Origin of the sequence: Hyphomicrobium sp. 2TAF46 (genome assembly GCF_052114865.1) — a bacterium.
Lineage (GTDB): Bacteria > Pseudomonadota > Alphaproteobacteria > Rhizobiales > Hyphomicrobiaceae > Hyphomicrobium_B.
In genome coordinates, this window is sequence record NZ_JBFRFO010000005.1 from 284,994 (window position 1) to 383,248 (window position 98,255).

Here is a 98,255-nt window from a genome sequence, read left to right on the forward strand (position 1 = left end):
TCTCCTCGCTCGACGCGCTGCACGCGTCGCTGCGCGAGCTGCCGCGTGAGCAACGTCTGACACGCGCGCGCACGGCCGACGACGTTGCCGCGCTCGAAGCTTTGACGGCCGATCGCGAGATCGCCGATATCGCGTCCAACCGCGAGCGCGTGGAGTTGCTGTGGGATGTCTGTCAGCTCCCGGATTACCGCAAAATCTCCGGGCAGAGTCACGCCGAGCTCGTCGGCAATCTCTACCGGCATCTGACGAGCGGCACCCATCGCATTCCGGAAGATTGGTTCTCCAAGCAGGTGTCGTTGGCGGATCGCACCGATGGCGATATCGACACCCTTGCAAACCGCATCGCTCACATCCGGACGTGGACATTCGTCGCCAATCGTCCGGATTGGCTGAGCGACCCTGGACACTGGCAGGAACGGACGCGGGCAATCGAAGATAGCCTGTCGGACGCTCTGCACGAATGTCTGACCCAAAGATTTGTAGATCGCCGAACCAGTGCGTTGATGAAGGGCATGCGAGACAAAGATGAACTGACAGCCGACATCGCTGACGATGGCGCGATCACTGTCGAAAACCACTTCGTAGGACGCCTCAAGGGCTTCCGTTTCACGCTCGACGCGGCAGGCGACGGCATCCACGAAAAGGCGACGCGGCAGGCGGCCATGCAGGTCGTGACGCGCGAGCTCGGCATGCGTGCGCGCCGGGTGGCTGCGGCTCAGAACGAAGCGTTCAAGCTGACGCGCACCGGCAGCATCGTCTGGCGCGACGACGAGCTTGCAAAGCTCGAGCGTGCGGACGATCCGTTGCAGCCGGGTGTGGCCTTGCTCGCCGACGATGCGATGAGCGAAGCCGACCGCGAGAAGGTGCTGGCCCGCCTCAAAACGTGGCTCGACGACACGATCGCCGAAAAGCTGAAACCGCTCGTCGAGATGTCGCGCAGCACGGAGCTGCAGGGATTGGCGCGCGGCATCGCCTTCCAGCTCAAGGAAGGCCTCGGCGCCCTGAAGCGCGAGGTGGTCGCGAACGAGATCAACGCGCTCGATCAGGCGGCCCGAGCAGAGCTGCGGAAATTCGGACTGCGTTTCGGCGCCTTCAACATCTTCTTCCCCCTCATGCTGAAGCCCGCGCCCGCCGATCTCGCGGCGACGCTGTGGCTGTTGAAGAACCCGGTGCCTAACGGGACGCCGCAACTTCCGCGCCCCGGCCTCACAAGCGTCGCCGTCGATCCGGAAACGCCGGAAGCACTCTATCGTGCGCACGGTTTCCATGTTTGCGGCCCGCGTGCCATTCGCCTCGATATCCTCGAACGGCTCGCCGATTTGATCAGGCCGTTGCTCGCTTGGCGTTCCGCGCCCGGAAAGACCGATACGCCGCCGAAAGGCTCGACCGGCGATGGCGGCTTCAAGGCAACCGACGACATGATGTCGATCCTCGGCTGTTCGGTTGAGGAGCTGAGCGAAGTCCTGAAGGCGCTGGGCTTCCGCCTCGAGAGACGTCCGACCCCTGCCGCCCCGTCCCCCGCTCAGGTTTCTGAAGCGGCGGCAACAACGTCCGCCGAAGCCGTGCCGAACACAGAGGCAGCGCCTGCGGAAGGCCACGCCGCCGTCGCGGAGGCGACTGATCAGCCGGCCATCGATCTTGAAGCTGTTCCGCAGCCGGCCGAGGCAACAGCCGAAACCACTGAAGCTGCCGCCTCTGCCACGGCAGCAGCCCCCGCACCGGAAGCCGAACAATTTGAAGAAATCTGGCGCCCACGCCGTCACCAGCGTCCTGAGCGCAGGGACGGACCGCGCCGCGATGGTGGCCACAACCGTCATCAGCGTTCACACTCGAACCGGCCCGCCGCGGCAGCGGTGCCAGCCGATTCACCCGCAGCGGCGACCGCCGGCGCACCTGCCGCCGAGGCACCCGAGGCTACCGATCGATCGGAGCATCGGCGCCATCGCCCCGAACGGCACGAGCATCGCGGCGATCGCCCGCGCTTTGAAGGCCGCAAAGGCGGCGGCGATCGCCGTCCCGATCAAGGTTCAAGGAAAGAGGAAGGAAACCGTCCGCGCCGTGACGACAATCGCAATGGCCGCCGCGAGGAACGCCGTTCGCCGCAAATGATCACCGCGGCGCCGCCGAAATCATCGGGCGCTGACGCATCGTCGCCGTTCGCTGCTCTTGCTGCACTCAAAGCGCAGATGGAGAAGCGGAGCGAAGGCTCGGGCTCCACCTGATCTCATGCCGGACGCGGCTGCAGGCTCCGTTCAGCGCATTGATCAATGGATGTGGTTTGCCCGTATCGCGAAATCGCGAACCTTGGCGCAAGCGCTGATTGAGCGCGGAAAAGTCCGCATCAATCGCGAAAAGATCTATAAGACGAGCACGATTGTGCGACCCGGCGATGTGCTGACGCTGTCCCTCGGCCCGCGCGTTCTGAGCATCGAGGTTCTCGGTATCGGCTCGCGGCGCGGACCCGCCTCCGAAGCCGCGAAGCTCTATCGTGATCTTGCGGCGCCGAAGACCAACGCCATCGCCGGTCCGGACGAGGCGGCTGGGTCGGCGGAAGGGGCGGAGGTCCAGCAAGCTCTTCGCCTCGAAGGGAGCGGAAGGCCGACAAAGCAGCAACGCCGCCAGCTGGACAAACTTCGAGGCCGCATTTGAACTGTGACGCCCGGTCCACCTAGGCAGCCGCAACGCCTATGCTAATAAGAGCGCCGCTAGATCGAGCCGACGCGTCGGGAAAACAGCTCGACCGCAAGATCGCTCGATCATATTCGATGAACCAGGATTCCGAATGACCTACGTCGTCAATGAAAAATGCATCAAATGCAAATACACCGATTGCGTCGAGGTCTGTCCGGTAGACTGCTTCTATGAGGGCGAGAATATGCTCGTCATCCATCCTGACGAGTGCATTGATTGCGGCGTTTGCGAACCGGAATGCCCGGTTGACGCCATCAAGCCGGACACCGAGCCGAACCTTGAAAAGTGGATGGAGCTCAACCGCCAGTATTCAGAAACCTGGCCGAACATCACGGCCAAGAAACCAGCGCTTCCGGAAGCCGAAACCGCGAAAGACGAGACCAATAAGTTTGAGAAATATTTTTCCCCAAATCCGGGAACCGGAGATTAAAATTTGCTTTTCAAGGGCAGCTTGAAGTCGAAAAGAGCAAATCCGATATAAGATATTGGTTTTGCGGGGAATTTTAAAGAACGTCTTAATCTCGACCAGATTGTCTCAGAACGCCACCCTTCATTTACCGCCAGAACTGTGTTAGTGTCAGTTGTGATGGCGTTGAGTCTGCACAAATCCGGAACGGCCGCGAACAAAAAGGGGCTGCCTCACTCTGATGGGCAGCTTTCTATAAGGCGTTATGGGGCGTCGCTGGGCCACTTCAGAGTCGGACAGGATTTGCAAAGCTAGGCCACAAATGAGCGCGCAGGGGAACAGTCTCCCGACAAAGGAGGCTCGGATCAATGCGCGCGTGTTGTTCGGATGCAACATGTATCCGCCCAGCACTGATGCTCCGACCCCACAGGGCGGAGACTGACGGCCAAGCCGACCCGTCCGGCAAGGCCTAGTATGCGAGAGTGAGAGATCGATATGGCTCAGAAGAAAAAAGCTCCGGTCGCCCCCAAGTCCGCAGCAAAGACTGTCGCGCGCAAACCCATTCCCCTGAAGACCAGCGCGAGCGCGAGCAAGGTCGCCGCAGCCAAGCATCCCGCCAAGCCGAAGGCAGAAGCTCCTGTCAAGGCGAAAGTGGCTCATCCGCCTGTTGCCAAGCCGGTAGCAGCGAAGAAATCCGTTCCTGTAACAGCTGCTCCGGTTAAGCCGGCGGCTAAGATCGAGGCTGCCCCCGCTTTGAAAAAACCGCTCGTCGCGTCGCCTGCAACTGCCCATCTCGCTGCCAAGGCCGCACCCGCGCCGCAGCGCACTGTCGCCGTTCCGGCAAACGCACACAAGGCGGCGAGCCAGAAGCTCACGGCCCCGGTCGCGCCCGCTCAGCAGCCGGTCTCGCCGAAGGCGATTGCCGAGAAGGCTGCCGCTGCCCGCCAGATTCTCGCCGTGCAGAAGAAGCCGGTCAGTCAGCGTCATGGCTTCAAGGCCAACGAATTCGTCGTTTATCCCGCTCACGGCGTCGGCCGTATCGTCGGCATCGAGGAGCAGGAAATCGCCGGCATGTCGCTCGAGCTCTTTGTCATTACGTTCGACAAGGAGAAGCTGACGTTGCGCGTGCCGACCGGCAAGCTCGCAAGCGTCGGAATGCGCAAGCTCGCTGACGAAGGCCTCGTCAAAAAGGCCATGGAAACGCTGAAGGGCCGCGCGCGCATCAAGCGCACGATGTGGAGCCGCAGGGCGCAGGAATACGTCGCCAAGATCAACTCCGGTGATTTGATTGCCATCGCCGAAGTTGTCCGTGACCTCTATCGCTCCGAAGCTCAGCCCGAGCAGTCGTATTCTGAACGGCAGCTCTATGAGGATGCGCTCGACCGCATGGCGCGCGAGCTGGCGGCCGTCGAGAAGCTCGATGAGCGCGGCGCAGTTCAGAGGATCACCGAGATCCTCGCGAAGAGCGCCAAGGGCCGCCGGTTGGCGGACGGCGAGTCGGTTGGCGAAGCCGCCTGAGGCGCATCGCTGACGCTATGAAAATTACAGCGCCCGGTTCCGCACCTTCCGGCGGAGCCGGGCGCAAATCTTTTCAGGGCTTCAAGATTCAGATCGGATCGGCCGGTAGCCGTACCGGTTGAATCGGATTCGGGTTGATCGGATTTCGCTCGCTGACATTCGCAGGTGCATCCGGCGCTTCCGGCATGTCGATCTGAGACGGATCGGCGATATCGATCATCGGACCGTTCCGCCGCTCGATCCACCCACGCAACACGACGGTCTTGCCAGTGAGCCCCTCGAGCGAACGATCGAACGCGACGTTTGCGGCAAGAACCTTCTTGTCGATGCGCACCGTGAAATCCGACTGCCAGTCGTTGCTGAAGTTGAGGTACGTCGCGCTCTTCGTGCGGCCGACGGAAACGATCTTGCCCGTCACCCGCACGTACTTGCCGCGCAGCTTCATCAGCTCGCTCGCATGGTCCGCCGGGAACGTGCGATAGACGCCGTTGCTCCATAGCCCCACACGCTTGCCTCTCGCCTCCGCCTCGTGAGCAAGAAGCTCGCGCGCGCATGCAAAGCTTTCGGGAAGCCCATAGGCGCGCGCGTAGCCATTCGCGACCAGGGTACCCTGCACCCAGTCCTGCTGCCCGCGATCGGCCTGAAAAACGTGCGCCAGCGTGCGCCCGTAGCGATCGGTGCGCCGGCCGGCAAAGGCGAGCCTGATCTTCTTCGCAAGCACGAGATCCGATAGCGCCTTGATGGTGTCGAGCTCCGGAGGCCACGCACCCGCCGCGGCATTGGCGTCACGCGCTCGGGGCGCCAGTGCGCCGATGAGGCGAACGGCCTTGCCATCGTCGAGAATGATTGTTTCGCCATCGACCACCCGGGTGACCGTCCGAACGGGCCCGGGCTCTAGGGTGCACGGTGTAGGAGACGCAGAGGGTTGTGCCATAAGGCAAGGCGGAACAAGCAGCCCCACCGCGCCGAACACATATGCCGCCCATCGCCTCGCCATGCGGAATAGAAATCATAAGCGGGGCCGCGCGCCAAGAACGACGACCGAGTTGGCGGACAACTTCAATTTTGATCGCGCTTTCGAGCGCTCAGAAGCGGTGGACGAAGCCGAAGCTGAACTTATCCATCGAGGCTTCCACCTCGTCGTGGCCGGCCGGCAATGAATCGAAGCTCGCGCCGGAGAACTCGACGCGCCGATATTCGAAGCGCAGGCTGTTATTGTCGCTCCAAAGATACTCAATGCCGCCGCCGGCAGTCCATCCGGACAGCAAATTGGAATCGCTGGCGCCGAGAGAACCATTCCTGACTTCCAAATTGGCGAAGGCGTAGCCGCCGGTCGCGTAGATCAGGGTGCGATCCCACAACAAATACCCCAACCTGCCACCGACAGAGCCGTCGAAATCGACGTGGCCTTTGTATCCGGAGATACCGTCTATGCTGGAGCTGTTGCCATACAGAAAATCATAGCTCAAATCGGCGGTAGGTCCGAAAATGAAGCCATTGTAGCGGAAATCGTATCCGCCCGAGGCTCCGAGCGTGATGCCGTCAGCGTCCCTCAGCCGGCCGCCATTGGTGCTGAATGACAGGGTGTTATAGCCGAGCGTCGGTTTCCAGTAGTAGCCTTCCCAGGACGACGGGAGCGGCTTTTCGACATAGTTCGGCACGATGAGGTTATAGGGGCTGCTCAGATTGCCGATGGGCCTCACTTCGTCCGGAAGGCTCTGCGCCATTGCAACGCCTGGCAGTGACAATAACGGCGCCATGGCCAACGCAGACAAAATCATTCTCATCAGAGCATTCCCCTCACGTCTCAGCCGCCGAGCAACGCCGCAAAGCGGGGTCAAATTGCCCGGTGAAACACAGCCTGGCGCACAGCGCGTCTAACCCCACCAGCCAGCGGAGTTTTCCGCAGCAGAACCATACTCTCGGCTAGGTTAAGTATTTTGAAAAGGAGGCATTTTGAGCATTTCACATCTTCGTTGCGAGCGTGGCCGAAGAGCCTTCACCGTGGCCAGCATGCTCTTGCTCGCGGCGGGTTCTGGGGTAGCAGTGGAGGCGCGAGCAACAACAATGTAGCCGCGAGCGGCGCTCATCGCAGATTCCGCATTCGCCTTTCAGCCGCCCCCGTTCGCCAAGGCACGAAACGGATCTGCATTTGTGGCCTGGCAAGCTGGGCCCTTGCGGAAGGCGCCAAAAACCGCCTCGATCCCCTGCCGTGCACAGGATCCGCCTGCCGTAAAATCGTCATGAGACCCCGCGCTTGACCTGGAGCGAGGCGCACCGCATAGCTTTCCGGCGCATTGCGGACGCGGTGCGACCGGTGAACCAAAGCTGGAAGGCTTGAACCGGCCCCGTAGCTCAGCTGGATAGAGCAACGGTTTCCTAAACCGTAGGTCGCAGGTTCAAATCCTGCCGGGGTCGCCACGCCCGTGCGCGGCGGCAAATCTCTTGAGACGATCGATGGTTTTTCGGCGTCCCGACGAGGCGGTTATCCCCGATTTTTTCAGCGCAATTGCGCGCTTGGCTGACATGGCCAAGTTCGGTAGGTATCTCACGGGAAGGACACCTTCCGCGCGCAGGTATGATGGGCAAATGCGCTCGTTATTCCCTTGAGGAGACCGGAACACGAATGACCGCCAAGATCGAGGTCACGATCGCCGATCAAAATCCGGTCGTACGTGCAGGTCTGGAAGCGCTGATCGCACGCGACGGGCGCTTCACCGTCTGCGGGATTCACGCCACCGGCGAAGCGCTGATCAACGCGCTGAAAGCAAGGCCGGTTGAGATCGCGGTTATCGGCTGGACGCTGCCGGACATGACGGGTGGCGCCGTGCTCGCCCGCGTTAAACAGGAAAAATGGCAGACGCGGATCATCATCTACACCGGTGAGCGTTCGCACGACGTTCTACGTACGTCGATAAAGGGCGGTGCGTGGGGCTTCGTTTCGAAGACGGAGGATCCGCAGGTCTTGCTGGAAGCGGTTGTTTCGGTCGCGCGTGGCCGCTTGTCGCTGCCCTACGTCGATATCGATCTCCTCAATCACGATCCGCTGGAAGGCCTGACGGCGCGCGAGCGTGAGTTGCTTGCTGCGCTCGCGAATGGCTGGACCAACCTGCAGATCGCGGCGCGAACGGGCATCTCGCGTAATACAGTGAAATATCATCTGAAAAATTTGTACGACAAACTCGGCGTATCGAATCGCGCGATGGCTGTTGCACTGCACGTTTCGGTTAACCGTAATGAGCAACACTAAGTGGGCGCGAAACCTGCAGCAAAGTGCTGCACCGCAGCTAATGAGGTGGGTAGCAGCGGCTGCCCATCCGGGTGTTGATAGTTTTTCGTTCACACCATCACTGTCCCCCTGCTAGTTAAGACTTACGCCCGCATCTGCGATCGGGCGAAGGATCAGCAAAAGTATGCCGGAACGTCTCCCCTGCCGCGTCGGGGGCCGTCGGCTTGGCACAACGCAGCGCGGAGGAACGCTTCAATGACAGTTACGCCCCATCTTTTCATTCCCGGCCCAACCAACGTTCCCGATGCCGTTCGCATGGCAATGAACGTTCCGATGGAGGATATGCGTTCGCCGGAATTCCCGAAATTTACCCTGCCGGTGTTTGAAGACCTCAAGAAGGTTTTCAAAATGAAGGATGGCCGCGTTTTCATTTTCCCCTCGTCCGGCACCGGCGCCTGGGAATCGGCGATCGAAAATACGCTTGCTCCCGGCGACAAGGTTCTGATGAGCCGCTTCGGCCAGTTCTCGCTTCTGTGGGTCGACATGGCGGAGCGTCTTGGCCTCAAGGTCGAGCTTTGCGACGAAGAGTGGGGCACGGGCGTGCCGCTCGAGAAGTACGCGGACATTCTCGCGAAGGATAAGAACCACGAGATCAAGGCCGTCTTCGCGACCCACAACGAAACGGCGACCGGCGTCTCCTCCGATATCGCAGGCGTCAGAAAGGCACTCGACGCCGCCAAGCATCCCGCGCTGCTTTTCGTCGACGGCGTCTCCTCCGTCGGCTCGCTCGACATGCGCATGGGCGAATGGGGCGTCGATGCGTGCGTCTCGGGTTCGCAGAAGGGCTTCATGCTTCCGACCGGCCTCGGCATTCTCGCCGTCAGCCAGAAGGCGCTCGACGTCAACAAGAGCGTCAACGGCCGCATGAACCGCTGCTTCTTCTCCTGGGAAGACATGATCAAGACCAACGATCTTGGTTACTTCCCCTACACACCCGCGACCCAGCTGATCCGCGGCTTGCGCGCTTCGCTCGATCTGATCTTCGCGGAAGGTCTCGATAACGTCATCGCTCGCCACCATCGCCTCGCAACCGGCGTTCGTCATGCCGTCGACGCGTGGGGCCTCAAGCTCTGCGCCAAGGAGCCGAAGTGGCATTCCGATACGGTGTCGGCCATCCTCGTGCCGGAAGGCTTTGACGCCAATAACGTGCTGAAGACCGCCTATTATCGCTACAACACGTCGCTCGGAACCGGCCTCAACAAGGTCGCGGGCAAGGTCTTCCGCATCGGCCACCTCGGTGCGCTCGATGAGTTCATGATCGGTGGCGTTCTGTTCGCCGTCGAGATGGCGCTGAAGGATACGGGCATCAACATCAAGCTCGGCTCCGGCACCGGCGCAGCTGCGGAATACTTCAGCAAGACCGCAACGAAGTCGGCAACCGCCCCGACGCCGAAGCAAGCGAAAGCTGCCTAAGATCATAACGCCCGGCCTCACAAGAGGCCGGGCTGTTTCGTCCGACGAGACTACCCCCATCCCCGAATAACAAAACGCGAACCAAATCCTAGGAAGGCACGCCCCAATGAGCTTTACGCTTTACCCGACCCGCAAGCAGAGACTGCAGCGCTCGTATCTCGCGGTTCCGGGCTCCAATCCGACCATGATCGATCGCGCGCTGAAGAGCGCCGCCGACTACGTGTTTCTTGATTGCGAAGACGCCGTTGCCCCGCCGGAAAAGGAGCAGGCGCGTAAGAACATCATCCAGGCGCTGAACGATCTCGATTGGAAGGGCGCCGGCAAGAGCGTGAGCGTCCGCATCAACGGCCTCGACACGCACTACATGTATCGCGACGTCGTTGACATCGTCGAGCAGGCCGGCTCGAAGCTCGACACCATCCTCATTCCGAAAGTCGGCGTTCCGGCCGACGTCTACGCGGTCGAAACCATCGTCAGCCAGATCGAAGTCGCGAAGGGCCTTCCGCACCAGATCGGCACCGAAGCCCTGATCGAAACGCCGCTCGGCATGGCCAACGTCGAAGCCATCGCATCCGCCAACAGCCGCCTCGAGTCGATGCACTTCGGCGTCGCCGACTACTCGGCCTTCAACAAAGCCCGCACCGTCGTCATCGGCGGCCTCAACCCCGACTATCCGGGCGACCAGTGGCACTTCCCGCTGTCGCGTATGACTGTCGCTTGCCGCGCTTTCGGCTTGCGTCCGATCGACGGTCCGTTCGGCGGCATCGATGATCCGGAAGGCTACAAGGCCGCCGCCCGCCGCGGCGCAGCCCTCGGCATGGAAGGCAAATGGGCGATCCATCCTTCGCAGATCGAACTCGCCAACGAAGTCTACTCGCCGACCGCAAAGGAAGTCGAACGCGCCGAGCGCATTCTCGTCGCTCTGAAGGAAGCGGAAGCTCAGGGCAAGGGCGCTGCATCGCTGGACGGCAAGATGATCGACGCCGCGTCCGAGAAAATGGCGCGTAACCTGCTCGTCACGGCAGCCGCCATCAAGGCAGCCGAAGCGGCACGCAGCAAATAAAAAGCCCGGAAACGTCAGAATTCCAAGGAGTCCAAGATGGACATTCACGAATACCAGGCGAAGGAACTTCTTTCGAAGTTTGGCGTGCCGATCCCGCGCGGCGGCCTCGCCTATAGCCCTGAGCAGGCAACCTATCGTGCGAGCGAACTCGGCGGCGCCGTTGTCGTAAAGGCCCAGATCCACTCTGGCGCCCGCGGCAAAGCCGGCGGCGTCAAGCTCTGCCGCAACGAGCGGGAAATCGAAGAAGCGGCCGAGTTCATGCTCGGCCGTAAACTCGTCACGCATCAGACGGGGCCGGCCGGCAAACTCGTCTCGCGCCTCTACATCGAGGAAGCGACGAACATCGACCGCGAAATTTATCTCGGCTTCGTGATGGATCGTGGCTCCGAGCGCATCGTCGTTGTCGCGTCCGCTGCCGGCGGCATGGACATCGAGGAAATCTCGGCGACCCAGCCCGACACCATCATTCGCGTGACCGTCGACCCGGCTGTCGGCATGCAGCAGTTCCAGGCGCGCGAACTCGCGTTCGGCTTGGGCGTCGATCCCGACATCGTCAACAAGATCGTGCCCGCGATCATGGGATGCTACCGCGCGTTCCGCGATCTCGACGCGATGATGGTGGAGATCAATCCGCTCGTTATCACCAAGGAGAAGCAGGTCCTCGCGCTCGACGCCAAGATGTCGTTCGACGAGAACGCGCTCTTCCGCCGTCCGCACATTGCCGAGCTACGCGACAAGAGCCAGGAAGACCCGCGCGAGACCTACGCGTCGGATCGCGGTCTGTCCTACGTCGGTCTTGATGGCGACATCGGCTGCATCGTCAACGGTGCGGGCCTCGCGATGGCGACACTCGATATGATCAAGCTCGCTGGCGGCGAGCCGGCGAACTTCCTCGACATCGGCGGCGGCGCTTCTCCGGAGCGTGTGACGAAGTCCTTCAAGGCCGTGCTTCGCGACAAGAACGTGCGTGCCATCCTCGTCAACGTCTTCGCGGGCATCAATCGTTGCGATTGGGTTGCGAAGGGCGTGGTCGATGCCGTCAAGGAACTTCAGATAACGATGCCGATCGTCGTTCGCCTCGCCGGCACGAACGTCGAAGAAGGCCGCAAGATCATCGATACCAGCGGTCTTACTGTGATAAGTGCCGAAACCCTGGCAGAAGCGGCGAAAAAAGCCGTCGAAGCAGCGAAAAAAGCGGCCTAATCGGGAGAAACGCACCAATGGCAATCTTCATCAATGAAAAGACGCCGATCCTGATCCAGGGCTTCACCGGACGCATCGGCACGTTTCACGCTCAAGAAATGATCGACTACGGTTCGAACGTCGTCGGCGGCGTGACCCCCGGCAAGGGTGGCACGTCCCACCTCGGCCGTCCGGTCTTCAACACCGTCAAAGGCGCGGTCGACGAAACCGGCGCGGAAGCCTCGATCGTGTTCGTGCCGCCGCCATTCGCGGCCGACGCCATCATGGAAGCTGCTGACGCCGGCATCAGGTACTGCGTCTGCATCACCGATGGCATTCCCGCGCAGGACATGATCCGCGTGAAGCGCTACATGCGGCGCTACAAGAAGGAAAGCCGCATGGTCCTGACCGGACCGAACTGCGCCGGAACGATTTCGCCCGGCAAAGCGATGCTCGGCATTATGCCGGGACACATCTACCTTCCGGGTCGCGTCGGAATTGTCGGCCGCTCGGGCACGCTCGGCTATGAGGCCGCCTCGCAGTTGATGGCCCTCGGCATCGGCGTCTCGACCTCGGTCGGCATCGGCGGCGACCCGATCAACGGCTCTTCGCACCGCGACGTGCTCGAAGCCTTCGAGAACGATCCGGACACCGATGCCGTTCTGATGATCGGCGAAATCGGCGGGCCGCAGGAAGCCGAAGCCGGCGTCTTCGCCCAGGAGCACATGAAAAAGCCGGTGATCGCTTACATCGCTGGTCTTTCCGCACCGAAGGGCCGCCGTATGGGCCACGCCGGTGCCATCGTCTCGGCGTTCGGTGAATCGGCTGCCGAGAAGGTCGAGATCCTCAAGGGTTGCGGCGTGACCATCGCGCCGACGCCTTCGGAGATGGGCGCGACGGTCGCCCAGGTCCTCGGCCAGAAAAGAAAAGTTGCCTGAGATCGGTCGAGGCCGGAGCGAAGTTTTGCCTCCGGCCTCCCTCTCCGGTACTCTATGTCATCGACTTCCGAATTCTGTCCCTCACGCATAGGGACGTGGAGCCTTGGTTATGCAGGATACGACGCCAGCTGTTGGCTCGACCAAACTCGACGAAACCGAGCTGATCAACGAGCTGAAGCGTCTCAGAAAGCAGATTCCCGACAACCCTTCGCTCAACCCGATTCTGAATGTCGGCTTTGATCTGTCGCGCCGGCTGGAATCCGGCGCCGTGTCATTTGACGAGGTCCGGGGTCTAGCGGGACGGCTGATGGACCGCGCCTGCGTTCGCCGGGCCCGGAGGCTCCGCGAAAAGATCGGCTATGTCGATCAGGCGACGACGCTCAAGGATTTCACGGCCTACGTCGAGAGGACGGCAAACGAAACCGGTAACTCGATCGAAGCCTTCGCCGAGCGGTGGTCTCGCGCCCGCACCGGCATCGTTCTGACGGCGCATCCGACCTTCGGTCTTTCCGATGCGCTTTATCGCCGGATGGTCGAGATCGCGATCTCCGATCCGGCGGCTGACGTGACGATCGGCTTGCCGCATCGGCCCGAACAGACGTTGACGTTGAAGCACGAGCACAAGTGCGCGCAGGACGCGATCCGCAATCTGCGCAACGCTTACGAAGAGCTGCTGCACGGCTTCTTCAGCGTGGCGTCGCAGAAGTTCGGCGAAGCGGCTTTCAAGCTGCGGCCGAAGCTGACGACGTTCGCGTCCTGGGTCGGTTACGATCTCGACGGCCGCACCGATATCGCCTGGTCGTTCTCCTTCGAAGTTCGTCTCCGTGAAAAGCGCGCCGCTCTGGCCGACGTTCGGGAACGCTTCGTCGTGTTGAAGCATAAGCTCGAAGGCGGAGATGCCGCTCAGCGCATCGCCCGCCAGATCGTCGGCAAGCTCGACCTCGGGATTGCCGCCGTCGATGAGCAGATCAAGGCGCTCGAGAGTTTCACGAACGACACCGAAGGTCTCGCACAGGCCGCCAACGTCATCACCAAGACAGACGGCTACAACCTGCTGACGGTCGAGCCGCTTCAAACGTTGTTCGACAATCTGATCGACGCCGTGGAAGCGCCGCAGATGAAGCGCGCGACGGCCGCTCTCGCCGGCCTCGTAGATGCGACCGGCCTCGGCATGTCGCACATTCATCTGCGCATCAACGCCCTGCAGCTTCACAATGCGTTTCGCGCTTACGTGCACGAGCCGTGGACTCGCGACCTGACGGAAAGCCAATCGCTGGCCCGCATCGTCGAGATGATCAAGAGCTGCACGCCGGAAACGGTGAACTTCGCGACGCTCGATCTCGAGACCGCAACTGCGATCCGCCAGTTCGCGCTCACCGCGCAGATCAAGAAGCATGTCGATAAGGAAACGCCGATCCGCTTCCTCATCGCCGAGTGCGAGTCGCCGGCGACAGTTCTGATCGCAGTCTTCTTTGCGAAGCTCTTTGGCGTCCAAGATATCACCGATATCTCGCCGCTGTTCGAAACGCCGTCGGGCCTCGAGAACGGCGCGCGCATCATGCAGCGCTTGGTCGAAGAGGAGGCCTATCGCGAGTACGTGCAGGGGCGGAAGCGTCTCAGCATCCAGACGGGCTTCTCAGACGCGGGCCGCTTCATTGGGCAGGTTCCGGCAACGCTCGCCGTCGAGCGCTATTACCACGGCCTCGCTTCCCTGGTGGGCAATGCGAAACTCGACAACGTCGAGACGCTCGTCTTCTCGACGCACGGCGAGTCCATGGGACGCGGCGCGCATCCGGGCAACCTCTACCGCCGGCTCCACTACGTCATGACCAACGAGGCGCGCCGCCGCTTCGGTGCCGCGAACATTCCCGTCAAGCACGAGACGAGTTTCCAGGGCGGCGACGGCTACATGTTCTTCGGCAACCGCGGGCTGACGACCCGGGCGCTGGCGACGATCGTGATGGACGGCGACATTCCGCCAGCTGAGACCGATCCGTTCTACTCGGAGCAGAATTTCAGCCTCGACTTCTTCCTTCGCCTTCGCGCCTTCCAGCAGAAGCTTTTCGCGCACGATGGCTATCGCGCCGTGCTTGGCGCGTTCGGCCCCAACTTGCTGTTCAAAACCGGCTCGCGGCCCGTGAAGCGCCAAGGTGATCACGCATCAGATCGCGGCAACCCCGCGCGCATGCGCGCCATCCCGAACAACGCGATCCTGCAGCAGTTCGGCTATATCGCGAACGTCGTGGCGGGTCTTGGCACCGCAGTCGGCGACGATCGCGAGCGCTTCAACAAGCTCGTGAAATCGTCGAAGCGGCTGCAATCGCTGCTGGCGATGATCGGCCACGGCAAGACGATCTCGAGCCTCAATGCGATGGATGCGAATTCGCAGGTCTTCAACGCGGGGCTTTGGGCCGCGCGCGCCTCTTGGGGCCGCGAGGAAGCATTGAGCAGCGCCTTCCGCACGCTCGCGACGCACCTGCTGCCGGACGACCGGCACGGCGACATCTCCGAGCTCGTGCATCTCCTTCGCCTCGACGCAATCGATTTGCATGCGATCCTGGCCGATCAGAATATCGAGGATGGCCTCGTGCCGGACGAAAACCGGCTTGAGCTCGATCTGATGCAGGCCATCAGGCTTGCGTTGATCATGCGCATCTTCATCCTCGCGGCTCAGCTGCCGCGATTTGCGCCGCAGGACGGCCTGTCCCACACGCAGGTTCTGGAAATGGCTCTGAGCCTCGAGATCCCCGAGGTCTTGAGCATTTTGCGCCGAGCCTTCCCGCATGACGCGAAAAATCTCGCTGGCAAGACCTTCGACGAGTCCGCCAGCTATCGCCCGCGCGGCATCGACGACTATGCGCGTCTCGAAACCGAGATTCTGACGCCGATGGAAATTTCCTATGAGTTCGTGCGCGAGATCGGCACCGGCATCTCGCATCACTTCGGCGCGTTCGGCTGATCCTTCAGCCGTTCGCCTCGCCGCGGCCGAGCGTTCGCTGACGCGATTACTTTAGATCGTTCGCGAGAAGCGCGAAGACTTCGCCCTGGCTGGTTTCGCTGTCGAGCCACAGGAACGGCAGGTCCGGCCGGGACGTTTCGAGTGCGTCCTGGCCCGCGCCGATCTCGACGATGAGACTTCCCGCAGGCGAAAGCCGGCTCGGTGCACCGTCCAAAATTTTTCTTACGAGATCCATCCCATCCTCGCCGCCGAGATGCGCAATCGTTGGCTCGGCCTGATATTCGGGAGGAAAAGCAGCAACCGCGGCCGCTGTTACATAAGGTGGATTCGAGATGATGAGATCATAGGTGGCGGCAGGAATCCCCTCAAAGAGGTCCGCTTTGAAAAGGTACACGCGATCGTCGAGGCCATACGCGTCGATGTTGCGTTTCGCGACAGCCAGCGCATCCACTGAAATGTCGCTAGCGTCGACTCTAGCATTCGGGAACGCTTCTGCTGCGAGAATGGCAAGGCAGCCGGACCCAGTGCAAAGATCGAGCACGCGCCGAACCGCGAGCGGATCAGGCACGATTGCCGCCAGCTGATCCTGCACCAACAGTTCGCCGATGAAAGAGCGTGGCACGATCACGCGCTCATCGACGTAGAACTTGTGCCCCTGAATGTAGGCGCTGTTCGTGATGTAGGCCGCGGGCTTGCGTGTCTCGATGCGCATCGCAATCACGGCGTCGATGCTTTCGCGTTCCGCAAGGGTCAGCCGGCAATCGAGCCAGGGATTGATGTCGTCGATCGGAAGATCGAGCGTCGCGAGAATGAGGTAAGCAGCCTCGTCGACCGCGTTCGTCGTGCCATGCCCGTAGCTGAGCCCCGCACGGGTCATCGACGTCACGGCGTATCTCAGCCAGTCCCGAACGCTAACGAGTTCTTCGATCGGCGTGTGCGGGAGGTTAGCTGTCATGACGATAGACTTTTGAGCGGCAGTCTCAAGCCGTCGCAGGAAGCTCATCAAACCCGATCAAACGGCGCTGGTCCTCGTCCCAAAGCTTGAGGCGCGCGCACCGGATGCTGTCGCGGAGCGTCAGACGGTTGATCGATTTCAACTCCGGGCTTCCCTCGAGGCAAGCCGACAGACGGTAGTTCGGAATCGTGCTGTTGAGGTGGTGAATATGGTGCAGGCCGATGTTGCCCGTGAACCAGTTCAGAATTCTCGGCAACTTGTAATAGGAAGATCCGAGCAGCGCTGCGACCTGGAAATCCCAGCCCTCGGCCTTGTCCCAAGTCGTCTCTTCGAATTGATGCTGAATGAAGAACAGCCAGCCGCCCGTCGCCGATGCGAGATGCAGAACCGGCAATCCGACCCACAGCACATTGGCAAAGCCGAAGAAGTAGCAAAGGGGCGCATACAGCCCGACCAGGCCCAAGTTGAGCGCCATAACGCTCTTCCAGGTATCGCGCGGCGGCAGCGCGTGAAACCACGGCAACCGGTGCAGAATAAGGAAGTAAGCAGGCACGCCCACGCCGAACAGGAACAGCGGATTGCGATAGAGTTTGTAATGAAGCTTCCCGAGTTTCGAGAGCTCCTGATATTCCCGGACCGTAATGGTGTCGATGTCGCCCGCTCCGCGACGGTCGAGATTGCCCGACGACGCATGATGATGCGCATGTTCCCGGCGCCACAACCCATAGGGCGTCAGCGTGAACACGCTCATGCAGCGCCCGACGAAATCGTTGAGGCCTCGCGACGAGAAGAACGAGCCATGGCCGCAATCGTGCTGGATGATGAAGGCGCGAACGACGAGACCCGCAGCCGGAAGCGCGAGGAGCAATGTTGCCCAGTAAGCATGCTCGACGGTTGCGAACATGAGGCCGACGATAAGTACGAGCGGCACGAACGTCGTCAGCAGTTGCTGAACGGCGACGTGGGGGATCGATCCGCGGAATTTCTGGCAGTGAGCCGCGAGCCGGCGAACGCGCTGCTTCTGCGTTTCGGGCAAGGGCGCCTGCGGCGCGGCTGCCGTCAGCGTGTCGCCGATCGAAACGTGGGCGCGACTTTCCGCACGCAAAGGCTGCTTAAGGCTCAAGTTCAAAGCTCGTCCCCCAGGAGTGGAATCGACAACAGTCCGCCCGATGGCGTCGCGTAGCATATTCGACGTGCTTCGCGAAACGCTGTTGACGTCATTTGCTTGAGGAATGCGCGCGCAGTGACGCATTTCTAGCGCAAAACGCTCATGTTTATGGGCCAGCGCATTTAGGTGCGAAAAAAAGAGGGCCGGATTGTGCCCGGCCCTCCTGATTCTTGGGTTTCGCGTCCATTCGCGCAAACCCTGGTAAATTACGCCCTAGTAATGCTGGCCCCAGATTTCGACGATGGCGGAGCCTTTACCCCTCGCAGACGAGTCGAAGAAGCGCGACCTGTATTTGGCTTCGATGTGATCGACAGACTGGCGGCGCTTGCCTCTGAGATCGATCGGACCATAGGTGCCGCCGGCATCCACCCTCGTCCGTACGGGAATGACTTCCTCTTCGCCGTCCGAGTAGACGACTTTCACCTCGTTGAGGGTAATCGCACGATCGCGAACCGTAACGCGGATGCGCCGGAAACCGCCTTCGTTGCTGCCGACCGGGATGATGTCCTTATCGAACCCGATGAAGCCGGCGGTCTGTGCGCCGAGCAGCACCCAGCCCTGGTTATACTTGCGGCCTTCGCCATTCGGTCCGAGCCACCCCGGAGCGTATTGTCCGAAGACTTCGATCCGGGCTTGCCCGTTGAAGCTCGGCCGCGAACGATAGACGAGCTGGATCTCTTTGATGAAGCGGTCGCCTCTGAGATCGATCCAGTTGGTACGCGAGTTCTTCGGAATATCGGCGTTGACTGCGAGCGTGTCGCTTTCACCGTTCGCGTAGACAACCTTCATTTCGTTGATGTGAATGTCGTTATCAAGCACCCGCAACCGGATCTTCGCGAACTTGCCGACTTCGTTGCCGACGCGGATGACATCGCGGTCCGTCAGGAAGCCGACGTATTGGGCTCCGAACAGCACGTCGCCGCCGCCGGTCGCTTGCCCGGGCCTGGCAGGCGTTGCGACGGGAACCGTCGGCCGGACTGGAAGATCGCCCGAAGATACGTTTCCGCGTCTGTCGTCACGGTCATAGCGATCGCGATCGTAGCGATCCGAAGGGCCGCGCCCGCTCCGGTCCATCGCCCGGCCGTCCCGGTCCTGAATGCCGATGATCTGCAGCCGTCCGCGGCCGTAGCCGGGCGTCTGCTCGATGATGATCTGGTCGATGAATTTGCTGTCGTAGGTCTCGTTGATGGGCCGGCTGCGCTCGCCCCAGTACATGTCGATCTGGCGGTCCTCATTCCAGACCGAGCCGTCGCTGTAGACAATCTGCACCTTCTGCACATCGAAGAGCTTGCCCATCGCATTTTTGATGCGAATGCCTTTGTAGGCGCCCTTCGCTTGGCGAACGTCGATCGTGTACTTATCGAGCGACAAGTCGACGTCCGATTCCGAAATCAAGATCAACTGATCGCCATAATATTGATGATGGTGTCGGTAGTGCCGGGCTTCGGCCGCCGTGAGCACGCCCGTGGCCAGAACGGCGCACAGCCCTAGAACCAGTCTCCCCAACATAAACATAACCCCTCTGGTTACTAAACGCCCGTGCCCCAAGTGGGCGCACTCTAGCGGCGGCCGAATCAAAAAGGCAGCGGGCAGACCAACGTTCCGCTCAACGGGAGTGGACGTGGTGTGAATCTGCAACACAAGCTTCTGGTTGTTATCTCCGTGGGTTGTGTCATTCGAATAAGAAATTGATTTTCAGGGCTCAGCTACATTCCGTTGAGACTTTTTCCTCGCTCCCCGGCCACCCGATATGCGTGAGAAGCCAGTACGATTTGCTGAGGTGGAGCGCGTCGAAGACGCAACACTGGTTGACCGATCGCGAAGTGTGTCCGCCACGGTCTTGCGACTCCTACGACTGTAGGCTGTATTGTCCGTACAGAGAGCTATGCGCCACCTTTTGATCCCCTTGGCGCAAATTCTTCACTCGCGACCCGCAGTCTCCCCCGGCTGCGGGATTTTTTTTGCGTCGGGGACGGCCGGTCCGGATTCAGGACCGGTCCGACGACGAAAAGCCGGCGGCTTTGGCCTCATCCTCGCTGCAAAACCACCGCTCGCCGCGTTCCGGCCGCACCTTGGCGCCGGCATAGGCATCCGACCACGGCAAAGCGTAGATCTTTGACGACGCCCGGACGACGCCTTTGATCGGACAACCGTCTGGTGCTTGCCGCTTGGCCGCTTCCCACGTCTGGTCGCGCCAGGCTTGCGGGCGGACCACCTCACCCTGCCAGATGCCCGTTTTGGCGTTGCGTGCTGCAGTTTCCTCGCTGCCGAGCGAGCTGAAATACGAGCTGACGGCGAAGACGTACCCGTTACGCACCATCAGCGTTGCGATATCCGAGCCGTCGATGGCGCACTGCGCGAGCGCGCGACCGGCATCGTCCTGCCCGGACCGGGTGCAGGTCACGACGCGTCCGCGGATAATTTTGCTGAGGCCCGACCGCGCCGCCGCCGCGCAATTCCATTTGCGGCCGTTCGCCCGGTAGCAGGGCTGGAGCGCCGAAGGCGCCTCGATCCCGTCGATACGAACGGTGGTGCCGTCGACCCGTATGACATCGCCGGTTATCGCCGCTGCCTGACCCGAAATCTCGGATGAAATCGTCACTTGCCGCGAACCGCTGCCGCTCGGCGCGATATCGACTGCGGCAGCGCCGACGCCGTCAGCGCTGCGAAGCATAGGGCCGCCCGCGTAGATCAGCCCGATAACCAGCGCCGCGGTAACGAGATGATGAGCCTTGATCGGGAAATTGCGGGCGACATCCGGCAGCATCTTCGCCTTGTTGCGCGCCGCATCAATTGGAACGCGCAGAGCTTCACGCAGCGGCTGCAAAAGCCCGCCAAGCGAATCCTTTACGACCCCCCAGAAGAACTGCATCCAGCGCGAAAGCTCGGCAAAAGCGGCTACCGAGAAATCAAGAAGCGCTTCCGCGAGGAACGAGAGCAATCGCGAAAGCTTTGAGCGAGCGGCGGTAACACCGGCGCGGCCCGCTTCGACGCCGGCGTCCGCAGCGTTCTTGATCTTGGAGGCCGCGGCGACGCGGATGTCCTCGGCACGGCGCTGCCGGTCTGCACGGCGCACGAGAACCGTCGTGCGCACATACTCTCGCCATTCGAAGCCTTCGCTACGTCTACGCCACCCGAACATCGAGCGCTCCTCCCAGCATGATGATTCGCTCTAGTCAGTTTGGGGCGAATGATGGCGTCCCTTTGTCGCCAAAGTAGTCGCCAAAGCGCAGCCCCCAAGTATCGGAGCAAGTTTCCGAGGCATTCCGCAGATCTTATCGCGACGCGCCAGCTGGTTTAGCGAAGGCATCCGCCACCCGCAAGCACGCGCGGGCAACCCTCAACGGCAAAGCTCAATTGCGTTGTGCGATCTGTGCTTCCGGCAGCGACCAGAACCTGACGACGCCATCCTGACCACCCGTCAGAAGCGTATGTCCGTCGATGGAGAAAGCAACGGTCTTCGCGCCCGAACCGGTACCGGTCAGCGGAAGATAGGATCGGAGCCGCTTCAGGCTTCTGATCCGCACGACGCCGTCCTCCGACGCGGACGCCATCAAATCGTCGGAACCTGAAAACGCGAGGGACGTGATGCGCGCGGTGTGGCCGCCGAGCGAACGCTGCATGCGATAGGAATTCATCGACAGAAGCTTGATCGAGCCGTCGAGGCCTCCCGCGGCGAGCATCGTCCCGTCCTGCGAGAACGCGAGCGCTGTGATGTAATCGGAATTGTTCCGATAGATCCGTCGCGTATCGCGTGCGTCCGCGTTCCAGATTCGGATGGCGCGATCAGCGCCTCCCGATGCGATCCACTGGCCAGCCGTATCAGAGGCAATGGCCTGAACGGCGTTATCATGCCCTTCGAGGACGGCAGCCGGAGCGCTCTCGGAAGCTGTCTCCCACACTGCGACGCTCCAGTCGTGGCTTGCCGCGACGATGCGGTCCTCCGAACCGGCGAATGCTACGGACCATATCGTCGCGTCATTGCGCTTGAACCGGAAAAGCCGATGCCGCGATTCCAGATCGTAGACCGCAATCGCGCCGTTGGCATGCCCGGTCACAACCCGGTTGTTCCGCACCGCGAGCGAGGTCGCGGCTCCATCTTCAAGCGGGATCGTGCCCTGCTGATAGTGGGAATCATACGACCATATTTTAAGCGTCGGCTCTCCCGACGCCGTCACGATCAAACGTCCGTTGCCGCTGAGGGCGAGTTCCTCGATGGCACTGTCGAATGCCTTGATCTCGGCAGTCTGCGTCAGCGACGGATCGGCAGTGGTGGCGGGTTTCGAGATCGTGCCCGTGGTGATGGCATTGCCGCGAGTCATGAGGACTTGCGGAATGCGATCGTGATAGGCAAACGCGACGCCCGCGACCGCCGCGGCGATCATCAGCCGCGTCGTCAGCCGCCGCAGGAACGGGCGCCGCGCAACGTCCGGCTTCGGACGGATCTTCGGTTTGGACTTGACCTTCTCGGCGACGGCGCGCGGCGGCGGAGGCAATGGCGGCAGTTTCTCTACCGGTTTTGCCTTCTCAGCCTTGGCCCTCTCGGCTTTGGCCTTCTCGGCCTTCGACTTTTCCGCGCGGGACGTTTTCTTCGCAGCTGCCGGCGGTGGTGCTGGGGGAGCTGCCGGAGGCGGCGCAGCCTGAGCGGCTTGCCGCTTCGCCGCCGAAGGGCTCTTCAAGGCATCGACGAAATCCAATAGCACGCCTTTGGGGCCAGGCGCATCGGGTGGCGGCGGCACAGGCGTCATGGTGACGGCCTCGGCCGCGCGCTGCGCCTCGTCGCTGCGGCGGCGAACTTCCGTCTTCTCCTTGAAGCGTTGGAAGAGACCGGGTTTTTCTGGCTCGGGGGCCAGAAGTGCGCCCCGCCATGCCGCGACCGATTGCGGACGTCCATCCGGCGTCAGCGAAAGAGCTTGTTGAATGGCGTCGAGGAACGTCGCGCGGTACCCGCCGAGCGCGGCATCGCGAACCGGGATCATCTCGTCCTTCAGCATCCGCGACGGCGAGTCGGGCGGCCGTTTTCCGGTCACCGCATGATAGAGGGTCGCCGCGAAGGCGTAGATATCGGTCCAGGCGCCCTGTTGACGGCTCGTTTCGGCATACTGCTCGTAGGGGCTGTAGCCGGGTTTGACGAGCGCCGAGACGGTCTTCGTCTTCGAATGAGCGGCGATGTCGCTCCGCGCCGCGCCGAAGTCGATCAGCACCGGATCGCCGTTGTTCCGGATGATGATATTGTCGGGCGCGATATCGCGATGCAGGAAATCCGCTTTGTGGATCACCTCGAGCGCATCGAGCAATGGTGCTACGATTTGATCGAGCTCTTTCTGGCGCGGCGCCCGCCCGAGGTCTTTGAGCCAAGCCTTGAGGTTCTTCCCTTCTTCGAAGCGCAGCACCATGTAGGCGGTGTTGTTCGCCCGGAAGATCCGGTGCACCTTGACGATGTTGTGATGGTCGAACTTCGCGAGCGTCTGCGCTTCTTCGATGAAGCGATCGAGCCCCCAATTGTAATCGCCTTTACAACCTTCCGAGCGCGGCGTCGCCTCCAGGCTCTCCGTTCGAAGTGCGAAATCGCTGGGGAAATATTCTTTGATGCTGACTTTACGCGTCAACTCGGGCTCGTCCGCAAGATACGTGACGCCGAAGCCGCCCGCGCCGAGAACGCGCACGATTTTATAATCGCCCGCGAGCTCCGTGCCGTCCGGTAAAGCGACAAGCTGCGTCATGATCCTCGTGCGCGTGCCGTCCGCGCGCTCGTGATGAAGGGCCTCGGATCGTCCTGACGAAGGCTGCCGGACGAAGTGCTAATCTTGTCTCTGTTTTGTCCCAATGGCGCAAGAATGTGGCGTATCGACGGGCGATGAACCCGTGATGAATAAATCCCCATGGTGTCGCCTTTGGGCCATGTTGCCGCCGCCATCTGCAAACCTTATTCGCCCGACGCGATTTGGGCACGAATCATATGCACGAGCTTTCCAGAACTCGATGCGCCGTAGCGGGTACGGCGATTCTCTCGGCCATGGCAGTCTTGACTTTCCCCGCGCACGCAAGCGGCGCAGATACTGTGATCGATACGTCCCTCCGCTTCGCGCGTGGGGCCGGAACATTATTTTCTGACGGCTATCGGGCAGCGCCCGCATTGATGCTCGGCGTTGTTCTCGCGACGGTTTTGCCGCTTCTGACGATGTTCATGAAAATATCGGAGCCGCTTCGCCGCTCCCCTGAGGCGACATTGCGCTACCGGCCCGGGCGCAACGAAAAATTCGATGCGGAGGTTGCGAATACTCTCGGCAGCCGCAACAGTCTTCCCTTCGTCGAAATCGAGAGCAAAGGCGCCAAAACGCGATGTGCGATCCCGCGTGACATGCTTCGAATCGGCCGCGAACACGATAACGACATCCGGATCTCGAGCCGGTCCGTGCATCGCTATCACGCAGCGATCCATCGTGATTCTGACGATTGGCACATCACCGACCTTACGGGCGTGGAAAGCAACGGTTTGATCGTCAACGGCAGACGCTGCTGCGAAGCGCGCCTCAACGACGGCGACCTGATCGAACTCGGTCCTGGGAAACTCCGTTTTCGCGCCGGGTTCGGATAATGCTCGGTTTGCGGTCAAGGTTCCGTCCAGGTTCCGGTTCAAGCTTCCGGGGAACAGTGTGGCGTTGAGGCAGTCTGTGCTTGTTCAAATGGGAGGAAGATTTTAATGACGATCGAGCGCGGGGAGACGACGGCGGGAAAAGAGGCCAAAGCCGTGAAACAGCATAAATTTTTGGGCTCGTTGCGGGACGCGTTGATGGCTGCGGGCCGCGATGATACCGCGCCGGCCGGAGCCGCACGCGCCAACCCCGCCGCTCCTCCGCCAGCCGCTGTCGCAGCGCCGGCGGCCACGGCGGCAGAAAAGGCGCCGCCACCTCCCGCACCCGAGATTCCAAGTGCCGAGGAAGCCGCACGTTTGGCGCGCACCCCGCCGGAGCCCAAAATGCCCGATCGCGTCGCTGGTCCGAATGAGGCTGATCCGCCGCCGACCACCCGCGTCATCCGCCCGGACCCCGCCGCCAAGCCGCGGAAAGTCGAGCCTGAAGCGCCCGCACGGACAGTTCTCGTCCGCGGCAAACAGAAAATCGAACATGGCGTATTCGAGCGCGATCCCGTGGTCGGCTTCCTGATCGTCGTCGGCGGCCCCGGCCTCGGCTCCTACCGGCCCATTTTCGAAGGCAACAACACCGTTGGCAGGTCCGCCGATAATCGCATTCCGCTCGACTTTGGCGATGAGACTATCTCGAACGAAGCGCAGGCATATGTGCGCTACGATTCCAGCGATCGGTCTTTCCTCTTCGTGCCAAATCTTGCTAAAACGAATGTCGTTTCAGTGAACGATAAGCGACCGGCAGGCCCCGTGCCGTTGCAGCCGATGGACGTAATAACATTCGGACGCACGCAAGTCGCATTCCTGCCGTTCTGCGGCAGCGACTTCGACTGGTCCGAGATATCCGAAGCTTAAGGATCGAATGCCGCCGTTCGAGCACGCAATCGCCGCGACGCGCGGAGCCCGAGATTATCAGGAAGATACGGCTGCCTTCATGTCTGAGGGCGGCGAGCCTGTCGCTATGTCGAGCGAAGGCCCCGGCTACGATCGAGGCGGGTTTGCGGTTCTCGCCGATGGCATGGGCGGGCATGCCGGTGGCGCGCTCGCGAGTAAAACGGTCTGCGAAAATTTCCTGGAGTTCGTCGCCTCGGCCCCGGGCGAGGTGGGTGAGCGCCTCGTTTCCGGATTAGGCGCAGCAAATGCCGCGGTCGCCTCCAAAATTGCCGAGAACCCGCTCCTTGCGGGAATGGGATCGACACTCATTGGCGCCGCTTTCGGACCGGCCGGCATCGAATGGGTCAGCGTCGGTGATAGCCCGCTCTTTCTATTCCGGCGCGGCGAGGTGGCTCTCCTGAACGAAGACCATTCACTCGCGCCCGAACTCGATCGGATGGTCGCCGAAGGCAAGTTGACTGCCGCGGAAGCGCGTCATGATCCGCGTCGCCACATGTTGCGATCGGCGGTCACGGGCGAAGAAATCGATCTTCTCGATGTCTCGCAACAGCCATTGAAATTGGAGCCTGGCGATTATGTCGTCTTGGCGAGCGACGGTATTGCGACACTCGAGACGGGTGAAATCGCTCGCCTCATTCAGGGCTATGCGAAGGATGGTGCGGCCGCCGTCGCCAAAGCCATAATCCGCGCGATCGAAGCATTGCGCGAGCCCTATCAGGACAATGCGACCGTGCTCGTCGTCAGAGCCGTCGGCTGAACGCGTTTCGCGAAATTTTTATTTCAATTCGATGTTGCTTCGTGCGCGCACGGAGGTGAGGAAGCTATTTTCCGAATGCCTGCAACTTATTGATCGAGATTGCATCCGTATGTCGCTCGCGAACCTTACGCAAATGTATACTGGCCGCCAGAAACTGGCAAAGAACCTTCCGTATTGAGCGCTGCCTTACGGCCGTCATGGCCGAAAGAAACGCGAAGGAGAGACACATGATTTCCAAGATTCTCAGCGGCGCAGTTGTTGCTGGTCTTCTGTTGGCCGTTTCGGCTCCGGTCGTCGCTTATGCCGACGATGCAGCTCCGAAGACCAAGGCCGACTGCAAGAAGGCCAAGGGCACGTGGGATAAGGCCACGAAAACCTGCACCGTGAAGAAGTAAGTTTCGAAAATTTCGATTTTCAGAGAAAGCAGTGGGTTCGGGAACCCGCTGCTTTTTTGTTTTGCCCAAAAGCCGGATTTCAAGCGTCGCGAAAGTCGGTGGCAAGATTACGAATATGTGACGCGATATGCGGCTGCTTGGACGCGAGACGATGGAAATCGTCCCGTTGCAGCTTCAGCAATCGGCATTTTGACGATGTGATGACAGCATCTCTGTGCACGCTCTCATCGAACATGGCCGCAACACCGAAGACATCGCCCGCCACATAAACGCGCTCGCCGTCGTCAGTGCGCGTTTCAAGTTTTCCCGATGCGATGAAGTACACGGCGTCGCCGGGCGCTCCTTTCCTCACCACTTCGAAGTTCGGCGGAAGATTGTGCGCCTGGAGAAGAGGCATGATCTCGGCGGCCTCCCTCGCGTCGAGGCGCGCCAACAAAGGCACGCGCGACATCAGTGACCACGTAACGACGAAGTCGCGCCGTTGCAGCTCCTGCGCGAAGCCCGTGGAAATGATGGCGACCGGCAGCGCGAGAATGCACAGTCCAGTGATCATCGTGATGCCGCCAACGACTTTTCCAAGGGCCGTTACCGGCGCCGCGTCGCCGTAGCCGACCGTTGTCAACGTCGCGATCGCCCACCACGCCGCGTCCGGTACGCTGCCGAATTTTTCCGGCTGCGCTTCCCCTTCGACGTAATACATCAGCGTTGCCGAGAAGAGCAGCGCAGCAGCCAGCAGTAGCCCGGCGCCGAGCAGCGCGCGGCGCTCGTTCGAAAGCACGCGAATGAGCGTGTACATCGCAGGCGAGTAACGGGAGAGCTTCAGGAACCGCAGCAGCCGCAGCGTCCGCAGCACGCGCAGGTCCATTGCGAAAAGACTGCTGAGATAGAATGGCAGGATCGCGAGAAGATCGATGACCAATCCCGGCTGCCGCGCGAGTTTCAGCCGGGCAAGCCACGGCCCGGTGCGCGACAGATAGGGAACTTCGACCGCGGTCCAAAGCCTCAACAGATATTCGACGGTGAAAATCGCGACCGAGAAACACTCGAAATAATAAAATTCGCGTCCCCACATCGCTCTGAGCTTCGGCACGGTCTCGGCAACGAACGCGGCGACATTCAGCAGAATGAGGAACACGATAAAGGAATCGAAGAGCTTGCTCGTCCAACTCTCGCCGTGGCCGGTCTCGATGACCTCGTAAACGCGCCGGCGTAGAGTTTTTCTCTGCGGCGCGCGCGGCGCGTATTCGAACGACAGATCGGTAAGTTCCTGCAAAGCGTCTTCCCCCTGCGCGAGCGAGTGCCAGGCTCTCGCGCCTCTCTCCCAAAGTGCCGCGACGCGGGAGGATCTTGCGCCATTTCGCTAACTAAGGCATCAGCGGACGTCCCGCCGGATACCCAAGCCAAAACTGGATTTTTGGCCGCAGGTGCTTGGCGTGCCACGCTTGGCAGTCCAATATCCCGGCTCGCCCCACACTATTGGCGCACTGCCAATAAAAAAAGATATCTCGGAGGAAAACCCGTGTCTGTGAAGTCCGACATTGAGATTGCGCGCGAAGCAAAGATAAAGCCGATCGCCGAAGTCGCAGCCAAAATCGGCGTGCCGTCGCATGCGCTCATTCCGTACGGATGGACCAAGGCGAAAGTCTCCACCGCTTACATCGATCAGATTCAAGCCAACAAAGACGGCAAGCTGATCCTCGTCACGGCGATCAGCCCGACGCCGGCGGGCGAGGGCAAGACGACGACGACGGTCGGCCTCTCGGACGGCCTCAACTACATCGGCAAGAAGGCGATCGCGGCGCTGCGCGAACCGTCGCTCGGGCCGTGCTTCGGCGTCAAGGGCGGCGCCGCCGGCGGCGGTTACGCCCAGGTCGTGCCGATGGAAGACATCAACCTCCACTTCACCGGCGACTTCCACGCCATCACCAGCGCCCACAATCTGCTGTCGGCCCTGATCGACAACCACATCTACTGGGGCAACGCCCTCGGCATCGACCAGCGCCGCGTCGGCTGGAAGCGCGTCCTCGACATGAACGATCGCGCGCTGCGCTCGATCGTTAACTCGCTGGGCGGCGTCTCGAACGGCTTCCCGCGCGAGGACGGCTTCGACATCACCGTGGCCTCCGAGGTCATGGCCATCCTCTGCCTGTCGAAGGATCTCAAGGACCTCGAGACCCGCCTCGGCAACATCATTGTCGCCTACACGCGCGACAAGAAGCCGGTCCGCGCCCGCGATTTGAAGGCCGACGGCGCGATGACGGTGCTGCTCAAGGATGCTCTGCAGCCGAACCTGGTGCAGACGCTCGAGAACAACCCGGTCTTCATCCACGGCGGCCCGTTCGCCAACATTGCCCACGGCTGCAACTCGGTGCTGGCGACGAAGACGGCGATGAAGCTCGCCGATTACGTCGTCACCGAAGCCGGCTTCGGCGCCGATCTCGGGGCCGAGAAGTTCTTCGACATCAAGTGCCGCAAGGCCGGCATCGCGCCGTCCGCTGTCGTCATCGTCGCGACCGTCCGCGCACTGAAGATGCACGGCGGCGTCGCCAAGGATGATCTCAAGGCCGAGAACGCGGCAGCGGTGGCCAAGGGCTGCGAGAACCTCAAGCGCCACATCGAGAACATCAACAAGTTCGGCGTCCCGGCCGTCGTCGCCGTCAACAAGTTCATCACCGACACCGACGCCGAGATCGCCGAGGTGCAGAAGGCCGCCGAAAGCATGGGCACGAAGGCGTTCCTGTGCACGCACTGGGCCGACGGCGGCAAGGGCACGGAGGCGCTGGCGCATCACGTCGTCAAGGTGATCGACGACGGCAAGGCCAACTTCAAGCCGCTCTATCCGGACGACATGAAGCTGCGCGACAAGGTGAGGACGATCGCGACGGAAATCTATCGCGCCGCCGACATCGCCTGCGATGCGAGCGTCGAAACGCAGTTCAAGGACTTCGAGGCCGCGGGCTTCGGCCACTTCCCGGTGTGCATGGCGAAGACGCAATACTCGTTCTCGACCGATCCGGCGAAGCGCGGCGCGCCGACCGGCCACATCGTGCCGATCCGCGAGCTGCGGTTGTCGGCCGGCGCCGAGTTCATCGTCGTCGTCACCGGCGAGATCATGACCATGCCCGGCCTGCCGAAGGTGCCGTCGGCCGACTCGATCCGCCTCGACGACAAGGGTCAGATCCAGGGATTGTTCTGAGACACCCTATCGTTATCTTCGGCCGAGCGAACGCGATGGCCGGAGAATGACGAACATCGAGACATATCAGTCATACGGGGCAGGTCGTATCGCGGCCTGCCCCGTTGCTATAGGAAGAGCGCACTTTCCTTCTGAGTTGATCCCCCGCCGAATGCGCCTTCTCCCGATCCTAGCCGCGAGCTGTCTCGTCAGTTCGATGTCGATGCGGATCCTTGATCCCGTCGTGCCCGACATTTCGCGCGGCCTCGGCGTCGATACCGCCTCCGTCGCGATGCTCGCATCGTATTTCGCCTTCCCCTATGCGCTTGCTCAGCCCGTGCTCGGAGCCCTCGGCGACAGCTTCGGCAAAGCTCGCATTATCAAGATCGCGCTTCTGATCGTCGCTCTGTGCCTGGCAGCCGCCGCCGCGGCGCCGACGTTCGATATGCTCGCCATCGCGCGCCTCATCGGCGGGGCAGCTGCGGGCGGGATCATCCCGCTGGCGTTTGCAATCGTCGGCGATGCATTTCCGATGCATGAACGGCAGATCGCGTTGTCCCGCGTTTTGACTGCGATCATCACCGGGAATCTCGCGGGCTTGATCGGCGCAGGCTTCGTCGCAGCCGAGTTCGGCTGGCGGATTTCCACGATGACGGCGGCAGGATTGGCGCTGGCGGCGCTTGTCGTGACAGTCTGGCAGCTGAAGCCGCCTGCTCCTTCAAAACCCGTACAGAGGAAGCGCGGAGAATTCTTCGACGGTTACCGTGAAGTCTTTGCCAATCCACGATCGGTCGTTTGCTTTTCGGCCGTGTTCGTCGAAGGCATCGTGATATTCGGACTCTTTCCGTACGTCGCGGTTCTGCTCGAGCAGCGTGGCGCCGGAGGCCTGAAGGAAGCCGGCATCGTCCTCTCCGGCTTCGCCATCGGCGGCTTCATCTACACCTTCTTGGTGCGGTTCATGCTCGGCCGGCTCGGCCTTTACAACCTGATCATGTCCGGAGGAATGGTTTCGGGCCTCGGGCTGGCAATGCTGTCGTTCGGGACATCCTGGCCAGCCGAAATGGAGCTGTTCGTAATCGTCGGCATCGGCTTCTACATGATCCATAATTCTCTTCAGACGCAGGCAACTGAGCTCGCGCCCCGCTATCGCGCCTCAGGGGTCGCGGCGCATTCGTTCTTCGTGTTCCTGGGTCAGGCCTTCGGTCCATTGCTGTACGGGCTCGGGCTTGCCGGCGCAGGCACGCTTTGGACGATGCTGCCCGCGGGTGCCGTCATGGGGCTGCTCGGCGTCGTCACCGCCTGGGGTCTGAAATCGAGATCGGCAGCGCCCGTCCCCGGTGTCGCCGATCCGGCGCAGATTTAGGGCTCAATTCCGCGCAAGCAGACGCCGCCAACGCATTGGCGGCAATGCCGGAATTTTATGCTAAGAAGGCCGTCAGCTGCATATTTGACAAGCAAAGGTAAGGTGATGTGAGCCGCTAGACCCAGCATTTCCAGGGTTCGCGTGAATTGGCCTGGGGTTTGCGATGCCTATCCGAAAAGAATCGTGACGGGAGGGTGGTCTTGGTCGCGGCATTCGACGAAATGAACGGCTTCGGCGGCGAAGTTCGCGCTCCCTACCGCGCGCTTGCCGAGTGGCTCGGTGTTCAGCATCTCGATACGCTTCGACAGAAGTCGGCCGAGGCGGAAGTACTCTTTCGCCGCTCCGGTATAACCTTCGCTGTCTACGGCGCCGAAGAGGCCGGCGAGCGCCTCATTCCGTTCGACATCCTGCCACGCATCATCTCGGCCGAGGAATGGCGTCGCCTCGAACTCGGTATCGAGCAGCGCGTACGTTCGCTCAATGCGTTTTTGTACGACATCTACCACCGCCAGGAGATCCTGAAGGCCGGCAAGATTCCCGAAGAGCTCATCACCCAGAACTCCGCCTTCCTGCCGGAGATGATCGGCGTCGACCCGCCCCGCGGCGTCTACAGCCACATCATCGGCGTTGATCTCGTCCGCACCGGCGAGAACGACTTCATGGTTTTGGAGGACAACACCCGCACGCCGTCCGGCGTCTCCTACATGCTGGAGAACCGCGAGACGATGATGCACCTCTTCCCCGACCTCTTCAGCCGCAACCGGGTACGGCCCGTCGAGAACTATCCTGACGCCCTGCTGAAAACGCTCGAAAGCGTTGCGCCCGGAAATCTCGATGCCGAGCCGACGATCGCGCTGTTGACGCCGGGCGTCTACAACAGCGCCTATTTCGAACATTCGTTCCTCGCCGACCAGATGGGCGTTGAGCTTGTCGAAAGCACCGATCTTGTCGTCATCGACGGTTTGCTCCGGATGAAGACGACCGAGGGGTTGAAACGCGTCGACGTGCTTTATCGGCGCGTTGACGACGACTTCCTCGATCCGCTCGTTTTCGATCCGACATCGTTGCTCGGCGTGCCCGGAATATTCGATGTCTATCGTTCCGGCCGGGTGACGATCGTCAACGCCCCGGGCGCCGGAATAGCCGACGATAAGGCGATCTACAGCTATATCCCGGCGATTATCGAGTTCTACACCGGCAAGTCGCCGATCCTCGCCAACGTCGAGACGTACAACTGCCGGGAACCCGCGAGCCTCAAGTATGTGCTCGAGCATCTCCCCGAACTCGTCATCAAGGAAGTTCACGGGTCTGGCGGCTACGGCATGCTCGTCGGTCCGAAATCGACCAAAGAGCAGATCGAAGCTTTCCGGGCGAAGCTGATCGCCAATCCGACGAATTATATCGCCCAGCCGACGCTTTCGCTGTCGACATGCCCGACGCTCGCCGACTCGAGCGTCGCACCCCGGCATCTCGACTTGCGTCCCTTCGTGCTCATTGGCGATCAGGTGCGGCTGATGCCGGGAGGGTTGACCCGCGTTGCTCTGAAAAAGGGCTCGCTGGTGGTCAACTCGAGCCAGGGCGGCGGCACCAAAGATACTTGGGTGCTGCAGGAATAGCTTCGGAATGCTTGGACGTACGGCAAACGATCTCTACTGGCTGTCGCGCTACATCGAGCGCGCTGAAAATATCGCGCGTCTTCTCGAGGTCGGCTATCGCATCGTGCTTCTGCCGCGCGAGGGCGAAGGCTTCCATGAGGAATGGCGATCGACGCTGGAAAGCGCGGGCTGCGTGCAAGGCTACATGCAGCGGCACGGCGAGCTCATCTCGCAGAACGTCGTCGACTATATGCTGTTTGATACATCGAATCCGTCGAGCATCGCATCGTGTCTTGCAAACGCGCGCCGCAACGGCCGCGCTCAGCGCACGGCCTTAACGCGCGAAATGTGGGAAAGCTTGAACAGCTCCTGGCTCGAGTTCTCGGCAATCCGGCCCGTAACCGTCACATCGAATTCGCTTCCAGAGCTTCTCGACTGGGTGCGCTCGCGCTCCGCGCTCTATCGCGGCGCGCTGCTGAACACGATCCTGCGCAACGACACTTATTATTTCAGTCAGGTCGGCACCTTCATCGAGCGCGCCGATAGCACCGCGCGTATCCTCGACGTCAAATACTATCACCTCTTGCCGTCGAGCGAGATGGTCGGCAGCGAGAAGGACAACTATCAGTGGGCGGCGTTGTTGCGTTCCGTTTCGGCGCACCGCAGCTATCGTTGGGTTTTCAAGGATCACTATCGTCCGCTCAAGATCGCGGATTTCATGATCTTGAATCGGCAGATGCCGCGCTCTCTTCGCTCATGCTACGACGAGCTGACGGCAGCTCTTCGCGATCTTGCTGTGTTTTATGGCGCGCGGCACGACTGCCAGATGACCGCCGAGGCAACGCGCGATCTGCTGCTCGAAGCTGACATGCACAACATTTTCCAATCCGGACTGCATGAGTTCGTGCAGGATTTCATAGGCCGCAACAACAAGCTCGGGAACGAGATCTCCGCCGCGTATCACTTCAGCGATTGAGGATCGACGATGCGCATTTCGATTGGGCATGTGTCGCGTTACGTTTATAGCGAGCCGACCAAATATTCTATTCTGGCGCTGCGCCTCACGCCGCCGTCGTTTCAAGGTCAACGCGTCGTCGAATGGCGCGTCAGCGCTCCGGGTGTCGATGCTGTGAAGTGCTTTCGCGACGGCTTCGGCAATATGGTCCATCTCGCGAGCTGCACTGAGGAACACTCGGAATCGCTGATCATCGCTAAGGGCGTTGTCGATACGGAGGACAAGGCCGGCATCGTGCGTGGATTGGCCGATCCGGCGCCGATCCGGGTCTATCGCCGCCAGACCGCGAAGACGACGGCGACCAACGAAATCCGTGCCCTCTGCCGTGCCGCGGGCGCGAAGCCGGACATCCGCGGAATGCACAGCCTGATGTATGCCGTGCGCGACGCAGTTGACTACAAGATTGGTGCGACGAACGCGCACACGACGGCTGCCGAGGCGTTGGCGGAAGGCCAGGGCGTCTGCCAGGACCATGCGCACCTGTTCATCGCGGCCGCGCGATCGCTCGATATTCCGGCCCGCTACGTCAGCGGCTATTTTCTGTCCGGCGCGGACGAGCCCTCCGACGCGAACCACGCCTGGGCGGAAGTCTGGCTCGAGGGCCTCGGATGGGTTGGCTTTGACCCCGCTAATCGGATATGTCCCACGGAGAAGTACGTGCGGCTCGCTTCGGGGTTGGACGCGACAGATGCGGCTCCCATTCGCGGCTCTCGAAAGGGCGTCGCGAATGAGGAGCTGGACGTCATCGTCGAAGTTCAGCAGCAGAGCAGCCAGCAACAGTAGGCGCCTGCGACTCCGGAGTTTTTTGCATGACATACGCGGTAGCGTTGCGCCTCGAGGGCGGACTCGTATTCGCGGCCGATACGCGGACCAATGCCGGCGTCGACAACATTGCTCAATACAAAAAGCTGCAACTCTGGCGCCGCCCGGGAGACCGCGTTTTGGTTCTGCTCGCCGCGGGCAATCTTGCAGTGACCCAGGCTGTGATCAGTCTGCTGAATGAGCATCTCGCGGAAGAGACGGGTGAAGATTCAGCGACGCTCGATACCGCGCCCAACATGTATCGCGCCGCACGAGTCGTCGGGGACGCCATTCGCGAAGCACGCCGCATCGATGGCGCCGCGCTGGAGGCGAGTAAGCTCGGCTTCAATACCAACTTCATCTTCGGCGGCCAGATCAAAGGCGAAAGACCGCGCCTGTTTCAGATCTATCCGGAAGGAAATTTCATCGAGGCGACGGACGACACGCCCTTCTTCCAAATCGGCGAGCACAAGTACGGCAAGCCAATATTGGATCGCGTCGCGCGCTCCGACATGCGCCTCGGCGAGGCCGCAAAGCTCATACTTCTCTCGTTCGACTCGACGCTCAGATCGAACCTGTCCGTCGGCATGCCGCTCGATCTCGTGATCTACGAGCGCGATACGCTCGACGTGACGCGCGAGAAGCGCATCGGCGCGGACGACGAATATTTTCGCAAGCTCTCCGGCGCCTGGTCCGATGCGCTGCGTCAGGCATTCTCCAAGATCGAAGAGTTCGACGTCTGATCGGTCGCGTCCCCGGGATGTGATTGATTAACGGACGTAAACCGCTGCAATTTCGAACCCGCCGCGCCGGATTGGCGCTTTGCATAAGTGAAATCTATGTTGCACCCCAGCAAAATTGCAGCGACTTGCTTATGCACGCTTTGCGTTGAAAGTGCAGTCTCGCTTCTGTCGATCAAGTAAGCTTAGATGTGTCCAGCGCAATGAAGGGCAGGTGAGCGCTGGAAGGATAGAATGGGCTTCCCGACACTCAAAGAGTATCTCTCGAATTGGACGCTTGACGGCCGCACGCGTGGTCAGGTCGCGGACACCATTCTCGCCATTGCCGACGCGAGCGCCCGTCTCTCGGATATCATCGGGCGGGGTGCACTCGGCGGTAAACTCGGGCGCGTGGTTGCCCGTGCAGGCGAGGTCGACGAGCAGAAGGAAGTTGATGCTCTCGCCAACGGCATGATCATCGATGCGCTGAAATCTCAGCCCGTTGCGGCACTCGCGTCCGAGGAAGCCGCGGAGCCCATCGCACTCCAGAACGATGCGCCGCTCCTGGTTGCGACAGACCCGCTGGACGGCTCGTCGAATATCGATGCCAACGTGTCGGTCGGGACGATTTTCTCGATCCTTCCGCGTCATCCGTCCTCGACGCGCGAGGCAGCATTTTTGCGCCCGGGTTCGCATCAACTTGCAGCGGGCTTTTTCGTGTACGGCCCGCAGACGGTGCTGGCGCTCACCGTCGGCCACGGCACCCAGATCTTCACGTTCGATAAGGAAACCCGGACCTTCCATCTGACGACGCGCAACGTCGCGATTGCGCCCGAAGCTGATGAGTACGCCATTAACGCTTCCAACGCGCGCCACTGGGACGATCCGATCCGCATCTATATTCACGACTGCGAAAACGGCGCCAACGGCCCCCGCGGGCACGATTTCAACATGCGGTGGACGGGCTCGCCGGTAGCGGACATTTATCGAATACTCTCCCGTGGTGGCATTTACCTTTATCCCGGTGATCGCCGGAAGGGGTTCCACCAGGGGCGCATCCGGTTGATTTACGAAGCCAATCCGTTGAGCTGGATCGTAGAGCAGGCGGGTGGAAGAGCGACGACGGGAAGAGAGCGTGTGCTGGACGTCGTGCCGGCAGCCCTCCATCAAAAAACGCCGCTGATCTGCGGCTCACGGGACGAGGTGGACCGAGTGATGCGCATCTATAGCGGCCAGGAATTCAAGGGCGAGCGTTCGCCGCTATTCGGTCGGCGAGGCTTGTTCCGAGCGCTGCCATGAGCTTGTCCGTCGAAAGCTTACCTCCCCTGAACCGAAGCGCATCGAGCCTCCGCAATGTCCATTAAGCATCCGATCATATCCGTCACCGGCTCCTCTGGCGCGGGAACGACCTCGGTGCGGCAAACCTTCGAAAACATTTTCCGCCGCGAGCACGTGCGGGCGGCCTTCATTCAGGGCGACGCCTTTCACCGCTACGATCGCTGCGGCATGGAAAAGGCGATGCGGGAAGCTGGGAAGCGCGGCAACCCCAATTTCAGCCACTTCGGCCTCGAGGCAAATCTGATCGAGGAGCTCGAAACGCTCTTTCGAACGTATTCCGAGAGCGGCAAGGGCCTTATTCGCCATTATGTGCATGACGATGCGGAAGAACGCGCGCTCGGCACACCGGTCGGCAGCTTCACGCCTTGGACGGAAATTGAGCCGGACACAGATGTTCTGATGTACGAAGGCCTCCACGGCGCCATCGTCACAGGCGACTACGATGTCGCCCGTCATGCCGACCTGAAGATCGGCGTCGTTCCGGTGATCAATCTCGAATGGATTCAAAAGATCCAGCGAGACCGCACAGAGCGCGGCTATACGACCGAGGAGGTAACACAGTCGATCCTCAGGCGAATGCCCGACTACGTGCAGTACATCTGTCCGCAGTTCACGCAGACCGATATCAATTTTCAGCGAATTCCGACGGTCGATACCTCGAATCCGTTCATTGCCCGCTGGATACCAACGCCCGATGAATCGATGGTGATCATCCGCTTCAAGGAGCCGCGCGGCATCGATTTCGCGTATCTTTTGTCGATGATCCACGACAGCTTCATGTCGCGGGCCAATTCCATCGTCATTCCTGGTAGTAAGCTCGATCTTGCCATGCAACTCATTCTGACGCCGCTCATTCTCCAGCTCGTCGAGCGCCGCCGCCGAGTGATATGATCGAACCCGCGAAAGGTCTTCCGTGTCTCGCCCTCTCTTGATCGCCCCGTCCATCCTCTCGGCCGACTTCAGCAAGCTCGGCGACGAAATTCGCGCCGTTGACCGGGCGGGCGCCGATTGGATCCACTGCGATGTGATGGACGGGCATTTCGTGCCGAACATCACCTATGGTGCTCCGGTCATCAAAGCCGTACGCGGCGCATCGAAGAAAATCTTCGACGTGCATTTGATGATTGCGCCGGCCGATCCCTATTTGGGGGACTTCGCCGCTGCTGGCGCTGACATCATTACGGTCCACGCGGAAGCAGGTCCGCATCTCGATCGTTCGCTTCAGGCGATTCGAGCGCTCGGCAAGAAGGCGGGCGTATCGCTCAATCCCGGAACCCCGGAAAGCGCCATCGAATATGTTCTCGATCGCCTCGATCTCATCCTGGTGATGAGCGTCAATCCGGGCTTTGGCGGCCAATCGTTCATTCCGGCGGTCGTCGAAAAAATTCGCCGCGTGAAGGCACTTGTCGGTTCGCGTCCCATCGATATCGAGGTTGACGGTGGCATCACGCCGGAAACCGCACGGCAGGTCGTCGAGGCCGGCGCCAACGTTCTGGTCGCGGGCTCGGCGGTCTTCAAGGGCGGCAGCGAGCAAAGCTATCGCGCCAACATCGACGCCATAAGGAACGCGACGCGGCTCGAGGTCTAAGAGCACAAGGTCTGAAACGCCGCTTGAAATCAGAGTCGGCGAGCGTATTTCGACGGGTCATGACCGAAAGCAAGTTTTCCGAGCCGCTCCCGATCGATGATGTGCTCGACGATATTCGAGCGGCACTGCTGTCCAGCGGGACAGCGGTGCTCGTCGCGCCGCCGGGAGCCGGTAAGACGACGCGCGTGCCGCTTGCCCTTCTCGATGAAGCCTGGAGTGCCAACGGCAAAATTCTCGTTCTTGAGCCGCGCCGCATTGCTGCGCGTGCGGCAGCCGAGAGAATGGCTGCGAATGTCGGCAGCCGCCTCGGCGAGAAGATAGGCCTCCGCGCGCGCCTCAATTCCAAGACCGGACCGCAAGTCGGCGTTGAAGTCGTGACCGAAGGCGTCTTCACGCGCATGATCCTCGACGATCCCGGGCTCGAGGGCGTCGCAGCCGTTTTGTTCGACGAGTTCCACGAACGCTCGCTCGATACCGACATCGGCCTTGCCCTGGCACTCGACGCGCGTTCGGCCCTCAGGCCCGATCTCAAAGTCCTCGTCATGTCCGCCACGCTCGAAGCGGCGAACGTCGCGAAGCTGCTCGGCGACGCGCCGATCGTCAGGAGCGAGGGTCGCGCCTTCCCCGTCGAAACGCGCTACGTGGGCAGGCGTGCAAACAGGATCGAAGACGACGTCACCGATGCCGTGAAGAGAGCGGTCGCGAATGACGCCGGCTCGATCCTCGTGTTCCTGCCCGGCCAAGGCGAGATCGCGCGCGTTGCCGAACGTTTGAGTGCGCACGCTTTGCCGGCGGACGTGCACGTCGTACCACTTTACGGCGGCCTCGATCCCGCCGCCCAGGACCGTGCCATTTCACCGGCGAAGACCGGCCGCAAGGTCGTTCTCGCAACATCGATAGCGGAAACCTCGATCACCATCGAAGGCGTGCGCGTCGTCATCGATAGCGGCGTCGCCCGCGTTCCCCGCTTCGAACCGGATGTCGGCATCACCCGCCTCGAGACGGTCCGCGTATCGCGTGCCTCGGCCGATCAGCGTCGCGGCCGCGCCGGAAGAACCGCACCAGGCATCTGTTATCGCCTGTGGGACGAGCCGGAGACGCAGGGTCTCGTGCCATTCGCCGAACCCGAAATCCGCTCCGCCGATCTTTCAGCCTTGATACTGGACTGCGCCGAGTGGGGCACAAACGATCCGCGATCGCTGTCGTGGCTCGATCCGCCGTCTGAAGGCGCGCTTGCTGCCGCGCGCGCAAGCCTGCGTGCGGTCGATGCACTCGACGGAGACGGCCGGATCACCGAAGAAGGCAAGCGGTTGCGCGCGCTGCCGCTTCCGCCGCGCTTGGCGCGAATGGTCCTGAAAGCCGCCGCCAGCGGTCACTCCGGAACGGCGGCAGAGCTGGCCGCGATCCTCGTCGAGCGCGGCATCGGCGGCAACGACCTCGATCTTGCCGTCCGTCTTGAAAATTTCCGCCGCGACCGCTCGCAACGGGCGGAAAGCATGCGCGCGCTCGCGCGTCAGTGGGCGAGAACTGGAACAGCAGTCAAAGTGGCGGGAGACGAAGCGCCGTCGCCGGCCGCGCTCCTCGCGCTAGCCTATCCCGACCGGATTGCAAAAAATCGCGGCAAGCGCGGCAGCTTTCTACTCGCCAATGGCCGCGCCGGGATCGTCGATGACAGTCATCACCTGGCGTCCGCGCCCTATCTGGTTGTTGCCGAGCTTCAGGGACGAGCTGCTGCAACACGGATCACACTCGCGATCGCAGCGGACGAAGCGGACATCGAAGCATTCGCCGCTGACCGGATCGAGTTGAGCGACGAGATTGTCTTCGACAAAGACGCCCGAGCCGTACGCGCACGCCGCAGCCGCCGCCTCGGCGCAATCGCGTTGAACAGCGAGCCGCGCCCCCTTGGCCCCGGCGAAGACGTCTCTGCCGTTCTTGCCCGAGGTCTGATGGGGCTCGGAGCGGGGGCCCTGCCGTGGACGAAAGCGCAGCTTCAGCTTCGCAGTCGCATTGCGTTCCTGCGCAAAGGCGATGAGACGTGGCCGGATATGTCCGACGCCTCTCTAACGTCGGCTCTGGAGGAATGGCTTGCGCCATTTTTAGCGGGTAAGTCGCGGCTTTCCGAAATCGACGCCGACACTTTGGAGAGTGCGCTCAATTCATTGGCACCGCGTCAGATGCGCGTACGTCTCGACGCCGAAGCGCCAACGCATTTCGAAGCACCGACCGGAAATAGATTCGCGCTCGACTACGATGTCGCCGACGCACCGGCCCTACATATTCGTGTGCAGGAACTCTTCGGACTGAAGGACCATCCCGCCATCGCACGCGGCCGTCTGCCGCTCACGCTGCATTTGCTATCGCCGGCGCACCGGCCAATTCAGATCACCCGCGATCTGCCGGGCTTCTGGGCGGGCTCCTGGCGCGCAGTGAGAGCCGATATGCGCGGGCAATATCCAAAGCACGTTTGGCCCGAAGACCCGGCCAATGCCAAACCTACGGCACGGGCGAAGCCGCGCAACACGTGATGGAACGCCAAAAAAAAGCCCCGGCCAATGTGGCCGGGGACAGTTGCTCGTGGAGGAACGCAAGTTTAGCAGTCGAGCGTATGGTCCTTCTCCCACTGCGTGAAATGTGAGGCGAAGGAATTCCAGTCTTTCAGCTTGAGCTTGATGTAGGCCGCGGAGAATTCGTCACCGAGAGCGGCCTTGAGCGAAGTGTCCTTATCGAAGGCGCGGATCGCGTCGAGCAGGTTCAGCGGCAGGCGCGGCGCGTCTGTCACCAAATGCCCTTCCTGGTACATATCGATGTCGTAGCGCTTGCCGGGATGTGCCTTCGAACGAATACCATCGAGGCCGGCGGCAATGATCACAGCCTGCATCAGATAGGGATTTGCGGCGCCGTCCGGTAGGCGCAACTCGAAGCGGCCCTTGCCCGGCACGCGAACCATGTGCGTGCGGTTGTTGCCGGTCCATGTGACCGAGTTCGGCGACCACGTTGCGCCCGATGTGGTGCGCGGTGCGTTGATGCGCTTATACGAGTTGACCGTCGGGTTGGTGATTGCAGCGAGAGCCTCAGCATGTTTCATGATGCCGCCGAGGAAGTTGTAGCCCTGCTGCGACAGGCCCATTTCATCATGCCCGTCGTAGAACATGTTGGTCTTCCCGTCCTTGTCCCAGACGGAGATGTGGGCATGGCAGCCGTTGCCGGTGAGGTTCGGGAACGGCTTCGGCATGAACGTCGCGCGCAAGCCATGCTTTTCAGCGATCGAGCGCGTCATGAACTTGAAGAACGAATGCCGGTCCGCGGTGAGCAGAGCATCGTCGAAGTTCCAGTTCATTTCCCACTGGCCGTTCGCGTCCTCGTGGTCGTTCTGGTACGGACCCCAGCCGAGTTCGAGCATGTAATCGCAAATTTCTGCGATGACATCGTAGCGGCGCATCAAGGCCTGCTGATCGTAGCAGGGCTTCGCGGCGGTATCTTTGCTATCGGATATCTCGCAGCCATCCGGAGTAGTCAGGAAGAACTCGCACTCGACACCGGTCTTCACGTAAAGGCCAAGTTCAGCAGCTTCTGCCGCGACCTTCTTCAGAACGACGCGCGGCGCCTGCGCAACATGCTTGTCTTCCATCACGCAATCGGCGGCGACCCACGCGACTTCCTTCCTCCACGGCAGCTGAATGACTGACGAGGCGTCCGGCAGACCGAAGAGATCGGGGTGTGCAGGCGTCATGTCGAACCAGGTCGCAAATCCAGCGAAACCTGCACCGTCCTTCTGCATGTCGGCAATCGCCGACGAAGGAACGAGCTTGGCGCGCTGCGAACCGAAAAGGTCCGTATACGAGATCATGAAGTAGCGAATGCCGCGCTCTTTAGCGAGCTGGGCGAGATCTTGAGCCATACTTAGTTTCCTCAACTCTGGTGTTCTTTGATTATTTCTCTTGCCGGTGTTCAAAAAAAGGGGCGGCTTATAAGCCGCCCGATCCTGTTACTCCGGGTATCCAAGACGTTCCTGCGAGGGGGACGCGGGCCATTGCAGCGGCTTCGATCGTCAATGCACAGAGATCTTCGGGCTCGAGATTGTGGATGTTGTTGTGTCCAGCAGCGCGAGCGATCGTCTGTACTTCGAGCGTCATGACCTTCAGGTAATTGGCGAGACGGCGTCCGGCCCGTACGGGGTCGAGGCGCTTCGAAAGTTCGGGATCCTGGGTTGTGATACCCGCCGGATCGCGGCCTTCGTGCCAATCATCGTAGCAGCCGGCTTTCGTGCCCAGCTTCGCGTATTCAGCATCGAGTGCTGGATCGTTGTCGCCCAGAGCAACCAGCGCTGCCATGCCGATCGCGACGGCGTCAGCGCCAAGCGCCAGCGCCTTGGCAACGTCGGCACCGTTGCGAATACCGCCCGACACGATGAGCTGAACCTTGCGGTGCATGCCCAGATCCTGCAAGGCCTGAACGGCCGGCCGGATGCAAGCGAGTGTCGGCAGGCCGACGTTCTCGATGAACACTTCCTGCGTGGCGGCGGTGCCGCCCTGCATACCGTCGAGAACGATGACGTCGGCGCCTGCTTTGACGGCAAGAGCAACGTCGTAGTAGGGACGCGTACCGCCGACCTTCACGTAGATTGGCTTCTGCCAGTCCGTGATTTCACGGATTTCGAGGATCTTGATTTCAAGATCGTCCGGACCCGTCCAATCGGGATGGCGACAAGCCGAGCGCTGGTCGATGCCCTTCGGCAGGTTGCGCATCTCGGCGACGCGATCCGAAATCTTCTGACCGAGCAGCATGCCGCCACCGCCTGGCTTGGCGCCCTGACCGACGACGACTTCGATCGCATCCGCCTTGCGCAGATCATCAGGGTTCATGCCGTAGCGCGATGGCAAGTACTGATAGACGAGTGTCTTCGACTGACCGCGTTCCTCCGGCGTCATGCCGCCGTCGCCCGTTGTCGTCGAGGTGCCTGCGATCGAGGCGCCACGGCCGAGGGCTTCCTTCGCATTTGCCGACAGTGCGCCGAAGCTCATGCCTGCAATCGTGATCGGAATTTTGAGCTCGATCGGCTTCTTGGCGAACCGCGTGCCGAGCGTCACGCTCGTGCTGCAGCGCTCGCGATAGCCTTCGAGAGGATAGCGCGATACGGAGGCGCCGAGAAACAGAAGATCGTCGAAGTGCGGTACACGGCGCTTCGCGCCGCCTCCGCGGATATCGTAGATGCCGGTCGATGCCGCGCGTCGGATTTCCGAGAGCGTGTAATCATCGAACGTAGCCGAGGGGCGTGGTGTCGTAAGCGGGATTTTCGGCGACATCAGTAAGCATCCGCGTTGTCGATGTTGAAGTTATAAAGCTTGCGCGCAGAGCCATATCTGCGGAATTCCGAAGCTTTGGCGTCCTTTATTCCGGCATCTGCGAGAAGCTTGGTGAGAGCCTCCTGATGTTCGGGGCGCATCTCTTTCTCGATGCAGTCGGCGCCGAGGCTTTTCACTTTGCCGCGAACGAAGAGCTGCGCTTCGTAGATGGAATCCCCCAAGGCGTCGCCCGCATCGCCGAGAACGACGAGGTGGCCCGACTGCGCCATGAAGGCGGACATGTGCCCGATATTACCCTTGACGACGATATCGATGCCCTTCATCGAAATGCCGCACCGGGACGATGCATTGCCTTCGATGACGAGAAGCCCACCTCTGCCGGTAGCGCCTGCGTACTGGCTCGCATCACCTTTGATGACCACACGTCCGGACATCATGTTCTCGGCAACGCCGGGGCCTGCCGAGCCATGTACCGTCACGGAGGCCTTCTTGTTCATTCCCGCGCAGTAATATCCAACGCTACCGCGGATATCGACTTTGACGGGGGCATCGAGGCCGACGGCAATGGCATGACCGCCGCGCGGATTTACGATTTCCCACTGAGGTTGATTAGAGCCATCGGTTTGCCGATGCAGCTCTTCGTTCAGTTCGCGTAACGGGCTCTGAGCCAGATCAAACGTTCGCATAAGGTCCCCAATTAACTGCTGCATCAGCGTTGCCAGAAGTAAACGGTTGACGGTTCCGGTTCCCAGACCTTCGCCTTGTCGATTCCAGGCAAGCCTGCGAGCGCGCGATATTCCGAACCGAACGCAACGTAGTCGTCGGTTTCCGCCATGACTGCTGGTTTGCACGCGATCGGATCGCGCACGACGCCAAACCCTTCCTTCGTGCCCACGACGAAATTGAAGAAGCCGTCGAGATCGTCGAGGCTCTTCTCAAGCGCCTGGCCGAGGTTCATGCCCTGCTTCATGCGCCACGTGAGATAGGAAGCGGCGACCTCGGTGTCGTTCTCAGTGTTGAACTTCATGCCGTCGCGAATGAGCTCGCGGCGCAGGCTGTTGTGGTTGGAAAGTGAGCCGTTGTGCACGAGGCACTCGTCCGCGCCCGTCGAGAAGGGATGCGCGCCGAGCGTCGTTACGGCAGACTCGGTGGCCATGCGCGTGTGGCCGATTGCATGCGAGCCCGACATGTGGGCGAGATCGAAGCGCTTGGCGACCTCGGTCGGATAGCCGACCTCCTTGTAGATTTCGATATTCTCGCCGGTCGCCATGATGCGGATCGACGGGAAGTCCGCGCTGAGCAGTGCTCGGACGTCATCAAGCTTATCCGACGGAACGCTGAGAACAGCGTGCGTGTCCTTGGTGGTAAGCTGAGCATCCAATTTCTTGTCTTTCGCGAGAGCAGCTTTGAGCTTCGCGAAGTCTTCCACAGCAGTCGCTGACTGCAGCGTGATTTTTGATCGACCTTCAGTACCGGAGCCATAGACGGCGAACCCAGCCGAGTCCGGCCCTCGCTCGCACATCGTCGACAGCATGCCAGAAAGTAGCTGGCCGAGCTGCGGCTCCATTTTTGGGTTTTTTAGAAATAGTCCGACGATTCCGCACATGATTGCCTCCAAAGGGCCGCGAAGGAACGGACCTACACCGTAACAATCGGTGTTCGGATTGTCAACTCAGAAGAAAGAAGTTTTCTCTGAGAGAAATGCGGTGGAGGCGCGGTTCGTCAGGGGCGTGGGTAAATAATGATGGAAAGGTAGGTCATCGGGGTCTTGATGAGGCGCGCCGGCCCATGCGGCGCCGCACTATCGAAAAGGATCGCATCACCCTGCGCAAGAAGGTAGCTGCGATCGGCGTGCGCGTACTCCACTTCGCCCGTGAGCATGAAGATGAATTCGACGCCTTCGTGCTGAAAGCCCGTGTAAGCAACCGCATCATCGGTCAGCGTGATGAGATAAGGCTCGATAACGACGGGTCCATCGAGTGAGTGGCCGAGAAGCTGGTACTGATGCCCGACTTTCGTCCCGCGCCGGCGGATGACTACGCCTTCACCAGCCCTCACATACGAGCAATCACGACGCTGTTCGAAAGAGGCAAACAGCACCGTCAACGGTATATTCAACGCCGAAGCCAGCATCTGCAGCGTGCCGAGCGATGGCGAGATCTGGCCGTTTTCGATCTTCGACAGCATGCCGGGTGAGATCTGAGCCGCGGTGGCAAGCTCCGCGACTGTCAAACCCGCGTGTTTGCGATGGTGACGGACCTGATGTCCGATCGCTTGCTCTAAAGTGTGCTCGGCAGCGCCCGGAGCATTCGAGCCAGTTGCTAGGGGTTCCGGCTCCAGAAGAGCAATAGGGTTTTTGCGCGTTTTATCTGACATGAAGCCTTCCGCCGGATACGGCGGTTCAAATCATTATTAAAAAAACAAGTTCGCACGTCGGGAAGCATTATGCCACTACCCAAATAGAAATTGTCTATTGCCGGAAGGACGCAGGTCCGGAAAAAGGGCCTATTATTGGTCAGGCTTTTGCTTTTCGGAGCCAATCCCCGAAATCCCGTGAATAAGTACGGGCGCAGGCGAAATCGTACGCTGTACCATCGGGAAGCCGCCAGACGATAACCCCGAGATGCGAAACGTGTGTAATCGCGACGTCTCCAGGTTTGAAAGCGTCATCGTGAAAATCAATACCCATGCTCCGTGAAAGGACAGGGGACGGACGTGCCTGGGAAATTCTAAAAATCGTTCGGCTTTCGGTAACGTCAACGAGCGACGCCAATCCATTGAATGTCTTCGCAAGTTCAGAATAGTGGTCGCGACCGGCTTCGTCTTTCTGAATAATGAGCCATTGATCGGGACCTGCCCAGACGATCAGCGCCCCGCCAGCTTCGACGGCTTTTGGCGTCGACGGCAGCGATACTCCGAAGGTCGCGCGAGCGCGTTCGTCCAGCGAAGCGCGAGCGCCGCGACGGGCGGCGATATTCATGACGGTGACATCGTTGCGCTCGATGAGGTCGGACGCACGCGCCGTTTTGGTATGGTTTGCAAGCTCAGACACGCAGTCTCGCTCCTTCAACGTCAACAAATGTAGCCGGAACCACTTCGACGAGGACGTCGCCATTTCGAACGGGATCGAAAGCTCTCAGGATCTCGCCCATTCGAGACTCGGCGTTTGATAAAAAGCCCAAGCCGATCCAGTGACCGAGCGACGGCGAGTAGGCGACTGAGGTCATATAACCCTGATCGTTTTTCGCGACGGCAGCATCGCTCTTGCCGATGAAATGCGCGCCGCCCCGAAGGCGTACGGACCTGTCGACAGGCCTGAAGCCGACGACGCGGGGACGGGTAGGATCGGCGAGTCCGGGCCGTTGCGAAAGTACGCGGCCGACAAAGTCTTTTTTCGTCGATGCCATCTTGCCGAGCCCGAGATCAGCAGCCGTCGTCGTGCCGTTGAGTTCCGGACCGGCAACGTGTCCCTTCTCGATGCGCATGACGCCGAGAGCTTCCGTTCCGTAAGGCGTGACGCCGAATTCTTCGCCTTTCGCCATCAGAGTGCGCATCAGGCGATCGCCATGGCGTGCCGGAACGGCGATTTCGTAAGCCATCTCGCCCGAGAACGAGAGCCGGTAGAGTCTCGCTTTGATGCCGCCCATCACGGTGAGTTCAGCGACCGCCATATAGGGGAAAGCCGCGTTCGAGATGTCGAAGGGCGCGTCCACGAGCTTCGCAAGCAAATCGCGAGCGCGAGGACCGGCGACGGAATACTGCGCCCACTGATCGCTCACCGGGAAAAGCTGCACATCGAGGTCCGGCCAGTACCATTGGCGGCAGAGTTCGAGATGCTGCAGAACCTTGATCGCATTCGCCGTCGTCGTAGTGATGAAGTAGCGGTCGTCCGCGAAACGCGCTGCGGTTCCGTCATCCATCGCGATGCCGTCTTCCCGCAGCATCATGCCGTAGCGGGCTTTGCCGACACCGAGAGTGCTCATCATGTTGATATAGACACGGTCGAGGAACTTGCCGGCGTCGGTGCCGTGAATCTCGATCTTGCCGAGCGTCGAGACATCGCAAACGCCGACGGCATTTCTAACCGTGTTCACTTCGCGGCAAACCGTCGTCAGCCAATCGTTCTCGCCGGGCTTAGGATAATATTGAGCCCTCAGCCACATGCCGGTTTCGATGAATACGGCGCCACGCTCTTTGGCCCAATCGTGCGATGGCGTGAGACGCGTTGCCTTGAAATGTTTGCCACGATGCTCGCCAGCGAGGACGCCGAGCGAAACGGGCGTGTATGGCGGACGCGCCGAGGTCGCGCCGGTCGCCGCAATGGTTTTGCCTGTCAGCTGCGCCAGGATCGCGAGGCCGTTGACGTTCGACGTCTTGCCCTGATCGGTCGCCATGCCGAGTGTCGTATAGCGCTTCAGGTGTTCGACCGAGCGAAAACCTTCGCGTTCCGCCAAGGCGACGTCGGCGGCCGTGACGTCGTTCTGCTGATCGACGAACGCCTTATGCTTGGCAGACTGGACGTGCCAGAAAGCTGCGATATCGCTGGGCTCGTCGTCTGCCGCGGGAACAGCTGCGCCCTTTTCTTGGAACCCGCTTGCCACGGCGGCGGCAGCGCCCGCCTGAGCACCTTCTTTGAGGCAGGAAGCAAGACCAAAAGTGCCCTTTGCGGAGCCGGAGACAGCCATTCCCTTTGGCAACGCGCCGGGAACGAATGCAGCCAGTTCCTGCTGCCACTGCGCACGGCCGCCGAGATGGGTCGTGACCTGAACGCTCGGATTGAAGCCGCCAGAGACCGCGATGAGATCGCACGCAATGTTTTGCGACGTGCCGTCCGCCGCGACGATGCGGGCGCCGGTGACGCGCGAAGATCCGATGGCATCGGCAACGGCAGCGCCTTCGAAGATGCGAATGCCGTGCTTGCGCGCGAACGATTTGGTTGCCGGCTGTAGCACCGTGCGCGTATCGACGAGAGCAGTGACGCGAATGCCCGCCCCGACCAGGTCTTCGATCGTGCTCGCGCCGTCGTCGTTGTTCGCAAAGACGACAGCGGTTTCGCCGGGCTTGACGCCGAAGCGGTTGATATAGGTGCGTACGGCGCTTGCGAGCATGACGCCGGGGCGATCGTTGTTCCCGAACACGATCGGACGTTCCAACGCGCCTTGGGCGATGATGGTATGCTTCGCAACAATGCGCCAAAGCCGTTGCCGGGGCACACCTGCGGCCGGGACGGGGACGTGATCGGCAACGCGTTCGACGGCTCCGAATGTGCCGGAATCGTAGGCGCCGAAGACAGTCGTTCTCGGCATCAATTGAACGCCGGGAAACGACTTCAGCTCAGCGATGACTGAATTGACCCAATCTGCGCCTTTCACGCCGCCGACGGTCCGAACGTCGCTCAGCAGCCTTCCGCCGAATGCAAAGCTTTCATCGACGAGAATGACCCTTGCACCTGTGCGTGCCGCCGTGAGCGCCGCCATCAATCCGGCGGGACCCGATCCCACGACAAGTACGTCGCAGAATGCAAAAGCCTTATCGTAGCTGTCGGGATCGTGCTCCTGTGCAGCCCGGCCAAGACCCGCCGCGCGCCGGATCATCGGCTCGTAGAACTTCTCCCAGAAGGACGCCGGCCACATGAAGGTCTTGTAGTAGAATCCGGCCGAAAGAAATGGCGAAAGAAGTCCATTGACGGCGAGCAGGTCGAGCGACAGCGACGGGAACCGGTTCTGGCTCTTCGCTTCGAGGCCGTCATAGAGTTCGGTGATGGTCGCCTTCGTATTGGGCTCACGACGCGCGCCGGAGCGAAGCTCGACGAGAGCATTCGGCTCTTCGGAGCCTGAAGTCAGGATGCCCCGGGGACGATGGTATTTGAACGATCGGCCGACCAGGCGAACGCCATTGGCGAGCAGTGCGGAAGCCAGGGTATCGCCAGCATAGCCGTTGTAGGGAACGCCATCGAAGGTGAAGGTGAGAGACTGCGAGCGGTCGATCAACCCGCGATCTTTGAGCCGTGCAGTTTGAGCCGATTGTGTCATTGAGCCGTGCCCGCAGCTTTCTGCCGCTCGAGGGCGACCTCTTGAGCGGATTTGACGTCCAGAATTTCGTGATTGCGCGTATCGCGAGTTACAACGAGCCAGGCGTGGCATCCGGCAGCGTGATACCAGAGCTCTTGCATCGGGCCGGCGATATTCGCGCGCTCATACCCGAAAGCATAAAAGGCTTCATTGGCATTAGGAGCGGCTGGATCGGGCCGGACGATGCTCGCATCTCCGAGATACGAAAATTCGTCGTTACTGCGTTGACCGCAATGGGGACAATTGATGCGCATGTTGGGGTCGCCTTCAGTGCAGGTTGGGCTGATTGCCCATGCCCTTCTCATCGATCATGTGGCCGGTGCGGAAGCGATCGAGGCGATAGGCCCGCGCCACCTCGTGCGATTCATTGCGCGCGATAAGGTGCGCGAAGCACAATCCCGAAGCCGGCGTTGCCTTGAAGCCGCCGTAGCACCAGCCGCCGTTGAAGAAGAGCCCGTCGATCGGCGTCCGATCGATGATCGGCGAACCGTCCATGCTCATGTCCATGATGCCGCCCCAGGAGCGCAGCAGGCGCACCCGGCCGATCCGCGGCATCAGCGCCATCCCGCCTTCGAGGACGTCCTCGACGACCGGAAGGTTACCCCGCTGCGCGTAAGTATTGTAACCGTCGATGTCGCCGCCGAAGACCAGTCCGCCCTTGTCCGATTGGCTAACGTAGAAATGCCCGGCACCGAATGTCACGACGCCATCGATGAATGGCTTGATTCCTTCCGAAACGAATGCCTGCAAGACATGGCTTTCAATCGGAAGCGTCAAACCGGCCATTCCAGCCACTCGGGAGGAATTTCCTGCAACGGCTAATCCGACCTTATTCGCACCGATAAATCCGCTTGTCGTCTCGATACCGCTAATTTTGCCATTTGAAATACGAAATCCGGTAACTTCCGTATTCTCGATGATATCGACCCCGAGCCGGTCGGCGCCACGTGCATAACCCCAGGCGACGGCGTCGTGCCGCACCGTACCGCCACGCCGCTGCAGAAGGCCGCCCTGGATCGGGAAGCGCGCGTTGTCGTAGTTGAGCCACGGATACATCGACCGCACGGCGTCGCGATCGAGCAGTTCGGCGTCGATCCCGTGAAGACGCATGGCATTCCCGCGCCGGGCATAGGCGTCGCGCTGGGCGTCGGAATGATAAAGGTTCAGAACGCCGCGCTGCGAGACCATCGCATTGTAGTTCAGATCCTGCTCCAGGCCTTCCCAGAGCTTCATGCTCGTCTCGTAGAACGGGATATTCCCGGGGAGCAGATAATTCGAGCGAACGATGGTCGTGTTGCGGCCGACGTTGCCGGAACCGATCCAGCCCTTTTCGACCACGGCGATGTTTCTCACGCCATAGCGTTTCGCGAGGTAGTAAGCCGTCGCGAGGCCGTGCCCACCGCCGCCGACGATGACGACATCGTAGTTCGGCTTGGGTGTTGCCTGGCGCCAGGCGGGACCCCACCCGGTCTGCCCGCGGAGGCCCTCGAGAAATACTGAAAAGATGGAATAGCGATCTAAGCGCGGCATAAGATGCTCTGCAATTTCACGCGAACCGGGGAGTCCGGCGCGTCGTGGACCAACGGCTAAGCTTATATATCGCGCCGTAATTGACGCTAATATAAGAAATACTTATACTACGAGGCTATGGCAACGCGCCCCACACGGCTCCCATTCGATCTCCACGTCCTGGAGGCTTTCCTCGGCGTCTGCGAAGCGCGCTCCATGGCGCTCGCCGCCCAGAAGCTGGCTATGACGCAGCCAGCCATCTCCCAAGCCGTTGCCGATCTGGAATCGCGCATCGGCGTGAAGCTGTTCGACCGTAGCGTCCGGCCCCTCGCGTTGACGCCCGCTGGCGAGCTGATGCGCCAGCGCGCGTCCGCGCTCATTTCAGAAGCGCGGCAGATTGCGACCGCTATCAGGCACACCGCACGCGGCCGCCTGGCCCTGATCCGCGCCGGATTGGTTGACAGCCTGTCGCGCGCGTTGACGGGCCCAATCGCGACTTTTCTCGTCTCGCACGCCGAGCACGTCTCGGTGCAGTCCGGACTGACGGCCGCCCACGCAGGCGCCCTTTTGACGCGAAATCTCGACCTTTTCATCGGCGTCGACGATATGAGCGACGTCGAGGGCTTCGATCGCCACGAAATTGTGACCGAGCCTTACATACTTGTGCTGCCGCCGAAGCAGAAAATTCCCCGTTCCGTCGAGGAACTCGAGGCCTGCGCAGAAAAGCTTCCGTTCATTCGCTATAGCGCCCGCTCCAAAACCGGCATCGACATCGAACGCCATCTCCGCCGGCTGCATGTCGACCTCCCGCCGGGACTTGAGTTCGATACCCCGTTTGGGGTGAGCGACATGGTCGCGCGCGGCAAGGGCTTCGCGATCACGACGCCGATCTGCCTCGCCGAGGCGGCGCTCGCCGGTAGCGATGTTCGAACCGCACCGTTGCCCGGTCCGCAGCTGAAACGAACCTTGACGCTGGTGAGCCGCAAGCAAGAGCTTGGGACCCTGCCCCGCGATTTAACCAAAGCATGCAAAACGTCGCTCGAGGCATCCACACTCTCCCCGCTTCGAGCCTCGATGCCGTGGCTCGATGCCGACCTGCGCACCTGATTAATTTACGCCGTGCGCGTGTCTTCTCACCGCCCGGCCGTTTAAGCGGCGGCTGTTGCAGTGCGAAGTGTATGAAGGGCCGTCTTCGCGGGGCAATTTGGCCCACGTGATGACCCATCTCCCAGACCTTACGTCGCGTTGGCGCGCCCCTGAACTGGGAGTACCTTTCCCACATACTTGAATCCAGATTGGATAATCACTGGCAGATGACGCTGCAGGCGATCATCATTCGAGCAGACGGTGCTCTAGCTGAAACGGAAGACGTACGCCGGCGAGCGTTCGCACAGACGTTTTCTGAAGCCGGATTTGAGTGGTCTTGCGATCGAGAAGGATTTGCGCTCACCGCCAAACTCGGGAGCGGCGAGGCGCGGATGGCGCATTACGTCCGCTCGATCCTTCGCGGCAAACCTGAGACCCAGGATCTGTCGTTCCTTATCCACGCGATGCATCGCCGCGCCTCGAAACTTTTTGGCGAGATGCTTTCGACGACGGCCATCGAGCCCCGCCCGGGCATTCGCGACTTGATCATCACGGCTCGCGGCGACGGGCTTCGGCTGATCCTGGTTTCGCTGCTCGATCCCAAAGACACAGAGCGCTTGCTCACGAGACTTTTCGGCGATCGCGGGCGGACGCTCTTCGATAGCGTCCTCTCCGGCGACAAGGAAGGCAAGGGCGAGTGCGAAAGACTCTATACCGAAGCGCGTTCGGCACTGGGCATCGATCCCAAGCACAGTCTCGTCATTGAGGGCGGTAGCCGCGGCACGCTCGCAGCGAAGGCAGCGGGCTATTCCGTCATCACGACGCGAAGCGCATTCTGTCGTGAAAGCCCGGCTTTTAGCGAAGATTCGGTGTGTGTGGACGATCTGACGAGTCTGCTCGCGGCGCGCGATCGCAATCCCCACGATCCCCTCACCCCCGAAGACCGGGCTGATCTTTTGGCGATGTTATACCGTCTGCACGCGAGTAAGTGCGAAGGGCTGACGGGACTTGATTGGAGCGATCAGATGAAAGTCTCCGACATTTTGAAGACGAAAGGGTCGGCGGTTAAGACGATCGAGGCCAATGCCACGATGCGCGCCTTGGCTCATAGTTTCAGAAAAGAATCGGTCGGCGCGATGCTCGTATTGGACAGCAAGGGCTGTCTTGAGGGGATCATTTCCGAAAGAGATCTGGCCCGCGGCATCGACGAATTCGGCATGGATCTGCCGCAAATGCGGGTTGCCAACTTGATGACCCGCTCGGTCGTTACGTGTGCGCCCGACGACCGCGTCGCCGCCGTTGCAAATGTCATGACACAACGGCGCATTCGGCATTTGCCGGTCGTCGTCGAAGGCAAGGTCGTCGGCCTGATCAGTATCGGCGACGTTCTGAAACATCGCTTGGATGAAGTACAACTCGAAGCCAGCGTGCTGAGAGACGTCGCGCGCTCGCGGCGCTAGACTTCGGCTCAGGGCTCAACGCTCGACACCAGCTTGCCGCAAGGTCTCCGTGCCAAAGCATCGGATATGGTCGACGCAAGCTATCTCAATGCCATAAAGCAGTTCGAAGGCTACACAGCCAAAGCCCGTTGGGATTATGCCCAGAACACCAACGGCTATGGCACTCGCGCGCGCTTCGCGGGCGAAGTCATCGATAAGGACGAGGCGGATCGGCGCTTCTCCGACGAGATCAAAAAGTCAGCGGACTTCGTCAACAAGTTCGCTCCGGATCTCGACGCCGGCAGCAAAGCCGCCCTGACATCTCTCACGTACAATGCTGGCACGGCCTGGAGCCAGAGCGGGCTTGGAAAGGCCGTCGCGAGCGGCGACCTCGATACCGCCCGTTCGCTATTCCTCCAGTACAACAAGGCTGGCGGCAACGTCCTGGACGGCCTCGTGCAGCGCCGGCTTCAGGAAGTTTCGTGGTTCGGCCAGGGCCTGCCAACCGCACAGGTCGCAAATGCCAGTTTCGCTGCGATGGCTGCTGCAGCCAGCGGCGCATCGGCATCTTCGGACGGAGCGCTTTCCGATTTGACACCCGCAAGCGCCGCTCCGGTGACCGCGCGGCCCGTCACAGCATCGGCGGCATCGTCGACCGATTTGAGCGTTGAGCCCTTCGCTAGCCTCACCAGCGATCAAATGCTCTTGGCGTTACTGTCGAAAATGCCAAGCGCGGGAGCGGCACGCGATGAGGCCGACACGAAAAAATCGGATCGCCAGTCCGATCAGAAGGCGCAAGATCGCGACGTCGTGAAAGCGGGTTGAGCCAAACCCTTTCTAACGGAAGTATGTGATCGCAATAACGATCAGAACCGTCGCGATGCCAACGGCGGCGCTGGCGACTTTCACCATTGATGGATCGGCAGAAGCTTTGGGTCCATTCTCCCCGCCGCGGAATCCCCGCTCGTCCGCCTGAATGCTCCGCGTCTTGCCGATCAGAAATCGCTGCAAGAAGAACTGCAGATCAGGGGAAGGCGCTGTCTGCGCGATATGCGGATGGTTGAGGCCGAGTGGAATTGCGGTTCCTGCAACAGGAGGATCGGCGCGAAACACTTGCTCATCATCGACGTAGCGAGCCGCGATACGGTTCGGCGACGATGCGACCTCGCCCTCGTGCGCGCCGATCCGGCGTGTTTCGTCGGCGATCTTGCCGTTGAGTTGTTCGTCGAGCAGTGTCAACAGAACCGGCGCCATGGCTTTATCGTTGTGCGAAATCGGCGGGGCCGCCGGGGGAGATGCCTCGCCTCCCATGTCCTGACTGGAGGATGGATTCCGATTGCTCAGAAGTTGCCGCTCGCCACGCAGAAGCGTTTCGTTGACGATCAGCGCGCCAATTGTCTCCGCATTGTTCACCATGGTCGTTCCGCCTCGAAATCAAGATTCCTATCTCGATACCTTAAGCTACGAACAGCGCTCCTAACGTGAAGGTTGGGCTCCCGGCTTTTGCCCGCCGGGCAACGTCTGCGAAAGGTAGGCAAACACGTCTTCGACCGGCTCTTCGTCGAGATCCTGCTTGATCGCCTCATATACTCGCGGCACGATTTCCATCGCACGGTCGAGCGTCGCATCGGTGCCTGGCCGATAGCCGCTGATGGCACGAAGATCGCGCGTATCCTCGAAACGCGAAATGACCTCGATGAGCTGGGTTACGAATTGTGCTTGATTCTTGGTTCTGATCTTCGGCGCCAATCGTGACAACGATGCCAGCGGGTCGACTGCGGGCAGCCGCCCCTGGCTGGCGATGGCGCGATCGAGGACGATATGGCCGTCGAGGATGCCGCGCGCGGCATCGGCAATCGGATCATTATGATCGTCGCCATCGACGAGAACGGACAGGATTGCGGTGATCGTACCAGCGCCTTCTTCGCCGGGGCCGGCACGTTCGAGCAGCCGGGGCAAGTTGCTGAAGACGCTCGGCGGATAGCCACGCGCAACGGGCGGTTCGTCGGCGGCGAGCGCCAGCTCGCGCATCGCATGGGCATAGCGCGTCAACGAATCGATGATGAGCAGGACGTTTTTTCCGCGATCCCGGTAATATTCGGCGATGCACATCGCGGTACTGGGCGCGAGACGCCGCATCATCGGGCTCTCGTCGGACGTGGCGACGACCGAGACGACGCGCGAACGCGATGCCGCAAGCGTATCGTCAAGAAAGTCCCTCACCTCCCGGCTTCGCTCGCCGACGAGAGCAAGCACCGTGACATCGCTCGAAGGGGCGCGGCTCAGCATGGCGAGCAACGTCGATTTGCCAACGCCCGAGCCCGCGAAAATTCCCAGTCTCTGCCCCGCGCAAATGGGCGTGAAGAGGTCGATCGCCTTGACGCCGGTCGTCAATGGCATGCCGAGCCGATTTCGGCGTAGCGGCGATGGTGGCGAACCTTGGATCGGAAATGCGTGAACGCCACTGATGAGCGGACCGCCGTCGTCGATCGGCCGGCCCAACGCATTCAACGTTCTGCCGAGCCAGGATTCGTCCGGCGAAAGCGTCATTGGCCCCGACAGTGTCGTGACGCGGGCGCCGAGCTCGATCCGATGGTCAGCAACGAAGGGCGTGACGTTGATCGAGTCGGCTTCGATTGTCGCGACCTCGGCAAGCACGGAGCCGCCTAGCCCCGCAATCGAGACCGCATCGCCGATGGAGACGAACTTCGAAAGTCCCGACACGACGAGGAACGTCGTGCTGATGCGGACGACGCGTCCGGATACGCGATGGGCGGGGGACAGCGCCGAAGCCATGGCCATCATCCGATCCAACCGGTCGAACGGCGTCGCTGGGGCGTCCGTAATCAATACTCGTCCTCCGGCGATAGATCAGGAGCCCGCGAGAGTTTTCAGCGAATCCGTCAGCGACGACTCGGTGTCGCTCAGCATGTTGGTGACGGCCTGAAAATTTCGCTGGATGGTGATGAGGTGCGTCATCTCGAGGACGGGATTGACGTTCGATTTTTCGACGTAGCCCTGCATGACGCCATTGTTGAGGAAGTCGATTTCCGGAGTGGGCGGAATGTCGGAAACGACCGACGCGCCATCGGCCCGCGTCAGCGTCGCTCCGCGCGGCATCCGGTAAAGTCCGAGCGCGCCGAGATTGTTGCCCGCTTGCTCGATCGTGCCCGCCTTGTTGATCGTCGGCGCTGGGTCGTTGGGATTGAGCTGCACCGGGGTACCGCCGGCGTCTAGAACCGGGTTCCCGGTGAGCGTCGTCAGCATGCCTTCGCTCGTCATCTGCATGCGCCCGTCGCGCGTATAGGCAACTCCATTCGGCGTTTGAATGGCGAGGAAGGCATCGCCCCTCACAGCGACATCGAGCGGATTGCCCGTCTGCGTCACCTCGCCGGTCCGGAGCGAAAGATGATTCTGGCCCTTCGAAACGAAGCTCACCGAATCCTTGCCGGCTGGGGCCATAAGTTCCTCAAACGACATCTCTTCGCCGCGAAATCCCACGGTGTTGGTGTTCGCGACGTTGTTGGCGAGCGTATCCAGGCGCCGTTGTAGAGCCATCTGCGCGGAAAGAGCGACGTAGACATTCGATTGCATGCGAGATCCGTCTTCGTGAGTGCCGGTCTGGCCACGAAGCTACGGATACGAACTTGTGGGTGGCTGACTCGCTCGGCGAGCAAGTCCCGCGCAAGCCAAAGCGTCCCTTATTGGTTTTCGCCTAAATCGGCATTGGGAATGCTTACGTGACCATTCTACTCGGCCTGATCATCACCCTCGTCTGTATGCTCGGTGGCTTCACCGCCATGGGCGGCCACGTTTGGGTCATCTGGCAACCCTGGGAGTACGTCATCATATGCGGTTCGGCGCTGGGCACGTTTGTCGTCGCCAACCCGATGAAAACGATTAAGGACTCGGGTAAGGCCGCCTTCGAGGCCTTCAGGAACGATACGCCGACCCAGGAAGAGAACATCGAGCTTCTGGCTCTGCTCTTTTTCATGATGCGCGAGCTTCGCGACAGATCCCGGGCCGAAATGGAAATGATCATCGATGCGCCGCAGGATGCGGAGGTGTTCAAGCGCTCGCCGACGGTCACGGCGAATGAGGAGCTGACCACCTTCATCTGCGATTATTTCCGTCTGATCATCATGGGCAACGCTCGCACCCACGAGATCGAATCGCTGATGGACGAGGAAATCGAGACGGTGCGCCACGACAAGCTGAAGGCCTATCACGCACTCGTTGCCGTAGGCGACGGTTTGCCGGCTCTCGGTATCGTCGCCGCGGTCCTTGGCGTCGTGAAGGCCATGGGCGCAATTGATCAGTCCCCGGAAATCCTAGGCCACCTCATCGCCTCGGCTCTCGTCGGAACCTTTGCCGGCATCTTCTTTTCCTATGCGGTCGTTGGTCCTCTCGCGACGAAGGTGAAGATCGTCCGCGAGAAGAAAATGCGGTCGTACGTCATCGTCAAGCAGTCGCTGCTGGCGTTCATGAACGGAGCCATGCCGCAGGTCGCAATCGAACACGGCCGCAAGGCGATTTCGGCGTACGAACGTCCGACGATCAACGAGGTCGAATCCGCGACGATGGGTGGTGGTGCGGGCAACAAGCAGGGCCAAGAAAGAAAGGCAGCTTGATGATCCGGCCATCGTTTCGCGTCTTCTCCGGACCGTCCTCGGCTGGCGTGGCGATAAAATCGCAGGGCGGCCGCTATGACGAATGACGGTCTGCACGAAGGCGCAAGCAATATTCATCTAGAAATGGAAAGATCGCTCGAGAGAGCGCTTTCTTCAGGTCAAAACCGGCCCGATCGCCTGCCGGGCTTGCAGATGATTTTCGGCCAGTTGCCGCGCGTGATGACGGAAGAGATCGGCAATCTTTCGCATTTGCCGTTCAAGGTGCGTCTCCTCGATCTCTTTGCTTCGACCATAGCCGATACGTGCGCGCTGGAGCCGAGCGCATTTGCCGGCGTGGTTCGCGCCGAAAGATGGAGAAGCTGGCTCTACTTCATAGCCGACCCTGCCGCGAGCGCCCTTTTCGTGGAAGCTGCGACGGGCTGCGAGGGGATTCCGCAAGGCGGACTGTCGCCACGCACGCCAACCCGTACCGACGCGAATGTCCTGCGCGTTCTGTTCCGGCGCGTCGCCCGCGCCCTGTCGAGCGCCTTTTCGATCCTCGTCGATGTCAGCTTCGATGTCGGAGCGGTCGTCGAGAAGATTGAGCTCGAACCGCAGCTGACCCTGACCTCTCCCGTCATCGCCGCGCGCCTGTCTCTGGACTACGCCGGACATCAGGGCGTCGTGACGATCGTCATTCCGCAAGCGGCTCTCGAATCGGTACGCCATTTGCTCGCGGGTCCGATGCCCGCCGGAGTGACGGGTGCGGCCACACGCTCGCGCGAGGATCCGACCTGGACCAAGCAGCTCTCCGAGGAGATTGCTCGCTCCTTCATCGAGCTCAACGGCGTCCTTGAAGAGCGCCCGATTGCATTGGGTGAGGTTCAACGGTTTGCCGTTGGAACCGTCGTCGAGCTGGAGCTCACGTCGATGTCGCGCGTGCGGCTCGATGCCGACGAGAGCCCGCTGTTTTGGTGCGAGCTCGGCAAGCGCGACAATGCGCTGATCCTGAGGATCGATGACGAATTCGATGAACAAAGGGAATCGGTAGACGAGTTCTACGGACTGTAGGGCCGTGCTCTCAAGGCTGCGGCATGTTTCGTATGGCAAAGTTCGAGTCGGATACGTTAGCACGAGGAATGACCGGCATGATGCCGAGTAATGCAGTAGAAGCGGAGAACGCTCCGGAAGCAACTGAAGCCGGTTTCGATCAGCCGCTCGCAGGCATGGCCGATTTCGGTGAAGCCAGTAGCGCGGACTTGGCGGAGACCCTGCGCAAGGCGGCTGCCGATATGAACGAGGCTGCAGCCGATTTCGGCAACAACAACTCATTGATCATGGGCCTGCCCGTGATGATGAAGGTCGTGCTCGGCTCTGCAAAAATGCCTGTCGCAACTTTGGCCAAGCTGGCCAAGGGATCCGTCGTCAAGCTCGACAAAATGGTGGGCGATCAGGTCGACATATTGGTCAATGGCCGGCTGATTGCGCGCGGAGAAGTTGTCGTTCTCAATGAAGGAACGTCTCGCTTCGGTGTCGTGCTGACGCAAGTCGGCTCCTTGCCACCCGTTGCGAAATAATAACGGCACATGCTGTCCATGCGCGATCCGTCATTAGAGCCCGAAAGAACATTGACGGGTCCGGAAAAGGTCGGGGTGCTGCTTCTCGCGCTCGGCAAACAACGCGCAAGCGGGCTGCTGAAGAAGTTCAATCCCGAAGAGCTGAACATCCTCGTTCGCTCCGCCGAGGTCATGCCGACGATTTCCGCGGCTGAGCTCGAAAACATCGTCCAGGAGTTCGAAAACCAGTTTGGCCACGGCGCGCCGTTTTTGGGCCGCGCCGAAGATGTGAAGCGCCTGGTTACCGACGTCATTTCCGAGAACAAGTCGTCCGGCGACCCGAACGAGCAGGTCATCGCCCGCTTGGACATTTGGAGTCAGCTCGCAGCGCTTCCCGATGACGTGCTGCAAGCGCATTTTCAAAAGCAGTCCCCGCAAGTCGCAGCCTATTATCTCGACCGGCTCGGAAGCGAACGGGCGTCGGTCGTACTGAAGTGCTTTCCGGTCGCTGAGCGCAACGATCTTCTGAACCGCATGCTGGGTCTCGGGCAGGTCGCGCCGCAAGTCGTGGAAGCTCTGGAAAGCGGACTGCACGAAGAACTGTTCGATAACGATCGGCGGTCCTCGGATAAGCATCTGTCGCTGGCGAGCATTCTGAACAACCTCGACAAAGAGGAGTCGGCGCAAGCGCTCCAGTACCTCGCGAGCGTCAAGCCAAAGGACGCCGAAGCGATCCGAAAGATGCTGTTCAAGTTCGAGGATCTGTTGAGGTTGCCGGCGCGGGCCCTGACGGTCCTCATGGACGGAATTCCCGTAGAGCGAACGGTTCTCGCACTCCAGGGCGCCGATGGAGAATTGCAAAACAAGGTTCTGTCGGCACTCTCGCCGCGAGCGCGCCGCATGGCGGAAGCGGAATTGCAGAGCCCCGCAAACGTGCCTCAGCGCGATATCATCGATGCCCGGCGCGCGATGGTCGAATCTGTGCTGCGGCTCTCCGCCGAAGGCGCGATCGATATTTCAAGCACATCCATGGAAGCCGTCTAATCGGCAGGCCGCTGGAGCGGGATCGTGTCTGAAGCACAGGACAAAGATAGCCGCACAGAAGAAGCAACAGACAAGCGAATGTCTGATGCGAAAGGGGAGGGCAATATCCCGCTCTCCCGCGAGGCGACAAACTTTATGTACCTCCTCGCAGCGCTGCTCATGGTCGCGGCGCTCGGCCAGACCTTCCTCACCAGCTTTGCCGAACTCCTTATGGGGTTGCTTGCGAACGCCGGGTCCATTCGCCTCCAGAACGCCGGTGACCTCGGCATGGTCTTCGATGTTGTCGGTAAGACCGCGGCGCTACTGACCGCTCCTATCGTTCTCTCGTTTACGGCAGCCGGCGTATTGGCGGCAACGCTGCAGACGCCACCGGTTCCGATCTTCAAGCGCGTGATGCCGGATATTTCCAGGGTGTCACCGGGAAAAGGCCTGAAGCGCCTGTTCAGCATGAATGGAACTTTCGAGTTCCTGAAACTTACGTTGCGGCTGAGCATCATCGTGATCACGAGCGCATTGGTCGTGATGTACCTGTGGCACGACTTTATCAATTCGATTTGGAGCGACCCCGCGGCCATTCTGAGACTCTCGCAGAAGAGCGTCGCGCTGTTGCTGACATCGCTGGCGATTCTGTCATTCGTTCTTTTGCTGTTCGACCTGCCGATCACGCATATCCTTTGGCGCCGGTCGCTCAGAATGGCGCCGCAGGAAGTCAAGGATGAACGCAAGCAGTCGGAGGGCGATCCTCATATCAAAGCGCGTCGCCGTTCCATTGCGAGATCGCGCGCACGCCAGCGGATGCTTCATGCAGTGCCGCGCGCAACGCTCGTTATCGCTAACCCGACGCACTTCGCTGTGGCGCTGCGATATGTCCGCTCGGAAGGAGGCGCGCCGCGGGTCGTTGCCAAGGGGCAGGACCTCGTCGCGCTTACAATTCGCAAAATTGCCGAAGAAAATGATATTCCTGTCATAGAAGACAAGGCTCTCGCAAGGTCGCTGTATGCAAAAGTAAGCGTGGATCAAATGATCCCTGTCGAGTTCTACAAGGCAGTCGCTGAAATTCTTCTTCGTCTTCAGGCGCGGCGGAACCGGACTGGTCCTGTCCGCGCGTGAAGGGAAAAAAGGCGCTATGATTCCATTTCGCATCGATCATTCTGAAGTTCGTGAAAAGATCCTCGGCGAGAGCATTCGTTCCGTCGCGTCCGACCTGCGCTTGATCGACCTTCCCGATCTTGTCAGCTATTTGAAAACCGGACAGATCGCGAACATCGGCTCGCTCGTGCAGGCTTCGATTGAACTGTCGTTCAAACCGGAAACGTTGACCTTCGGTCATGCCGGCGACGTTCATCTGGAATGGGGTTCGCTGCCGCGCGTATTCCTTGATATGGAATTTCACCACCAGTCCGTGCACGTCTTCTTTCGCCTGATACTCGAGGCCGAAGAGGCTGGTGTCGAAATCACCTATATTGCGTTTGAAGGCGAATCGAGCGGTCCCAGTCAAAACACCACACGATTGCATCACGCGCTGGGAGAGGCGCGCCTGAACTGACGCGTTTATTGAACGCGCCAGTCGCATCGCCAAAGAAGATGCCGACTCCCGCACCGCTGTTCAGGCCGACGCAAGGGAGCGGGTGCACATAGGAAGGCAAGATCATGAAGGATCCCTTTCTATGCAGCCCATGCAACTTTTCGATCTGGCTTTTCGCCAAAACGAATGGCTCGCACAACGTCAATCGGTAATTTCGTCGAACGTCGCGAATGCCAACACGCCTGGTTACAAGGCGAAGGATATCGAAAGCTTCGACGACGTTATGCGCAAATCCGTCTCGATGACGGCAACCGACCCGCAGCATCTCACATCCGGCATTGGCACGTTCCGTCAGGCAGAAGATGGATCCAACGATGCTGAAGTTCTCGTTTCGGGCAATGACGTCAATCTCGAGCAGGAATTTCTCAAGTCCAACGACGTGATGCGCAGCTACACGATGAACACCCAGATCATGAGGACGTTCGACCGGATGCTGCAGTCGGTGACGAAGGCCTAAGCCATGAGTGATCCGCTTATCTCCGCCGCCAAGGCCGCAGCGAACGGCCTCTTCGCGCAGTCGACCCGCATGCGGGTTCTCTCGGAAAACATCGCCAACGCTGAGACCACCGGGAAGACGGCGGGCGCCGACCCCTATCAGCGCAAGACCGTCAGCTTTCAATCCGTCACCGACGGAATTGATGGTGTGGACATGGTGCAGGTCGACGAAATCGACCGCGATCAGGCGCCATTTCGCACGGAATACATGCCGGGGCATCCGGCGGCCGATGCAAAGGGCTACGTTAAGATGCCCAATGTCGACATGCTCACCGAGCTTGCAGATATGCGCGAGGCATCTCGCTCATATACCGCCAACACCCAAGTCATCAAACAGGTCCGCGAGATCGTCTCGATGACCATCGATCTATTGAGGCCGTCATGAGCTTGAGCATCGCGATGCTATCGCCGGAAATCGACCGCGTCGGTGGGGCTGCGGCGTCGAAAGGCGCTGCTGCGGTTGCCGCTCCTGGCGTCTCTTCCGTCGCCACACCAGAAAGCGATTTCGCGCAGACGATGGCGAACATGGCGGCCGACGCCATTTCGACGATGAAGACAGGCGAAACGACCGCGATTTCCGGCATGCAAGGCAAGGCGCCGTTGCAGCAGGTCGTGCAAGCAGTCATGCAGGCCGAGCAGGCGCTTCGAACGGTCGTCGCCGTACGCGACAAGGTCGTCAGCGCCTACCAAGAAATCAGTCGTATGCAGATTTGAGGTCGTAGGTCATGAGAGCGCTTTCAATTGCTGCGACCGGCATGTCCGCACAGCAAACCAACGTTGAAGTCATTGCCAACAACGTTGCAAACATCAACACGACCGGCTTCAAACGCTCGCGCGCGGAATTTGCCGACTTGCTGTACCAGACGGATCGCGCCGCCGGAACGGCCGCCCGCGATGACGACACCATCATTCCGGAAGCTAACGCAATTGGTCTCGGCGCTCGCACCGTCGCCATCCGTAGCCTTTCGATGCAGGGCCCCCTGGCTTCGACGAATAACAAGCTCGATTTGGCTCTGAACGGCCGAGGCTACTTCCAGGTCCAGGGCGAGAACAACGAGATTCTGTACACCCGTGACGGCGCTTTCAATAAGAACGCAACGGGACAGCTCATCACGCTCGAAGGCAATCTCGTCATTCCGAGTATCACGATACCGAACACCGCAACCGATGTGATCGTCAACTCCACCGGCCAAGTGTATGCGGTCATCGGCGCGACCGGGACACAGCAGCTTCTCGGTCAATTGTCGCTCGCCAATTTCGCGAACGAGACTGGGCTTGCAGCGCTTGGCGGCAATCTCTTTCAGGAAACTCCCGCATCGGGAACACCCGTTATCGGCAGCCCTGGCGACGTCGGCTTTGCAACGATCCAGCAGGGCTATCTCGAAAGCTCCAACGTCGATCCGGTGAAGGAAATCACAGAGCTCATCTCGGCGCAGCGCGCCTACGAGATGAACTCCAAGGTGATCACCGCAGCCTCCGATATGTACAGCGTCATCACAAAGGACATTCGCTGATGAAGACGGCGCGCAACGTGCGGGAAGGGCTCTGCTTCGCGGCAGCGGCGCTGCTTGCCATTTGCGCAGTGGCCGTCGTCGCGCACGCGAAGGAAGGCGGCCGCACGGTCTTCGTTCCCCGCGCTGTCATCTATCCGGGAGACGTCATCACAACGGAAGCGCTTGTGGAGCGCCGACTGTTGGTCGCACCGAACAATCCGCCCGTGTTTGGCGAAGATTCGGGAGAGCTTCTTGGCAAGGTTGCCCGCCGCACCTTGCTTCCGGGAGAACTCATTCCAGGATCGGCGGTTCGAACGCAGGATCTCATTAAACAGGGCAAAACGTACAAGCTCACTTATGAGTCGCGCTTCGTATCGATCGTCGGCGTCGGCGTCCCGCTGCAATCGGGTTCGGCCGGCGAAATCATAAATGTGCGAAATCCGGATACGGGCCTGATAATCAAGGCGCGCATCAAGCCGGATCAGACGTTGACGGTGGACGATCAATGAGATTGGCCGCTGCACTCTTCTTTTTTTTTCTAGGCCTGGCGCACACGGCCGAAGCCGGCACGCGCATCAAGGATATCACCGACCTGAAAGGCATCCGCGTCAATCAGCTCGTCGGATACGGCTTGGTCGTCGGCCTGAACGGCACGGGAGATACGCTCCGAAATTCGCCGTTCACGCAGCAGTCGGTACAGGCGATGCTGGATCGCATGGGCGTGAACATTCGCGGATCGCAGTATGAGCCGCGGACGCGCAACGTCGCGGCCGTCATGGTCACAGCTGAGCTCCCGCCGTTTGCTTCGAAGGGCTCGCGTTTCGACGTTACCGTTTCATCGATTGGCGACGCCAAATCATTGGCCGGTGGCGCGCTCATCATGACGCCGCTCGCTGGCGCGGATCAAAAAATCTACGCAGCCGCCCAAGGCCAGGTCACGATTTCAGGATATCTCGCGAAGGGCGCCGCCGAATCCATAACGTCGGGAATTCCGACGCGCGGCAGGATTCCGGACGGCGCCATCGTCGAGCAGGACGCGCCAGGCGGCTTCGAGGAGGACATGCCGCTCGAGTTCAAGCTCCGCAACCCAGACTTTACAACGTCCGTCCGCATAATGGACGTCATCAACGCCTTCGCCAAAGATCGCTATGGAATGCCGATTGCGCGCTCGAAAGATCAGCAATCGGTGATGGTTCGCAAGCCGCCGCGCATGCTGTCGTCGCGCCTTCTCGCTGAGATCGGCGAGCTTGAGGTCGATCCCGATCAAACCGCACGCGTCGTTATCGATGAGAGAACCGGCACGATCGTCATCGGCAGCGAAGTCCGTATTTCAACTGTTGCTGTCGCCCACGGCAACATCACCGTGCGCGTGACCGAGACGCCCAGGGTTTCGCAGCCTGCGCCGTTCTCGAACAGGGGTGAAACAGTCGTCGTTCCCGATACGCAAGTCGATGTCAACGAAGCGGGCGGCAACGTACAGATCGCTCGTGGCGCTAACTTGCGTGAGCTCGTGACCGCCCTCAACAGGATGGGTCTGAAGCCCCTCGGAATTATCGCAATCCTGCAGGCGATGAAAACGGCAGGCGCGCTGCAAGCCGAGCTGGTGGTTCAATGAGATCGTTCACGAGCTTCGCGCCGGTCCTCCTCGGTCTCTTTCTCTTCGCGCCGATTGTCGCCGCCGACGAGGCAAAGCCCGATAGCAACGAGCTGGAAGTTCTGCAGGTGCCGCAGCCGAATGCGCCTGAGCTCAGCCCGGCGCAACAGTATTGCTCGAGCATCATGGATGCGGCGACCGCTGCCCAGATCGCGCAACAGACGCGCAACCTGGAAAAAGCACAGAAGCAGCTCAACGACCGGATCGCCGTTCTTGCCGAGAAGGCCGAAGTCCTGAAAGGCTGGATTAAGATGCGCGAGGACTTCACTGCGCGCGCGACGGAGTCTCTGGTTCAGATCTACAGCAAAATGAAGCCGGATGCCGCTGCAGCGCAGCTCGCAGCGATGGACGAGATGGTCGCCGCGGCCATCATGTCGAAGCTTACGCCGAAGGCCTCAAGCCTCATCATGACCGAAATGGAAGTGGCGAAGGCGGCCCGATTATCGGCAGTCATAGCGGGCGCGGGAGAAGTGGCGGTTCATCCGGAGCGTAAGGCCGATGCGCAATAATATACGTTGGGCGACGCCGGCAATCGTATCGCTCACTTTGTTGCTCACGGGATGCGCTGACCAATTGCGCGAAATCGGTCGCGAGCCGACGTTGTCGCCGGTCGGAAGCGGCTTGGCGCCGGACAGGACAGCCCATGTCGATCTTCCGGTTACGCCCGTCGCCTACCACTCCGGGAATTCGACGTGGCAGGATGCCGGAGCCGATCTCTTCCGTGACGCCCGTGCCTTGCACGTCGGCGACGTCGTGACGGTAAAGATTCAAATCAACGACAAAGCCTCTCTCGATAACAACCTGAACCGCTCGCGCGACGCGAGCGTCGGTCTGAAGTCATCCGCGGACTTCGATTTCGGTTTCGGGGGCACCGGGCCTGCCGGATCGGGAAAACTTGACGGCAATCTCAATCGAACGACATCGACCGATTCGAAAGGTTCCATCGCAAGATCCGAAAGTATCAACCTCCTCGTGGGCGCTGTCGTCAGTCAGGTTCTTCCGAACGGGAACCTCGTGATCAGCGGCTCACAGGAAGTGCGGGTCAATTTCGAGCTTCGCGTGCTGAACGTTCAAGGTGTGATTCGCCCCCGCGACATCGCAACCGACAACACGATCTCCTACGAAAAGATTGCCGAGGCCCGCGTTTCCTACGGCGGCCGAGGCAGGGTGATGGAGGTCCAGCAGCCAGCGTACGGCCAGCAGATACTCGACGTCGTGGCTCCGTTCTAGGCAAAGTCAGGGGCGTTGGCGGTGGCGACAGAAAAAAGCGAAACTTCAGGCGGCGCCGCGGATCTGGTGAAGTCCGCTCTTGCGGCGGCAATCATCGGCGTCGGCGGTGGCGGAGCATTCGGCTATTTCGTCATGCCAAACGGCGCGAGCACACCGGCCGCTCAGGCTGGTCACGTCGAAGAGAAGTCCTCGGTGGTGCCTGGCCGGTTTCCGGGCGATGCGCTGGCGGTTGAAATTTCCTCTATTATCGCAGACCTCGAGACTGAGCCGAGGAGCAGGGTTCGCCTCGATATCTCGATCGTCGTTGCGCATGGAACTCCCGAAACGACCACCCTCAAGAATGAAGTGAAGGAAGATGTGATCGCCTATTTAAAAGGGCTCAGCGTATCCGATATTCAGGGCGTCAGGGGATTTCAGAATTTGCGTGAGCAGCTCGACGACCGCGCCAGAGTTCGCGGCCGCGGCGCCATCTTGGGTCTGTTGATCGGCGGCTTGGTTCTCGAATGACAGCTCGTAGAATTCTCACCTCAATAGCCGCTTTGTCACTGTCGTCCGGCACCGCGTTTGCGCAAACGATAGACCTGCAGACATTGTTCCCAGCCGGTGATGCGAGCGTCTCGGGCCGTATTGTCCAGCTTCTGGTGGTGATGACCGTCCTCTCGGTCGCCCCTGGTCTGCTGATGATGGTGACGTCTTTCGCGCGCTTCTTGATCGCATTTTCGTTTTTGCGGGTTGGCCTTGGACTTCAGACGACGCCGAACAATCTCATCCTGGTGAGCTTGGCGTTGTTCATGACGCTGTTCGTCATGGCGCCGACGCTGCAGAAAGCCTGGGACGAAGGCGTGAAGCCGATGGTCGAGAACAAAATTAGTCAGCAGGATGGCTATACGCGGACGACTGCGCCGTTTCGCGCCTTCATGCAAGCCAACGTGCGCGACAAAGATCTTGCACTTTTTCAGGAAATGTCATCACAACGCTTCGGCGAGCAGAATAAAATCGAATCAGACGACTTGCGCGTACTCGTTCCGGCTTTCATGATCTCGGAGCTTCGTCGCGGATTCGAAATCGGGTTTCTGGTGACGTTGCCGTTCCTCGTCATTGATCTCGTCGTCGCGACGATCATGACGTCGATGGGCATGATGATGATGCCGCCGACGGTGGTATCGCTACCGTTAAAGGTTTTGTTCTTCGTGTTGGTCGACGGGTGGAGTTTACTCGTCGGTGCGTTGGTTAAATCGTTCGCCTAACCGGGCGAACAGTGTTAAGTGCATCGCCTAAGGCGGCGATTAACGATTAGGCCCCTAAAAGTAACAATTGGGAAATAACTCTCAGCTATTTCAAGTTTGATAACGGAGTGGTTGCCGACACCTGCACCACAGGCATGATGCCGATCTGTTAAGCCGGAAGACCCGGCATGTCCCCAGTGTGCGTGCGCTTATTTAGTGCCGAGTAGAAGGAACAAAGGGACATGGGCATGAGCAGTATCAATACCAATATTTCGGCAATGACGGCGCTTCAGTCATTGCAGCAGACCGCCAAAGACCTGCTGACGACGCAGAATCAGATCTCGACCGGCTTGAAAGTTGCTTCCGCTTCGGACAACGCCGCCTACTGGTCGATCGCGACGACCATGCGGTCTGACAACGACGCGCTCTCGACGGTTCAAGACGCGCTTGGCCTCGGCAAAGGCACCGTTGACGTCGCCTACAACGCGCTTAACCAGAGCATCACGCTCGTCAGCCAGATCAAGCAAAAGCTGACGGCGGCCGCAGCTCCGGGCGTTGATCGCACCAAGGTTCAGTCGGAAATCACGCAGCTTCAGCAACAGCTGAAGGGCATCGCTGATACGGCGAACTTCTCCGGCCAGAACTGGGTTTCGGTCGACTCGTCAGTTTCGGGCTACAGCGCGACAAAGGCGATCGTTTCCTCGTTTGCTCGTACGACGTCGGGTGCCGTTTCGATCGGCACGATCTCCGTTGATACCTCGAAGTCGGTTTTGTTCGACGCTTCGACCGCGACAAGCGGCGCCGCCGGCGGCATCCTCGACTCGCAGCGCGGTACGACGGGTGCAATCGTGACGACCGGCGGCACGTCGGTCATGAACATCGACATCAGCAAGCTCACGGACAGCTCGACTGACCAGACGACGCTGACCCAGTACATCGCTGGCGTCGATAGCGCGTTCCAGGAGATGACCTCGGCGGCCACGAACCTCGGCGCAGCCCAGACACGTATCAGCCTGCAGACGAGCTTTATCTCGTCTTTGAGGGATACGATCACCACGGGTGTCTCGCAGTTGGTCGATGCCGACATGAACCAAGAGTCGACGAAGTTGCAGGCACTCCAGGTCAAGCAGCAGCTCGGTGTTCAGGCACTCAGCATTGCTAACCAGTCGAGCCAGAGCATCCTCTCGCTCTTCCGCTAATGACTAAGGCTCGGCGCCTATCGGGCGCCGAGCCCTCCTTGCCTCCTCCCAGTCGGGACTGACTGGCGCCCCATACGGACCGCATTCCGAGCAACGATCCGCCAACCGCGCTGGATCCGGAGCAGCCGCCCCGTCACCTCTGCACAAGGTTCCCTCTCTACCGTTGGCATCTAACTTTGCCGGTAGGGTGCCAGGGATGGATTGGCGTCAATTCGAAAATTTAATTCAGAGTCTGAAAGGCCTAGGGCGGCAGCGTCTGATAGCCCTCGGCGTTGCCGGCGCATTCGTTTTTGCGCTCATAACGATCGGTAGCTATTTCGCCTCGCGATCTGCCTACGACACACTCTATGTCGGACTGACGCCGTCCGACGTCAGTCGTATGGGCACTGTGCTGACGGAAGCGGGCATCGCCTTCGAGACCAGCACTGACGGCACGAAGCTGAGTGTTCCCATTGGTGACACGGCTCAGGCACGTGCCCTCCTTGCCGAAAAAGGCCTGCCGGGAAGTCAAACCGCAGGCTACGAGCTTTTCGACAAGCTTGGCGCTCTGGGTCTGACCTCCTTCATGCAGGAAGTCACCCGAGTCCGGGCGCTCGAAGGCGAGCTTTCGCGCACCATTCAGTATCTGAAGGGCGTCCGCGCTGCCCGTGTGCATATCTTTCTTCCCGACCAGAATGCGCTGCGCGTCAAGAAGCAGTCCCCGTCGGCCTCGGTCGTGATCAGAACCGACATCGCCGGCGATGCTGCTGCGGCACCCGCGATCAAACACCTGGTGGCATCTGCAATTCCGGAAATGTCGCCGGAAGAAGTGCAGGTCATCGGCACCGACGGAACCATTCTCGGAGGAGGCAAAAGCGCGACTGGTGATGCACCCGTGCAGATGCTCGAACTCGAACGGACCGTCGCTCAACAAATCCAAGACAGTGTTCGCCGCACGTTGGTGCCCTATTTGGGCATGGACAATTTCCAAGTCAGCGCGATCGCCCGCCTGAACCTCGACAAGCGCCAGACGAGCGAAACGAACTTCGACCCGGAGAGCAAAGTCGAGCGGTCGACCAGGGTCATCAAAGAGGCGCAGAGCTCGCAGGACGCTTCAAAAACCAACGTAAGCGTCGAGCAGAATATTCCGGGTGAAGCGACACCGAACAAGGACCAGGCGAAAAAGGCCCAGGATCGCAAGGAAGAGACGACCAACTACGAAATCAGCACGAAGTCCGCTTCGACGACCAGCGAGGGCTACAAGGTCGATAACATCTCGGTCGCCGTGGTCATCAACAAGAGGCGTCTCGCGGAAGTCATGGGCAAGGACGCGAAGGCCGAAGATCTCGATCGGCAGGTCGCGGAAATCGAGAAAATTGCGCTCTCGGCAGCCGGAATCGACAAGAAGCGGGGCGACCATATCAGCGTCTCAGCCGTCGACTTCGCGCCGACGCCGTTCGAGTCGGATGCCGCCTCCGGAGGATGGCAGCCACTGGTCATGAGTCTCGCTGGCACGGGAATAAAATCTCTGACGATTCTTCTGCTCGCGGCGATCGTGGTGATGGCAGGCTTCAGGCCAGTCATGCGGACATTGCTGTCAAATAGCGCCGTCGAAGGGCCCGCCGCAGTTGCCGCGCTCGGTTCACCGATTGCGTCCATCACTGGAACGGGAACTGCGCCGCTAGACATGCCGGAGATGGCATCGCCGCTACTTGAGCCAGGAGCCAATCCGTTCGACGGAGAAGGCGGAATGGGCTCAATGGGCTCAATGGGTTCAGACTTCGGCAGCGGTCTTTCCTTTGGCCGATCTCTTGCGCTCGGCCCGGTCGAGAAGCTTGGGGCGATCATCGATAGCGACGAGGAGCAAGCCACCGCTATCCTGAAGCATTGGGTTAAGAACGGATGACGACGAGACTTCACAGTTCGGCGTTTTCGCTCCTGTCTGATTTCGATCGCGAAAACGCGGTCGTCGAGCGCGATTATGAAGCCGAGATAAAATCGGCTTTCGAAGAGGGCTATCGCCACGGTCACGCCGATGGGCGGACCGAAATGGAGGCCGACGCAGAGCTTCGGCTGACGGAGGCGACGTCTCTTCATGCCGAGCAACTCCTCGAAGAGAAGCAAAACTGGCAACGCGACTGCGCCGACGTCCTGGCGGCACGTTTGGAAAACGTCACCAAGCTTATTGAGGCGAGCATAGAAGAGCGCGTCGCGACGCTACTGCGGCCATGGCTCGCCGAACGATTGCGAGAACGCGCCCTCCAGGATCTTGAGAACGCCATTGCGCGCGCGCTAGCCGAAGGCGCGAAAGTCCACATAGAGGCGCCGGCCGAAATCGTCGTGCATCTTCGCGAACGCTTGCCGGTGGAGGGTCTTCAAATCGGCTATTCCGAAACAGAGAACAGCGACATTCGCGCTCACATCGAAGAAACCGAAATCGAGGTCAACATTTCCGCGTGGGTCGCCGCGCTTGAAGCGGTGGCATCATGAGCAACGGTCAGGAAGACGTTTCATCGCAGCCGCTGGTCATCGTTCGTCGCCGGCGCAATACCGACGAGCCGCATCACGGTGGTGTCTGGAAAATCGCCTACGCGGACTTCATGACCGCAATGATGGCCTTCTTCTTGGTGATGTGGCTGATCAACGCCGCCGACAAGAAGACGATCGTTCAGGTCGCAGCCTATTTCAATCCGATGCGGTTGACGGATCGATTTGCTGCGCCGAAAGGCCTTGAAGACCTGACCGAGACCGCGACCAAGCCGTCGGAGGAGAGAGGAAAAAAAGGCTTCGAAAAGCAGGTTATCGATATCAAGCAGACGCGCCAAGCCGATCAAGATAGCAAAGAAAAGATCGGCGAAGCGATGGACGAGGCGGCGCAGAAATCGAGCGCTGCCGCTGGTGGCAAGAGCTCCGAAGCTCAAAAGGAGCAGGCGCTTTTCGACAATCCCGGCGATCTGCTTGAGAAGCTTGCGGACGAAGCACGAGCCAGTGCGCCGACGACGGCATCAAGCCCTGCCGACGGAAACATTAGCGATCCGTTCGATCGCACCAATCGCAGGGCCGGAAAATCTCAGGCGGCGTTGAAGCCGGCGACCCAACCGGCTCCGGAAACTCCACCCAAAGCGAACGAAGTCGCAAAGGTGGCCGTGCCGCCGAGCAATGCGAAGCCGCCGTCGCAAGGGGCTGCAAAAGAGACGCCGCCCGTTCCGCCGGCGCAGAGCCAATTCGAAACGTCGAAGCAAACTGACGTCGTCGCGAAGCAGACACCAGCAACGCTGGATCAGGCGAAAAAGGAAGACAAGACGCACGAGCAGGATAAGCAAAAGGAAAAAGACGAAGACGCGAAGAAGCTCGAAGACGACATCAGCAAGGCAATTTCCGCGGTGGCACGCGACCTGCCGCACGTCGAGGTCAAGGCAACGCCTGAGGGCGTGCTCATCAGCCTGACCGACGATGCCGCATTCGGCATGTTCGAGGTGGGTTCTGCAAGGCCGCGCCCGGAACTCGTCCTTGTAATGGACAAAATCAGCAAGGTTCTGGACGGTCACGATGGACCCATCGTGGTTCGCGGTCACACCGATAGCCGAGCCTACAAAAATGCAAATTACGATAACTGGCGGCTCTCGGCAGCACGCGCGCAAATGGCCTATTACATGCTCGTGCGCGGCGGCATCCCGGAAACGCGCGTTACCGCCATCGAAGGTCGCGCCGACCGTGATCCGAAAAATCCATCAGATACTCTGGCGGCAGAAAACCGCCGGATCGATATCCTCATAAAAGAGGCCAAGCAATGAAACGGCTCGCGCTGATCTCTGCAGCGTCGGTCGTCGCACTCTCCGGCGTTGCAGCAGGCTCGGCCTTCTACTTCCGGCCGGAACTGATCTTCGGCGAAGATAAGCCCGAACCTCGTCTCGATCATGCCGTGCCTTCATATGCACAAAAGCCGTCGAACGAAATGCAGGCGAGGAAGAAGGCACTCCGCCAGGTCGAGCAGTTGGGCGCCATCCAGGACAGGATTATTCGCGGCGATCGGACCGCGCTCGCTGAGCAGGCCCGAGTGCTGAGCGACATAGCCCAAGACGTTCGTCACTTCAGCCCCGACGACTGGAAAGACTACGTCAACGTGCGCACCAGCTTGCTTTACGTCCTCAGCGGCGGCGATGCTCATGTTCTCGCCCCGCTGCTTGATAGCGATACTCTGGGAGCAGCCGACCAGAAGTTGGCCGCTGGCATCGTGAGTTTCGCTCAAGGGCAGACCAGAGCCGCGCGCAAGTTATTCATGGAGATCGACCCGAGATCTCTCGATGTCAGCCTCGTCGGACCGTTCGCGCTCGCCCGCGCATCGCTTTATCTCGACGACAATCACGAAAAGGCGATCGACCTGCTCGACGACGCGAGGCTCGCTTGTCCGCATACTGCAATCGACGAAGCCGCCGCGCGAAGGGAAATTCCCCTTCTCATCGGTATGGGCCGGAAAGATCGAGCGATAATGTTGACGACGAGCTACGTCCGCGAGTTCGGAAAATCCATCTATGCGCGGAAGCTGTTTCGCGATTTTGCGGAAGCAACCGCAAAACGCAATGATATGGATGATGCCGAAACAATCGATGCGCTCGCGAATTCCCTCGATCCCAAGGACATGCTGAACGCGTCGGAGTTGTTTATCGATATCGCCGGCGAAGCATTGCTCCAGGGCAAACTGAAACTCGCACGCGCGGCCGCCGAGCGAGCCTTGAAGCTCGATGGCGCGAGTCCCGAAAACTTGGAAAAGGCGCGTCTCTATCAGGCTGCGGCAGAAGCTCCTTCCGCCGATGCAGGGAAGGCTCTGCAAGCTTTGAATCAGATCACGGCCGATCGCCTTTCGGACGAGGATACGGAAATTCGTGAAGTCGCGGGCTTCATCGCGAGTTCCGTCGTCGGCGATAAGATAGAAAATGCACACCAGGGCACCGGCGCACCGGGAATTGCCAAAGATCAGATCCTACCGAAAGCCGCGGCCGTTCTCGGCAAAGCCGATGCTCTTATAAACGAAGCCGATCAGATCATCGCACGGAGTGGAAAATGACAGCGTCAGTTGGTGGTGCTGCGACAGGCACGGTCGATCATCTATTGCAGTCCGTTCGTGGCCGCGTAAGCTCCCGTCGGGACGACGACAGGCAAACTCGGGATAACGAGTCAGACGCTCAAGACGTCAAGAATGATCATTCACAGCCCAAGGCGGCTTCGAATTCCGATAGCGCCGTTAGCCGCTCTGAAAAGTCGTCGCCACGTAAACAAAGCAAGTCCGAATCTGCCGACGATGAGGCGTCGTTCGCGGAAACAATCGATAGCATCGGGCAACAGGAGCCGAACGCTAACGCAAAGGTCGAGAGAAGCGATAATTGGCCTCAAAACGCGATCGCCGCGGTCGCTGCCGGCAACACTCTCGCCAAGCAGCAGACACCCGATACAGTCCAGCAGCCGGCAGAAAGTCCGCAACGCGCCATGCGTCCGGTCAATCTTTTGCGGCAGGATAGCATTGCCGCATTGATCGACGCCAAGGCGCGTCTGATGCCGAGTGACAATATTCCGAAGACTGCGGAAGTAACGATGCCGGATACGCTGCCCCTGCAGCAGGACGTGCAATCGGATGCGTTTGCCGACGTGACGGATCGAACTCCAGCAACCGTCAACGGCCAAGAGACGCACTGGAACTTCAACGATAAAGCCATTGCCGACGCTGCTTTGCAGGCTTCAGGAGTGCAATCCGAGGATAGTCCCGCGCAGCGCGTCTTCTCGCCGTTTCGCGTCGCGGAGACATCCCAAAAACCGGCTAGCGTATCGGACGACTCATCGCCGCCCGTACAGGTGCAAGCTGTCACGGCACCGGCGTCAGCTAATACATCCGATGATGCCCTCCTCGCCGATAAGGATCAAACTGGCCCGCGTCTTCAACAGCCGGCGACCGGAGATCCGGCGATCCGCAAGATTGTGAAACCCGAGTCGTCCGATTCTATCGAGAGGATGTTGTCCGTTGATCCCAAGCCCTCGCAAGGCCCGGTCAATGTGACGGCGCAAGTGCGCAACGGTGTCGTTGATGCTCTTGCCGGAAAAGCCGAAGAACTGAATCCAAGTACAACGGTCGCAGATCTTCAGGATCGCGCGCCGTCGCCACCGCCGGTTTTGCGATCATTAGACCTCACGCTCTCTCCGCCTGACCTCGGCTCCGTGCGGTTGCGCATGAGTCTCAAGTCGAACGCATTGGAGATTGAAGCGGATGCTTCGAAAGCGGCGACCGCTAAGATCCTCAACGACGATCGCACGTCGTTGGAGCGAGGTCTGCGGGATGCAGGCTACGACGTTACCAGTTTGAAGATCACCGATGTTTCATCGAGCAACGCGATGAACTCGAGTGGTCAGCAAGCGAACGGATCGCCGTCGCGCGATGGCGATCAGGCGCGCCCGAACTTCACAGGTCAGCAGGACGGGAATTCCCAACGCCGCGAAGGTGCGACGTTCGGCCAGCCGCAACGCCGTCAACAAGATCAATCGCAGCAGACGTCCGCCGACTTGGCTAGCGGCCGTGCGGGCGGCGCAGTTTATATTTAGGTCTCGTTATGACGCAGCAGGAACTGATAGGCAGCGGCCTGCATGGCCCCTTCTCGCTCGCAACCGATGCGATCGATGAAGAACTTGCCGAGAATTGTCCAGGTGCATACGCGCTCGGTTTCACCGATCACCTGGGCCGGTTCTCGATCACCTACGTTGGGAGCGCGGGTGAAAATCTGAAATCAAAACTGAAAGCGCACATCGGAACCGCATCGCAGTTCAAATTTCGTCATTTCGCAGAAGAGCGGCTCGCCTTCGAAAAGGAGTGCGAAATGTTCCATCAGTTTCTGCCGTCCGGAAACTTCCTGCACCCTAGCCGGCCGCAAGGCACAGATTGGGCATGTCCGCGGTGTCGTCGATAGACTGAGGCTTCGTCATCAGGTCGAGCACGTCTGCAAGGGCCTGATAATAGCCTGAATGCCAATAGGCGCATTCCGCCGTGCCGAGATCGAGATGCAGCTGTCGCTCCAGCTTCTCCGCCCAGTCGCCGCCTAGACGTGAGCCAATCCCTGCCATGCGAGCATGAAGGGCCCCAAGATCGGCACGTACGTCTTCCATTTTAGTCCCTCAACTCTTTTCATCGTCCCGCTGTCTGTGAGGGTGAATTTACACAGCATTGATGGCATTACCGCCAACAAAGCTATTTGCATTTTAGCAAATTCTGCGCGGGTCATTAACCTTGGGACTTACGCAACCGCGCCACGTATCTGTCGATTAGATCGTTGGCGATCATCATCCGTTGCGTTGCGAGCGGTCTGAGTTCCGCCGGAACCCGATCGGGATGATTGCGCAAGGCGAACTCGCGCCGGAACATTGCAATGTCCGCTTCGGTGACGTTCGAAGAGAGCCCGAGCTCGAGCAAGATTTTGTTAGGATCGAGAAATGCTTCCAGATTGAAATCGTCGGCGCCGTCGTCGCCGTATTTCTTGCCGCGCTGCTGGGAGGCGCCGATCGTAGTACCGGTGCGCTTGCTCGCCGCAAGGTCCCATGCAGCTTCCAGGCTGTTAAGGGAAAATTTACGCGAAAGCTGAGGCGCGCGACCGAGTTCGTCCTCTCGCGCGATCAAGTCGTCGATCAAAGTATCAAAACTCGACGGCAGCGGCGTCCGCAATCGCATAGGCATAGCCGGAAGGAAAATGAGCACTCGAAGCCCGGCAACCTATGGGATTCGGCTTGCGGAACGCTGACAGTCCTGAGCTTCGAACGACCTAGAGGCGGCGCGCTGATTTCTGCAGCCTGACCGCCTTCTGGTAATAAGCGCGTCCGAGATTTTCGAAGTCCAGACGCTCGTCGACATTCGTTACAGGCGTAACAAATTCAACGCCGATATGCTTATCTTTCAGCCAAGATACCCTGCCGACGACGACCGTGCCGTCGAACAGCGTCAACGATACGGTTTCATCCACGTCCGGTACGACGCCGTCGAGAACACTGATCCTTGCGCCAGATTCAGAAAGATCTGTGAGATCGCAGATCAAATGAGATTTTCGAAACCGAAGCGCAACGTGCTGGCGTGCTTCGTGCCTGGCAGTAACGCGACGGTCGTCCGGTGTAACATCTTCCGCAATTGCGTCGGCTGCTGCCAGATTGCGAAAGAGCTTTCGGACCTTTGTTTGCTTCATAGTACGCACCTGAACAAATCCACTCATTTCGCTGCAATTGAAAACGTAATTGTCTCTAAACGCTTATCGGCCGGGAATTGGCCTGTTCGCGGCAGAGATCGCATATTCCATTGAACAACAATTAGGTTACGGAGCCGAAACAGAAACAAATAAAATTATACGGAGTTGAATTGCCGTTTAAACTCGAAGCGCCACAAACGCACGGAGTCATGTATCTGCATCGAGTGTAACTTCAGAGTGATTTGCCGTGTCTTTTCGGCCGCAAGCAATAATGAAATAAATGTTAATAACTCGCGTGAATCACTGTATTCCCTTTAGTGCCAATGATTTGCGGGGCCTGGGGGGCAACATGTTCGTTGTGCTTGACGATCGTTCAACGGTCGCGGGGGGGTATGTTGCGTGTTTCGAACGAGAGGGCATTGCAGCTACAGCTGTAGATCCATCTGAGTTCTTCGAATGGTTCGAGCTCATCAACGACTCGGATGTTGCTGTCATCGAGGGTTTTCTGCTCGGCACGGTTTCAGCCCGTCGACAGATTTCGGCGCGCATTCGGTCGCGATGCCGTGCGCCGCTTATTGGCCTGATCGAAGCGAGGGCGCTCAGCGAAACGCTTGAGCTTTTTTCGCTCGGTTTCGACGACGTGCTCGCGAAGCCGTTTCATGTCAGGGAAATTTTGGCGCGCAGTGGCGCCATTCGCCGCCGCATGCAAATCACCGACGAATGCGTTGATGTCGGGGGCATCAGGATCTTCTTCGACGGTCGCGACCCAATCGTTAACGGCGACGTGCTGCCCTTGCCAAGGCGCGAACGGCGAATTTTGGAATGCCTCGTGCTGAGCCGCAATACTCGGATCACCAAGACGCAGATATTCAATCGCGTGTACGGAATATTCAACGACGAGATCCACGAGAACGTCATTGAAAGCCATATCAGCCGGCTTCGGAAGCGATTGAAGCAGAAGCTCGGATACGACCCAATCGATTCTCAGCGGTTCCTCGGTTATCGCCTGAAAGACTTCGCAATCGACGAGGTTTTGCAGACCGCGCACGCGCCGCCAACCAGTCTCACGCAAGGCCCAGATGCTTTAATGCCCCCGAGCATTATGCGCGACGAGGAGAATATCGATGGGTCTCTACGGAGTAATGACTACGAGCGTCTCGGGAATGTCTGTCCAGTCTGATCGAATGGGTACGGTCGCGGACAACATCGCAAATATCAATACGGCCGGTTACAAGGCAGCATCCACCGAATTCGCGACGCTCATCGCGGAAGGAAGTGTCGCCGAGTATGTGCCGGGCTCCGTTTCGACCATCGCGCGCCGAATGGTCTCGCAGCAAGGCGATTTCACATATACGAAATCGCCCACGGACCTGGCGGTCAGCGGCAACGGCTTCTTTATGGTACAAAGCGACGCTGGTACGCCTTTCCTGACCCGCGCCGGTAACTTCGTTCCCGATCAGAACGGCAACCTTGTAAACGCCGCGGGCTTCAAGCTCTTGGGCTACAACCTCCTAGATGGCAGCTCGAGCTCGGTCGTAAACAGCGCTGCCGGACTGCAGGTGGTGAGCACAAGCGGGCTCGGGATGAAGGCAACACCTTCGACGAGCGGCAAGTTTGGCGTGAACCTTCCGGCCGACGCGAGTATTACCCCTGCGGCCAACTTGCCTGCGGCGAATGCCGCAACGGCGGCGTACGCCGGCAAGACCTCGATCGTCACCTATGACAATCTCGGCCATCAGGTCACGCTTGATGTTTATTCCGCCAAAACCGCCGATAATACGTGGCAAATAACCGTCTACAACGCGGCGGGCGCGTCGGCATCCGGCGGATTCCCCTATGCGGCGGGCCCGCCGAGCTCGCAGTTGGCGACGACGTCGGTGACGTTTGACAGCACGACCGGGACACTGACAACGACAAGCCCGCAATCGCTGACCGTCAATATCCCCAACGGCAGCGCGTTCTCTCTCGACATCAGCAAGATGACGCAACTTGCGGCGAACTACGCGCCGCAAACAGGCTCCAACGCGCCAAGCGCGAACGGTAGCCCACCGACCGCTGTCGACCGTCTCGAGATCAGCAATGAAGGCATCGTCACGGCTGTTTACGCTGATGGTTCGCGGGTTGACGCATTCAAGATTCCTCTCGCGACCGTAGCAAGCCCCGACAATCTCACGGCCATTTCGGGCAACGTGTACGCGACGAACAAGAGTTCCGGAGACCTGCAACTTGGCACCGCAAATGAAGCGGGCCGGGGCAAAGTCATCTCTGGCGCGTTGGAAAGCAGCACTGTCGATCTCGCTTCCGAGCTGACGACCATGGTTCAGGCGCAGCGCAACTACACGGCAAACTCCAAAGTATTCCAGACCGGCACCGAACTCCTGGACGTTCTCGTAAATCTCGTTCGCTGACGGGGAATTGAAAGGTAAAGGCCCAGCATATGACGCTTACACAGAGTATCGGCAACGCGCGTTCGAGTCTGTCGACTGTTTCCGAACAAATCTCGGTCGTATCGCAGAATATTGCGCGCGTGAACGATACCAATGCGACTCGCAAGGTCGCAAACGTCATAACTGGGCCTGGTGGCGGCGTCAGCGTCGCCTCCATTTCCCGTACTGCAAACAAACTTTTGCTCGACACGTATTTGACTGCGAATTCCAATAACCAGACGCAAACCGTGATCAACTCTTCGCTGAATCAGCTTGAGAACACGGTTGGCGAGACCGATTCCGACACGTCTCCCGCAGCGCTCATTGCGAAGCTGAGCTCTGCGCTGCAGAACTACTCTACGACTCCGCAGAACGGCGCCATCGCGGCGACGGTCGTCTCTGCCGCGCAACAGTTGGCGACGTCTCTCAATTCGGCCACCCAAGCGGTGACCGATATGCGGAATCAGGCTGATAACGACATCGCGACGTCGGTATCCAACATCAACAATCTGCTTTCCCAGTTTCAGAAGCTGAACCAGACGATCGTAAGCGGAACCGGCAGCGGCGCCGACATCACCGATGCGCTCGACCAACGCGACACCATTCTGAAGCAACTATCGACCGAAGTCGGCATACGAACCGTTACGCGTGCGGGCGGCGATATGGCTATCTACACCGATAGCGGTGTAACGCTATTCGATAAGACTGCGCGGAAGGTAACATTCGCGGCTACGCCAAATCTTGGGCCGAGCTCCGTTGGCAATCCGATCTATGCCGACGGCGTTCCGATTGCCGGAACTCCGCATACGATGTCGATCAGTTCTGGCAATCTGGCCGGTCTGGTCGAAGTCAGGGACAACATCGCCCTCACCTATCAGGGCCAGCTCGATGAGATCGCCCGCGGCTTGATCGAAGCGACGGCCGAGACCGATCAGTCCGCGACGCCGACACTGCCTGCAGCAGCCGGTCTATTTACGTACGGCGGCGGTCCCGCAATTCCCACCTCCGGAACTCTGGTGGCGGGTCTCGCCGGCTCGATCAAGGTCAATCCGAATGTCGATCCGTCGCAAGGTGGGGATGCGACGCTCATCAGAGACGGCGGCATTGCGGGCAATGCAGCCTATAAATACAATTCGACTGGTGCTGCCTCCTTCACGGACCGAATTCAGCAGCTCATAACGAATCTCGGGACTTCGCGATCGTTTGACCCGTCAGCGCAGCTGACGCAATCGGCATCCGTAACCGATTACGCAAAATCCTCGGTCTCTTGGCTTGAATCGCTAAGACAGTCCGCGAGCGCCGAAGCCGAGTCGCGGCAAACCTTGGCTAATCGGGCAAGTACCGCGCTATCGAGCGACACCGGTGTGAATTTGGACGAGGAGATGACCAACCTTCTCGCATTGGAGAGAACCTTTCAGGCCTCGTCGCGGCTGATAAACACCGTTGACAGCATATTCTCAACGCTCCTCCAGACAGTCGGTTGACATCATGATATCAAGCTCTTTCGTATCGTCCTCTTCTCTCTCGTCTGAAACGCGCCAATCAATCGCGCGTTTGCAGTCGCAGCTCGTCGACGCGCAAAAGGAGCTTGCAACCACAAGGCACGCTGACGTCGGTGTGACCCTCGGCGCGACGACCGGGGTCAGCGTTTCCATGCGCCAGGACCTGGAGCAAATTCAGGCGATCAAGAGTTCTAACAACCTCGTTCTGGGCCGCATGGATGCCTCGCAATCGGCGCTGAAAACGATAGCGACCAGCACGCAGTCGTTCTTGTCGGCTTTGATCAACGGCGGCTCGGCCTCAGGGTCGGCCGACACGCTTATTCAATCGGCGCAATCCGGCTTGCAGACCCTGCAGGATCAGCTGAACACGTCGCTCGATGGCCAGTATCTCTTTGCAGGCATCAATTCGGACGTCAAGCCGATGGACGACTTCCTCGGCAGCCCTGCTTCCCCGGGAGCGCAGGCCGTGACGAATGCGTTTGTTGCCAAATTCGGCTTCAGTCCCACCAGCTCCCAGGCCGCGAACATCTCGCCTTCCGACATGCAGGACTTTCTCGATAACCAGTTCTCCAACCTGTTCACCACTTCGAGCTGGGCCAGCACTTGGTCGTCCGCGTCGGACAAATCTGTCAGCAGCCGAATTTCGCGAACCGAGATAGCCAATACGTCGGTGACGGCGAATGACAAAAACTTCCGCACATTGACTGAAGCATTCACGATGATCTCGGGGCTGGGTTTTGCAAATCTGAGCAGCGGCACCCAAGACGTGATTGTAGCGAAGGCGCGAGATCTCGTCGCCAACGCAACGGGCGGGCTCACTCAAGTTCAGTCATCCCTTGGTGTAACGCAACAGCGCGTTACGAGCGCAAACGATCAGATCGGGACTCAGATCGACTTTCTCACGAAATCGATCGACAACCTCGAGCAGATCGATCCGGCCACCATCACCACGCAGCTTTCAGATATTTCGACCGCGCTTCAGGCGGCGTACTCCATCACGAACAAGCTGAATAAACTCACCATCATGGACTATCTGTCGTGAGCTTAGGCGGCATCTAGAGCAGGTCTTGCGGAAGGCAGAAGATGTACAAGTTCTCATACGAAGAGACGCTGATCGAATCGAGCAGCCGGCAACGCGAAAACGAGCGGCTGGCAATAGAACAGTCGGTAGCGCTGCTGAAGTCGGCAGAGCAGGCCGGACCGCAGTCGCGCGAAGCGATCGATGCCATTTTCTTCCTGAACAGGCTCTGGAGCTTCTTTCTCGACGATCTCGCGAAGCCTGAGAATGGATTGCCGGATGAAGTCCGCGCGAGCCTCATCTCGATCGGCATCTGGATGCTCAAGGAAGCCGACGCGATCAGCAAGGGCAACTCGCGGAATTTCGCCGGCCTGATCGATGTCTCGAATGTCATCGCGGAAGGATTGTGATGGCTAGCGGCCTGAAAATCACGTTGCGTGCCGGCGAGCGGATCTTCATCAACGGCGGTGTCTTGCGCGTCGATCGTAAGGTCAGCCTCGAGCTGATGAATGACGTCATCTTCCTTCTCGAGCAGCATGTGATGAAGCCCGAGGACACGACGACACCATTCAAGCAGCTGTACTTCATGATCCAGATGATGCTGATGGATCCTTCATTGCACATGAAGGCACGGACAATGGCGCGCGAGTCGGTCGCCAATCTTCTCGCAAGCATCAGCAACCGCGTTCTGAAGCAGGGACTGATCGATACGGCTGAATTGCTCGATAGCGATCGCCCGTTCGATGCATTGAAGAAAGTCAGATCGCTGCTTCCGGTGGAAGCCGCCGAAATGAATCCTCAGGAACAGAGCAAGGAGGTCGCATGACAACGGTTTCGTCGACCGGCAGCAGTACGAGCACGGATACAGCAACTTCTGCCGCTGCAAAATCGAATACGCTCAACTACAATGATTTTTTGAAGTTGATGATCGCACAGATGCAGAATCAGGATCCGCTCAATCCAACGGATTCGACGCAGTACATGTCTCAGATTGCACAGTTTTCGTCCGTCGAGCAGAGTATAAACACAAACTCCAAGCTTGATCAGCTTCTTGTGAATTCGAATATTTCCCAAGCAAGTACGATGATCGGACTGACGCTGAAGGCACCGGACGGCACAACGGGCACCATCCAATCGGTGCGAATTGATTCTTCCGGCTCAACGGCGATTCTGACGACGGGCAAGGAAGTACCGATCGGCGCAGGCGTAACAATCGGCTACAAAGCATGACGGAAGGGGACGCGCTCGAGATCGTGCAACAGGCGATCTGGCTGACGATCGTCTTGGCTGGTCCCGTTGTCGGGTCAGCGATGGTGATCGGCGTCGGAGTAGCGTTCTTTCAAGCGCTCACCCAAATCCAGGAAATGACGCTTACCTTTGTCCCGAAATTGATTGTTGGCTTTCTGATCATTCTGCTGACAGGCAGCTACAGCGGCAGCCTTCTAAAAGTGTTCACCGAGCAACTCTATCTGCGAATTGCCCTCGGATTTAAGTGACAGTGCCCCATAAAATTATGCAAACGATATAAATAGTCAAAAAGAGTATTGCGCCTGTCGACGACTCATGGTCCGTAGACGGAGATACTGTGTCCGCAAATCGAAGCGTCGTTTCTCTGCTTTCGCAGTGAGTTCGCTTGGTGCTGTCGGAAAATAAATCACTATGACGACTCTATCCTCAATTCCGCCCAAGGTTTCTGTCGGAAACCGGCATGCGACTTCTCGCGGGCAGATCTCCTTTCCAACGAGGCAAAACGCTTCGTCACTTTGAGCTGAGCAGGATTATGAGCGCATTAGCACTGAAGCAATTGCCGTCTTCCGCCATAATCATGTTGGTCAGCATAGTGGGAATCGTTTCGACGTTTCTGGTCTGGCATCTCTCGATGCGCTCAGACATCGACTTGACGGCCTTATCGGATATCTCTTGGCAAATTGCGGAAGTGGATTCGCGCGGCCGGCTGGTGCGGCTCGGTTCACACCCGTTTGCCCTGGCGCTTTTGTTTGGACTGGTTGCAGCAGGCTGCACGACTTTCGCCTGGGGCGCCTTGCAATTTTTCCGCTTGGCTTCCGTGGCGCCGAACCAAATTGACGAACGCTTGTCCGAGCGCCTGGAAAAGGTAGGGCAGGAACTGGATGACGAGGTTTTCTCCGTCGTGCGGCTACTGAAGGAACATCTTGAGCTCAGCGGTTCGCATTCTGAATCGTTGGCGAAGGTGAGCAGCTCTTTGGTCGCTTCGACGCCGCCGGAACGCGTCCGCGCCATCATTCAGATGCTGATCAGCGAAAACAAGAAAGTTCAAAATGAAGTGCGAGAGCTGAATAGCCGCTTGCAGCAGTCGCAGCAGCAGATCGAGAAGCTGAGGATCAGCCTTAGCGATAGTCATAAGCTAGGAATGCTCGATGCCGTCACGTCGCTTAAGAACCGGCATTGGTTGGAGATTTACCTTCCGAAAGAGGTTGCCACAGCTACGGATACAAATGGCTATCTCTCGTTGATCATGGCCGATGTCGACCATTTTAAGAGGATCAACGATACATTCGGACATGCGGTCGGCGACGAAATCCTTAGGCGTTTTGCTGAGCTTCTCTCAAAGAACATCAAGGGGCGTGATACCGCGGCACGCTACGGCGGCGAAGAGTTTATCATACTGCTGCCGCAGACGCGGCTCGAAGGCGCCAAGAACCTCGGAGAACAGATCCGTGGGGAACTCGAAAACAAGAAATGGATGCATCACCGGACGGGACAACCCATCGGGAAAGTCACGGCATCCTTCGGAATTGCAGAATGGCGCCAGGGCGAGGATTGTTACGCGCTTTTGGATCGGGCCGATTCAAAACTGTATGAAGCGAAGGCCGCCGGCCGCAATCGTATCATTGCCGACGAATAGAAATTCTCTGCCGCAAATGATTGTCAAAAGTTCATCTGGCAATCAGCAGATCGTCATCGGCCAGCGGCTCATCAAACTGAACGCTTACCTTCTTTTTGAGGGCCCAGGTGACGGTCCCTCTCATTTTTCGTCCGTTGCGGAGTTCGACGACCACCCGTTCCTTCAATGGGAAATCTCGCTCGCAATCAAGACCGATGCCGTTTTTTGAGATATCGCGTGCAAGGGCAATTGAGCCGCCGCTTTTATCGCTTATCTTGCAGGGCTGCAGCAGAACGTATCTCGGTGTCTTGCGGCGTTGAGGCAGGACGGGAATTGCGACCTCACCGTGTTGATTGACGCATCCGAAGCCGCCAGAAAGTGCGTCTTGAAGAAATTTGCCGAGAACGAGCGCATTTCCGGTGTAGATGCCGTTGAAACGCCAGCGCGTCTCTGGTTCGAGACGGGCAACCGCGGTTTTGCAGTCTTCAGCGAGCTTCCGCCAGAGCGCGGTAATTTGTTCGAGTTTCGTGAGGGATATGGGAGGTCCGGAAAAAACTCCGGCCTGCTCGATCAGCGGCAACGCCAAATTCTTGGCGTCAGACAAATTGAAATAGATCTTGCGGAGTGACGAGGTAATTTCTTCCGAAAGCCCGATTTCCTGCCACGTGCCTAGCGCGGCTTTGATGACGGGCGATTCCACTGGGACGAGGTTGCTGCACGATCGAAGCATCCACGTTCGCTCGAAGGCCAAGCTTGCATTCATGCAGCCTGTGATGCCGCCAATCTGAAGCGCGCTCCAATGAAATTCACAGACGAGCGCTTCGAAGAGGGCGTTGCCTTCATCCGGTTCGTTCGAAAGCCGCGTGCGCGGGAAAGATGGCCGGGCCGGATCGGGTAAATTTAAAAGTGCCCTTAACACAGTCATCTCTCTCAGATTGAGCCAGCACAGGAATGCCGGGCATGAACGTTCTCAAAGCGGTTTGGAGAATAGAGTGCGGAGTTTCGCCGCGGGTACGGCACGAGAGAACAAAAAGCCCTGCGCCTCGACGCATCCTTCGGCGCGGAGCCGATCGAGCTGCTGCTCGGTCTCGACGCCCTCTCCGACGCTGGTCATGCCGAGATTGTACCCGAGCTGAATGATCGATCGCCGCAACGTCGCCGAACGCTTGAGGTTTGCGACGTCGGAGACGAACGAGCGATCGATTTTGATTTTGTCGAACGGAAAGCTTTGCAGGTAGCTCAGCGACGAGAAGCCGGTTCCGAAATCGTCGATCGCAAATCGGACGCCCATCTTGCGCAAACGTTCGAGCGTGTCAGAGGCAATATCCCGATCTTTCATCAGGAGGGTCTCGGTGATTTCAAGTATCAGCCGCGAGAGCGGTAGGCCTCTGCAGGCATTGGTGACTTTATCGATGAGATCCCGGCCGCGGAACTGGGCTGGTGAAATGTTGACGGCGACCCAGATGTCGTCGGGCCACTGGCTCGCCTCGGTGCAAGCTGTCTTCAAGACCCAGTCACCGATCTGACCGATCAGCCCGCATTCCTCCGCTATCGGAATGAATTCGTGAGCTGGAATGAGCCCGCGTACCGGATGCGACCAGCGGATCAACGCCTCGCAACCGACGATCTTACGCGTTTTGACATTGACGATAGGCTGATAATGCAGCTCGAACTTGCTGTTTGCGATCGCCTCGCGCAGGCCCATGATGATTTGGTGGCGGGATTGCAGGCGTTCGTGCATCGAACGCTCGAAGAATCCGAACGTGCCCCTGCCGAGCGATTTGGTCCGGTAGAGAGCCATGTCGGCATTCATCATCAGTTGCTCGGCATCGACACCATCCGACGGCGCGACCGCAATTCCGATGCTCGTTCCGATTGAGACTGTATTCTCTTCGAGAACGAAGGGCTCGGCGAACGCGCCGATGATGCGCCTTGCGAGAGCCTCGATCTCTTCGATCGACCGCGGCTCCACCTGTATGATTGCAAATTCATCGCCGCCCAGCCGCGCGACGGTATCCGTTTCGCGAATTTCCGCGCGCAGCCTTTCCGCGACCGCAATGAGCAGAGAGTCACCGATCGGATGGCCAAGCGTGTCGTTGACGGACTTGAATCGATCGAGGTCGAGGCAATGAAGGGCCAAAGAAGAGCCGTGCTGCACCTGCTTCAAGCCCTGCCGGATGCGGTCTTGAAAAAGCGCACGGTTCGGAAGGCCTGTCAGAACATCTTGGTGTGCGAGCCGCCCGATGGTTTCCTGATACCGTTTTCGCTCGGTAACATCGAGATGGGCGGTCACAAAGCCGCCGCCTGGCAATGGCGTGCCGCGAATCTCGAGATGCGTTCCGTTGGGCCGTTGTCGCTCGAAGGTGTGTGCCTCGCCTTTGCGAGCGCGTTCGAGACGGCTACGTACCTGCTCTTCGACGTTCCCCGGACCATATTCGCCGCGATTGGCGTTGAAGCGGTATAGGTCTTCCAGTGTTGGTAGCGAATTCTCGAAGAGCGAATCGGGATATTCCATGAGCTGCCGCTGTTTGCGATTGCACAGAAGCAAGCGAAGGTCGCGATCGAATACAGTAAGGCCGCCGGGAAAGCTGTCGACGACGGCCTGGAGCAGGGTATTGCGATCCTGCAGCGCCATGTGAAGCGTGACGGCTGTCGTAATGTCGATCTGAAACGACAGAAAGCCTTTGCTCTGCCGGTTTTTGCTCTTGAGCGGCACGATGATGGAATCGACCCAATAGAAAGTGCCGTCTTTCGCTTTGTTCTTTACCGGCGCGCGCCAAGTCTCGCCTCTGCGGAGTTTCTCGTAGGCGTCAGCCCAGAATTCCTTCGGGTGATGGCCGGAATTGAGTATCGAATGGTCCTTGCCGGCGACTTCTTCCGCGGTATAGCCGCTGACGCGTAGGAATTCGGCATTGGCGTGGACGATCCGGCCTTCGGAATCCGCAATAGAGACGATGCCGAGTTGATCGACCGCAGACGCAAAAGCCTTCGCATCGGAATTCGTGCTGAAATAGGGACTGGACGTCTTTTTTCTGCGCCCCTTATTTGTATTGGGAGCACGATAGGCGAATCCATCGAGATTGAAAGCCATGACGCCTTTAGCCGGTGAACCTCGCATCATTCCGCCCCATTCCATGGCCGGCCAAAGGCTGGCCGCAATCGGATAGTTTTACACCAACGGGCCTAAAATTACTGATGTTCCGCATAGAAAACACCACCTTGGCGAACAGGCTAGTATGATGCCACCGCCGCAAGCTGGGCCTATTGGCAGTTATCCATCGAAACAATTAGAGGTAATGTATTAAGGCGAGATTAGCTCGCGCAGGGGCGAATCGGTTAGGGTGAAGTGATCCGCATGCAGAATAGTCCTTCTTGAAGTCAAGCGAAAACCATAAGCCGAACGGAGGCGCGCAAGAGTTTTATTCCGTTGTTACCGAATTATTTTCTTCCGCCGATGTATGCGTGCGCAATCAGAAACCGTTAATTGATTGAAAATATCGAGACAGACTTGCCAATAGACAGACCACAAGAAAAGCGGAAATTTGGCCGCCGGCCCGTATTCAAGGCAGCAGTTGTTGCGCTTGAAGACGGCCAGCGCCTTCCGGGCGCTATCCTCGATTTATCGGAGGGCGGCGCTAAAATTAAGCTTGCCGAGCCCGAGCGCCTGAATGGCGAGTTCTATTTGGAGATCCCCGGCGACGATTTAATCGTTAAATGCCGCTTAATTCGCATCGAAGGCGTAATCGCTGGATTGCAGTACGTGCGGCCGCCCCGGCGTCTTTCCTGGTTAAAGAGAAGGCCAACTTAAGTCTTAAAGCCCGTTAATCGGCTTGATACGCGCTCATGAGAATCAAAGCGGAACGGGTCGGCAGAAAAATTGAAAATGCGGACGCATTTAATAGAGCCTGTAAAATCGTTTCAATAAAATCGCAATGAGGCGATTGTCGTAAACCAATTCGATAGTTTTACCGATTAATTCTAGCAATCGGCTGCTTGATTGATGAAATCATAGGCATGATGCCGTGCAGCCGAGTCGGCAACCCGACATGTTCCAGGCTTTTCAAAAGCAGGAACTCCCGATGAGGCACGATAATTCGCGGCCGCTTCCATCGTCAGCCCAGAAGAATTTGACGATTGCCAAGAATTTCCGCCAACGCAGCAGCTTTCGCTGTCTTGGCGATGACGGCCCGCGTCACCTCCCGGGACTTTGAGCGCTTCTGCAACCCGACACACCGACGACATTGCGGATATCCGCTTCCACGCTGAGTCCGCCGCATCCCAGCCCAGAATCAAAATCAACGCTTCGAGGAAATAGGTTCAGTTATGGTCATAGGATATATCAACAGCAAATGGTCGATGCCGCGCCGGCTCGCACTGATATCTGCGGTGTTCTTAATTCCATCGCTGGCACAGCTTTATCTCTACACCTCTAACAAGCTGGAGCAGATCAGCGCGGTCGATCGTGAAATCAGCGGCGGCAAGCTGGCAGCGGCCGTTTGGACCAAATTGTCCGCCGATGAGAATTCAAGGTTGGGCGACGGAGAGTTGGCAAAGCTCTCTGACGCGTCCCAGAGCCTTGGTGTCCAGCCCAGTGTCAACGCCTTCGAAAACGCACGTTCGACGGACGAGCGGGTGCGCCTCGGCGTTGAGCTTTTGGACCAGATCGCCACGTCATCCGGGATCGCCGCAGATGCCTCGCCGGCCTCGTATTATGCGCAAGAGGTGATGGTCCAGCGGTTGCCTGGCGTCAAGCAGGCGCTGATCGAGTTCAAATCCACGCTCGATACGGCGGGGCTGGCGGATGACCAGACCAAGCTCGCTATCAACTATGCCGTATTGCGGCGAACGACCGACAAGCTTCGCGGCGCATCGAACAAGCTCCTTAGCACCGATCTGTCCGACGACGCCAAGAACGCTTTCAGCGGTACGAACGACCGACTTCTGTCGGAGCTCGATCAGATCGCTGCCAAGCTCAAGGCCGCTGACTATCGCCGCGCTGCAATTGGCAGTGATGTGATTTCGTCCATCAACAACGCCAATAGCTTGGTCGGAACGGCTGCAGGCCAGATCAACGGCATGTTTGCGCAGCTTGCCGAAGGTCATTCGGCGGAAGCACGCTCCTCTCTTTATCGTACGCTCGGTCTTTTGATTGCGGCAACGATCGCAGCGGTGATTATGGTAGGCTTGATCGGCAAGGGAATTGCGCTTCGCCTCTCGAGCCTGGTTCGCGCGATGGATCAACTCAGCCACAAGGATCTGAGCGTTGAAGTCCCGTATCTTACGGACAGCAACGAAAACGGCATGATCGCAGGAGCCCTCGCGCGCTTCAAGGAAGCAGCCGTCGAAAATAAAGCGATGACCGACGCTGCCGTCGAGGCTGCCAAGCAGCAGCAGGAGCAGAGCGAGCACTACGCCAAGGAGCACGAACGCTTCATGGACGCGTTCACAAGCGCGGCAGAACGCATTTCGAGCGGCGACTTCACGCATCGCATCACCGAAAAGGTCATCCCGGAGTATGAGGCGATCATCAGTCAGATGAACCTGATGATGGGTCAGCTGGAAGCCGCGCAAGTCGGGAAGATCGAGGCGGAGAACCAGATCAATACCGTCGTCGCATCGCTCGGGACAGCTCTGTCGGAACTCGCGCAAGGAAACCTGGAGACCACTGTATACGCCGAATTCGCTCCCGAGTTTGCAAAGCTAAAAGCAGACTTCAATTCTGCGGCTTCGCAACTGAGAAGCACGATCGAGCTTGTGAAAAAAGGCGCCAGCAGCATCAAGATGGGCACCGAAGAAATTTCGCAAGCCTCCGACGACCTGTCGCGGCGCACGGAAAACCAGGCCGCAAGTCTCGAAGAAACAGCTGCCGCCGTTAAGGAGATCACCGATACCGTCAATAAGACAGCACGCGGTGCAACGCATGCTCGCGAAACGGTATCGGTCGCCAAGACAGACGCCGAGAAGAGCGGCGAGGTCGTTCATAAAGCAATATTGGCGATGAACGGCATCGAAAGCTCATCGAAGCAGATCAGCCAGATCATCGGCGTCATCGACGAAATCGCGTTCCAGACGAACCTTCTCGCTTTGAATGCTGGCGTCGAAGCAGCGCGCGCAGGTGACGCTGGTCGGGGCTTCGCAGTCGTCGCGTCAGAAGTGCGTGCCTTGGCTCAGCGTTCTGCAGAAGCGGCGAAGGAAATCAAAGGCCTAATTTCGGCTTCGACAGGTCAGGTTGCTCAAGGTGTGCAGCTCGTCGGTGAAACCGGCTTGGCATTGACGCGCATCGTTTCGCAGGTTGCTGAAATCAACAGCATCGTGACGGACATTGCGACGAGCGCCAACGAACAGGCGCACGGTCTCGATCAGGTCAACACGGCTGTCAACGAGATGGACCAGGTCACGCAGCAGAACGCCGCGATGGTCGAGGAAGCGACGGCTGCAACGCAGACTCTGGCTCAGCAGACCGAAGAACTCGTTCGTCTGGTCAGCCGCTTCCGCACAGGTGAGGAAACGGTCGTCGAGATGTCGGCTCGCCGGGAATCGTCCAAGTCAGCCGCTCGGGGCCAGCGCTCGCCCGCCAAACCCAAAATGGCGGCAGCTGTAGGTATGGGACGCCGCAGCGCGGCTTCGTCTGACGCCGGCTGGGAGGAATTCTAATGGCCCGGCGGAAAGGGAAAGAGATCGACGGCGGTTCCGGCGAACGCAGCCGGTCGCGGAAGAAGCCCAAGGTCGCAACGCAAATGCAGGACGCCGAGACGGCAGCACCCGCAACCGCGAGCGAGCCGGAGCTTGTTCTTCCAGACTCACTCGACTCGTCGTCGGCGGCTTCCATCAGGGATCTTCTCCTCGCGCGTCGCGGTGCTTCGCTTGTCGTCGATGCCGGACAGGTACAGCGCGTCGGCATCCAGTCGTTGCAGGTCTTGCTTGCGGCTGCCCACACGTGGCGGGCCGACGGCCAGAACTACGCGGTCAGGAACCCAAGCTCTGCACTTCTCGAAACGATTGCTCTCGTTGGATTGTCGGCTGACCAATTTCTTTTTGAAGGATCTTCGCCATGACGCAGACCATACTAACCGTGGACGATTCTAGAACGATGCGCGACATGTTGAAGATGGCGCTCGCGGAAGCTGGCTTCAACGTTATTCAGGCCGTTGATGGCGTCCACGGACTGGAAGTCCTTCAGACGTCCATGCCGGATGTCATCGTAACCGATATCAACATGCCGAAGATGGATGGTTTCGGGCTCATCGAAGCGGTGCGCAAGGACAGCCGCTATCGCAGGGTACCGATCCTCGTTCTGACCACCGAAAGCGACGTCGCGAAGAAAACGCGCGCAAAGGAAGCCGGAGCGACGGGCTGGATCGTTAAGCCGTTCGAACCGACGAAGCTTATCGCCGCTATCCGCCGCGTCGCCGCCTGAAGCATAAATAAAAGAGCATACAAATGACCGTCGATACGATGGCCGCAATCCGCCAGACGTTCTTCCAGGAATGCGAAGAGCAGCTCTCGGAGATGGAAGTCGGCTTGCTGGCAATGGACGAGGGCAACGCCGATTCTGAAACGGTAAATGCCGTTTTCCGTGCAGTCCACTCGATCAAGGGCGGTGCCGGCGCGTTCAAGCTTACGGCGCTCGTGCAGTTCGCACATACATTCGAGACGGCTCTCGATTTCGTTCGCAGCGGCAAACTCAATCCGACAGCGGAGGTGATGAAGCCCATGCTCCGCGCCGCCGACGTATTGGCGGATCTTGTGGAAGCATCGCGCGACGGCAAAGAGATCGACGAGTCGAGCTATGCGGCCATTGCGGCAGACGTCAAGGCGCTGACGGTCGTCGAAGGCGCCGAAGAAGAAGTCGAGGAAGCCATCGACTTCCAGCCGTCGGTAATCGATTTCGGACTTCCCGATCTGGCCCCCGAGCCCGTCGCCGCGCCTGTACACGAATATCGCGTCAGCTTTACCCCGCGCCCGGAACTCTACGCCAATGCCAACGAAGCCGTGTTGGTTATTCGAGAGCTCTCGCGTCTTGGTCAGGCAGAAACCACTTGCGATGTTTCCGCCGTGCCGGATCTCGAGAATATCGATCCGAACGGCGCCTACCTCTCCTGGACGATCAAGCTGTCGTCGGAAGTGGCAATCGAAGCAGTCCGCGAGGTTTTCGAATTCGTCGACGGCGAAGCCGATATCGCCGTTGAAGCCGATGGCCAGCCGGAGGTGTCTGATGATGCCATCGCGGCTCTGTTGGCGCAGGCTCTCGGAAGCGCACCCTCGGCCGAGAATGAACAGCCTTCCAACGTAGCGAATGTCGAGGAGCCATCGCCAGCTGATCCGGTGCAATCGAATGCGGTCGCAAGCGAGGCGGCGTCGCCTCCGGCACAAGTCGCGGAGGCAGTGAAGACTGTCGCGGTTCCTGCGCAAACGACCATCCGCGTCGAGTTCGATCGCGTCGACCGGCTGATCAACCTCGTCGGCGAGCTCGTCATCAATCAGGCAATGTTATCGCAACGTGTCATCGAGGCAAATTTCGCTGGCTCGTCGTCGGTCGTTATCGGCCTGGAAGAGCTCGAGCAGTTGACGCGCGAGATCCAGGAAAGCGTGATGGCGATCCGCGCGCAGCCCGTTAAGCCGCTCTTCCAACGCATGTCGCGCATCGTGCGCGAGGTCGCGGATGCGACGAATAAACAAGTCCGTCTCAAAACCGACGGCGAAGCCACCGAAGTCGACAAGACCGTCGTTGAGCGTCTGGCGGAACCGTTGACGCACATGATCCGCAATGCGGTCGATCATGGCATCGAATCGCCCGAGGAACGCATCGCCGCTGGAAAGTCTCCGGAAGGCAATGTTCGGCTGAGTGCCGCGCACCGCTCGGGCCGTATCGTCATCGAAATTTCCGATGATGGTGCCGGTATCAATCGTCCCAAGGTCCGCGCTTCCGCGATCAAGAAGGGCCTCATCTCGCCTGACGCGCAGCTGTCTGACAGCGACATCGACAATCTCCTGTTCCTGCCCGGCTTCTCGACCGCCGCCACGATTTCAAGCATCTCGGGTCGCGGTGTCGGCATGGACGTCGTGAAGCGCTCGATATTGGCGCTCGGGGGAAGAATTTCGATTTCGTCGCGACCGGGATTGGGCTCGACGTTCTCGATGAGTTTGCCGTTAACCCTCGCCGTTCTCGACGGCATGGCCGTGTCCGTCGCGGGTCAAACACTCGTCGTGCCGTTGACGGCTATCGTCGAAACGCTGAAGCCCAAGAAGGGCGAGATTCACGGCATTGGCGCCGATGGCCGCGTCATGGCGATCCGCAACACCTTCGTGCCTCTTATCGACGTCGGCACGCAGCTTGGCTTTCGCGACACGCCGGCCGATCCGGAACGCAGCGTTGCGATATTGGTCGAGACCGACGGCGGCGCACGGAATGCTCTGTTGGTCGACTCGATCCAGGATCAACGCCAGGTGGTCATCAAGAGTCTCGAAGCCAACTACGGAACGGTCTCCGGCATCGCCGCCGCTACAATTCTTGGCGACGGCCGGGTCGCACTCATTCTCGACGTGGACGCGCTCGTAACTGGTTCATTCGAAGGCCAGCTTACCTCCGCCCCGCGCTATGGAACGGAAGGATAATGAACATGCAAGACGTCGGTTCGCCAGCCAACTCCGCAAACCGCGAGTTCGTCGCCTTCCGGGTCGGATCGCAGGAATTCTGCATCGACATTATGGGCGTTCGCGAAATTCGCGGTTGGACGCCCGCAACACCGCTGCCGCATGCACCCGCCTACGTGCGTGGTGTGATCAATCTTCGTGGCGCCGTGCTTCCGATCGTTGATCTTGCCATGCGCTTCGGACTTGGCCTGACGGAGCCCACTCCGCGTAGCGTCATCATTGTTGTGCAGGTTCATCAGCAGGTCGTCGGTCTTTTGGTGGACGCGGTATCCGACATCCTGACAACATCCGAAGCCTCCATGCAGCCGACGCCGGACGTCGCCTCCGATCTCGCGAAAAATTTCGTCAAGGGCGTCTATGCCGTTGAAGGCCGGATGATCAGCATCGTCACGCTCGAAAGCGTGCTGCCGATAGCTGCTAAGGCCGCCGCATGACCACTGCAGCAGCGAATTCCTCGGTTCCTTCTGGAGCACTTGTAACCGGAGAATTTTCGTTTTCCGCCGCGAACTTTCGGGAGATTGCGGAAATTGCGAAAACGGAAGCCGGTATAGACTTGCCTCAGTCGAAGGCGACTCTCGTCTATTCGCGGCTCGCGAAGCGGCTGCGGGCGCTCGGGATCGACACGTTTTCAGAGTATTGCGAAACCGTCCGCTCGAACGAAAGTGAGCGCGACAGCATGATTGCTGCGCTCACAACGAACGTGACGCGCTTCTTCCGCGAAGGACATCATTTCGAGCATCTGCGTTCAGCAATCCTCGAACCGCTCGCCGAATCGGCGCGTCGCGGCAATCGCGTCAGGCTTTGGTCAGCCGCGTGCTCGACGGGACAAGAACCATACTCGATGGCACTGACAGTGCTGTCCGTCATTCCCAATGCCGCGTCCCTCGACGTCCGCATCCTTGCGACCGATCTCAATCCGCACGTCATTGCGCATGGAAAGAACGGCCAGTATCAAAAGGAGGAGTTGCGCGATGTTCCGCCTAACCTGCGCGCAAAATGGTTCGAGCCCGTACCGGGCGACAATCGCGACGCTCTGAAAATCGCTGATGATGCGCGGTCTCTCGTTTCGTTTCGTCAGCTCAATCTGATGGGCACGTGGCCTTTCAGCGGGCCCTTCGACGCCATTTTCTGCAGAAACGTTGTCATCTATTTTGACCGCGAGACGCAGAGTATGATTTGGAATCGCTTGACGCGGATGCTCAGGCAAGACGGCGCTTTATACATCGGGCATTCCGAACGCATCTCGGGTCCGGCATCTTCGATGTTATCGACGGACGGCATCACGAGCTATCGCAGGAAGAGCAGTCAGTCGTCATGAAGAGAATAAAAGTCCTCGTTGTCGACGATTCTTCCACCATGCGCGGGTTAATCGCAACGGTGCTGGCGAAGGATCCGGATATCGAAGTTATCGGTCAGGCTGAAGATCCGCTGCAGGCGCGCCAGGCGATCAAGGCCCTCAATCCCGACGTCGTTACGCTCGATGTCGAAATGCCGAACATGAGCGGGCTCGAATTCCTCGAAAAGATCATGCGGCTTCGGCCTATGCCGGTCATCATGGTTTCGACGTTGACGCGGCGTGGCGCGGAAGAAACGGTGCAAGCGCTCGAAATGGGTGCGATAGATTGCATTGAGAAGCCGCGTCCGGGCAACGAGCACAGCTTCGAGGAGCTGCCATACAAGATCAAGATCGCGGCCTCGGCGCGCGTCAAGCCGTTGACCAAGGCCGAGGGCGATCGCAAGCAGACACATGCCGTTCGATCCGCAAATGGCTCCTATGTCTCGGACGGCCGCGTGGTCGCCATCGGTGCTTCGACAGGCGGCGTCGAAGCGCTGCTGGAAGTCCTTTCTGGATTTCCTGAAAATTGCCCGCCGACTGTCATAACGCAGCATATGCCACCGGCGTTCACGCGAAGTTTCGCTAGTCGTCTTGATCGGATCTGTGCGCCAAAGGTGGAGGAAGCAACAGATCGCGCAAAGCTGACGCCTGGAAGCATCTTTCTGGCGCCGGGCGGGTCGAGCCACCTCGAAATCACGCCGGATCTACGTTGCCGCTTGAAAGCCGGCGAACGCGTGAATGGGCATTGCCCTTCGGTGGATGTATTGTTCAATTCGGTCGCGCGAGCGTGCAAGGGCGACGCGGTCGGCGTCATTCTCACCGGTATGGGAAAGGATGGAGCCGCGGGTCTGCTTTCGATGCGTAAGGCTGGAGCAACGACATTCGGCCAGAATGAATCGACCTCTATCGTCTACGGCATGCCGAAAGCGGCATTCGAAGCCGGTGCCGTTGAACACCAACTACCGCTCGAGCGCCTGTCGGCAGCGATAATTTCAGAAACGACTAAGAAGAAACCATAGGAGGCAAGGCTATGCCCGCAATGCAGCAATTGACGATCCTGGTCGTTGATGACACGTCCGTCAGCCGAGCTCTTCTAACAGATGGTCTCGATCAGATCGGATTGAAGAATTTCAAAGTCGCCAAGGATGGCGAGGAAGGCCTCAAGATGATGATGACGGCGCCCTGCCATCTCGTCATCTCGGACTACAACATGCCGAAGATCGATGGCATTCAGCTTCTGCGTGCGTTGCGCCAGCATGGTCCGACAAGCAAAGTCGGTTTCATCCTCGTAACCGGCAAGGGCGATAAAGCCTTGATCGATGAAGGCAAAAAATGGGGCCTCAACAATTTTCTCGCGAAGCCTTTCTCAGTGCCGCAGCTCAAAACGTGCATCGAAGCTGTTGTTGGTAAGTTGACATGACGGTCGCCGATGCAACGGAAAAGCGCGTTCACATAATCCAAGGCGAGTTTTTCGTCACCCGGGACCGGGATGTCATGGTGACGACAATACTTGGATCGTGCATCGCTGCGTGCATTCGTGATCCGCTCGCTGGAGTGGGCGGCATCAACCATTTTCTTCTGCCTGGTAACATCGGCGCCACGGCGGCGGAGGATGAGCGCGTGGGCGTCCATCTGATGGAGTTGCTCGTCAACGGTCTTCTGAAGGCAGGCGCGCGTCGCGAGCGGCTGGAAGCAAAGTTGTTTGGCGGCGCGCGCACGGTTCGATCGCATTCCGACATCGGCAAGCGGTAGTGTCTCAGTTTGAATTCAATTTCGGGGTGGGAAATGGCGACGCTCGCTGGCGGGCCGGTCTATCGGCGGTCCTTTCCCTTCTTGTCGATCAGCACCGCCTGTTGCCATCGGCCTGGCGCCTTATCGGTGCGGTGAATGCAACCC

The 98,255-nt window shown here is 59.6% G+C and carries 93 protein-coding genes, 1 tRNA gene and 1 pseudogene (1 of these 95 only partly in view); 69 read left to right on the top strand and 26 right to left on the bottom strand.

Going from position 1 to position 98,255, the window contains the following annotated elements:
• From AB4Z24_RS12730 to AB4Z24_RS12745, 4 genes are all read left to right on the top strand, one after another.
• On the top strand, nucleotides 1–2,222 hold the 3' portion of the coding sequence (locus AB4Z24_RS12730) for a helicase-related protein (RefSeq protein WP_441708623.1). Its footprint begins 937 nt before the window's first position; only the last 2,222 of its 3,159 coding nucleotides appear in the window; its start codon lies beyond the left edge, outside the window; its stop codon occupies nucleotides 2,220–2,222.
• Between the two features lie 4 nt (nucleotides 2,223–2,226).
• Nucleotides 2,227–2,649 (top strand): RNA-binding S4 domain-containing protein, encoded by a 423-nt coding sequence (locus tag AB4Z24_RS12735; RefSeq protein ID WP_441708625.1) that lies wholly within the window; start codon nucleotides 2,227–2,229, stop codon nucleotides 2,647–2,649.
• A 133-nt stretch (nucleotides 2,650–2,782) separates the two neighbouring features.
• On the top strand, nucleotides 2,783–3,121 hold the full coding sequence (fdxA, locus tag AB4Z24_RS12740; RefSeq protein ID WP_441708627.1) for a ferredoxin FdxA: 339 nt from the start codon (nucleotides 2,783–2,785) through the stop codon (nucleotides 3,119–3,121).
• A 471-nt stretch (nucleotides 3,122–3,592) separates the two neighbouring features.
• Entirely contained in the window at nucleotides 3,593–4,615 is a 1,023-nt protein-coding gene (locus AB4Z24_RS12745; RefSeq protein WP_441708629.1) for a CarD family transcriptional regulator, read from the top strand.
• Nucleotides 4,616–4,703: 88 nt separating this feature from the next.
• On the opposite strand, the gene AB4Z24_RS12750 is transcribed toward AB4Z24_RS12745, so the two are convergent.
• Together AB4Z24_RS12750 and AB4Z24_RS12755 are read right to left on the bottom strand one after the other, a co-directional pair.
• Nucleotides 4,704–5,480 (bottom strand): thermonuclease family protein, encoded by a 777-nt coding sequence (locus tag AB4Z24_RS12750; RefSeq protein ID WP_441708631.1) that lies wholly within the window; start codon nucleotides 5,478–5,480, stop codon nucleotides 4,704–4,706.
• A 220-nt stretch (nucleotides 5,481–5,700) separates the two neighbouring features.
• A complete protein-coding gene (locus tag AB4Z24_RS12755) occupies nucleotides 5,701–6,402 on the bottom strand; it encodes an outer membrane protein (protein ID WP_441708633.1) in 702 nt (233 codons plus the stop codon).
• A 557-nt stretch (nucleotides 6,403–6,959) separates the two neighbouring features.
• On the opposite strand from AB4Z24_RS12755, the gene AB4Z24_RS12760 reads away from it, so the two are divergent.
• The 7 genes from AB4Z24_RS12760 (at nucleotide 6,960) to AB4Z24_RS12790 (ending at nucleotide 15,459) form a co-directional block, all read left to right on the top strand.
• Nucleotides 6,960–7,036, top strand: a tRNA-Arg gene (locus tag AB4Z24_RS12760).
• A 205-nt stretch (nucleotides 7,037–7,241) separates the two neighbouring features.
• A complete protein-coding gene (locus tag AB4Z24_RS12765; RefSeq protein WP_441708635.1) occupies nucleotides 7,242–7,865 on the top strand; it encodes a response regulator transcription factor in 624 nt (207 codons plus the stop codon).
• A 234-nt stretch (nucleotides 7,866–8,099) separates the two neighbouring features.
• Nucleotides 8,100–9,317 carry an aminotransferase class V-fold PLP-dependent enzyme gene (locus AB4Z24_RS12770; RefSeq protein WP_441708637.1) on the top strand — a complete coding sequence of 406 codons (1,218 nt, stop codon included), beginning with the start codon at nucleotides 8,100–8,102 and terminating at the stop codon, nucleotides 9,315–9,317.
• Nucleotides 9,318–9,423: 106 nt separating this feature from the next.
• Entirely contained in the window at nucleotides 9,424–10,380 is a 957-nt protein-coding gene (locus tag AB4Z24_RS12775; protein WP_441708639.1) for an HpcH/HpaI aldolase/citrate lyase family protein, read from the top strand.
• A 36-nt stretch (nucleotides 10,381–10,416) separates the two neighbouring features.
• Nucleotides 10,417–11,583, top strand: coding sequence for a malate--CoA ligase subunit beta (locus tag AB4Z24_RS12780; protein WP_441708641.1), 1,167 nt, complete (start codon nucleotides 10,417–10,419; stop codon nucleotides 11,581–11,583).
• Nucleotides 11,584–11,600: 17 nt separating this feature from the next.
• Nucleotides 11,601–12,500 (top strand): succinate--CoA ligase subunit alpha, encoded by a 900-nt coding sequence (gene sucD, locus AB4Z24_RS12785; protein ID WP_290994369.1) that lies wholly within the window; start codon nucleotides 11,601–11,603, stop codon nucleotides 12,498–12,500.
• Between the two features lie 109 nt (nucleotides 12,501–12,609).
• Nucleotides 12,610–15,459: a phosphoenolpyruvate carboxylase gene (locus tag AB4Z24_RS12790; protein ID WP_441708643.1), complete on the top strand. Its 2,850-nt coding sequence runs from the start codon at nucleotides 12,610–12,612 to the stop codon at nucleotides 15,457–15,459.
• 46 nt (nucleotides 15,460–15,505) lie between these two features.
• Here the strand turns inward: AB4Z24_RS12790 and prmB are convergent, their stop codons facing one another.
• The 5 genes from prmB to AB4Z24_RS12815 all read right to left on the bottom strand — a co-directional run bounded on the left by prmB (nucleotide 15,506) and on the right by AB4Z24_RS12815 (nucleotide 23,305).
• Complete coding sequence (prmB, locus tag AB4Z24_RS12795; protein ID WP_441708645.1) at nucleotides 15,506–16,414, bottom strand: 50S ribosomal protein L3 N(5)-glutamine methyltransferase; 909 nt, start codon at nucleotides 16,412–16,414, stop codon at nucleotides 15,506–15,508.
• Nucleotides 16,415–16,439: 25 nt separating this feature from the next.
• Complete coding sequence (locus AB4Z24_RS12800; RefSeq protein ID WP_441708647.1) at nucleotides 16,440–17,543, bottom strand: fatty acid desaturase; 1,104 nt, start codon at nucleotides 17,541–17,543, stop codon at nucleotides 16,440–16,442.
• A gap of 252 nt (nucleotides 17,544–17,795) precedes the next feature.
• A complete protein-coding gene (locus AB4Z24_RS12805; protein WP_441708649.1) occupies nucleotides 17,796–19,091 on the bottom strand; it encodes a DUF2541 family protein in 1,296 nt (431 codons plus the stop codon).
• Between the two features lie 478 nt (nucleotides 19,092–19,569).
• Nucleotides 19,570–20,724 carry a thermonuclease family protein gene (locus AB4Z24_RS12810; protein WP_441708651.1) on the bottom strand — a complete coding sequence of 385 codons (1,155 nt, stop codon included), beginning with the start codon at nucleotides 20,722–20,724 and terminating at the stop codon, nucleotides 19,570–19,572.
• A 211-nt stretch (nucleotides 20,725–20,935) separates the two neighbouring features.
• Nucleotides 20,936–23,305 carry a protein kinase domain-containing protein gene (locus tag AB4Z24_RS12815; protein ID WP_441708653.1) on the bottom strand — a complete coding sequence of 790 codons (2,370 nt, stop codon included), beginning with the start codon at nucleotides 23,303–23,305 and terminating at the stop codon, nucleotides 20,936–20,938.
• Between the two features lie 293 nt (nucleotides 23,306–23,598).
• On the opposite strand from AB4Z24_RS12815, the gene AB4Z24_RS12820 reads away from it, so the two are divergent.
• From AB4Z24_RS12820 to AB4Z24_RS12835, 4 genes are all read left to right on the top strand, one after another.
• Nucleotides 23,599–24,180 (top strand): FHA domain-containing protein, encoded by a 582-nt coding sequence (locus tag AB4Z24_RS12820; protein ID WP_441708655.1) that lies wholly within the window; start codon nucleotides 23,599–23,601, stop codon nucleotides 24,178–24,180.
• 105 nt (nucleotides 24,181–24,285) lie between these two features.
• Complete coding sequence (locus tag AB4Z24_RS12825) at nucleotides 24,286–25,083, top strand: FHA domain-containing protein (RefSeq protein ID WP_441708657.1); 798 nt, start codon at nucleotides 24,286–24,288, stop codon at nucleotides 25,081–25,083.
• 7 nt (nucleotides 25,084–25,090) lie between these two features.
• Nucleotides 25,091–25,879 carry a PP2C family protein-serine/threonine phosphatase gene (locus AB4Z24_RS12830; RefSeq protein WP_441708659.1) on the top strand — a complete coding sequence of 263 codons (789 nt, stop codon included), beginning with the start codon at nucleotides 25,091–25,093 and terminating at the stop codon, nucleotides 25,877–25,879.
• Nucleotides 25,880–26,106: 227 nt separating this feature from the next.
• Nucleotides 26,107–26,274: a hypothetical protein gene (locus AB4Z24_RS12835; protein WP_290994389.1), complete on the top strand. Its 168-nt coding sequence runs from the start codon at nucleotides 26,107–26,109 to the stop codon at nucleotides 26,272–26,274.
• Between the two features lie 79 nt (nucleotides 26,275–26,353).
• On the opposite strand, the gene AB4Z24_RS12840 is transcribed toward AB4Z24_RS12835, so the two are convergent.
• On the bottom strand, nucleotides 26,354–27,547 hold the full coding sequence (locus AB4Z24_RS12840) for a cyclic nucleotide-gated ion channel (RefSeq protein ID WP_441708661.1): 1,194 nt from the start codon (nucleotides 27,545–27,547) through the stop codon (nucleotides 26,354–26,356).
• Nucleotides 27,548–27,793: 246 nt separating this feature from the next.
• Here AB4Z24_RS12840 and AB4Z24_RS12845 point away from each other — a divergent pair, with 246 nt between their 5' ends.
• The 10 genes from AB4Z24_RS12845 to hrpB all read left to right on the top strand — a co-directional run bounded on the left by AB4Z24_RS12845 (nucleotide 27,794) and on the right by hrpB (nucleotide 40,396).
• Nucleotides 27,794–29,470 (top strand): formate--tetrahydrofolate ligase, encoded by a 1,677-nt coding sequence (locus tag AB4Z24_RS12845; protein WP_441708663.1) that lies wholly within the window; start codon nucleotides 27,794–27,796, stop codon nucleotides 29,468–29,470.
• A gap of 151 nt (nucleotides 29,471–29,621) precedes the next feature.
• Nucleotides 29,622–30,812, top strand: a complete 1,191-nt coding sequence (locus AB4Z24_RS12850; RefSeq protein ID WP_441708665.1) for an MFS transporter — start codon at nucleotides 29,622–29,624, stop codon at nucleotides 30,810–30,812.
• Nucleotides 30,813–31,033: 221 nt separating this feature from the next.
• On the top strand, nucleotides 31,034–32,428 hold the full coding sequence (locus AB4Z24_RS12855) for a circularly permuted type 2 ATP-grasp protein (protein ID WP_441708813.1): 1,395 nt from the start codon (nucleotides 31,034–31,036) through the stop codon (nucleotides 32,426–32,428).
• A 7-nt stretch (nucleotides 32,429–32,435) separates the two neighbouring features.
• Nucleotides 32,436–33,383: an alpha-E domain-containing protein gene (locus AB4Z24_RS12860; protein ID WP_441708667.1), complete on the top strand. Its 948-nt coding sequence runs from the start codon at nucleotides 32,436–32,438 to the stop codon at nucleotides 33,381–33,383.
• Between the two features lie 9 nt (nucleotides 33,384–33,392).
• Complete coding sequence (locus tag AB4Z24_RS12865; RefSeq protein WP_441708669.1) at nucleotides 33,393–34,205, top strand: transglutaminase family protein; 813 nt, start codon at nucleotides 33,393–33,395, stop codon at nucleotides 34,203–34,205.
• A 26-nt stretch (nucleotides 34,206–34,231) separates the two neighbouring features.
• Nucleotides 34,232–34,966, top strand: coding sequence for a peptidase (locus AB4Z24_RS12870; protein ID WP_441708671.1), 735 nt, complete (start codon nucleotides 34,232–34,234; stop codon nucleotides 34,964–34,966).
• A gap of 231 nt (nucleotides 34,967–35,197) precedes the next feature.
• The gene (locus AB4Z24_RS12875; protein WP_441708673.1) at nucleotides 35,198–36,241 is read left to right on the top strand and encodes a class 1 fructose-bisphosphatase; all 1,044 of its coding nucleotides are present in this window, start codon (nucleotides 35,198–35,200) and stop codon (nucleotides 36,239–36,241) included.
• 54 nt (nucleotides 36,242–36,295) lie between these two features.
• A complete protein-coding gene (locus AB4Z24_RS12880; RefSeq protein WP_441708674.1) occupies nucleotides 36,296–37,171 on the top strand; it encodes a phosphoribulokinase in 876 nt (291 codons plus the stop codon).
• A gap of 22 nt (nucleotides 37,172–37,193) precedes the next feature.
• On the top strand, nucleotides 37,194–37,868 hold the full coding sequence (gene rpe / locus AB4Z24_RS12885) for a ribulose-phosphate 3-epimerase (RefSeq protein ID WP_441708676.1): 675 nt from the start codon (nucleotides 37,194–37,196) through the stop codon (nucleotides 37,866–37,868).
• A gap of 59 nt (nucleotides 37,869–37,927) precedes the next feature.
• Entirely contained in the window at nucleotides 37,928–40,396 is a 2,469-nt protein-coding gene (gene hrpB, locus AB4Z24_RS12890; protein WP_441708678.1) for an ATP-dependent helicase HrpB, read from the top strand.
• A 65-nt stretch (nucleotides 40,397–40,461) separates the two neighbouring features.
• Here hrpB and glnT read toward each other — a convergent pair whose 3' ends face one another.
• From glnT to AB4Z24_RS12935, 9 genes are all read right to left on the bottom strand, one after another.
• Nucleotides 40,462–41,769, bottom strand: coding sequence for a type III glutamate--ammonia ligase (gene glnT / locus AB4Z24_RS12895; RefSeq protein ID WP_441708680.1), 1,308 nt, complete (start codon nucleotides 41,767–41,769; stop codon nucleotides 40,462–40,464).
• Between the two features lie 67 nt (nucleotides 41,770–41,836).
• Complete coding sequence (locus AB4Z24_RS12900; RefSeq protein WP_441708682.1) at nucleotides 41,837–43,174, bottom strand: FMN-binding glutamate synthase family protein; 1,338 nt, start codon at nucleotides 43,172–43,174, stop codon at nucleotides 41,837–41,839.
• Nucleotides 43,174–43,860, bottom strand: coding sequence for a GXGXG domain-containing protein (locus AB4Z24_RS12905; RefSeq protein WP_290995521.1), 687 nt, complete (start codon nucleotides 43,858–43,860; stop codon nucleotides 43,174–43,176). Before AB4Z24_RS12905 ends, AB4Z24_RS12900 begins: the two co-directional genes overlap by 1 nt.
• Nucleotides 43,861–43,883: 23 nt before the next feature.
• Nucleotides 43,884–44,780 (bottom strand): class II glutamine amidotransferase, encoded by an 897-nt coding sequence (locus AB4Z24_RS12910; protein ID WP_441708685.1) that lies wholly within the window; start codon nucleotides 44,778–44,780, stop codon nucleotides 43,884–43,886.
• A 116-nt stretch (nucleotides 44,781–44,896) separates the two neighbouring features.
• Nucleotides 44,897–45,550, bottom strand: a complete 654-nt coding sequence (locus tag AB4Z24_RS12915) for a helix-turn-helix domain-containing protein (protein ID WP_441708688.1) — start codon at nucleotides 45,548–45,550, stop codon at nucleotides 44,897–44,899.
• A gap of 139 nt (nucleotides 45,551–45,689) precedes the next feature.
• On the bottom strand, nucleotides 45,690–46,226 hold the full coding sequence (locus AB4Z24_RS12920) for a sarcosine oxidase subunit gamma (RefSeq protein WP_441708690.1): 537 nt from the start codon (nucleotides 46,224–46,226) through the stop codon (nucleotides 45,690–45,692).
• A complete protein-coding gene (locus AB4Z24_RS12925; RefSeq protein ID WP_441708692.1) occupies nucleotides 46,219–49,206 on the bottom strand; it encodes a sarcosine oxidase subunit alpha family protein in 2,988 nt (995 codons plus the stop codon). The genes AB4Z24_RS12920 and AB4Z24_RS12925 overlap by 8 nt, the downstream gene beginning before the upstream one ends.
• Nucleotides 49,203–49,499 (bottom strand): sarcosine oxidase subunit delta, encoded by a 297-nt coding sequence (locus AB4Z24_RS12930; RefSeq protein WP_441708694.1) that lies wholly within the window; start codon nucleotides 49,497–49,499, stop codon nucleotides 49,203–49,205. The genes AB4Z24_RS12925 and AB4Z24_RS12930 overlap by 4 nt, the downstream gene beginning before the upstream one ends.
• A gap of 13 nt (nucleotides 49,500–49,512) precedes the next feature.
• Nucleotides 49,513–50,775, bottom strand: a complete 1,263-nt coding sequence (locus AB4Z24_RS12935; RefSeq protein ID WP_441708696.1) for a sarcosine oxidase subunit beta family protein — start codon at nucleotides 50,773–50,775, stop codon at nucleotides 49,513–49,515.
• Between the two features lie 117 nt (nucleotides 50,776–50,892).
• On the opposite strand from AB4Z24_RS12935, the gene AB4Z24_RS12940 reads away from it, so the two are divergent.
• From AB4Z24_RS12940 to AB4Z24_RS12950, 3 genes are all read left to right on the top strand, one after another.
• A complete protein-coding gene (locus AB4Z24_RS12940) occupies nucleotides 50,893–51,861 on the top strand; it encodes a LysR family transcriptional regulator (RefSeq protein ID WP_441708698.1) in 969 nt (322 codons plus the stop codon).
• Nucleotides 51,862–52,049: 188 nt separating this feature from the next.
• Nucleotides 52,050–53,300, top strand: a complete 1,251-nt coding sequence (locus AB4Z24_RS12945) for a CBS domain-containing protein (RefSeq protein ID WP_441708700.1) — start codon at nucleotides 52,050–52,052, stop codon at nucleotides 53,298–53,300.
• Between the two features lie 66 nt (nucleotides 53,301–53,366).
• Nucleotides 53,367–54,104, top strand: coding sequence for a lysozyme (locus AB4Z24_RS12950; RefSeq protein WP_441708702.1), 738 nt, complete (start codon nucleotides 53,367–53,369; stop codon nucleotides 54,102–54,104).
• Nucleotides 54,105–54,116: 12 nt separating this feature from the next.
• Here the strand turns inward: AB4Z24_RS12950 and AB4Z24_RS12955 are convergent, their stop codons facing one another.
• The 3 genes from AB4Z24_RS12955 to flgF form a co-directional block, all read right to left on the bottom strand.
• A complete protein-coding gene (locus tag AB4Z24_RS12955; RefSeq protein WP_441708703.1) occupies nucleotides 54,117–54,695 on the bottom strand; it encodes a hypothetical protein in 579 nt (192 codons plus the stop codon).
• Nucleotides 54,696–54,755: 60 nt separating this feature from the next.
• Entirely contained in the window at nucleotides 54,756–56,084 is a 1,329-nt protein-coding gene (locus AB4Z24_RS12960) for a FliI/YscN family ATPase (protein ID WP_441708815.1), read from the bottom strand.
• A gap of 66 nt (nucleotides 56,085–56,150) precedes the next feature.
• Complete coding sequence (gene flgF, locus AB4Z24_RS12965) at nucleotides 56,151–56,873, bottom strand: flagellar basal-body rod protein FlgF (RefSeq protein WP_441708705.1); 723 nt, start codon at nucleotides 56,871–56,873, stop codon at nucleotides 56,151–56,153.
• A gap of 146 nt (nucleotides 56,874–57,019) precedes the next feature.
• Between flgF and motA the strand changes: the two genes are divergently transcribed.
• From motA to fliK, 22 genes are all read left to right on the top strand, one after another.
• Nucleotides 57,020–57,910 carry a flagellar motor stator protein MotA gene (gene motA, locus AB4Z24_RS12970; RefSeq protein ID WP_441708707.1) on the top strand — a complete coding sequence of 297 codons (891 nt, stop codon included), beginning with the start codon at nucleotides 57,020–57,022 and terminating at the stop codon, nucleotides 57,908–57,910.
• A gap of 75 nt (nucleotides 57,911–57,985) precedes the next feature.
• Complete coding sequence (locus AB4Z24_RS12975; protein ID WP_441708709.1) at nucleotides 57,986–58,960, top strand: FliM/FliN family flagellar motor switch protein; 975 nt, start codon at nucleotides 57,986–57,988, stop codon at nucleotides 58,958–58,960.
• A gap of 77 nt (nucleotides 58,961–59,037) precedes the next feature.
• Nucleotides 59,038–59,466, top strand: coding sequence for a FliM/FliN family flagellar motor switch protein (locus tag AB4Z24_RS12980; RefSeq protein ID WP_441708711.1), 429 nt, complete (start codon nucleotides 59,038–59,040; stop codon nucleotides 59,464–59,466).
• Between the two features lie 9 nt (nucleotides 59,467–59,475).
• A complete protein-coding gene (locus AB4Z24_RS12985; protein ID WP_441708713.1) occupies nucleotides 59,476–60,489 on the top strand; it encodes a FliG C-terminal domain-containing protein in 1,014 nt (337 codons plus the stop codon).
• A gap of 24 nt (nucleotides 60,490–60,513) precedes the next feature.
• Entirely contained in the window at nucleotides 60,514–61,599 is a 1,086-nt protein-coding gene (locus AB4Z24_RS12990; RefSeq protein WP_441708715.1) for an EscU/YscU/HrcU family type III secretion system export apparatus switch protein, read from the top strand.
• A 16-nt stretch (nucleotides 61,600–61,615) separates the two neighbouring features.
• Nucleotides 61,616–62,035: a hypothetical protein gene (locus AB4Z24_RS12995; RefSeq protein WP_441708717.1), complete on the top strand. Its 420-nt coding sequence runs from the start codon at nucleotides 61,616–61,618 to the stop codon at nucleotides 62,033–62,035.
• A gap of 121 nt (nucleotides 62,036–62,156) precedes the next feature.
• Complete coding sequence (locus AB4Z24_RS13000) at nucleotides 62,157–62,531, top strand: flagellar basal body protein (protein ID WP_441708719.1); 375 nt, start codon at nucleotides 62,157–62,159, stop codon at nucleotides 62,529–62,531.
• Between the two features lie 3 nt (nucleotides 62,532–62,534).
• Entirely contained in the window at nucleotides 62,535–62,954 is a 420-nt protein-coding gene (flgC, locus tag AB4Z24_RS13005; RefSeq protein WP_441708721.1) for a flagellar basal body rod protein FlgC, read from the top strand.
• Entirely contained in the window at nucleotides 62,951–63,283 is a 333-nt protein-coding gene (locus AB4Z24_RS13010) for a flagellar hook-basal body complex protein FliE (RefSeq protein ID WP_441708723.1), read from the top strand. Before flgC ends, AB4Z24_RS13010 begins: the two co-directional genes overlap by 4 nt.
• 11 nt (nucleotides 63,284–63,294) lie before the next feature.
• The gene (flgG, locus tag AB4Z24_RS13015) at nucleotides 63,295–64,083 is read left to right on the top strand and encodes a flagellar basal-body rod protein FlgG (protein ID WP_441708725.1); all 789 of its coding nucleotides are present in this window, start codon (nucleotides 63,295–63,297) and stop codon (nucleotides 64,081–64,083) included.
• Nucleotides 64,083–64,571 carry a flagellar basal body P-ring formation chaperone FlgA gene (gene flgA / locus AB4Z24_RS13020; protein WP_441708727.1) on the top strand — a complete coding sequence of 163 codons (489 nt, stop codon included), beginning with the start codon at nucleotides 64,083–64,085 and terminating at the stop codon, nucleotides 64,569–64,571. Before flgG ends, flgA begins: the two co-directional genes overlap by 1 nt.
• Nucleotides 64,568–65,677 (top strand): flagellar basal body P-ring protein FlgI, encoded by a 1,110-nt coding sequence (locus AB4Z24_RS13025; protein ID WP_441708728.1) that lies wholly within the window; start codon nucleotides 64,568–64,570, stop codon nucleotides 65,675–65,677. Before flgA ends, AB4Z24_RS13025 begins: the two co-directional genes overlap by 4 nt.
• Nucleotides 65,674–66,225 carry a MotE family protein gene (locus AB4Z24_RS13030; RefSeq protein WP_441708730.1) on the top strand — a complete coding sequence of 184 codons (552 nt, stop codon included), beginning with the start codon at nucleotides 65,674–65,676 and terminating at the stop codon, nucleotides 66,223–66,225. Before AB4Z24_RS13025 ends, AB4Z24_RS13030 begins: the two co-directional genes overlap by 4 nt.
• The gene (flgH, locus tag AB4Z24_RS13035) at nucleotides 66,215–66,946 is read left to right on the top strand and encodes a flagellar basal body L-ring protein FlgH (RefSeq protein WP_441708732.1); all 732 of its coding nucleotides are present in this window, start codon (nucleotides 66,215–66,217) and stop codon (nucleotides 66,944–66,946) included. Before AB4Z24_RS13030 ends, flgH begins: the two co-directional genes overlap by 11 nt.
• A gap of 21 nt (nucleotides 66,947–66,967) precedes the next feature.
• The gene (locus AB4Z24_RS13040) at nucleotides 66,968–67,453 is read left to right on the top strand and encodes a flagellar basal body-associated FliL family protein (RefSeq protein ID WP_441708734.1); all 486 of its coding nucleotides are present in this window, start codon (nucleotides 66,968–66,970) and stop codon (nucleotides 67,451–67,453) included.
• Entirely contained in the window at nucleotides 67,450–68,193 is a 744-nt protein-coding gene (gene fliP, locus AB4Z24_RS13045) for a flagellar type III secretion system pore protein FliP (RefSeq protein ID WP_441708736.1), read from the top strand. Before AB4Z24_RS13040 ends, fliP begins: the two co-directional genes overlap by 4 nt.
• A 227-nt stretch (nucleotides 68,194–68,420) precedes the next feature.
• The gene (locus tag AB4Z24_RS13050; protein ID WP_441708738.1) at nucleotides 68,421–69,371 is read left to right on the top strand and encodes a flagellin N-terminal helical domain-containing protein; all 951 of its coding nucleotides are present in this window, start codon (nucleotides 68,421–68,423) and stop codon (nucleotides 69,369–69,371) included.
• A 196-nt stretch (nucleotides 69,372–69,567) separates the two neighbouring features.
• Complete coding sequence (fliF, locus tag AB4Z24_RS13055; RefSeq protein WP_441708740.1) at nucleotides 69,568–71,256, top strand: flagellar basal-body MS-ring/collar protein FliF; 1,689 nt, start codon at nucleotides 69,568–69,570, stop codon at nucleotides 71,254–71,256.
• The gene (locus tag AB4Z24_RS13060; RefSeq protein ID WP_441708742.1) at nucleotides 71,253–71,840 is read left to right on the top strand and encodes a hypothetical protein; all 588 of its coding nucleotides are present in this window, start codon (nucleotides 71,253–71,255) and stop codon (nucleotides 71,838–71,840) included. Before fliF ends, AB4Z24_RS13060 begins: the two co-directional genes overlap by 4 nt.
• Nucleotides 71,837–73,144 (top strand): MotB family protein, encoded by a 1,308-nt coding sequence (locus tag AB4Z24_RS13065; RefSeq protein WP_441708744.1) that lies wholly within the window; start codon nucleotides 71,837–71,839, stop codon nucleotides 73,142–73,144. Before AB4Z24_RS13060 ends, AB4Z24_RS13065 begins: the two co-directional genes overlap by 4 nt.
• Nucleotides 73,141–74,415, top strand: coding sequence for a hypothetical protein (locus tag AB4Z24_RS13070; protein ID WP_441708745.1), 1,275 nt, complete (start codon nucleotides 73,141–73,143; stop codon nucleotides 74,413–74,415). The genes AB4Z24_RS13065 and AB4Z24_RS13070 overlap by 4 nt, the downstream gene beginning before the upstream one ends.
• On the top strand, nucleotides 74,412–75,938 hold the full coding sequence (gene fliK, locus AB4Z24_RS13075) for a flagellar hook-length control protein FliK (protein ID WP_441708747.1): 1,527 nt from the start codon (nucleotides 74,412–74,414) through the stop codon (nucleotides 75,936–75,938). Before AB4Z24_RS13070 ends, fliK begins: the two co-directional genes overlap by 4 nt.
• Here the strand turns inward: fliK and AB4Z24_RS13080 are convergent.
• From AB4Z24_RS13080 to AB4Z24_RS13095, 4 genes are all read right to left on the bottom strand, one after another.
• Entirely contained in the window at nucleotides 75,935–76,069 is a 135-nt protein-coding gene (locus AB4Z24_RS13080) for a hypothetical protein (RefSeq protein ID WP_441708748.1), read from the bottom strand. The two genes, fliK and AB4Z24_RS13080, sit on opposite strands and share 4 nt — an antisense overlap.
• A gap of 181 nt (nucleotides 76,070–76,250) precedes the next feature.
• Nucleotides 76,251–76,496, bottom strand: a complete 246-nt coding sequence (locus AB4Z24_RS13085) for a hypothetical protein (protein ID WP_441708750.1) — start codon at nucleotides 76,494–76,496, stop codon at nucleotides 76,251–76,253.
• 115 nt (nucleotides 76,497–76,611) lie between these two features.
• Nucleotides 76,612–77,055 (bottom strand): molecular chaperone DnaJ, encoded by a 444-nt coding sequence (locus AB4Z24_RS13090; RefSeq protein ID WP_441708752.1) that lies wholly within the window; start codon nucleotides 77,053–77,055, stop codon nucleotides 76,612–76,614.
• 91 nt (nucleotides 77,056–77,146) lie between these two features.
• Nucleotides 77,147–77,560 (bottom strand): PilZ domain-containing protein, encoded by a 414-nt coding sequence (locus AB4Z24_RS13095; protein WP_441708754.1) that lies wholly within the window; start codon nucleotides 77,558–77,560, stop codon nucleotides 77,147–77,149.
• Between the two features lie 349 nt (nucleotides 77,561–77,909).
• On the opposite strand from AB4Z24_RS13095, the gene AB4Z24_RS13100 reads away from it, so the two are divergent.
• From AB4Z24_RS13100 to AB4Z24_RS13140, 9 genes are all read left to right on the top strand, one after another.
• Nucleotides 77,910–78,740 (top strand): response regulator transcription factor, encoded by an 831-nt coding sequence (locus AB4Z24_RS13100; protein WP_441708756.1) that lies wholly within the window; start codon nucleotides 77,910–77,912, stop codon nucleotides 78,738–78,740.
• Entirely contained in the window at nucleotides 78,685–79,968 is a 1,284-nt protein-coding gene (locus AB4Z24_RS13105) for a flagellar hook protein FlgE (protein ID WP_441708758.1), read from the top strand. The genes AB4Z24_RS13100 and AB4Z24_RS13105 overlap by 56 nt, the downstream gene beginning before the upstream one ends.
• A gap of 29 nt (nucleotides 79,969–79,997) precedes the next feature.
• Complete coding sequence (gene flgK, locus AB4Z24_RS13110) at nucleotides 79,998–81,470, top strand: flagellar hook-associated protein FlgK (RefSeq protein WP_441708760.1); 1,473 nt, start codon at nucleotides 79,998–80,000, stop codon at nucleotides 81,468–81,470.
• Nucleotides 81,471–81,474: 4 nt separating this feature from the next.
• Entirely contained in the window at nucleotides 81,475–82,530 is a 1,056-nt protein-coding gene (locus AB4Z24_RS13115) for a flagellar hook-associated family protein (RefSeq protein WP_441708761.1), read from the top strand.
• 41 nt (nucleotides 82,531–82,571) lie between these two features.
• Nucleotides 82,572–82,916, top strand: a complete 345-nt coding sequence (gene flaF, locus AB4Z24_RS13120; RefSeq protein WP_290995608.1) for a flagellar biosynthesis regulator FlaF — start codon at nucleotides 82,572–82,574, stop codon at nucleotides 82,914–82,916.
• On the top strand, nucleotides 82,916–83,332 hold the full coding sequence (gene flbT / locus AB4Z24_RS13125; RefSeq protein ID WP_441708764.1) for a flagellar biosynthesis repressor FlbT: 417 nt from the start codon (nucleotides 82,916–82,918) through the stop codon (nucleotides 83,330–83,332). The genes flaF and flbT overlap by 1 nt, the downstream gene beginning before the upstream one ends.
• The gene (flgD, locus tag AB4Z24_RS13130; RefSeq protein WP_441708766.1) at nucleotides 83,329–83,736 is read left to right on the top strand and encodes a flagellar hook assembly protein FlgD; all 408 of its coding nucleotides are present in this window, start codon (nucleotides 83,329–83,331) and stop codon (nucleotides 83,734–83,736) included. The genes flbT and flgD overlap by 4 nt, the downstream gene beginning before the upstream one ends.
• Nucleotides 83,733–84,002 carry a flagellar biosynthesis protein FliQ gene (fliQ, locus tag AB4Z24_RS13135; RefSeq protein WP_441708768.1) on the top strand — a complete coding sequence of 90 codons (270 nt, stop codon included), beginning with the start codon at nucleotides 83,733–83,735 and terminating at the stop codon, nucleotides 84,000–84,002. Before flgD ends, fliQ begins: the two co-directional genes overlap by 4 nt.
• A 284-nt stretch (nucleotides 84,003–84,286) precedes the next feature.
• Nucleotides 84,287–85,390 carry a diguanylate cyclase gene (locus tag AB4Z24_RS13140; protein ID WP_441708769.1) on the top strand — a complete coding sequence of 368 codons (1,104 nt, stop codon included), beginning with the start codon at nucleotides 84,287–84,289 and terminating at the stop codon, nucleotides 85,388–85,390.
• Nucleotides 85,391–85,421: 31 nt separating this feature from the next.
• Here the strand turns inward: AB4Z24_RS13140 and AB4Z24_RS13145 are convergent, their stop codons facing one another.
• Nucleotides 85,422–86,294, bottom strand: coding sequence for a PilZ domain-containing protein (locus AB4Z24_RS13145; RefSeq protein ID WP_441708771.1), 873 nt, complete (start codon nucleotides 86,292–86,294; stop codon nucleotides 85,422–85,424).
• Nucleotides 86,295–86,339: 45 nt separating this feature from the next.
• The gene (locus AB4Z24_RS13150; protein ID WP_441708773.1) at nucleotides 86,340–88,490 is read right to left on the bottom strand and encodes an EAL domain-containing protein; all 2,151 of its coding nucleotides are present in this window, start codon (nucleotides 88,488–88,490) and stop codon (nucleotides 86,340–86,342) included.
• A gap of 363 nt (nucleotides 88,491–88,853) precedes the next feature.
• Here AB4Z24_RS13150 and AB4Z24_RS13155 point away from each other — a divergent pair, with 363 nt between their 5' ends.
• From AB4Z24_RS13155 to AB4Z24_RS13200, 10 genes and pseudogenes are all read left to right on the top strand, one after another.
• Nucleotides 88,854–89,177 carry a PilZ domain-containing protein gene (locus tag AB4Z24_RS13155; protein ID WP_441708775.1) on the top strand — a complete coding sequence of 108 codons (324 nt, stop codon included), beginning with the start codon at nucleotides 88,854–88,856 and terminating at the stop codon, nucleotides 89,175–89,177.
• Nucleotides 89,178–89,692: 515 nt separating this feature from the next.
• Nucleotides 89,693–92,023, top strand: a complete 2,331-nt coding sequence (locus tag AB4Z24_RS13160) for a methyl-accepting chemotaxis protein (protein ID WP_441708777.1) — start codon at nucleotides 89,693–89,695, stop codon at nucleotides 92,021–92,023.
• The gene (locus tag AB4Z24_RS13165) at nucleotides 92,023–92,424 is read left to right on the top strand and encodes an STAS domain-containing protein (protein WP_441708779.1); all 402 of its coding nucleotides are present in this window, start codon (nucleotides 92,023–92,025) and stop codon (nucleotides 92,422–92,424) included. Before AB4Z24_RS13160 ends, AB4Z24_RS13165 begins: the two co-directional genes overlap by 1 nt.
• Nucleotides 92,421–92,786 carry a response regulator gene (locus AB4Z24_RS13170; RefSeq protein WP_441708781.1) on the top strand — a complete coding sequence of 122 codons (366 nt, stop codon included), beginning with the start codon at nucleotides 92,421–92,423 and terminating at the stop codon, nucleotides 92,784–92,786. The genes AB4Z24_RS13165 and AB4Z24_RS13170 overlap by 4 nt, the downstream gene beginning before the upstream one ends.
• Before the next feature lie 23 nt (nucleotides 92,787–92,809).
• Entirely contained in the window at nucleotides 92,810–94,984 is a 2,175-nt protein-coding gene (locus AB4Z24_RS13175; protein ID WP_441708783.1) for a chemotaxis protein CheA, read from the top strand.
• A 5-nt stretch (nucleotides 94,985–94,989) separates the two neighbouring features.
• A complete protein-coding gene (locus tag AB4Z24_RS13180; RefSeq protein ID WP_441708816.1) occupies nucleotides 94,990–95,457 on the top strand; it encodes a chemotaxis protein CheW in 468 nt (155 codons plus the stop codon).
• On the top strand, nucleotides 95,454–96,341 hold the full coding sequence (locus AB4Z24_RS13185) for a CheR family methyltransferase (RefSeq protein ID WP_441708785.1): 888 nt from the start codon (nucleotides 95,454–95,456) through the stop codon (nucleotides 96,339–96,341). The genes AB4Z24_RS13180 and AB4Z24_RS13185 overlap by 4 nt, the downstream gene beginning before the upstream one ends.
• Nucleotides 96,338–97,378, top strand: coding sequence for a protein-glutamate methylesterase/protein-glutamine glutaminase (locus tag AB4Z24_RS13190; RefSeq protein WP_441708787.1), 1,041 nt, complete (start codon nucleotides 96,338–96,340; stop codon nucleotides 97,376–97,378). The genes AB4Z24_RS13185 and AB4Z24_RS13190 overlap by 4 nt, the downstream gene beginning before the upstream one ends.
• An 11-nt stretch (nucleotides 97,379–97,389) precedes the next feature.
• Nucleotides 97,390–97,779 carry a response regulator gene (locus AB4Z24_RS13195; RefSeq protein WP_441708789.1) on the top strand — a complete coding sequence of 130 codons (390 nt, stop codon included), beginning with the start codon at nucleotides 97,390–97,392 and terminating at the stop codon, nucleotides 97,777–97,779.
• A pseudogene (locus AB4Z24_RS13200) lies at nucleotides 97,776–98,108 on the top strand (chemotaxis protein CheD); the annotation flags it as partial. The gene AB4Z24_RS13195 and the pseudogene AB4Z24_RS13200, both read left to right, overlap by 4 nt.
• Nucleotides 98,109–98,255 lie beyond the last annotated feature (147 nt).

Coding starts and splice junctions, on each gene's coding strand:
- sucD (WP_290994369.1), top strand. CDS start 11,601: ATGGCAATCTTCATCAATGAAAAGACGCCGATCCTGATCCAGGGCTTC.
- AB4Z24_RS12865 (WP_441708669.1), top strand. CDS start 33,393: ATGCGCATTTCGATTGGGCATGTGTCGCGTTACGTTTATAGCGAGCCG.
- AB4Z24_RS12960 (WP_441708815.1), bottom strand. CDS start 56,084: ATGATGGCCATGGCTTCGGCGCTGTCCCCCGCCCATCGCGTATCCGGA.
- AB4Z24_RS13115 (WP_441708761.1), top strand. CDS start 81,475: ATGATATCAAGCTCTTTCGTATCGTCCTCTTCTCTCTCGTCTGAAACG.
- AB4Z24_RS12940 (WP_441708698.1), top strand. CDS start 50,893: ATGGCAACGCGCCCCACACGGCTCCCATTCGATCTCCACGTCCTGGAG.
- AB4Z24_RS12825 (WP_441708657.1), top strand. CDS start 24,286: ATGACGATCGAGCGCGGGGAGACGACGGCGGGAAAAGAGGCCAAAGCC.
- AB4Z24_RS13180 (WP_441708816.1), top strand. CDS start 94,990: ATGCAAGACGTCGGTTCGCCAGCCAACTCCGCAAACCGCGAGTTCGTC.
- fliP (WP_441708736.1), top strand. CDS start 67,450: ATGACAGCTCGTAGAATTCTCACCTCAATAGCCGCTTTGTCACTGTCG.
- AB4Z24_RS12935 (WP_441708696.1), bottom strand. CDS start 50,775: ATGCCGCGCTTAGATCGCTATTCCATCTTTTCAGTATTTCTCGAGGGC.
- AB4Z24_RS12805 (WP_441708649.1), bottom strand. CDS start 19,091: ATGTTGGGGAGACTGGTTCTAGGGCTGTGCGCCGTTCTGGCCACGGGC.
- AB4Z24_RS12930 (WP_441708694.1), bottom strand. CDS start 49,499: ATGCGCATCAATTGTCCCCATTGCGGTCAACGCAGTAACGACGAATTT.
- AB4Z24_RS12735 (WP_441708625.1), top strand. CDS start 2,227: ATGCCGGACGCGGCTGCAGGCTCCGTTCAGCGCATTGATCAATGGATG.
- AB4Z24_RS13060 (WP_441708742.1), top strand. CDS start 71,253: ATGACGACGAGACTTCACAGTTCGGCGTTTTCGCTCCTGTCTGATTTC.
- AB4Z24_RS13000 (WP_441708719.1), top strand. CDS start 62,157: ATGCAGCCCATGCAACTTTTCGATCTGGCTTTTCGCCAAAACGAATGG.
- AB4Z24_RS12950 (WP_441708702.1), top strand. CDS start 53,367: ATGGTCGACGCAAGCTATCTCAATGCCATAAAGCAGTTCGAAGGCTAC.
- flgD (WP_441708766.1), top strand. CDS start 83,329: ATGACAACGGTTTCGTCGACCGGCAGCAGTACGAGCACGGATACAGCA.
- AB4Z24_RS12875 (WP_441708673.1), top strand. CDS start 35,198: ATGGGCTTCCCGACACTCAAAGAGTATCTCTCGAATTGGACGCTTGAC.
- AB4Z24_RS13150 (WP_441708773.1), bottom strand. CDS start 88,490: ATGATGCGAGGTTCACCGGCTAAAGGCGTCATGGCTTTCAATCTCGAT.
- flgA (WP_441708727.1), top strand. CDS start 64,083: ATGAAGACGGCGCGCAACGTGCGGGAAGGGCTCTGCTTCGCGGCAGCG.
- AB4Z24_RS13145 (WP_441708771.1), bottom strand. CDS start 86,294: ATGACTGTGTTAAGGGCACTTTTAAATTTACCCGATCCGGCCCGGCCA.
- AB4Z24_RS12780 (WP_441708641.1), top strand. CDS start 10,417: ATGGACATTCACGAATACCAGGCGAAGGAACTTCTTTCGAAGTTTGGC.
- AB4Z24_RS12910 (WP_441708685.1), bottom strand. CDS start 44,780: ATGTGCGGAATCGTCGGACTATTTCTAAAAAACCCAAAAATGGAGCCG.
- glnT (WP_441708680.1), bottom strand. CDS start 41,769: ATGGCTCAAGATCTCGCCCAGCTCGCTAAAGAGCGCGGCATTCGCTAC.
- AB4Z24_RS13140 (WP_441708769.1), top strand. CDS start 84,287: ATGAGCGCATTAGCACTGAAGCAATTGCCGTCTTCCGCCATAATCATG.
- AB4Z24_RS13190 (WP_441708787.1), top strand. CDS start 96,338: ATGAAGAGAATAAAAGTCCTCGTTGTCGACGATTCTTCCACCATGCGC.
- AB4Z24_RS13105 (WP_441708758.1), top strand. CDS start 78,685: ATGGGTCTCTACGGAGTAATGACTACGAGCGTCTCGGGAATGTCTGTC.
- AB4Z24_RS13090 (WP_441708752.1), bottom strand. CDS start 77,055: ATGCGATTGCGGACGCCGCTGCCGTCGAGTTTTGATACTTTGATCGAC.
- AB4Z24_RS13030 (WP_441708730.1), top strand. CDS start 65,674: ATGAGATCGTTCACGAGCTTCGCGCCGGTCCTCCTCGGTCTCTTTCTC.
- AB4Z24_RS12855 (WP_441708813.1), top strand. CDS start 31,034: ATGAACGGCTTCGGCGGCGAAGTTCGCGCTCCCTACCGCGCGCTTGCC.
- AB4Z24_RS12870 (WP_441708671.1), top strand. CDS start 34,232: ATGACATACGCGGTAGCGTTGCGCCTCGAGGGCGGACTCGTATTCGCG.
- AB4Z24_RS13100 (WP_441708756.1), top strand. CDS start 77,910: ATGTTCGTTGTGCTTGACGATCGTTCAACGGTCGCGGGGGGGTATGTT.
- AB4Z24_RS12925 (WP_441708692.1), bottom strand. CDS start 49,206: ATGACACAATCGGCTCAAACTGCACGGCTCAAAGATCGCGGGTTGATC.
- AB4Z24_RS12985 (WP_441708713.1), top strand. CDS start 59,476: ATGCTGTCCATGCGCGATCCGTCATTAGAGCCCGAAAGAACATTGACG.
- hrpB (WP_441708678.1), top strand. CDS start 37,928: ATGACCGAAAGCAAGTTTTCCGAGCCGCTCCCGATCGATGATGTGCTC.
- AB4Z24_RS12765 (WP_441708635.1), top strand. CDS start 7,242: ATGACCGCCAAGATCGAGGTCACGATCGCCGATCAAAATCCGGTCGTA.
- fliQ (WP_441708768.1), top strand. CDS start 83,733: ATGACGGAAGGGGACGCGCTCGAGATCGTGCAACAGGCGATCTGGCTG.
- AB4Z24_RS12745 (WP_441708629.1), top strand. CDS start 3,593: ATGGCTCAGAAGAAAAAAGCTCCGGTCGCCCCCAAGTCCGCAGCAAAG.
- AB4Z24_RS12755 (WP_441708633.1), bottom strand. CDS start 6,402: ATGAGAATGATTTTGTCTGCGTTGGCCATGGCGCCGTTATTGTCACTG.
- AB4Z24_RS13185 (WP_441708785.1), top strand. CDS start 95,454: ATGACCACTGCAGCAGCGAATTCCTCGGTTCCTTCTGGAGCACTTGTA.
- AB4Z24_RS12820 (WP_441708655.1), top strand. CDS start 23,599: ATGGCAGTCTTGACTTTCCCCGCGCACGCAAGCGGCGCAGATACTGTG.
- AB4Z24_RS13025 (WP_441708728.1), top strand. CDS start 64,568: ATGAGATTGGCCGCTGCACTCTTCTTTTTTTTTCTAGGCCTGGCGCAC.
- AB4Z24_RS12860 (WP_441708667.1), top strand. CDS start 32,436: ATGCTTGGACGTACGGCAAACGATCTCTACTGGCTGTCGCGCTACATC.
- fdxA (WP_441708627.1), top strand. CDS start 2,783: ATGACCTACGTCGTCAATGAAAAATGCATCAAATGCAAATACACCGAT.
- AB4Z24_RS13010 (WP_441708723.1), top strand. CDS start 62,951: ATGAGCTTGAGCATCGCGATGCTATCGCCGGAAATCGACCGCGTCGGT.
- flgG (WP_441708725.1), top strand. CDS start 63,295: ATGAGAGCGCTTTCAATTGCTGCGACCGGCATGTCCGCACAGCAAACC.
- AB4Z24_RS12915 (WP_441708688.1), bottom strand. CDS start 45,550: ATGTCAGATAAAACGCGCAAAAACCCTATTGCTCTTCTGGAGCCGGAA.
- AB4Z24_RS12850 (WP_441708665.1), top strand. CDS start 29,622: ATGCGCCTTCTCCCGATCCTAGCCGCGAGCTGTCTCGTCAGTTCGATG.
- AB4Z24_RS13175 (WP_441708783.1), top strand. CDS start 92,810: ATGACCGTCGATACGATGGCCGCAATCCGCCAGACGTTCTTCCAGGAA.
- AB4Z24_RS12815 (WP_441708653.1), bottom strand. CDS start 23,305: ATGACGCAGCTTGTCGCTTTACCGGACGGCACGGAGCTCGCGGGCGAT.
- AB4Z24_RS12905 (WP_290995521.1), bottom strand. CDS start 43,860: ATGCGAACGTTTGATCTGGCTCAGAGCCCGTTACGCGAACTGAACGAA.
- AB4Z24_RS12775 (WP_441708639.1), top strand. CDS start 9,424: ATGAGCTTTACGCTTTACCCGACCCGCAAGCAGAGACTGCAGCGCTCG.
- AB4Z24_RS13095 (WP_441708754.1), bottom strand. CDS start 77,560: ATGAAGCAAACAAAGGTCCGAAAGCTCTTTCGCAATCTGGCAGCAGCC.
- AB4Z24_RS12975 (WP_441708709.1), top strand. CDS start 57,986: ATGACGAATGACGGTCTGCACGAAGGCGCAAGCAATATTCATCTAGAA.
- flgC (WP_441708721.1), top strand. CDS start 62,535: ATGAGTGATCCGCTTATCTCCGCCGCCAAGGCCGCAGCGAACGGCCTC.
- AB4Z24_RS12880 (WP_441708674.1), top strand. CDS start 36,296: ATGTCCATTAAGCATCCGATCATATCCGTCACCGGCTCCTCTGGCGCG.
- AB4Z24_RS12810 (WP_441708651.1), bottom strand. CDS start 20,724: ATGTTCGGGTGGCGTAGACGTAGCGAAGGCTTCGAATGGCGAGAGTAT.
- AB4Z24_RS12835 (WP_290994389.1), top strand. CDS start 26,107: ATGATTTCCAAGATTCTCAGCGGCGCAGTTGTTGCTGGTCTTCTGTTG.
- flaF (WP_290995608.1), top strand. CDS start 82,572: ATGTACAAGTTCTCATACGAAGAGACGCTGATCGAATCGAGCAGCCGG.
- AB4Z24_RS13195 (WP_441708789.1), top strand. CDS start 97,390: ATGCCCGCAATGCAGCAATTGACGATCCTGGTCGTTGATGACACGTCC.
- AB4Z24_RS12995 (WP_441708717.1), top strand. CDS start 61,616: ATGATTCCATTTCGCATCGATCATTCTGAAGTTCGTGAAAAGATCCTC.
- AB4Z24_RS13085 (WP_441708750.1), bottom strand. CDS start 76,496: ATGGAAGACGTACGTGCCGATCTTGGGGCCCTTCATGCTCGCATGGCA.
- AB4Z24_RS12770 (WP_441708637.1), top strand. CDS start 8,100: ATGACAGTTACGCCCCATCTTTTCATTCCCGGCCCAACCAACGTTCCC.
- AB4Z24_RS13165 (WP_441708779.1), top strand. CDS start 92,023: ATGGCCCGGCGGAAAGGGAAAGAGATCGACGGCGGTTCCGGCGAACGC.
- prmB (WP_441708645.1), bottom strand. CDS start 16,414: ATGACAGCTAACCTCCCGCACACGCCGATCGAAGAACTCGTTAGCGTT.
- flgK (WP_441708760.1), top strand. CDS start 79,998: ATGACGCTTACACAGAGTATCGGCAACGCGCGTTCGAGTCTGTCGACT.
- fliK (WP_441708747.1), top strand. CDS start 74,412: ATGACAGCGTCAGTTGGTGGTGCTGCGACAGGCACGGTCGATCATCTA.
- AB4Z24_RS12955 (WP_441708703.1), bottom strand. CDS start 54,695: ATGGTGAACAATGCGGAGACAATTGGCGCGCTGATCGTCAACGAAACG.
- fliF (WP_441708740.1), top strand. CDS start 69,568: ATGGATTGGCGTCAATTCGAAAATTTAATTCAGAGTCTGAAAGGCCTA.
- AB4Z24_RS13160 (WP_441708777.1), top strand. CDS start 89,693: ATGGTCATAGGATATATCAACAGCAAATGGTCGATGCCGCGCCGGCTC.
- flgF (WP_441708705.1), bottom strand. CDS start 56,873: ATGCAATCGAATGTCTACGTCGCTCTTTCCGCGCAGATGGCTCTACAA.
- AB4Z24_RS12980 (WP_441708711.1), top strand. CDS start 59,038: ATGATGCCGAGTAATGCAGTAGAAGCGGAGAACGCTCCGGAAGCAACT.
- AB4Z24_RS12830 (WP_441708659.1), top strand. CDS start 25,091: ATGCCGCCGTTCGAGCACGCAATCGCCGCGACGCGCGGAGCCCGAGAT.
- AB4Z24_RS13065 (WP_441708744.1), top strand. CDS start 71,837: ATGAGCAACGGTCAGGAAGACGTTTCATCGCAGCCGCTGGTCATCGTT.
- AB4Z24_RS13070 (WP_441708745.1), top strand. CDS start 73,141: ATGAAACGGCTCGCGCTGATCTCTGCAGCGTCGGTCGTCGCACTCTCC.
- flgH (WP_441708732.1), top strand. CDS start 66,215: ATGCGCAATAATATACGTTGGGCGACGCCGGCAATCGTATCGCTCACT.
- AB4Z24_RS12900 (WP_441708682.1), bottom strand. CDS start 43,174: ATGTCGCCGAAAATCCCGCTTACGACACCACGCCCCTCGGCTACGTTC.
- AB4Z24_RS12790 (WP_441708643.1), top strand. CDS start 12,610: ATGCAGGATACGACGCCAGCTGTTGGCTCGACCAAACTCGACGAAACC.
- AB4Z24_RS13050 (WP_441708738.1), top strand. CDS start 68,421: ATGAGCAGTATCAATACCAATATTTCGGCAATGACGGCGCTTCAGTCA.
- AB4Z24_RS13170 (WP_441708781.1), top strand. CDS start 92,421: ATGACGCAGACCATACTAACCGTGGACGATTCTAGAACGATGCGCGAC.
- flbT (WP_441708764.1), top strand. CDS start 82,916: ATGGCTAGCGGCCTGAAAATCACGTTGCGTGCCGGCGAGCGGATCTTC.